At 69.2% G+C, this 106,107-nt stretch carries 123 protein-coding genes, 4 tRNA genes and 1 pseudogene (2 of these 128 cut by a window edge); 78 read left to right on the top strand and 50 right to left on the bottom strand.

Annotated features, from left to right (window positions below; all coding sequences use genetic code 11):
• On the top strand, positions 1-188 hold the end of the coding sequence (locus ACIBHX_RS41855; protein WP_397073221.1) for a DUF6086 family protein. Its footprint begins 241 nt before the window's first position; the window shows 188 of its 429 coding nt (coding positions 242-429); its start codon lies off the left edge, out of view; its stop codon occupies positions 186-188.
• Positions 189-244: 56 nt separating this feature from the next.
• Here ACIBHX_RS41855 and ACIBHX_RS41850 read toward each other — a convergent pair whose 3' ends face one another.
• Together ACIBHX_RS41850 and ACIBHX_RS41845 are read right to left on the bottom strand one after the other, a co-directional pair.
• On the bottom strand, positions 245-754 hold the full coding sequence (locus ACIBHX_RS41850) for an Imm21 family immunity protein (protein WP_397073220.1): 510 nt from the start codon (positions 752-754) through the stop codon (positions 245-247).
• Positions 755-1,161: 407 nt separating this feature from the next.
• A tRNA-Gly gene (locus ACIBHX_RS41845) sits at positions 1,162-1,232 on the bottom strand.
• Between ACIBHX_RS41845 and dcd the strand changes: the two genes are divergently transcribed.
• From dcd to ACIBHX_RS41830, 3 genes are all read left to right on the top strand, one after another.
• Positions 1,218-1,895 (top strand): dCTP deaminase, encoded by a 678-nt coding sequence (dcd, locus tag ACIBHX_RS41840; RefSeq protein ID WP_397073218.1) that lies wholly within the window; start codon positions 1,218-1,220, stop codon positions 1,893-1,895. The two genes, ACIBHX_RS41845 and dcd, sit on opposite strands and share 15 nt — an antisense overlap.
• Positions 1,896-2,633: 738 nt before the next feature.
• Positions 2,634-3,251, top strand: a complete 618-nt coding sequence (locus ACIBHX_RS41835; RefSeq protein WP_397073217.1) for a DUF47 domain-containing protein — start codon at positions 2,634-2,636, stop codon at positions 3,249-3,251.
• The gene (locus ACIBHX_RS41830; RefSeq protein WP_397073215.1) at positions 3,252-4,250 is read left to right on the top strand and encodes an anion permease; all 999 of its coding nucleotides are present in this window, start codon (positions 3,252-3,254) and stop codon (positions 4,248-4,250) included.
• Here the strand turns inward: ACIBHX_RS41830 and mshD are convergent.
• Positions 4,183-5,148, bottom strand: coding sequence for a mycothiol synthase (mshD, locus tag ACIBHX_RS41825; RefSeq protein ID WP_397073213.1), 966 nt, complete (start codon positions 5,146-5,148; stop codon positions 4,183-4,185). The genes ACIBHX_RS41830 and mshD overlap by 68 nt on opposite strands.
• A gap of 108 nt (positions 5,149-5,256) precedes the next feature.
• Between mshD and ACIBHX_RS41820 the strand changes: the two genes are divergently transcribed.
• Positions 5,257-7,038 carry a bifunctional metallophosphatase/5'-nucleotidase gene (locus ACIBHX_RS41820; protein WP_397073211.1) on the top strand — a complete coding sequence of 594 codons (1,782 nt, stop codon included), beginning with the start codon at positions 5,257-5,259 and terminating at the stop codon, positions 7,036-7,038.
• A gap of 41 nt (positions 7,039-7,079) precedes the next feature.
• The gene (locus ACIBHX_RS41815; RefSeq protein ID WP_397073210.1) at positions 7,080-7,337 is read left to right on the top strand and encodes a hypothetical protein; all 258 of its coding nucleotides are present in this window, start codon (positions 7,080-7,082) and stop codon (positions 7,335-7,337) included.
• Between the two features lie 68 nt (positions 7,338-7,405).
• On the opposite strand, the gene ACIBHX_RS41810 is transcribed toward ACIBHX_RS41815, so the two are convergent.
• A complete protein-coding gene (locus tag ACIBHX_RS41810) occupies positions 7,406-8,095 on the bottom strand; it encodes a winged-helix domain-containing protein (RefSeq protein WP_397073209.1) in 690 nt (229 codons plus the stop codon).
• Positions 8,096-8,327: 232 nt separating this feature from the next.
• Between ACIBHX_RS41810 and ACIBHX_RS41805 the strand changes: the two genes are divergently transcribed.
• The 11 genes from ACIBHX_RS41805 to ACIBHX_RS41755 all read left to right on the top strand — a co-directional run bounded on the left by ACIBHX_RS41805 (position 8,328) and on the right by ACIBHX_RS41755 (position 14,311).
• The gene (locus ACIBHX_RS41805; RefSeq protein WP_397073208.1) at positions 8,328-8,579 is read left to right on the top strand and encodes a MoaD/ThiS family protein; all 252 of its coding nucleotides are present in this window, start codon (positions 8,328-8,330) and stop codon (positions 8,577-8,579) included.
• Positions 8,580-8,618: 39 nt separating this feature from the next.
• Positions 8,619-9,284, top strand: coding sequence for a DUF2993 domain-containing protein (locus ACIBHX_RS41800; RefSeq protein WP_397073207.1), 666 nt, complete (start codon positions 8,619-8,621; stop codon positions 9,282-9,284).
• 37 nt (positions 9,285-9,321) lie between these two features.
• Positions 9,322-9,837 (top strand): sigma-70 family RNA polymerase sigma factor, encoded by a 516-nt coding sequence (locus ACIBHX_RS41795; RefSeq protein ID WP_397073205.1) that lies wholly within the window; start codon positions 9,322-9,324, stop codon positions 9,835-9,837.
• A complete protein-coding gene (locus tag ACIBHX_RS41790) occupies positions 9,834-10,586 on the top strand; it encodes a zf-HC2 domain-containing protein (protein WP_397073203.1) in 753 nt (250 codons plus the stop codon). The genes ACIBHX_RS41795 and ACIBHX_RS41790 overlap by 4 nt, the downstream gene beginning before the upstream one ends.
• 118 nt (positions 10,587-10,704) lie before the next feature.
• On the top strand, positions 10,705-11,031 hold the full coding sequence (locus tag ACIBHX_RS41785) for a TlpA family protein disulfide reductase (RefSeq protein ID WP_397073239.1): 327 nt from the start codon (positions 10,705-10,707) through the stop codon (positions 11,029-11,031).
• A gap of 48 nt (positions 11,032-11,079) precedes the next feature.
• Entirely contained in the window at positions 11,080-11,163 is an 84-nt protein-coding gene (locus ACIBHX_RS41780; protein ID WP_372455768.1) for a putative leader peptide, read from the top strand.
• A 57-nt stretch (positions 11,164-11,220) separates the two neighbouring features.
• Positions 11,221-11,634 (top strand): DUF4395 domain-containing protein, encoded by a 414-nt coding sequence (locus ACIBHX_RS41775; protein ID WP_397073201.1) that lies wholly within the window; start codon positions 11,221-11,223, stop codon positions 11,632-11,634.
• Complete coding sequence (locus tag ACIBHX_RS41770; protein ID WP_397073199.1) at positions 11,631-12,473, top strand: sulfurtransferase; 843 nt, start codon at positions 11,631-11,633, stop codon at positions 12,471-12,473. The genes ACIBHX_RS41775 and ACIBHX_RS41770 overlap by 4 nt, the downstream gene beginning before the upstream one ends.
• A gap of 64 nt (positions 12,474-12,537) precedes the next feature.
• A complete protein-coding gene (locus ACIBHX_RS41765) occupies positions 12,538-12,843 on the top strand; it encodes a DUF1416 domain-containing protein (RefSeq protein ID WP_397073198.1) in 306 nt (101 codons plus the stop codon).
• Between the two features lie 179 nt (positions 12,844-13,022).
• A complete protein-coding gene (locus tag ACIBHX_RS41760; protein ID WP_397073197.1) occupies positions 13,023-13,577 on the top strand; it encodes an RNA polymerase sigma factor in 555 nt (184 codons plus the stop codon).
• Complete coding sequence (locus tag ACIBHX_RS41755; RefSeq protein WP_397073195.1) at positions 13,574-14,311, top strand: methylated-DNA--[protein]-cysteine S-methyltransferase; 738 nt, start codon at positions 13,574-13,576, stop codon at positions 14,309-14,311. Before ACIBHX_RS41760 ends, ACIBHX_RS41755 begins: the two co-directional genes overlap by 4 nt.
• Here the strand turns inward: ACIBHX_RS41755 and ACIBHX_RS41750 are convergent.
• A complete protein-coding gene (locus ACIBHX_RS41750) occupies positions 14,299-14,856 on the bottom strand; it encodes a helix-turn-helix domain-containing protein (RefSeq protein WP_397073194.1) in 558 nt (185 codons plus the stop codon). The two genes, ACIBHX_RS41755 and ACIBHX_RS41750, sit on opposite strands and share 13 nt — an antisense overlap.
• Positions 14,857-14,995: 139 nt before the next feature.
• On the opposite strand from ACIBHX_RS41750, the gene ACIBHX_RS41745 reads away from it, so the two are divergent.
• A complete protein-coding gene (locus tag ACIBHX_RS41745; RefSeq protein ID WP_397073192.1) occupies positions 14,996-16,255 on the top strand; it encodes a hypothetical protein in 1,260 nt (419 codons plus the stop codon).
• On the opposite strand, the gene ACIBHX_RS41740 is transcribed toward ACIBHX_RS41745, so the two are convergent.
• The 3 genes from ACIBHX_RS41740 to ACIBHX_RS41730 are packed head-to-tail and all read right to left on the bottom strand — an operon-like array spanning position 16,245 to position 18,701.
• Positions 16,245-17,393 (bottom strand): hypothetical protein, encoded by a 1,149-nt coding sequence (locus ACIBHX_RS41740; protein ID WP_397073191.1) that lies wholly within the window; start codon positions 17,391-17,393, stop codon positions 16,245-16,247. The two genes, ACIBHX_RS41745 and ACIBHX_RS41740, sit on opposite strands and share 11 nt — an antisense overlap.
• A 4-nt stretch (positions 17,394-17,397) precedes the next feature.
• Complete coding sequence (locus tag ACIBHX_RS41735) at positions 17,398-18,042, bottom strand: hypothetical protein (protein WP_397073189.1); 645 nt, start codon at positions 18,040-18,042, stop codon at positions 17,398-17,400.
• Positions 18,039-18,701 (bottom strand): hypothetical protein, encoded by a 663-nt coding sequence (locus ACIBHX_RS41730; RefSeq protein ID WP_397073188.1) that lies wholly within the window; start codon positions 18,699-18,701, stop codon positions 18,039-18,041. Before ACIBHX_RS41730 ends, ACIBHX_RS41735 begins: the two co-directional genes overlap by 4 nt.
• A gap of 144 nt (positions 18,702-18,845) precedes the next feature.
• Between ACIBHX_RS41730 and ACIBHX_RS41725 the strand changes: the two genes are divergently transcribed.
• Positions 18,846-20,780, top strand: a complete 1,935-nt coding sequence (locus ACIBHX_RS41725) for a hypothetical protein (protein ID WP_397073186.1) — start codon at positions 18,846-18,848, stop codon at positions 20,778-20,780.
• A 73-nt stretch (positions 20,781-20,853) separates the two neighbouring features.
• Positions 20,854-23,790: an ATP-binding protein gene (locus ACIBHX_RS41720; RefSeq protein WP_397073184.1), complete on the top strand. Its 2,937-nt coding sequence runs from the start codon at positions 20,854-20,856 to the stop codon at positions 23,788-23,790.
• On the opposite strand, the gene ACIBHX_RS41715 is transcribed toward ACIBHX_RS41720, so the two are convergent.
• On the bottom strand, positions 23,787-24,209 hold the full coding sequence (locus tag ACIBHX_RS41715; RefSeq protein ID WP_397073181.1) for a YjdF family protein: 423 nt from the start codon (positions 24,207-24,209) through the stop codon (positions 23,787-23,789). The genes ACIBHX_RS41720 and ACIBHX_RS41715 overlap by 4 nt on opposite strands.
• Positions 24,210-24,426: 217 nt before the next feature.
• On the opposite strand from ACIBHX_RS41715, the gene ACIBHX_RS41710 reads away from it, so the two are divergent.
• A complete protein-coding gene (locus ACIBHX_RS41710) occupies positions 24,427-25,656 on the top strand; it encodes a MurT ligase domain-containing protein (RefSeq protein ID WP_397073180.1) in 1,230 nt (409 codons plus the stop codon).
• Positions 25,646-26,359, top strand: a complete 714-nt coding sequence (locus ACIBHX_RS41705; protein WP_397073178.1) for a type 1 glutamine amidotransferase — start codon at positions 25,646-25,648, stop codon at positions 26,357-26,359. Before ACIBHX_RS41710 ends, ACIBHX_RS41705 begins: the two co-directional genes overlap by 11 nt.
• Positions 26,360-27,065: 706 nt before the next feature.
• Here ACIBHX_RS41705 and ACIBHX_RS41700 read toward each other — a convergent pair.
• Positions 27,066-27,428, bottom strand: coding sequence for a DsrE family protein (locus ACIBHX_RS41700; protein WP_397073176.1), 363 nt, complete (start codon positions 27,426-27,428; stop codon positions 27,066-27,068).
• Between the two features lie 73 nt (positions 27,429-27,501).
• On the opposite strand from ACIBHX_RS41700, the gene ACIBHX_RS41695 reads away from it, so the two are divergent.
• From ACIBHX_RS41695 to ACIBHX_RS41680, 4 genes are all read left to right on the top strand, one after another.
• On the top strand, positions 27,502-27,987 hold the full coding sequence (locus ACIBHX_RS41695; RefSeq protein ID WP_397073174.1) for an FABP family protein: 486 nt from the start codon (positions 27,502-27,504) through the stop codon (positions 27,985-27,987).
• Positions 27,984-28,280 carry a DUF2470 domain-containing protein gene (locus ACIBHX_RS41690; protein WP_397073172.1) on the top strand — a complete coding sequence of 99 codons (297 nt, stop codon included), beginning with the start codon at positions 27,984-27,986 and terminating at the stop codon, positions 28,278-28,280. The genes ACIBHX_RS41695 and ACIBHX_RS41690 overlap by 4 nt, the downstream gene beginning before the upstream one ends.
• Before the next feature lie 491 nt (positions 28,281-28,771).
• A complete protein-coding gene (locus ACIBHX_RS41685; RefSeq protein ID WP_397073171.1) occupies positions 28,772-29,185 on the top strand; it encodes a Fur family transcriptional regulator in 414 nt (137 codons plus the stop codon).
• A gap of 10 nt (positions 29,186-29,195) precedes the next feature.
• The gene (locus ACIBHX_RS41680; protein WP_397073170.1) at positions 29,196-30,125 is read left to right on the top strand and encodes a YgfZ/GcvT domain-containing protein; all 930 of its coding nucleotides are present in this window, start codon (positions 29,196-29,198) and stop codon (positions 30,123-30,125) included.
• Between the two features lie 6 nt (positions 30,126-30,131).
• Here the strand turns inward: ACIBHX_RS41680 and ACIBHX_RS41675 are convergent, their stop codons facing one another.
• Positions 30,132-30,707: a TetR/AcrR family transcriptional regulator gene (locus ACIBHX_RS41675; protein ID WP_397073168.1), complete on the bottom strand. Its 576-nt coding sequence runs from the start codon at positions 30,705-30,707 to the stop codon at positions 30,132-30,134.
• Positions 30,708-30,740: 33 nt separating this feature from the next.
• Here ACIBHX_RS41675 and ACIBHX_RS41670 point away from each other — a divergent pair, with 33 nt between their 5' ends.
• Positions 30,741-31,691, top strand: a complete 951-nt coding sequence (locus ACIBHX_RS41670) for a hypothetical protein (RefSeq protein WP_397073166.1) — start codon at positions 30,741-30,743, stop codon at positions 31,689-31,691.
• Here ACIBHX_RS41670 and ACIBHX_RS41665 read toward each other — a convergent pair.
• Positions 31,669-32,580, bottom strand: coding sequence for a TetR/AcrR family transcriptional regulator C-terminal domain-containing protein (locus ACIBHX_RS41665; RefSeq protein ID WP_397073165.1), 912 nt, complete (start codon positions 32,578-32,580; stop codon positions 31,669-31,671). The genes ACIBHX_RS41670 and ACIBHX_RS41665 overlap by 23 nt on opposite strands.
• A 95-nt stretch (positions 32,581-32,675) precedes the next feature.
• Here ACIBHX_RS41665 and ACIBHX_RS41660 point away from each other — a divergent pair, with 95 nt between their 5' ends.
• Positions 32,676-33,761: an FAD-dependent monooxygenase gene (locus tag ACIBHX_RS41660; RefSeq protein WP_397073164.1), complete on the top strand. Its 1,086-nt coding sequence runs from the start codon at positions 32,676-32,678 to the stop codon at positions 33,759-33,761.
• Between the two features lie 106 nt (positions 33,762-33,867).
• On the top strand, positions 33,868-35,451 hold the full coding sequence (locus ACIBHX_RS41655; protein ID WP_397073162.1) for a DUF2207 domain-containing protein: 1,584 nt from the start codon (positions 33,868-33,870) through the stop codon (positions 35,449-35,451).
• On the opposite strand, the gene ACIBHX_RS41650 is transcribed toward ACIBHX_RS41655, so the two are convergent.
• Together ACIBHX_RS41650 and ACIBHX_RS41645 are read right to left on the bottom strand one after the other, a co-directional pair.
• Complete coding sequence (locus ACIBHX_RS41650) at positions 35,448-36,068, bottom strand: response regulator (RefSeq protein WP_397073161.1); 621 nt, start codon at positions 36,066-36,068, stop codon at positions 35,448-35,450. The genes ACIBHX_RS41655 and ACIBHX_RS41650 overlap by 4 nt on opposite strands.
• Complete coding sequence (locus ACIBHX_RS41645; RefSeq protein WP_397073159.1) at positions 36,065-37,096, bottom strand: sensor histidine kinase; 1,032 nt, start codon at positions 37,094-37,096, stop codon at positions 36,065-36,067. Before ACIBHX_RS41645 ends, ACIBHX_RS41650 begins: the two co-directional genes overlap by 4 nt.
• A 132-nt stretch (positions 37,097-37,228) precedes the next feature.
• Between ACIBHX_RS41645 and ACIBHX_RS41640 the strand changes: the two genes are divergently transcribed.
• Both ACIBHX_RS41640 and ACIBHX_RS41635 read left to right on the top strand, forming a co-directional pair.
• The gene (locus ACIBHX_RS41640) at positions 37,229-37,726 is read left to right on the top strand and encodes a heme-binding protein (protein WP_397073157.1); all 498 of its coding nucleotides are present in this window, start codon (positions 37,229-37,231) and stop codon (positions 37,724-37,726) included.
• 448 nt (positions 37,727-38,174) lie between these two features.
• Complete coding sequence (locus ACIBHX_RS41635) at positions 38,175-38,753, top strand: ankyrin repeat domain-containing protein (protein WP_397073156.1); 579 nt, start codon at positions 38,175-38,177, stop codon at positions 38,751-38,753.
• Here the strand turns inward: ACIBHX_RS41635 and ACIBHX_RS41630 are convergent.
• Complete coding sequence (locus ACIBHX_RS41630; RefSeq protein WP_397073154.1) at positions 38,750-39,652, bottom strand: asparaginase; 903 nt, start codon at positions 39,650-39,652, stop codon at positions 38,750-38,752. The genes ACIBHX_RS41635 and ACIBHX_RS41630 overlap by 4 nt on opposite strands.
• A gap of 20 nt (positions 39,653-39,672) precedes the next feature.
• Between ACIBHX_RS41630 and dtd the strand changes: the two genes are divergently transcribed.
• The 3 genes from dtd to ACIBHX_RS41615 are packed head-to-tail and all read left to right on the top strand — an operon-like array spanning position 39,673 to position 41,386.
• Positions 39,673-40,098, top strand: coding sequence for a D-aminoacyl-tRNA deacylase (gene dtd / locus ACIBHX_RS41625; RefSeq protein WP_397073152.1), 426 nt, complete (start codon positions 39,673-39,675; stop codon positions 40,096-40,098).
• Between the two features lie 26 nt (positions 40,099-40,124).
• Positions 40,125-40,541, top strand: coding sequence for a MarR family winged helix-turn-helix transcriptional regulator (locus ACIBHX_RS41620; protein ID WP_397073150.1), 417 nt, complete (start codon positions 40,125-40,127; stop codon positions 40,539-40,541).
• The gene (locus ACIBHX_RS41615) at positions 40,538-41,386 is read left to right on the top strand and encodes a DNA-3-methyladenine glycosylase family protein (protein ID WP_397073148.1); all 849 of its coding nucleotides are present in this window, start codon (positions 40,538-40,540) and stop codon (positions 41,384-41,386) included. Before ACIBHX_RS41620 ends, ACIBHX_RS41615 begins: the two co-directional genes overlap by 4 nt.
• On the opposite strand, the gene ACIBHX_RS41610 is transcribed toward ACIBHX_RS41615, so the two are convergent.
• A complete protein-coding gene (locus ACIBHX_RS41610) occupies positions 41,383-42,117 on the bottom strand; it encodes an alanyl-tRNA editing protein (RefSeq protein WP_397073146.1) in 735 nt (244 codons plus the stop codon). The two genes, ACIBHX_RS41615 and ACIBHX_RS41610, sit on opposite strands and share 4 nt — an antisense overlap.
• 172 nt (positions 42,118-42,289) lie before the next feature.
• Between ACIBHX_RS41610 and ACIBHX_RS41605 the strand changes: the two genes are divergently transcribed.
• Positions 42,290-42,841, top strand: a complete 552-nt coding sequence (locus ACIBHX_RS41605) for an SGNH/GDSL hydrolase family protein (protein ID WP_397073237.1) — start codon at positions 42,290-42,292, stop codon at positions 42,839-42,841.
• Positions 42,842-42,904: 63 nt separating this feature from the next.
• On the top strand, positions 42,905-44,224 hold the full coding sequence (locus tag ACIBHX_RS41600) for an FAD-dependent oxidoreductase (RefSeq protein WP_397073145.1): 1,320 nt from the start codon (positions 42,905-42,907) through the stop codon (positions 44,222-44,224).
• Here the strand turns inward: ACIBHX_RS41600 and ACIBHX_RS41595 are convergent, their stop codons facing one another.
• The 5 genes from ACIBHX_RS41595 to ACIBHX_RS41575 form a co-directional block, all read right to left on the bottom strand.
• Entirely contained in the window at positions 44,225-44,590 is a 366-nt protein-coding gene (locus tag ACIBHX_RS41595; RefSeq protein ID WP_397073143.1) for a DUF2516 family protein, read from the bottom strand.
• Positions 44,591-44,688: 98 nt separating this feature from the next.
• A complete protein-coding gene (locus tag ACIBHX_RS41590) occupies positions 44,689-45,099 on the bottom strand; it encodes a hypothetical protein (RefSeq protein WP_397073141.1) in 411 nt (136 codons plus the stop codon).
• 3 nt (positions 45,100-45,102) lie between these two features.
• On the bottom strand, positions 45,103-45,597 hold the full coding sequence (locus ACIBHX_RS41585; protein ID WP_397073140.1) for a helix-turn-helix domain-containing protein: 495 nt from the start codon (positions 45,595-45,597) through the stop codon (positions 45,103-45,105).
• A gap of 60 nt (positions 45,598-45,657) precedes the next feature.
• Positions 45,658-46,563, bottom strand: coding sequence for a M56 family metallopeptidase (locus ACIBHX_RS41580; protein WP_397073138.1), 906 nt, complete (start codon positions 46,561-46,563; stop codon positions 45,658-45,660).
• Positions 46,560-46,916: a BlaI/MecI/CopY family transcriptional regulator gene (locus ACIBHX_RS41575; RefSeq protein WP_397073136.1), complete on the bottom strand. Its 357-nt coding sequence runs from the start codon at positions 46,914-46,916 to the stop codon at positions 46,560-46,562. The genes ACIBHX_RS41580 and ACIBHX_RS41575 overlap by 4 nt, the downstream gene beginning before the upstream one ends.
• A gap of 109 nt (positions 46,917-47,025) precedes the next feature.
• Here ACIBHX_RS41575 and ACIBHX_RS41570 point away from each other — a divergent pair, with 109 nt between their 5' ends.
• Positions 47,026-48,021 (top strand): M36 family metallopeptidase, encoded by a 996-nt coding sequence (locus tag ACIBHX_RS41570; protein ID WP_397073134.1) that lies wholly within the window; start codon positions 47,026-47,028, stop codon positions 48,019-48,021.
• Here the strand turns inward: ACIBHX_RS41570 and ACIBHX_RS41565 are convergent.
• Positions 47,999-48,802: a class I SAM-dependent methyltransferase gene (locus ACIBHX_RS41565; protein ID WP_397073133.1), complete on the bottom strand. Its 804-nt coding sequence runs from the start codon at positions 48,800-48,802 to the stop codon at positions 47,999-48,001. The genes ACIBHX_RS41570 and ACIBHX_RS41565 overlap by 23 nt on opposite strands.
• A 28-nt stretch (positions 48,803-48,830) precedes the next feature.
• Positions 48,831-49,571 carry an SDR family NAD(P)-dependent oxidoreductase gene (locus tag ACIBHX_RS41560; protein ID WP_397073131.1) on the bottom strand — a complete coding sequence of 247 codons (741 nt, stop codon included), beginning with the start codon at positions 49,569-49,571 and terminating at the stop codon, positions 48,831-48,833.
• Between the two features lie 130 nt (positions 49,572-49,701).
• Between ACIBHX_RS41560 and mshA the strand changes: the two genes are divergently transcribed.
• Genes mshA through ACIBHX_RS41545 form a run of 3 tightly spaced genes read left to right on the top strand, consistent with a single transcriptional unit; the run spans position 49,702 to position 52,234 of the window.
• The gene (gene mshA / locus ACIBHX_RS41555) at positions 49,702-50,940 is read left to right on the top strand and encodes a D-inositol-3-phosphate glycosyltransferase (RefSeq protein WP_397073236.1); all 1,239 of its coding nucleotides are present in this window, start codon (positions 49,702-49,704) and stop codon (positions 50,938-50,940) included.
• Positions 50,941-50,985: 45 nt separating this feature from the next.
• Positions 50,986-51,486: a YbjN domain-containing protein gene (locus ACIBHX_RS41550; protein WP_397073129.1), complete on the top strand. Its 501-nt coding sequence runs from the start codon at positions 50,986-50,988 to the stop codon at positions 51,484-51,486.
• Positions 51,487-51,496: 10 nt separating this feature from the next.
• Positions 51,497-52,234, top strand: a complete 738-nt coding sequence (locus ACIBHX_RS41545; RefSeq protein WP_397073127.1) for a phosphoglyceromutase — start codon at positions 51,497-51,499, stop codon at positions 52,232-52,234.
• On the opposite strand, the gene phoU is transcribed toward ACIBHX_RS41545, so the two are convergent.
• Positions 52,231-52,875, bottom strand: a complete 645-nt coding sequence (gene phoU, locus ACIBHX_RS41540) for a phosphate signaling complex protein PhoU (RefSeq protein ID WP_397073125.1) — start codon at positions 52,873-52,875, stop codon at positions 52,231-52,233. The genes ACIBHX_RS41545 and phoU overlap by 4 nt on opposite strands.
• Positions 52,876-53,008: 133 nt before the next feature.
• Between phoU and ACIBHX_RS41535 the strand changes: the two genes are divergently transcribed.
• The gene (locus ACIBHX_RS41535; RefSeq protein WP_397073235.1) at positions 53,009-54,178 is read left to right on the top strand and encodes a sensor histidine kinase; all 1,170 of its coding nucleotides are present in this window, start codon (positions 53,009-53,011) and stop codon (positions 54,176-54,178) included.
• Positions 54,175-54,867: a winged helix-turn-helix domain-containing protein gene (locus ACIBHX_RS41530; RefSeq protein WP_397073124.1), complete on the top strand. Its 693-nt coding sequence runs from the start codon at positions 54,175-54,177 to the stop codon at positions 54,865-54,867. The genes ACIBHX_RS41535 and ACIBHX_RS41530 overlap by 4 nt, the downstream gene beginning before the upstream one ends.
• Positions 54,868-55,048: 181 nt before the next feature.
• On the opposite strand, the gene ACIBHX_RS41525 is transcribed toward ACIBHX_RS41530, so the two are convergent.
• Positions 55,049-55,627 (bottom strand): copper chaperone PCu(A)C, encoded by a 579-nt coding sequence (locus ACIBHX_RS41525; RefSeq protein WP_397073122.1) that lies wholly within the window; start codon positions 55,625-55,627, stop codon positions 55,049-55,051.
• A gap of 240 nt (positions 55,628-55,867) precedes the next feature.
• On the opposite strand from ACIBHX_RS41525, the gene ACIBHX_RS41520 reads away from it, so the two are divergent.
• From ACIBHX_RS41520 to ACIBHX_RS41505, 4 genes are all read left to right on the top strand, one after another.
• Positions 55,868-56,350, top strand: coding sequence for a CarD family transcriptional regulator (locus ACIBHX_RS41520; protein WP_043624891.1), 483 nt, complete (start codon positions 55,868-55,870; stop codon positions 56,348-56,350).
• Between the two features lie 17 nt (positions 56,351-56,367).
• Entirely contained in the window at positions 56,368-56,835 is a 468-nt protein-coding gene (gene ispF / locus ACIBHX_RS41515; protein ID WP_397073120.1) for a 2-C-methyl-D-erythritol 2,4-cyclodiphosphate synthase, read from the top strand.
• 193 nt (positions 56,836-57,028) lie between these two features.
• Positions 57,029-57,298, top strand: coding sequence for a GlsB/YeaQ/YmgE family stress response membrane protein (locus ACIBHX_RS41510; RefSeq protein ID WP_397073119.1), 270 nt, complete (start codon positions 57,029-57,031; stop codon positions 57,296-57,298).
• Between the two features lie 97 nt (positions 57,299-57,395).
• Positions 57,396-57,665, top strand: coding sequence for a GlsB/YeaQ/YmgE family stress response membrane protein (locus tag ACIBHX_RS41505; protein ID WP_214325367.1), 270 nt, complete (start codon positions 57,396-57,398; stop codon positions 57,663-57,665).
• A 69-nt stretch (positions 57,666-57,734) separates the two neighbouring features.
• On the opposite strand, the gene ACIBHX_RS41500 is transcribed toward ACIBHX_RS41505, so the two are convergent.
• On the bottom strand, positions 57,735-58,985 hold the full coding sequence (locus ACIBHX_RS41500; RefSeq protein ID WP_397073117.1) for a DUF2637 domain-containing protein: 1,251 nt from the start codon (positions 58,983-58,985) through the stop codon (positions 57,735-57,737).
• 77 nt (positions 58,986-59,062) lie between these two features.
• Here ACIBHX_RS41500 and cysS point away from each other — a divergent pair, with 77 nt between their 5' ends.
• The 5 genes and pseudogenes from cysS to ACIBHX_RS41475 all read left to right on the top strand — a co-directional run bounded on the left by cysS (position 59,063) and on the right by ACIBHX_RS41475 (position 63,219).
• Entirely contained in the window at positions 59,063-60,454 is a 1,392-nt protein-coding gene (gene cysS, locus ACIBHX_RS41495; RefSeq protein WP_397073116.1) for a cysteine--tRNA ligase, read from the top strand.
• A gap of 557 nt (positions 60,455-61,011) precedes the next feature.
• Positions 61,012-61,968, top strand: coding sequence for a 23S rRNA (guanosine(2251)-2'-O)-methyltransferase RlmB (gene rlmB, locus ACIBHX_RS41490; RefSeq protein ID WP_397073114.1), 957 nt, complete (start codon positions 61,012-61,014; stop codon positions 61,966-61,968).
• A gap of 21 nt (positions 61,969-61,989) precedes the next feature.
• Positions 61,990-62,062: transfer RNA gene (locus ACIBHX_RS41485), tRNA-Thr, on the top strand.
• A gap of 505 nt (positions 62,063-62,567) precedes the next feature.
• Positions 62,568-62,750, top strand: a complete 183-nt coding sequence (locus ACIBHX_RS41480) for a hypothetical protein (RefSeq protein ID WP_397073112.1) — start codon at positions 62,568-62,570, stop codon at positions 62,748-62,750.
• Positions 62,743-63,219 (top strand): annotated as a pseudogene (locus tag ACIBHX_RS41475) (NUDIX hydrolase). Before ACIBHX_RS41480 ends, ACIBHX_RS41475 begins: the two are co-directional and overlap by 8 nt.
• Before the next feature lie 5 nt (positions 63,220-63,224).
• Here ACIBHX_RS41475 and ACIBHX_RS41470 read toward each other — a convergent pair.
• Positions 63,225-63,839 (bottom strand): DUF4240 domain-containing protein, encoded by a 615-nt coding sequence (locus tag ACIBHX_RS41470; protein ID WP_397073110.1) that lies wholly within the window; start codon positions 63,837-63,839, stop codon positions 63,225-63,227.
• Between the two features lie 364 nt (positions 63,840-64,203).
• Here ACIBHX_RS41470 and ACIBHX_RS41465 point away from each other — a divergent pair, with 364 nt between their 5' ends.
• From ACIBHX_RS41465 to ACIBHX_RS41455, 3 genes are all read left to right on the top strand, one after another.
• Positions 64,204-64,614, top strand: coding sequence for a hypothetical protein (locus tag ACIBHX_RS41465; RefSeq protein WP_397073108.1), 411 nt, complete (start codon positions 64,204-64,206; stop codon positions 64,612-64,614).
• A gap of 78 nt (positions 64,615-64,692) precedes the next feature.
• Entirely contained in the window at positions 64,693-65,028 is a 336-nt protein-coding gene (locus ACIBHX_RS41460; protein WP_397073107.1) for a hypothetical protein, read from the top strand.
• 242 nt (positions 65,029-65,270) lie between these two features.
• Positions 65,271-65,507 (top strand): hypothetical protein, encoded by a 237-nt coding sequence (locus ACIBHX_RS41455; protein WP_397073106.1) that lies wholly within the window; start codon positions 65,271-65,273, stop codon positions 65,505-65,507.
• Here ACIBHX_RS41455 and ACIBHX_RS41450 read toward each other — a convergent pair.
• Both ACIBHX_RS41450 and ACIBHX_RS41445 read right to left on the bottom strand, forming a co-directional pair.
• Entirely contained in the window at positions 65,494-65,724 is a 231-nt protein-coding gene (locus ACIBHX_RS41450) for a hypothetical protein (protein WP_397073104.1), read from the bottom strand. The two genes, ACIBHX_RS41455 and ACIBHX_RS41450, sit on opposite strands and share 14 nt — an antisense overlap.
• Positions 65,718-65,924 (bottom strand): hypothetical protein, encoded by a 207-nt coding sequence (locus ACIBHX_RS41445; protein ID WP_397073103.1) that lies wholly within the window; start codon positions 65,922-65,924, stop codon positions 65,718-65,720. The genes ACIBHX_RS41450 and ACIBHX_RS41445 overlap by 7 nt, the downstream gene beginning before the upstream one ends.
• 406 nt (positions 65,925-66,330) lie before the next feature.
• On the opposite strand from ACIBHX_RS41445, the gene pafA reads away from it, so the two are divergent.
• On the top strand, positions 66,331-67,689 hold the full coding sequence (gene pafA, locus ACIBHX_RS41440; protein ID WP_397073101.1) for a Pup--protein ligase: 1,359 nt from the start codon (positions 66,331-66,333) through the stop codon (positions 67,687-67,689).
• Between the two features lie 1,001 nt (positions 67,690-68,690).
• Here pafA and ACIBHX_RS41435 read toward each other — a convergent pair.
• The gene (locus tag ACIBHX_RS41435) at positions 68,691-68,960 is read right to left on the bottom strand and encodes a hypothetical protein (protein ID WP_397073100.1); all 270 of its coding nucleotides are present in this window, start codon (positions 68,958-68,960) and stop codon (positions 68,691-68,693) included.
• Between ACIBHX_RS41435 and ACIBHX_RS41430 the strand changes: the two genes are divergently transcribed.
• Complete coding sequence (locus ACIBHX_RS41430) at positions 68,953-69,360, top strand: VWA-like domain-containing protein (RefSeq protein WP_397073099.1); 408 nt, start codon at positions 68,953-68,955, stop codon at positions 69,358-69,360. The two genes, ACIBHX_RS41435 and ACIBHX_RS41430, sit on opposite strands and share 8 nt — an antisense overlap.
• A 389-nt stretch (positions 69,361-69,749) precedes the next feature.
• Entirely contained in the window at positions 69,750-70,295 is a 546-nt protein-coding gene (locus ACIBHX_RS41425; protein WP_397073097.1) for a GNAT family N-acetyltransferase, read from the top strand.
• Positions 70,296-70,539: 244 nt separating this feature from the next.
• Here the strand turns inward: ACIBHX_RS41425 and ACIBHX_RS41420 are convergent, their stop codons facing one another.
• From ACIBHX_RS41420 to ACIBHX_RS41405, 4 genes are all read right to left on the bottom strand, one after another.
• On the bottom strand, positions 70,540-71,571 hold the full coding sequence (locus ACIBHX_RS41420) for a hypothetical protein (RefSeq protein WP_397073096.1): 1,032 nt from the start codon (positions 71,569-71,571) through the stop codon (positions 70,540-70,542).
• A 492-nt stretch (positions 71,572-72,063) separates the two neighbouring features.
• Complete coding sequence (locus ACIBHX_RS41415; protein ID WP_397073095.1) at positions 72,064-72,645, bottom strand: hypothetical protein; 582 nt, start codon at positions 72,643-72,645, stop codon at positions 72,064-72,066.
• A complete protein-coding gene (locus ACIBHX_RS41410) occupies positions 72,642-73,193 on the bottom strand; it encodes an RNA polymerase sigma factor (RefSeq protein ID WP_397073093.1) in 552 nt (183 codons plus the stop codon). The genes ACIBHX_RS41415 and ACIBHX_RS41410 overlap by 4 nt, the downstream gene beginning before the upstream one ends.
• 338 nt (positions 73,194-73,531) lie before the next feature.
• Positions 73,532-74,044, bottom strand: coding sequence for a hypothetical protein (locus ACIBHX_RS41405; RefSeq protein WP_397073091.1), 513 nt, complete (start codon positions 74,042-74,044; stop codon positions 73,532-73,534).
• 795 nt (positions 74,045-74,839) lie between these two features.
• Here ACIBHX_RS41405 and ACIBHX_RS41400 point away from each other — a divergent pair.
• A complete protein-coding gene (locus ACIBHX_RS41400; protein WP_397073089.1) occupies positions 74,840-75,466 on the top strand; it encodes a class I SAM-dependent methyltransferase in 627 nt (208 codons plus the stop codon).
• A 268-nt stretch (positions 75,467-75,734) separates the two neighbouring features.
• On the opposite strand, the gene ACIBHX_RS41395 is transcribed toward ACIBHX_RS41400, so the two are convergent.
• The 5 genes from ACIBHX_RS41395 to ACIBHX_RS41375 form a co-directional block, all read right to left on the bottom strand.
• Positions 75,735-76,718, bottom strand: a complete 984-nt coding sequence (locus tag ACIBHX_RS41395; protein WP_397073088.1) for a phosphotransferase family protein — start codon at positions 76,716-76,718, stop codon at positions 75,735-75,737.
• 291 nt (positions 76,719-77,009) lie between these two features.
• Positions 77,010-77,081: transfer RNA gene (locus tag ACIBHX_RS41390), tRNA-Pro, on the bottom strand.
• A 20-nt stretch (positions 77,082-77,101) separates the two neighbouring features.
• Positions 77,102-77,174 (bottom strand) — tRNA-Lys (locus tag ACIBHX_RS41385).
• An 87-nt stretch (positions 77,175-77,261) separates the two neighbouring features.
• A complete protein-coding gene (locus ACIBHX_RS41380) occupies positions 77,262-78,677 on the bottom strand; it encodes a hypothetical protein (RefSeq protein ID WP_397073086.1) in 1,416 nt (471 codons plus the stop codon).
• Positions 78,678-79,072: 395 nt separating this feature from the next.
• Positions 79,073-81,043, bottom strand: coding sequence for an AAA family ATPase (locus ACIBHX_RS41375; protein ID WP_397073085.1), 1,971 nt, complete (start codon positions 81,041-81,043; stop codon positions 79,073-79,075).
• 269 nt (positions 81,044-81,312) lie between these two features.
• Between ACIBHX_RS41375 and ACIBHX_RS41370 the strand changes: the two genes are divergently transcribed.
• From ACIBHX_RS41370 to ACIBHX_RS41360, 3 genes are all read left to right on the top strand, one after another.
• Positions 81,313-81,744 (top strand): SRPBCC family protein, encoded by a 432-nt coding sequence (locus ACIBHX_RS41370; RefSeq protein WP_397073083.1) that lies wholly within the window; start codon positions 81,313-81,315, stop codon positions 81,742-81,744.
• Positions 81,745-82,027: 283 nt separating this feature from the next.
• Positions 82,028-83,287: a serine protease gene (locus tag ACIBHX_RS41365; protein ID WP_397073081.1), complete on the top strand. Its 1,260-nt coding sequence runs from the start codon at positions 82,028-82,030 to the stop codon at positions 83,285-83,287.
• Positions 83,288-83,315: 28 nt separating this feature from the next.
• Positions 83,316-84,278: an LLM class flavin-dependent oxidoreductase gene (locus ACIBHX_RS41360; protein ID WP_397073080.1), complete on the top strand. Its 963-nt coding sequence runs from the start codon at positions 83,316-83,318 to the stop codon at positions 84,276-84,278.
• A gap of 11 nt (positions 84,279-84,289) precedes the next feature.
• Here ACIBHX_RS41360 and ACIBHX_RS41355 read toward each other — a convergent pair whose 3' ends face one another.
• Positions 84,290-84,637 (bottom strand): ClpX C4-type zinc finger protein, encoded by a 348-nt coding sequence (locus ACIBHX_RS41355; RefSeq protein ID WP_397073078.1) that lies wholly within the window; start codon positions 84,635-84,637, stop codon positions 84,290-84,292.
• A gap of 18 nt (positions 84,638-84,655) precedes the next feature.
• On the bottom strand, positions 84,656-84,958 hold the full coding sequence (locus tag ACIBHX_RS41350) for a hypothetical protein (protein WP_397073076.1): 303 nt from the start codon (positions 84,956-84,958) through the stop codon (positions 84,656-84,658).
• A gap of 321 nt (positions 84,959-85,279) precedes the next feature.
• Here ACIBHX_RS41350 and ACIBHX_RS41345 point away from each other — a divergent pair, with 321 nt between their 5' ends.
• From ACIBHX_RS41345 to ACIBHX_RS41310, 8 genes are all read left to right on the top strand, one after another.
• Positions 85,280-87,094, top strand: a complete 1,815-nt coding sequence (locus ACIBHX_RS41345) for a glycosyltransferase family 2 protein (RefSeq protein ID WP_397073075.1) — start codon at positions 85,280-85,282, stop codon at positions 87,092-87,094.
• A 46-nt stretch (positions 87,095-87,140) separates the two neighbouring features.
• Entirely contained in the window at positions 87,141-88,151 is a 1,011-nt protein-coding gene (locus ACIBHX_RS41340; protein ID WP_397073073.1) for an energy-coupling factor ABC transporter permease, read from the top strand.
• 4 nt (positions 88,152-88,155) lie between these two features.
• Positions 88,156-88,914 carry a cobalt ECF transporter T component CbiQ gene (gene cbiQ, locus ACIBHX_RS41335; RefSeq protein ID WP_397073071.1) on the top strand — a complete coding sequence of 253 codons (759 nt, stop codon included), beginning with the start codon at positions 88,156-88,158 and terminating at the stop codon, positions 88,912-88,914.
• Positions 88,908-89,669, top strand: a complete 762-nt coding sequence (locus tag ACIBHX_RS41330) for an energy-coupling factor ABC transporter ATP-binding protein (RefSeq protein WP_397073069.1) — start codon at positions 88,908-88,910, stop codon at positions 89,667-89,669. Before cbiQ ends, ACIBHX_RS41330 begins: the two co-directional genes overlap by 7 nt.
• A gap of 104 nt (positions 89,670-89,773) precedes the next feature.
• Positions 89,774-90,112, top strand: coding sequence for an STAS domain-containing protein (locus ACIBHX_RS41325; RefSeq protein WP_214325410.1), 339 nt, complete (start codon positions 89,774-89,776; stop codon positions 90,110-90,112).
• 47 nt (positions 90,113-90,159) lie between these two features.
• Positions 90,160-90,933: an SDR family NAD(P)-dependent oxidoreductase gene (locus tag ACIBHX_RS41320; RefSeq protein ID WP_397073067.1), complete on the top strand. Its 774-nt coding sequence runs from the start codon at positions 90,160-90,162 to the stop codon at positions 90,931-90,933.
• 7 nt (positions 90,934-90,940) lie between these two features.
• Positions 90,941-91,705, top strand: a complete 765-nt coding sequence (locus ACIBHX_RS41315) for a crotonase/enoyl-CoA hydratase family protein (protein ID WP_397073065.1) — start codon at positions 90,941-90,943, stop codon at positions 91,703-91,705.
• A gap of 34 nt (positions 91,706-91,739) precedes the next feature.
• Positions 91,740-92,351 (top strand): rhomboid family intramembrane serine protease, encoded by a 612-nt coding sequence (locus tag ACIBHX_RS41310; RefSeq protein WP_397073063.1) that lies wholly within the window; start codon positions 91,740-91,742, stop codon positions 92,349-92,351.
• A 135-nt stretch (positions 92,352-92,486) separates the two neighbouring features.
• Here ACIBHX_RS41310 and ACIBHX_RS41305 read toward each other — a convergent pair whose 3' ends face one another.
• From ACIBHX_RS41305 to ACIBHX_RS41290, 4 genes are all read right to left on the bottom strand, one after another.
• Positions 92,487-92,729, bottom strand: a complete 243-nt coding sequence (locus ACIBHX_RS41305) for a hypothetical protein (RefSeq protein ID WP_397073062.1) — start codon at positions 92,727-92,729, stop codon at positions 92,487-92,489.
• Between the two features lie 180 nt (positions 92,730-92,909).
• Positions 92,910-93,455: a TIGR00645 family protein gene (locus tag ACIBHX_RS41300; RefSeq protein ID WP_397073060.1), complete on the bottom strand. Its 546-nt coding sequence runs from the start codon at positions 93,453-93,455 to the stop codon at positions 92,910-92,912.
• A 124-nt stretch (positions 93,456-93,579) separates the two neighbouring features.
• Positions 93,580-94,689 carry a phosphoserine transaminase gene (serC, locus tag ACIBHX_RS41295; RefSeq protein WP_397073058.1) on the bottom strand — a complete coding sequence of 370 codons (1,110 nt, stop codon included), beginning with the start codon at positions 94,687-94,689 and terminating at the stop codon, positions 93,580-93,582.
• A 77-nt stretch (positions 94,690-94,766) separates the two neighbouring features.
• The gene (locus ACIBHX_RS41290; RefSeq protein WP_397073057.1) at positions 94,767-95,873 is read right to left on the bottom strand and encodes a citrate synthase 2; all 1,107 of its coding nucleotides are present in this window, start codon (positions 95,871-95,873) and stop codon (positions 94,767-94,769) included.
• Positions 95,874-96,049: 176 nt separating this feature from the next.
• Here ACIBHX_RS41290 and pdxH point away from each other — a divergent pair, with 176 nt between their 5' ends.
• Positions 96,050-96,691, top strand: a complete 642-nt coding sequence (pdxH, locus tag ACIBHX_RS41285; RefSeq protein WP_397073055.1) for a pyridoxamine 5'-phosphate oxidase — start codon at positions 96,050-96,052, stop codon at positions 96,689-96,691.
• Between the two features lie 10 nt (positions 96,692-96,701).
• Entirely contained in the window at positions 96,702-97,949 is a 1,248-nt protein-coding gene (locus ACIBHX_RS41280) for an MFS transporter (RefSeq protein ID WP_397073054.1), read from the top strand.
• Here ACIBHX_RS41280 and ACIBHX_RS41275 read toward each other — a convergent pair.
• On the bottom strand, positions 97,915-98,541 hold the full coding sequence (locus ACIBHX_RS41275) for a UdgX family uracil-DNA binding protein (RefSeq protein WP_397073052.1): 627 nt from the start codon (positions 98,539-98,541) through the stop codon (positions 97,915-97,917). The two genes, ACIBHX_RS41280 and ACIBHX_RS41275, sit on opposite strands and share 35 nt — an antisense overlap.
• A gap of 101 nt (positions 98,542-98,642) precedes the next feature.
• Between ACIBHX_RS41275 and ACIBHX_RS41270 the strand changes: the two genes are divergently transcribed.
• The 3 genes from ACIBHX_RS41270 to ACIBHX_RS41260 all read left to right on the top strand — a co-directional run bounded on the left by ACIBHX_RS41270 (position 98,643) and on the right by ACIBHX_RS41260 (position 102,466).
• Complete coding sequence (locus ACIBHX_RS41270) at positions 98,643-99,347, top strand: metal-dependent transcriptional regulator (protein ID WP_397073233.1); 705 nt, start codon at positions 98,643-98,645, stop codon at positions 99,345-99,347.
• A 99-nt stretch (positions 99,348-99,446) separates the two neighbouring features.
• The gene (locus ACIBHX_RS41265; RefSeq protein WP_397073050.1) at positions 99,447-101,672 is read left to right on the top strand and encodes a SpoIIE family protein phosphatase; all 2,226 of its coding nucleotides are present in this window, start codon (positions 99,447-99,449) and stop codon (positions 101,670-101,672) included.
• Between the two features lie 17 nt (positions 101,673-101,689).
• The gene (locus ACIBHX_RS41260) at positions 101,690-102,466 is read left to right on the top strand and encodes an alpha/beta fold hydrolase (protein ID WP_397073048.1); all 777 of its coding nucleotides are present in this window, start codon (positions 101,690-101,692) and stop codon (positions 102,464-102,466) included.
• Here the strand turns inward: ACIBHX_RS41260 and ACIBHX_RS41255 are convergent.
• Positions 102,463-102,819 (bottom strand): MarR family transcriptional regulator, encoded by a 357-nt coding sequence (locus tag ACIBHX_RS41255; RefSeq protein ID WP_397073046.1) that lies wholly within the window; start codon positions 102,817-102,819, stop codon positions 102,463-102,465. The two genes, ACIBHX_RS41260 and ACIBHX_RS41255, sit on opposite strands and share 4 nt — an antisense overlap.
• A gap of 20 nt (positions 102,820-102,839) precedes the next feature.
• On the opposite strand from ACIBHX_RS41255, the gene ACIBHX_RS41250 reads away from it, so the two are divergent.
• On the top strand, positions 102,840-103,262 hold the full coding sequence (locus ACIBHX_RS41250; RefSeq protein WP_397073044.1) for a MarR family winged helix-turn-helix transcriptional regulator: 423 nt from the start codon (positions 102,840-102,842) through the stop codon (positions 103,260-103,262).
• On the opposite strand, the gene ACIBHX_RS41245 is transcribed toward ACIBHX_RS41250, so the two are convergent.
• From ACIBHX_RS41245 to ACIBHX_RS41235, 3 genes are all read right to left on the bottom strand, one after another.
• Positions 103,259-103,417, bottom strand: coding sequence for a hypothetical protein (locus ACIBHX_RS41245; protein ID WP_214325422.1), 159 nt, complete (start codon positions 103,415-103,417; stop codon positions 103,259-103,261). The two genes, ACIBHX_RS41250 and ACIBHX_RS41245, sit on opposite strands and share 4 nt — an antisense overlap.
• 88 nt (positions 103,418-103,505) lie before the next feature.
• Positions 103,506-103,640, bottom strand: coding sequence for a hypothetical protein (locus ACIBHX_RS41240; RefSeq protein ID WP_397073042.1), 135 nt, complete (start codon positions 103,638-103,640; stop codon positions 103,506-103,508).
• 40 nt (positions 103,641-103,680) lie between these two features.
• On the bottom strand, positions 103,681-104,718 hold the full coding sequence (locus tag ACIBHX_RS41235; RefSeq protein WP_397073040.1) for a HesA/MoeB/ThiF family protein: 1,038 nt from the start codon (positions 104,716-104,718) through the stop codon (positions 103,681-103,683).
• 46 nt (positions 104,719-104,764) lie between these two features.
• On the opposite strand from ACIBHX_RS41235, the gene ACIBHX_RS41230 reads away from it, so the two are divergent.
• The 3 genes in view from ACIBHX_RS41230 to ACIBHX_RS41220 are tightly spaced (at most 9 nt apart) and all read left to right on the top strand, a layout consistent with a single transcriptional unit that may run on beyond the window.
• On the top strand, positions 104,765-105,187 hold the full coding sequence (locus ACIBHX_RS41230; protein ID WP_397073039.1) for a hypothetical protein: 423 nt from the start codon (positions 104,765-104,767) through the stop codon (positions 105,185-105,187).
• 9 nt (positions 105,188-105,196) lie between these two features.
• The gene (locus tag ACIBHX_RS41225) at positions 105,197-106,051 is read left to right on the top strand and encodes a hypothetical protein (protein ID WP_397073037.1); all 855 of its coding nucleotides are present in this window, start codon (positions 105,197-105,199) and stop codon (positions 106,049-106,051) included.
• A protein-coding gene (locus tag ACIBHX_RS41220; protein ID WP_397073036.1) for a YbaB/EbfC family nucleoid-associated protein crosses the window boundary here: on the top strand, positions 106,048-106,107 show its beginning. It continues 303 nt past the right edge of the window; only the first 60 of its 363 coding nucleotides appear in the window; the start codon lies at positions 106,048-106,050; its stop codon lies off the right edge, out of view. The genes ACIBHX_RS41225 and ACIBHX_RS41220 overlap by 4 nt, the downstream gene beginning before the upstream one ends.

Here is a 106,107-nt window from a genome sequence, read left to right as displayed (position 1 = left end):
TCATAGCGACGGCCCTCGTGCTCGTCGAGCGGGGCGGAGCAGAACTTCCCGTGCATGATGCGGGCGATGGCGGCTGGAGGGATGTGCAGGTGGGCAAGCATTCCGCAGGTCCGCAAGGTGATCAGGTACGTGATGTTGAGCGATGGGCGGCCCTTTCGGCGCAGCATGCTCGGGCAATGCCGCGCTGAGGTTCCTACGAGACCTGACCACATGGAAGAGCACAGGCGCGGAGTACGCTCAAAGCTCAGGTCGCCGACTGGAGTTGGACGAGGATCATCCAGTTGTCCTCGTCCTTTGTGTAGGTGGCTCGGACTCTGTATTGGCCGGGCGCGAGATCAATGATGAGTCGGTCGTCAGGTTCCAGCTCAGCACCGGGGATAGCGGAGTCGAAGAGCACGACTGCCTCCCCTACCTCCCAGTTCAGGTCTTCGTCATCGTCCCAAGCCGGCTCCGCTGCGAGGGCTCGCTTGGCTGCCGCGACCAGCTCAGCTTCGGAATAGGCGGCGGCCCAGCGCAGGAAGAGGCGTTCGGTCGGCAGATAAGTTGTCATGGCAGGTTCGTCGCCGAGAACAAGGGCCTGCTGTGCGCCTACGGTAACGAGACCGATGTAGCCGTCAATGGCACAGGCGCGGCCGTAGTCACCCCAGGTCTCTACGGGACCGTCGTTGTCGTCCACACCTGTCCAGGTGTTCAGCTCGGACTTGGGGACGGCGATCAGCGATCCTCCTGCGGTGCTGACCCAGGTATGCAGCACTGGTGCCCTCGCTTCACTGCCTGCTCGTTCGTGTGGGACAGACACGTTCGTCGGGCTGGTCATCAGGGTTCCGGGCGTTCGGACCCGTCCGCCTCAGCTCTTGATCATCCGCCCGGGTGGCTCCCAAGGTAGCAACCCGGTCTTACTTGCCATCGTCAATGGGCCTTCACCGCCATTCTGTCGTCCGTGTCACATGATGATCTGGTCCAGCGAATTCGACGACGGGCCTGGGACCCTGCGCACTCGAAAGCGCGCGATGATGACGACCAGGGCACGGCGGGCGCGCTGGTCCCGGCAGGGTGATCACGAGCTAATGGCCCGTTAATGGCCCGCGAGGATCGAACCAGTCCGGAAACAACCAAGGCCCGGGTCGGGATTCGCATCCCCACCTGGGCCTTCACTACGAGAGCGGGTGACGGGAATCGAACCCGCGCTGTCAGCTTGGGAAGCTGATGTTCTGCCATTGAACTACACCCGCGTTGCGGCCGAAGTCGCGACCACTACTGTAGCGGAAACTCCGGCCGCAGCAGCAAGTCCACCACGCGCACAAGGTAGGTTGCTCTGCGTGCTGCTATCCGATCGTGACATCCTCGCCGAGATCGACGCCGGACGGCTGGCTCTTGACCCCTTCGAGCGGGACATGATTCAGCCCTCCAGTATCGACCTCAGGCTTGACCGCTACTTCCGCGTGTTCGAGAACCACAGGTATCCGCACATCGATCCGTCGATCGAGCAGCCCGATCTGACGCGCATGGTGGAGCCCGACGGGGACGAGCCGTTCATCCTGCATCCGGGGGAGTTCGTGTTGGCCTCCACCTACGAGGTGGTGTCGTTGCCCGACGATCTGGCTTCCCGGTTGGAGGGTAAGAGCTCGCTGGGGCGGCTGGGGTTGCTGACGCATTCGACGGCGGGGTTCATCGATCCTGGGTTCTCCGGGCACGTGACGCTGGAGCTGTCCAATGTGGCGACGCTGCCCATCAAGCTGTGGCCGGGGATGAAGATCGGGCAGCTTTGCGTGTTCAGGCTGAGCTCGCCGGCCGAGCATCCCTACGGGTCTGAGAAGTACGGCTCGCGGTACCAGGGCCAGCGTGGGCCGACTCCATCGCGGTCCTTCCGCAACTTCCACCGGACGAAGGTCTGAGACGCGGAGGGCTGTAGCGCCGAGGTCCGAGACCGCAGAGCCTGCAGAACCAAGGTCCCAACCGGGTGAAGGCCGGACACGCCGACGCATGAGGCGCGTCGCCCGGCGACACATGGAGGGTCCGAGACTCGGCGCCTGATGGCACTCGAAGCTCCCGACACGCCGAGGTCTGAGGCCCGCGGGGGTCTGAGGCCTGCGGAGGCCTATGGCGCGCGGAGATGTCTGAGGCACGCCGAGGTCTGCGGCGCGTCGAGATGCCTGAGGCGTCGAGATGTCTGAGGCGCGCCGAGGCGTCTGAGGCACGCGGAGGCCCTAGGCCAGCGGAGGTCTGGGGCGCGCGGATCTCGGGCAGGCGGAGGTCTGGGGCCACGCGAAGGGTAACCCGGGCACGGCGCCCGACAACACGCGGGAGGGTCCCAGGCAGACGAAAGTCTGCGACACGCGGAGGCCTGGGAGACACGCGAAGGTCCGGCCGGGGCCACGCCGCCCGACAGCGCGCGGGCTCAGGCACGCGAAGACCCAGGAGACAGCGGCCCGGCGACGCGGCGAAGGACGCCCAAGGGCATGGGCGCGGGGGGTTCAATCTCCAAGGTCTAAAAAAGATCTCAAAGTACCGCACCCCCGGGTTCACAAAGCATGCGGAGGGTAGCCACAAGGAGAAGTTGACATGAAGTTCGCATTTCGCCTGGTAAGCCGTACCCTCTACCACGGACCATCCCCGCACATCTGGAGAACGACGTGCGCCTGCGTCTCACGCCACGTGAGGACAGCTACTACGACCTGTTCGCCGACTCCGCGAACAACCTGGTCACGGCATCCCGTCTGCTGGTAGAGATCATCAGTGACGGCTCGGACAGGGAAAACCTGGCCGAGAAGATGCGCGCCTGCGAGCATGCCGGCGACGAACGCACCCATGCGATCATGAACCGGCTCAACGAGAGCTTCATCACGCCGTTCGACCGAGAGGACATCTACCGGCTCGCCTCGAACCTGGACGACGTGATGGACGCCATGGAGGCCGCCTCCGACCTCATCGTCCTCTACCAGATCGACCACCTGCCCAAGGACGTGGTCAGGCAGGTCGAGGTGCTCGAGCGTGCCGCCGAGCTGACGGCCGAGGCGATGCCCCGGCTACGGTCGATGAAGAACCTCAACGAGTACTGGATCGAGGTCAACCGCCTGGAGAACCAGGGCGACCAGGTCTACCGCAGGCTGCTGGCCAAGCTCTTCAGCGGCGAGTACGACGCCCTCACGGTCATGAAGATGAAGGAGGTCGTGGACGCCCTCGAGGAGGCCGCGGACGCCTTCGAGCACGTGGCCAACACCGTCGAGTCGATCGCGGTCAAGGAAAGCTAAGTGGAACTCGCGCTCGTCATCGGTGTGGTCGTCATCGCCTTGGCCTTCGACTACACCAACGGCTTCCACGATGCCGCGAACGCCATCGCCACCTCGGTCTCGACCAGGGCACTGACCCCCAGGGCAGCCCTGTTCATGGCCGCCGCGATGAACTTCATCGGCGCCCACCTCGGCACCCAGGTCGCGCAGACCGTCGGCAAGGGCATCATCGAGGCCCCGGACGGCACGCACGGCTTGGTGGTCGTGGGCTCGGCGCTGATCGGCGCCATCGCCTGGAACCTGATCACCTGGTACTTCGGCCTGCCCTCCTCCTCCAGCCATGCCCTCATCGGCGGCCTGGTCGGCGCCGCGCTCGCCTCGGCCAGCGTGGTGCACTGGAACGGCGTCCTGGACAAGGTCGTCATCCCGATGGTGCTCTCGCCGCTGATCGGATTCACGCTCGCCGCGGCGATCATGATCGCAATTTATTGGATCTTTCGCAACGCGCAGCCGGGAAAGACCACCCGCGGCTTCCGCTACGCGCAGACCGTCTCGGCCGCCGCGATGGCGCTCGGGCACGGCCTGCAGGATGCGCAGAAGACGATGGGCGTGATCTTCCTGGCGCTCACCGTCGGCGGTTTCGTCGCCCCCACCGACGAGATCCCGCAGTGGGTCATCCTGGCCTCGGCCGGGGCGATCTCGCTCGGCACGTACGCCGGCGGCTGGCGCATCATGCGCACGCTGGGCCGCCGCATCATCGCCCTCGTCCCGCCGCAGGGCTTCGCCGCGGAATCCGCCGCGGCGACGGTGCTGTACGTCGCGGCCATCGGATTCGGGGCTCCCATCTCGACCACGCACACGATCACCTCGGCGATCATGGGTGTGGGCGCCACCAAGCGGCTGTCGGCCGTGCGGTGGGGGGTCGCGGGCAACATCGTGACCGCGTGGATCCTCACGATTCCCGCGGCTGCCCTGGTGGCCGCTCTGGTGTACTTCGGGATTCACTTGATCGTGGAGTAGCCGCGTACATCACGTCCACGTCCCACCGGCTGAAACCGAGCGACTCGTAGAGCCGGATCGCCGCCGTGTTGGCCTCGTCCACGTACAGCATCGCCTGGGCGAGGCCGCGCGAGCGCAGATGGGACAGCCCGACCAGCGTCAGCGCCTTGCCGAGCCCGGTTCCCTGGGCCGAGGGGTCGATGCCCACCACGTAGACCTCGCCCAGTGGCTCATGCCCGTGTGCCGAGGATCCGTGAATCTTCGTCCAGTGGAACCCGACGAGCCTTTCATCACGAAAAGCTAGGAAAAATCCGGCGGGATCGAACCACGACTCCCGCTCACGCCTAAGAAGATCATCGAGGGTCCAGGCGCCCTGCTCCGGATGGTGCGCGAAGGCCGCCGAGTTCACCTTCAGCCACGCCTCCTCGTCCTGCCCGGGCACGAACGTGCGCAGCCGTACCTCCTCAGGGAGCCGAGAGGGCTCCAGAGGCGCGAAGAGCGAGCGCCGCATCTGCCACAGCGACCGGACCCGCGCCAGCCCCAGCGACGCCGCGAGGGCCCCGGCCCCGGGATGATCGCCGTGGGCCCACAGCCGGAGCCGCCCTTCCGTCAGGTGGAGGACCTCGGTCAGCAGCCGCTTGCCGTACCCCTGACCGCGGAAACCGGGGTGGATGACCAGCTCGCCGCTGGGGCCCTCGACCTCGTCGGTGGGGTCGACGTGGGCGTATCCCACCAAACGATCACCGGCATGGACGAGCACCGAACGTGCCCTGGGGTCGCCGCCGTACCGCAGGTGGAGCATCACGTGCTCGTTGAGCGGTCTGACGCCGTCGGCCTCGGTGGCCGCCTCGACGACACTGAGCACGTCGGCGATTTCCTGTTCATCGAGCCGTTGCCGGGTCTCCACGCGCGCTGTCACAAGGCGAACTCTAGGCGTATCACTGGCAAAAAACGCCATGACAGAGTCCGGCGAATCGTTACCTTTGCGACATTGGCTGCAAAGCTTTCGGGCTTAGCGTCATGGTCCATGACGTCACGTACCCTCCTCCGGCTAGCCATGGCCGGAGCGGTCGTCGCGGGCTCCCTGGCGGCCTTAACGCTCCCGGCGCAAGCCGGTAACGCCCCGAAGACGGTGCCCGTGCGCCTCCTCGCGCTGAACGACTTCCACGGCAACCTCGAACCGCCGACCGGTTCGTCCGGCCGGATGATCGACGAGAACGGCAACACCGTCAGCGCCGGCGGCGCGGTCTACGTGGCCGCGCACATGAAGGCGCTGAGGGACGCCAACACGATCGAGGTGGCCCAGGGCGACCTCATCGGCGCCTCGCCGCTGATCTCCGCCGCCTACCACGATGAGCCCTCCGTCGACTTCCTCGGCAGGATCGGCGTGCAGGTCTCCGCGGTCGGCAACCACGAGTTCGACGAGGGCTACGCCGAGCTGCGCCGGATCATGTTCGGCGGCTGCCACCCGGTCGACGGCTGCTCGCCCGCGGGCCCGTGGAAGGGCGCCAAGTACGACTACGTCGGGGCGAACGTGCTGTTCAAGAACCCCAGCGAGAAGACGGACGCGTTCGCGAACCTCAGCGAATCCCCGCAGGTCAAGCAGCTGCTGTCGGACTGGGGCGTGCCCGCGCTGCCTCCGGTCAGCATCAAGTGGATGAACGGCGTGCCGATCGGCTTCATCGGCCTGGTCACCCAGACCACGCCGAACATCGTCACCGCGGACGGCATCAAGGACCTGAAGTTCGTCGACGAGGTCAAGGCGGCCAACGTCGCCTCGAAGATCCTCAAGCTGTTCGGGGTCAAGGCGCAGGTCGTGCTCGTGCACGAGGGCGACCAGGTCACCGCCGGCCAGTCGCCCGACGCCTGCAGCGCCATCCCCGGCCCGGGCAACCGCATCGCCACCCAGGTCGACCCCGAGATCGACATCGTGCTCAGCGGCCACTCGCACCAGGCCTACCTGTGCAAGGTCAAGGACCCAGCCGGCCAGGACCGCCTCTACTCGCAGGGCGGCTCGTTCGGCCGCGTCATCACCCAGGTGGACCTGCAGGTCGACACGAAGACCCGGGACATCGTCAGGAGCTCGGTCGTGGCTGACAACCACATCGTCACCCGCGACGTCACCCCGGATCCCGATATTTCGGACTTCATGAAGTTCTGGACGGACAAGGTGTCCGGGGTCGCCAACAAGCCCGTCGGCAAGATCGCCGCGGACATCACCAACGTCGGCACCGCCACCGGCGAGTCCCCGCTCGGCGACCTGATCGCCGACGGCCAGCTCGCCGCCACCAAGACCGGCGGCAACGCGCAGATCGCGCTGATGAACCCCGGCGGCGTGCGCGCCCCGCTGACCTACGCGGAATCGCCCGCGAAGGAGGGCGACGGCGTGGTCACCTACGGCGAGGCCTTCACCGTCCAGCCGTTCAACAACCTCATGCAGGCCGTCACGCTCACGGGCGCGCAGCTCAAGACCGTGCTCGAGCAGCAGTTCCCGGGTGGTCCCAACAACCAGCCGTTCGCCAAGATCCTGCAGCCCTCGGCGAACCTCTCCTACACCTACAGCAGGAGCGCCGCCTGGGGCTCCAAGATCTCCGCCATCAAGATCGACGGCGTGCCCGTGACGGACACCCAGTCGATCCGCGTCGCGGCCAACAACTTCCTGGTCGGCGGGGGAGACGCCTTCGCCGGCTTCAAGGACGGCACCGACATCTGGAGCGGCCCGCTGGACATCGACGCGTTCGTGGCCTACCTCGGCCAGAACAACCCGATCGCCCCGCCGGCCACCACGCGCATCACCGCCGTCGACTGACGCCCGGTGCGTCTCGGCTTGCCGTACCGGGGTTTCTCGGCTTGCCGTACATGCTCATCCTGTACGGCAAGCCACCCCACCCGCCCCCCGCCGTAGACAGCACAGGTCCCGCTGTCGGCGACACGCAAGGGCGGGGTGGGCGCCCGCCGTCACGGTCACAGGACCCGGGAGGGTCCGAGCATGACCAGGCGCCGGACTACCCGATGCAGCTCGTGGTCAACATCTACGAGTTCCCACGCGGGGAGCGGCTCGCGCGGGCGTATTCGAAGCGGTTCACGATCGACTACATCCGCGGCTAGAGGACCTCGCGCAGCTTGGCCGCGAATCCCGTGGAATGGGTGACGACCCGCCGTACCGGAAGGGATTCCTAGACGTGTGTGTCCGTGCGGTCGGGGACGAAGCGGTAGCCCACGTTGCGCACGGTGCCGATCAGTGACTCGTACTCGGTGCCGAGCTTGGCGCGCAGGCGGCGCACGTGCACGTCGACCGTGCGGGTGCCGCCGAAGTAGTCGTAGCCCCAGACCTCCTGCAGCAGCTGCGCCCGGGTGAAGACGCGCCCGGGGTGCTGAGCCAGGTACTTCAGCAGCTCGAACTCCTTGAACGTCAGGTCGAGCACGCGGCCGCGCAGGCGGGCGGTGTAGGTGGCCTCGTCGATCGACAGGTCGCCGCTGCGGATCTCGTCGGGCACGTCCTCACCGGCGGCCTGCAGGATACGGCCGGTCGACATGCGCAGGCGGGCCTCGACCTCGGCCGGGCCCGCGCTGTCGAGCAGGACGTCGTCCACGCCCCACTCGGCCGACATCGCGGCCAGGCCGCCCTCGGTGACGATCACGAGCAGCGGGCAGTCGATGCCGGTCGTGCGGATCAGCCGGCACAGGCTCTTGGCATGGACCAACTCCTTGCGGGCGTCGACCAGCACCGCGTCGGCCGGGCCCGCGTCGAGCAGCACGGAGGCCTCCGCGGGCGCGACGCGGATGGAGTGGAGGAGCAGGCCGAGCGCCGGCAGCACCTCGGCGGACGGCTCGAGGGCGTTGGTCAGCAGGAGCAGGTTGCTCACAGGCACTCCTTCGTCGCGCCTGTGAGCACGCTCACAGTGTTCAACGGCTCACTCGCAAGCTCGCTCACGGTGCCTCCTCAAACACGCAAGGACCCGGGGGCTACGTCGCCCAGGTCCCGTAGGTGAGGATATCCCAGGTGAATGTGGCGGCCATTGTGCGTCCACCAGGTGAACACGAATCATCGGTGTTAACGCTGCCGCACAATGGATGAGTAGCGATTGTGAGGTGCCCATGGCCACCGGAAATGTGCGTTACTGGGCCGCGGCCAAGGAGGCCGCGGGTGTTGCCGAGGAGACGTTCGAGGCGACAAATCTTGACGAACTCATGACGAAAATCACAGAGAATCGCGCCGAGCTGGCCCTGGTCGTGAAGCGTTCTTCGTTCCTCGTGAACGGCTCGCCGGTCGGCAGGCGGGCACATCGCGACGTGGTCCTGGAGGACGGTGCGACCGTGGAGGTGCTTCCGCCCTTCGCCGGTGGGTAGTCGGTAGGCTCAAGATCCCCGGCCCAGACAGGGAGCCCGATGCGCAAGCTGATCATTTTCCTGATCGTGCTGGCAGTCCTCCTGGTCGCCGTCGACCGCGTGGCGGTCGCGGGTGTGCAGCGCGACCTGGCGAACCGGATTGCGGCGGCCACCGACCTGAGCGGTACCCCTACGGTGACAATAGAAGGCATCCCTTTTCTGACCCAGGCCATCTCCGGGCACTATCCAGAGGTACGGTTCAATCTCGGCACCCTTACGTACGGGGGAGTGCCGGTGCGAAATCTGCAGGGGGCGGCCTACGACGTGACCGCCCCGCTGACCGATGTGCTCCAGAACAAGCCCAACATCCGGGCCGGGCGTGTGGCCGTTCGCGGGACCCTCACCAGGGAGACGATCGACAAGTACGCTCCCCAAGGGGTGAAGATCACCGGAAACGGGCAACATCTGGTGGCCTCGGGTGAGGTGACCGTGGGGGTCCAGAAGGTGAGGTTCACCGCGGAGATGCGAGTCGAGGTGGCCGATGGCGGCATCAAGCTGCGGGCCGAGAAGATCGAGGGCGTGCCCGACGCGCTCGCGCAGTTCGTCGGATACACGATCCCGTTCAAGGGGAAGTTGCCGTTCGACGTGAAGATCACCGGCGTTCGCAACGTGGCCGACGGACTCGAGTTCTCGGCCGAGGCGACGGACGTGCCGCTCCGTGGATGAGTTTGAACCGCTCAGGCCGGATTTCCGTCTTGAGGGTGTGAGTCCAGCTGCTGGCACCGCCGACGAGGAGCTCGTGCGCACACTTTTCGACGAGCACGCTGGGCCGCTGTATGGCTACGTTTTGCGACTCACCGGTGATTCGGGGCGAGCGGAGGATGTCGTACAGGAAACACTGCTGCGTGCGTGGCGGCATCCTGACGCTCTCTCCGGCCGCCCGATCCGCGCCTGGCTGTTCACCGTCGCCCGCAACCTCGTCGTCGACCAGCACCGTGCCCGCAAGGCACGGCCGCAGGAAACTAGTGACGAGGCGCTCGCGGTGATCCCGGCGGAGGACGACCTGGAGCGGGCCGTCGAGTCGTGGGCCGTGGCCGAGGCACTGGCCGCGCTGCGGCCCGAGCACCGCGAGGTGCTCATGGAGGTCTACTACCGGGGGCGATCGGTGAAGGAGGCTTCGGCGACGCTGGGTATCCCACCCGGCACCGTCAAGTCACGCACCTACTACGCACTGCGGGCGCTCAAGCTCGCCCTCGAGGAACGGGGGTTGGCGCCATGACATGCGAGGAGGTCCGGCTCTCGCTGGGCGCCCACGCGCTGGGCGCGCTGGAGGCCGACGAGGCGCTGGAAATCGACCTGCACCTGGCGACCTGCGAGGTGTGCGGTGCGGAGCTGATGGAGCTGGCGGGCGTCACCGCCTTCCTCGGCAAGGTTTCCGAGCGCGACATCGATCTGGTGTCCAGTCCGCCCAAGCAGGTGCTCGACCGCCTGCTGAACGCGCGGGCCAAGCGCACCAGGCGCAGCCGCGTGCTGCTCGCCGTGGCGGCCTCGGCCGCCGCCATCGCGGTCGGCGGCACCACCTGGAGCGTCGTCCAGCACGACAACCCGGCACAGACCGCGGGCACCAGCGCTCAGGCGCCGCAGGATCGCGCGGCGTCCACGCCTGGCCCGTTCGACGCCAAGGTCGCGCCCCCACAGGCCAAGAGCGAGGCGACGACGCCGGGGCGCGCCTTCACCGCGGAGAACGAGGACTCCGGCTACTACGCCACCGTCGTGGCCTTCCCGGAGAGGCAGGGCACCACGCTCAACGTGTCGGTCGCGGGCATCCCGCCGGGCACCACCTGCCGCTTGGTGGTCTACGGCAAGAACGGCCAGCGCGACACCACCGAGCCGTGGACCGTCAACCGCCAGACCTACACCGACAAGACGGTCTTCCGCCGCGATACACCGATCCCGATGGACTCCATCAAGCGCTTCGCGGTCGTCGACGCGGCAGGCCACGCTCTGGTGAAGATCGAGCGGACCTGACGGGAAGAATCCCGGTGCGCAGCCGGTTGCACCGGTGATGACCGGGTTGTGGGTAGTCCTGGCGACGCTGGCGCTGGGCACGCTGATCGGGGTGGTACGGCTGCGCCGCGACGGGACCATGCGCGCTTCCACGCGAGGCGACCTGACCGCCGACGACCTCGGTGCGCCCCTGGGCGAGCGGGCGACGCTGGTCCAGTTCTCCACCGCCTTCTGCCAGCCGTGCCGCGCAACCAGGCGCATCCTGGCCGAGGTGACCGACATGGTGCAGGGCGTGGCGCACGTCGAGATCGACGCGGAATCCCGCCTCGACCTGGTACGACGGCTCGACATCCTGAGGACGCCAACCGTGCTCGTCCTGGACAGGTCCGGAAATGTCGTGAAGAAGGCGTCAGGTCTGCCCAGGAAGGCCGATGTCATCGCGGCTCTGGGCGAAGCCGTCTCATGAGACGGACCAGATGTGACAGATCGCGAGACGACGAGTAGTCTCATCCGCATGTACCCATCGACAGAGCTGCTGACGAAGCGGCGCGCGGTTGATTTCTGCCGCGTCGCTACCGCGCTCTGTCGCGCTGCCTGAGGACGGTCTCGCGGATTTTGATCCGCACCAAACCCGACCCTTCAGGAGCATCCCACGATGCGTGCCGACCCTAGAGCGCTGCGCTTTTCCGCGGCCATCACGACTGTGGTCCTCGCTCTCGTCCTGGTGACAGGGAGCGGCTGGCTGCTCACCGCCCAGGCGGTGGTGTTCGCGCTCGGGGTGGCGAACCGCTCGCCGTACGGAATGCTCTTCAAGGCGCTCGTCAAGAGCGCGCCCAAGGAAACCGAGGACGCCCGCCCGCCGCGCTTCGCGCAGGGAGTCGGGCTGGTCTTCGCGATCGCGGGGCTGGTCGGATATTTCGCAGAGATCACGCCGCTGGCCCTGGTGGCCACGGCCGCGGCTCTCCTCGCCGCCTTCCTCAACGCAGCCTTCGGATTCTGCCTTGGCTGCGAAATGTATCTGCTTGTTCGCCGTCTACTGCCCGCCGCCAAAATGGAGGTTTCCCAATGAGCCGCTCCGCCGTCCTGGTGGATGCCGACTGGGTCGAGTCCAACCTGGACACCCCGGGTGTCGTCGTCGTCGAGGTCGACGAGGACACCAGCGCCTACGACAAGGGCCACATCCGTGGCGCCGTGAAGATCGACTGGAAGCAGGACCTGCAGGACCCGGTCCGCCGCGACTTCGTGGACAAGACCGGATTCGAGACGCTGCTTTCCGAGCGCGGCATCTCCAACGACGACACCGTGGTTCTCTACGGCGGCAACAACAACTGGTTCGCCTCCTACGCCTACTGGTACTTCAAGCTCTACGGCCACCAGAACGTCAAGCTGCTCGACGGCGGCCGCAAGAAGTGGGAGCTCGACTCCCGCGAGCTGGTCCGCGACGTGCCGCAGCGCGCCAAGACGTCCTACGCCGCGCAGGACCAGGACGCCGCGATCCGCGCCTTCCGCGACGACGTGGTCGCCGCGATCGGCAAGCTCAACCTGGTGGACGTGCGCTCGCCCGACGAGTTCACCGGCAAGCTGCTCGCGCCCGCCCACCTGCCGCAGGAGCAGGCGCAGCGCGCGGGCCACGTGCCCACCGCCCGCAACATCCCGTGGTCCAAGGCCGCCAACGACGACGGAACGTTCAAGTCCGACGACGACCTGCGCACGCTCTACGGCGAGGCGGGCGTCGACTTCGCCAAGGACACCATCGCCTACTGCCGCATCGGCGAGCGCTCCGCGCACACGTGGTTCGTGCTGCACGAGCTGCTCGACCAGGGCAACGTCAAGAACTACGACGGTTCATGGACCGAATACGGCTCGCTCGTGGGCGTGCCGATCGAGCTTGGGGAGGCACGGCCGTGACTGAGCGAAGCGAAGGAACAATCAGACGCGGCACCTCGGTCGTTGGACCGACGAAGGAGGGACAATGACCAGCACCGCTCAGGGTTGCGGAGCTCCGGAGCAGACCATCGCGCTGCCCGCCGGGATCGACCTGTCGACGCAGGCCGTCATCCAGGGCGTCGTGACCGGCGCGGGCACCGCCTACGCCCGGCTGCTCGACCACTCCGGTGAGTTCACCGGCGAAGTCGTGGTGTCCGACGAGGGCATCTTCCGCTTCTTCGCCGCTCCCGGTGACTGGACCGTCCGCATCATCGCCGGCGGCGGCATCACCCGCGACGTGCACGTCTCCGCCAAGCTGGGCGAGGTGTCCAGCCTCGCGGTGGCGGTGTGAGTAGTTTCTAGAGGAGGGCCCGCTCCGTGCGGGCCCTTTTCTTTTTGTACGGCAAGCCACCCCACCGGCCGCCCGCCGCACTCCGGCTGAGGGCCCGCGACCGGCGCTCGCGGCGAGTCGGTGCGACTCACCCGTCGCAACGGCGCAACGAATCCGGATGACGTGGTGTTCTATCCAGCGTGAGTGAGAACGACGAGCCCGTCAGGAAGGCGCTGCTCGAGGACCTGGACACGGGCTTCGGGGAGCTCTACGGCGCTTACCGGGGCCTGGTCTTCTCGACCGCGTTGCGGTTGAGCGGGCGATGGGCCGACGCTGAGGACCTCACGGCGGAGGCGTTCCTGCGGGCCTTCAAGGCGTTGGCCGGCTACGAGCCCGACCGGATCGCCGCGCTGCAGCCGCGGGCCTGGCTGATGACGATCCTGATGAACATCTGGCGCAACTGTGCCAGGGCCAAGTCCCGCAGGCCGCCCACCGACCTGGTGGACGACCCGGTGGAGACCGTCGACCCGCGCGAGGGCGTCGAGGAGACGGCCGCCCGCCACGAGACCGGCGACGAGCTGGCCGAACTGCTCGGGCAGCTGCCGGAGGAACAGCGGGCCGCCGTCGTGCTCAGGCACGTGGTAGACCTGCCGGTGAGCGAGATCGCCATGGTGCTCAAGATCCCGCAGGGCACCGTCAAGTCGCATGTTTCGCGGGGATTGCACCGACTGCGCGCGCTCGGAGGTGTCCGATGACCAGGGACCCACTACTGACAGGGCTGGCGGCGCTGGCAACAGATGCGCCCGACGGCCTGCTCGACCGGATCGCGGCCCGCTGGGTCTCAGTGCCGAGCCCGATCGGGGAGCTCAACGTGGCCTTCACCGACCAGGGCATCGCCTACGTCAGGCAGGGCCCGTTCCGCGAGGACTTCAGGAAGAGGTTCGGCCGCCCGCTGCTGCCCGCCGAGAAGCCGCCCGCCGGGCTGGTGACGGCGCTGCGCACCGGCAGGCGCGCGGGGCTGCGGGTGGACCTGCGCGGCGCCGGAGACTTCCAGCGGGACGTGCTCACCGCCACCGCCGCCATCCCGCGGGGCGAGGTCCGCCCGTACTCCTGGATCGCCGAGCGCATCGGCCGGCCCAAGGCCGTCAGGGCGGTCGGTACGGCGCTGGCCACCAACCCGGTGCCGCTGCTGGTGCCGTGTCACCGGGTGATCCGCTCCGACGCGGCCACCGGCGAGTACGTCTTCGGTCCCGAGGCCAAGCAGGAACTGCTGCGAGCCGAGGGCGCCGACCTGGACGGCCTGCGCGAGCTCGCCGGGCAGCACGTCTTCTACCTGGCCTCCGACACCACGGGCGTGGTCTGCTTCCCGACCTGCCACAACGCCCGGCGGATCACGCCCAGGCACCGCCACGGGTTCCGCAGCCTGGCACAGGCGAGGGAGGCCGGCTACCGGCCGTGCCGTACCTGCAAGCCGGCTCAGGTCGGATAGCGGATCAGCAGCGTGGCCTGCACCGCGTCGGGTCCGAGCGAGCGGTAGGCGTGCGGCACGTCCGACACCCACGACAGGTGCTCGCCCGGTCCGGCGGTCCTCTGCTCGCCGATCGGGCCGGCCTCGAGTCTGCCGCTGAAGATCGTGATGTGCTCGCTCACGCCCGCGTGGTGCGCGGGCGAGCTCTGCGAGGTCCCCGGCGGCGCGTGCAGCCGGTAGAGCTCGTAGGTGACGTGCTCGTCCTGGAACACCTCGAGCAGCGTGGCCTCGATCGCGGTGCCGCGCATCACCTGCGGCTCGGGCGGCGGGTCGAGTATCGCCCCGATCGGCACACCGAGCTGCGCGGTGATCGCCCACAGGGTCTCCAGCGTGGGGTTGCGCTGCCCGGTCTCCAGGCCCGACAGCGTCGCCTTGCCCACACCTGCCCGCCGCGCGAGCTCCGACAGCGAAACCCCGCGCGCCTCACGCAGCCGCCGTATCCGCTGCCCCACGATCCGCGGATCGACATCCAGCGCCGGAGTCTCCATCTCTCCATCGTCTCGCATTCTCCTGTGGGTAGGGCATGCCGTACGAGATGGGGAGTTGCGGCTGCGGCATGTGGGACAGACCGATACGATTCGACAGATGTCCGGTTCGTCAGGCGTAATGGCGCCACCCCGTCCTGGGCCTGCGCCGGCTCAGAAGGTGCCGTCGCCGTTCTCGCTTCCCCTGCACGCGCTCCGTCTCGCGGGCAGATGCCTGCTGCCCTTGGTGCTGTGGTTCTCCGCGGGGCAGCTGACCCGCTGGGGCCTGCTCTACCTGATGTCCGAGACGTCCCACGGCAGCGTGCGGCAGCTGCGCCTGGTCGGGACGAACCTGCTGATGACGCTCATCGTCATGGTCACGATGACGATGATCACCGGCATGTTCCTGTCGTTGCGCAAGGCGCTGACGGAAACCCGGGCACGGCGCGCCGACGGCACCCAGGACGAGCGGTTCTGGGGCTCGATGAACCGGGTGGCCCCGGCCTTCGCGCTCATCTACCTGGCGTGGGAGCTGTACCTGGGGGACTACCGGGACTTCCTCCAGATGGACTACTTCCACAACCTGGACGACAACTTCTACGTGACGATCCTGAACAACGTCGCGCACGGCACCAAGGAGGAGGCCACCCTCGGGCGCGGCATGATCGACCTGGACTGGCGCATCTCCGCCGTGGCCATGGTGGTCGTGTTCGGGCTCCGCTTCCTGTTCGAGAAGATGGTCGAGCGGGGGTCGGGCAAGTACTCGGGGCTGGCGCTGGCCTACTCCGAGTTCGCGTTCATGTTCTGCGGCCTGAGCGCCGTCTTCACCTTCACCAAGGCGCGCTCCGACTGGGCCTCCCACCGGGCCGTCGTGGAGGGCACCAACGACCTGTGGGCCAAGGCCAAGGACAGCGTGCCCGGCTGGGAAGCCTTCTGGGGCTTCGTCCACGACGTCTGGCCGTACGTCATCGACGCCGTGGCCGTGCCGCTGACCTGGCTGGCCATCGCGGTGCTGGTCTTCGGCGGCTCGGTGGACGACACCCGCAAGGCGCTGACCGGCACGAAGGCCGTGCGCGGCGTGGACAGGCTGGAGGAGAGCCACGCCATCACGCAGAAGGCGGTCGACCGGGTCATCGGCGGGTTCCAGGAGCGCTGGGTGCCGGCGGTGAACGCCCTGCGCATCACGATCAAGGGTGGCGCCGTCGCGTTCGGCGTGATGTGCGTGCTCTACGTCGGGCTGCACGTGGGCGCCGACTACCTCGACCGCGGGGTCAGGACGCTGATCGGGTCCGACGTGCCCTACATGTGGCTGGTGGTCAGCTGGCCGGTGAAGTTCGTCAAGGACATGCTGCTGACGATCCTCACCTACGCGGTGCTGGCCGCGACCTTCGACATCGCGGCCACCCGGGCCAGGGCCAGGGGCGAGGACATCACCGCCTGAAGACCAGCACGTCCTTGCGCTTGTTCTTCTCCTCGTCCTCCGGCTTGACCTCCAGCAGCTTGTCCACCGGGGTGTCGTTGCGGTAGGTGGTGTCGGGCCGGAGATGGACCTCGACCTGGGCGGCCACGTCCTTGGGCACGGCGGCCTGCATGACGTAGCTGAACTCCTGGCCCACCGGGTTCTTCTCCGGCGGCACGTTGTCCTCCAGGTTGTCGGCCTTCCAGGTGCGTCCCTTGGCGTCCTCCAGTGACACCTCGGGGCGGCCGGTCAGCACCGAGCCGTCGGCGTCCGTCGCCGACCTGATGATCGTGAGCTTCAGGAACTGCTTCGTGTCCGGCATGACGTTCGCCGTCCCCGGCACAGGGGTGGTCGGCTCCACGTTCACCTTCCACGACACGTGCTCGAACGCGAACGCCTGGCCCGCCTGCACGACGTGCTCGATGTCGTCGGGCTGGCCGCCCTTGTAGAACAGGTACCGGTCGAACGTCGGCACGCCCACGGCGGCCACGAACGCCGCGACCGCGGCCACGCCGAGCAGGACCGTGCGCGACCGCCGCGGCTTTTCCTGCTGCTGCGGTACGGCAGGCTGCGGTATGGCGGGCTGCGGTATGGCAGGCGGCGGCGTGACCGGAGGCGTGGGCGGCGTCGGCGGCGTGGTCGGGAGCGGGCCCGCGCTGGGCACCGCCGGGATCGGCTGCGTCGAGGTGATCGCGGGCTCGGGACGGGCGGGTGGCCATACCTGCTGGTCCGGCCGGACCGGTGGCTTGGCCCGTCGGCCTTGCGGGTAATCGGGCGCCTGCCCGTAGCCGGGCTGCCCGGCGCGGGGTTGCGGCTCGTAAGGGGGCTGGCCTGCCTGGGGCGGTCGGCCCTGGCCCTGGTAAGGGGGCGCCGGCCGGCCACCGTACGGGATGGTGTCCTCGAAAGGCGAGGGGCCCTGCTGCTGGGCGTCACGCGCCTGCCTGCGCTGGGAGCGGCGGGCGCGCGGCCGGCGAGGGAGCGACCGCGGCGCGCCCTGACCGGGCTGCGGAGCCTGACCGGGTGGCGGGGTTTGGTCGGGTGGCGGAGTCTGGCCGGCGGGCGGCTCGGGCTGGCCGGGCGGCGGCGCGAACCAGTCGCGGTTCGGATCGTTGGAGGTCATGGCCCTATTTCTTCTCGCCCAGGGCGTAGACCTCCGCGGGCGCGGAGGCGAGCCGCTTGGCAGTCGCGTCGTCGATGCCCAGTTCCACCTGGGCCTCCGGCATGAGGGGCTCGCCGTACAGTGCGCTGCCCTGCGCGCCGATCACCGCCTTGGCGCCGGCGAGCGCGTCCACGGGCACCTCGAAGACGAATACGCCGGGCGTCCACCAGCCCGGCTGGATGGCGCTGCCGGCGATCGTGTCGCTCTTCTGCACCTTGTCGGTGGCCTGGAAGCGGCGCCCGTCGGCGGCCAGCAGGTCGGGCGTGCCCAGCGTGAGCGGCTTCTTGGGCACCGTGGCCTGCAGTTCGATCACCAGGAAGATCTGGTCGGTCGGCACGCTCTTGCCGAACGAGCGCAGCTGCTTGGCCGAGGAGACGCCGGTGACCTTCACGGAGAAGCGGCCGGCGTCGATCTCCTGGCCCTTGGCCCCGGAGTACGTCAGCGGCTGCCCCATGTCGCCGGCCGAGAGGGCGAGGGTCTGCAGCGCCACGGCGCCCCCGGCGAGCACCAGCCCGACCAGGGCGTTGAGCACGATCGTGCCCGCGCTCCTGCTCCTGGCCTGGCGGTGGCCGCCCCCGGGGGCCACGACCCGCTGCTCCACGGCCGTCATGAGGCGACCCCCTGCTTGACGGGCAGCGTCACGGTGGCGGCGACGGTGTCGGAGGCCTTCTCGTCCTGGAAGCCGGCCTCGGAGGCGAGCATCCAGCTCGTCGTGCCGTCGACCGCGCTCTCGTTGTCCTCGAACGTGCCGACCTCCAGCGACACCTCCGTGGGCGGCTTGACGCCCGGGCCCAGCTCGTAGCGGAAGATCACGGTGGACGGGACGCCCGGCTGCAGGATCGAGCTGGTCGCGCCCCTGGACTGGACGAAGGTGAGGGGCCCGAACTGGGACTTGATCACCGGGGTCATCTTCAGCACCGACTGGCCGAAGCCGCCGCCGCCTCCGGTCGAGGAGCGGGGAGAGCCCACGTAGGCGGCATCGTCGGTCTTGTTCGTCACCTTGAAGACCAGGTCGAGGAAGCGCTTGTCCTTGGTGAACTCGTTTTCCGCCTTCTTCTCCGAGTACCTGGACTCCACGAACTGCGTCTCGAACTGCCCCTGGTCGAGCGTCTGCCCGGCACCGAGCTTGGGTGGCGCTGGGTCGGGCCTATCGTCAAAACCGCCGAGGAGGGCGGTGATGCCGAGTCCGGTGGCGGCCACCAGGGCAACTGCGGGCACCACTACCGGGCGTCTGGGCTTGGTGCTGCTGCCGCCGGAGGGTTCCGTCATGGATAAGGATGGTAGTAGGTCACGGTTACACCATCTGCCGCATTCGTCCCATCGGGCTGGGCGAATTGCCGAGAACCCTGCCGCTGCAGGGATTGAGCTCATACGCTGTCACGTACTAATGACATATGGCGGCCGGAGGGTCACGTGGCGGACGTGCATCCCGAGCATGCTCAGCTCCAGGCTGACCGCATCTACCTGGGCTGGCAGTACATCCTGCTGCATCCCGATCCGGGGCCTCCGCCGAAGCGGCCCTCGCCGGTCGAGGAGAGCGAGCCGTCGCCCGCCGAGCCCGATCCCGAGCTGGTGCGCCGCGAGCGTCTGCAGGAGGACCTGCTCAACCGCCCGGTCCGCATATTCCGCTGGTTCATGGTGATCCTCACCGCGATCATCCTCGGCGCCGCCGTGGCCGGATACCTCAACTGGTCCTTCGCCCTCATCGGCCTGGTCGCCGCCGGCGGCGTGGCGGGCATCTGCAGCTACGCGCTCCTGCAGGGCGACAGGGCGGTCAAGTACCGGGTGCACGAGCAGCAGGCCAGGGACGACCGGCAGCGCCAGGAACGTGACAAGGAGCTGTTCCACGCCCAGGAGGAGCACGCCCAGCGCTACCGCGAGTGGCAGGAACTCAAGGACCGCCACGACCGCCAGCTCACCTGGTACGCGGTGGCAGTCCCCGACGAGATCGACAGGATCGACGTCGCGGGCGGCACGCTGCCCGGCTGGTCGGCGCTGATCACGCTGCTCGGCGCCACCCGCCTCTACACCGGCGGCCACCTGACCGTGCTCGACCTGTCGGAGGGGGCGGTCGCCAAGGACCTCATCGAGCTGGCAGGCCGCGGCGGCGACGAGCCGCTGGTCTGGGTGCTCCCCGTCGACCTGCCCAAGCTGGACCTGGGCGCCACGCTCAAGCCCGAGGCCTTCGCCGACGTGCTCGCGCACGTCGTCAGCGTCAGCGAGGAGAGCCGCACCACCCGCGACCTGAGCTTCGACAACGCGATCCTGGAGCGGGTGCTGGAGGTACTGGGCGAGAACGCCACGATCAACCAGGTCACCGCCGCCCTCCGCGCGCTGGCCCAGGTCGGCGACCCCCGCGACGACCTGCGCTTCGGGCTGATCACCGCGACCCAGCTCGAACGGATCGGCACGCTGTTCGGCCGCGGTGTGAGCGACCGGGTGGTCATCGAGCGGGCCTGGGCGCTGGAGTCACAGCTGCGCAAGCTGGAGACGCTCGGCACCCAGGCGGTACGGCTGCCGCCGGCCAGGCTCCGCGTGGTCAGCATGGACCGTCAGGCGGGTGTGTTCGGCAACCGGGTGCTCGGCACCTACGTGGCCACCGCGCTCACGCACATCCTGCGCCAGTCGCCCGCCTCCGACCGGCCCTGGTACCACACGATCATCGTGGCCGGGGCGGACAAGCTCCGCGGCGACGTGCTCGACCGGCTGATGGACGCCTGCGAGACCTCCAGGACCGGCCTCGTCCTGACCTACCGCTCGCTCACCCCGGCCGTGCGGGAGCGGCTGGGCAGGGGACACGCCGCGGTGGCGTTCATGCGCCTGGGCAACGCCGAGGACGCCCGGGTGGCCAGCGAGCACGTGGGCACCGAGCACCGGCTCGAGCTGGCCCAGCTCACCGAGACGATCAGCGCCTCCATCGCCGGGCTCGACGGCGGCTACACCTCCACGATCTCCCAGGTGGAGGACGCCACGGAGGAGCGCGGCGACAGCCGTACCGATCTGGCGGAGGACATCACCGAGTCGACCGAGTGGGGCAGGACCGCCACCAAGATGGGCGAGACGGAGCGGGTGCTGCAGCGCTCGCGCGAGTTCCTGGTCGAGCCGCACCAGCTCCAGCAGTTGCCCACCACCTCCGTGATCGTCACCGACGCCACGGCCGAGGGCCGGCGGGTACGGCTGGCCGACGCCAACCCGGCCATCCTCACCTTCCCCAGGACCACCCTCGGCGAGCTGGACGAGGTGCGCGACGCGGTGCTCGCGCTGACCGGTTCGCCAGGCGACGAGGAAGAGCCGCCGCCCAACCTGGGACCACCCCCGCCGCGCCTCGACTGGCGCAAGGACAGGTAATGACCTCGTCAATGTCAAGGTGACGGGCTGACGATCGGCGGGACTTTACTGAAGAACCGTCTGGGGGGATGGAATGCTTAGTGGACCTTGGTACAGAATCCAGTCGATCGCCGCTCCATCGCGTAGCTCGTCGGCCGAATGGGACTTCGTCACCGTACTCCCGGCCGTCCTGTCGGCAGCCCAGCGCGCCATGCCGTTCGTCATCGGCTGGCTGTCACGCGGGTCGGGAGCCCCGCTGGAGCTCATCACGAACGCGGGACCGCTGTCGCCGCCGCGTCAGCCGCGGCGCGCGCCCGGCCCGCCGAGCGGACAGAGCGGGCCGCAGCCGCTGCTGTTCCCCGGGGGCGCGCGCGGCGTGCCGCTGGGCGAGGAGTACCTGGCCGATCTGGCCGACCTGGTGTGGACACCGTGTCCGGGACGTCAGGCGCCGCCGCTCGGCGGGCGCAGGGAGTTCGATCCCGACGAGCTGAAGCGGCCGACGCTGTTCGAGTCGACGCTGGTGACGCTGATGTCGCGGCCGTTCGCCTGGCTGGTGGTGGCCGAGCCGACCGACCTGCTCGACGCGGAGGTGGCTCACCTGCGCACCCAGCTCAACGTGCTGCGGCAGTACGGCGACGCCTCCGAGCGTTCCCGCTTCGACGCCGAGCGGGCCGAGCGGCGCATGCAGGAGCTGGACGCCTTCCGCGAGGCGGGGCTGTGGAACGTGCGGGTGCTGGCGGGGGCGGCGACCGCCGAGGAGCTACGGCAGATCGCGCCGGTGCTGGTGGGCTCGGTGGAGATGAGCCACCACCCCTACCGGCTGCGCAGCGCGCTGTCGGGGCGCGGATCGGCCTACGCGCTGCCTGAGGCGCTCGCGGCCACGCTGCAGGATCCGGGCGACGGGGCCGCCGCGCCGTTCGCGGCCACGGCGGGGGCGCTGGCGGCGCTGGCCGGGCTGCCACGCAGGGAGGTGCCCGGGGTCCGGGTGCTCGACGCCGGGTTCTTCGACGTCACCTCGGAGGCGGACGCGGGCGAGCTGGATCTGGGAGAGATCATGGACGGGCAGGAACGGGCCGTCGGCTCGTTCCGTGTGCCGCTGGCCACGCTCAACCGGCACGCCTTCGTCACCGGCGCCACCGGCTCGGGCAAGTCGCAGACCGTCAGGCACCTGCTAGAGCAGCTCAGCGGGGCGAAGATCCCGTGGCTGGCCATCGAGCCCGCCAAGTCCGAGTACGCCGCGATGGGCGGGCGCGTCGACGAGCCCGTCACGGTGATCAACCCGTCGGCTCCCGGCGGCGTGCCGTTCAGCATCAACCCGCTCGAGCCCGAGCCCGGCTACCCGGTGCAGGCGCACATCGACATGGTGCGCGCGCTGTTCATGGCCGCCTTCGACGCCGAGGAGCCGTTCCCGCAGATCATGTCGCTGGCCCTGCAACGGGTCTACGAGGCGACCGGCTGGGACGTGGTGACCGGCGGAGCCGTGCCGGGGGCGAAGGTGCCGCCCAGCGTGCCCACGCTGGAACAGCTGCAGCAGCACGCCATGGACGTCATCCAGGAGATCGGCTACGGGCGCGAGGTCCAGGCCGACGTGGAGGGCTTCATCTCGCTGCGCCTGCGGTCACTGCGGGTCGGCTCGGCCGGGCGCTTCTTCGAGGGCGGCCATCCCGCCGACATCGGCGGGCTGCTGGAGCGCAACATCGTGCTGGCCATCGAGGACGTGGCCAACGACGAGGACAAGGCCTTCCTGATGGGCACGCTCATCATCAGGATCGTCGAACACCTGCGCATGCGGGCACGTCAGGAAAAATCCCAGAACCTCCGGCATGTGATCGTGATCGAGGAGGCGCACCGGCTGCTGCGCGACCGCGGCGCAGGCCGGGCCTCCACCCACGCCGTGGAACTGCTGGCCGGGATGCTGGCCGAGATCCGCGCCTACGGCACCGGCATCGTCGTCGCCGAGCAGATCCCGACCAAGCTCGTGTCCGACGTCGTGAAGAACACCGCGCTGAAGGTCGTGCACCGGCTCCCCGCCGAGGACGACCGGCAGCTCGTCGGCGCCGCGATGAACCTCAGCGAGGAACAGTCCCGTCAGGTCGTCTCGCTTCAGCCGGGTTCGGCGGCGGTGTTCGCCGACGGGATGGACCGGCCGCTGCGCGTGCGCGTGCCGCTCGGGGAGTCCAGGGAGAAACCGCTGCCCAGCCCCGCACCGCCGATCAGGGGCCGCAGGTCGGCCGCCTGCGGCGCGCAGTGCCGGACCGGGCAGGCGTGCACGCTGGTCGAGCTGCGCGAGGCCGACGTGCTCGCCGACTCGCCCGAGTGGGCGTGGCTGCGGATCTGGTGCGACACGGTCGTGCTGGCCTTCGTCAGCAACCGGACGCTGCCCGGCGTGCCGCGCGCGCTGGCGGCCGCCTGGGCCGACCTGCCCGCCAGGCGGCGCGAGTGCCTGCTCGCCACGCTGGTCGACCGCGCGGTTCGGCGGCGGGACTGGGCGCTGCGCAGCTGGTTCGACCCGGCGCTGCTGACCGAGAAGGCCGCCGAGACGGCGACCCGGCTGCTCGGCTCGGCCGAGGGCGGCGGCGAGCGGCCCGGCGCGTCCTGGGTCATCCCGCAGGTGCGCTGGCTGCACGAGGTCGAGCGGCTCTTCCCGTTCGGGCGGCCCGCGCCCGACCTGCGCAGCCCCGCGCCGCCCATGGAGTACGCGCTGTTCGGCACCAACGGCTCCGCCGAGCTGGTCCGCGCCGAACTGCTCGGGCACCGGGCCAAGGCGCTGCGCCACCACCCGCTGTCGATGGAGGTCGAGCGCAACAGAGAGCTGGCCTGGCGGGTCATCCTCGGCGACGACGAGAACCAGGCCGTCCAGCGCGACATCGTGTCCGTGGCGATCGGCCTGGACACGGCCGTCCGGCTGCGGCACGTCGGGCAGACGATGGGCGCCGGCTGGCTGGAGTCGGTGCTGTCGTGGCCGCGCAGGTTCGTCCTGCCCTTCGACGGCGACCAGGCCCCGCAGCTGGAGTTCGCGGGACCCGGCTAGCGGTCTCTGCGGCGCTCGACGCGCTTGCGCCTGGCGACCTCCCGCCGGTGCTCGGCCTCCTCCTGCCTGGTCGCCTTCCGGTCGGCGGCGGCCGCCTTCTTGCGGCTCTCCAGCTCGAGGCGCATCGCCTCCTGCGAGGCGGTGCTCCTCGTGGTGATCCTCGCGGCGGCCCGGGCGGCCAGCTTGGCCGCGCGCTTGGGGTTCACCTTGCTTCTGGCGCGCATGTCCGAGGTTACGGCGGGCGCGCGGGAGGCGGCCTCCAGCAGGGCCGTGCCGTACCTCATGAGATAGGCGTACAGTTCGGGATCCGTCGGCTCCGAGCCGAGCGTGAAGCGGGTGACGCGCAGGCGGCCGTCCTCGACGATCTCCAGGACGCCGACCCAGAACGGGCCGTCCAAGTACACGGAAAGGGTGACCATGTATCCCTCCAGTAGGCATGCCAAACCGACACACCGGACATCCCTGGAAGGGCGGATACATGGAGCTTTCGCCCGGGCTACCAACCGGGCCGCGTTTTCGTGTGCCCCTCCATGGTAGGTCGCGGATAGGATCCGTACACATGAGGGAGCGACAGCGACCCAATCAATACAGTCCAGCTGCTGGGGCATACCCCAACCCGCGAAGCGGAGGATCGGTATGACCCAGCTTCCTTTGCGGGCTGCGCTCGCCAGTGCCCTGGGCCGGAGCGCCGCCACGCTGTCCAGGATGACCGGGCGCGGCGACGGGTCGGTGATCGGCGGGCGTGTGGGCCTGATGCTCGAGCCCGATCTGCTCCGCAAGCTGGCACGCGACCGCAAGCTGTCCCTGGTGAGCGCCACGAACGGCAAGACCACCACCACCCGGCTGATCGCCTCGGCGCTGCTGGAGATGGGCGACGTGGCCACCAACGCCTTCGGCGCGAACATGCCCGCGGGCCACGTCTCGGCGCTCTCCCAGCAGAAGGACGCCCCCTACGGCGTGCTTGAGGTGGACGAGAAGTACCTGCCCGAGGTGCTCGACACGACCGGCGCCGGCGTGGTCTGCCTGATGAACCTCAGCCGCGACCAGATGGACCGCGCCGCGGAGATCTGGCTGCTGGCGCAGAAGTGGCGCCGCGCGCTGTCGGGCAAGCCCACCCACGTGATCGCCAACTGCGACGACCCGCTGGTCACCTGGGGCGCCTCGACGGCCGCCAAGGTCACCTGGGTCGCCGGCGGCCAGCGCTGGAAAGAAGACTCCTGGTGCTGCCCCGAGTGCGGGGGGCCGCTCGACCGCAAGGACGACAACTGGGCCTGCCGCGAGTGCACCTTCCACCGGCCCGAGCCGCAGTGGGTGCTCGACGACGACGCCGCCATCGATCCGCGCGGCCACCGCTGGGTGCTCGACATCCAGCTGCCCGGCCTGGCCAACCGCTCCAACGCCGTCATGGCGCTGGCCGTCGCGGAGGCGTTCGGGTTGCCGGCGGAGCGGGCGCTGCCCCGGCTGCGCGACGTCACCTCCGTCGCCGGCCGCTACACCACGGTCTCCCGCGAGGGGCGCGACGCCAGGCTGCTGCTGGCCAAGAACCCGGCCGGCTGGCTGGAGGCCTTCGACGTGGCGGATTCCAGCCTGCCGATCATCCTGTCGGTCAACGCGCAGGGGCCCGACGGGCGCGACACGTCCTGGCTGTGGGACGTCGACTACCGCGTGCTGCGCGGCCGGCCCGTGTTCGTCACCGGCCAGCGGCGGCTGGACCTGGCGCTGCGGCTGGAGGTGGCCGAGGTGCCGTTCACGCTGTGCGGCACGTTCTCCGAGGCGCTGGCGATGCAGCCGCCCGGCCGCGTCGACGTGATCGCCAACTACACCGCCTTCCAGCAGATCCGATCGGAGTTCGGCCGTGCCCTCTGACAGCGTCCTGCGCATCGTCTGGATCTACCCCGACCTGCTGAGCACCTACGGCGACCAGGGCAACGCGCTCGTACTCGAATCGCGGGCGCGGCTGCGCGGCATCAACGCGGAGGTCGTGCACGTCCGCTCCGCCGACCCCGTTCCCGAATCGGGCGACATCTACCTCATCGGCGGCGGTGAGGACCGGCCGCAGATCCTCGCCGCGGAGCGCCTGCGCCGCGACGGCGGCCTCCACCGGGCCATCGCCCGCGGCGCGGCCATGCTCGCCGTCTGCGCCGGCTACCAGATCATGGGCACCACCTTCGGCGGGGAGGAGGGCCAGCCCGTCGACGGCGTCGGCGTGCTCGACATCGCCAGCTCCCGCGGCCCGTCCCGCGCGGTCGGCGAGCTCGCGGCCGAGGTGGACGCCGGGCTCAACCTGCCCACGCTGACCGGCTTCGAGAACCACATGGGCATCACCAACCTGGGCCCCGGCGTCAAGCCGCTGGCCAAGGTCCTGTCGGGCATCGGCAACGGCAACGGCTTCGAGGGCTGCCACAGCGGCCACGTCATCGGCACCTACCTGCACGGCCCCGCCCTGGCCCGCAACCCCGCCCTCGCCGACCTCCTCCTCACCTGGGCCGCCGGCGACCTCGCCCCCCTCGACGACACCCGCTACAACCAACTCCGCCAGGAGCGCCTGGACGCGGTCCTCTCCCGCTGACCTTTCGGCGGGATTGATTCTGTACGGCAGGCCGCCCACCGTCACGGGCTGAGGCCCCGACTTCTGGGGTGTCCTCGTACGGCAAGCCACCGCCACCGCCCGACCCGCCCCACTCCGGCTTGGGCCCGATCTTCGGGGTGTTCTCGTACGGCAAGCCACCGCCGCCGCACTTCGGCTTGGCCCGATCTTCGGGCTGCTCCCGTACGGCGAGCCACCGCCACCGCCCGCCCGCCGCACTCCGGCTGAGGGCCCGCGACCGGCGCTTCCGGCGAGTCGGTGGTGGTTGCCCACCGCCACGGCGCTTACTTGTCGTGGCACCCCGGCCGCGGCCCCCCGCCGCCCAGGGCGCCGACCTCCACCGCCCCACATCTCGCCGCCCCGGCGCCTGAAAACCCCCGGGCCCCTACTCCTGGAAACCCCCGGGCGCCTGCTCCTGGAAACCCCGGGCCCCGGCTCCGGGCGCCCGCACTTACCGCGCCGGGGTCGGCGAGACGCGGCACGACGGTCGTCCGGCGCCTGTACGGCGGGCCAGGGGGAGCCGTGGTGCCTGGTTGACGAAGCGCCGTGGCGGCGAGCGAGGATCCCCGACTCGCCGGAAGCGCCGGTCGCGGGTCCTCAGCCGAAGTGGGGCGGGCGGCCGGTGGCGGTGGCTCGCCGTACAAGAAACTCGCCGTACAAGACAAAGAGGCCCTTGGTTGCGAGCGGATCAGTACACGAGCGCCTGGGCGCCCTCGGTGACGGCTTCTTCGACGAAGGTGGGGGCGCCGGCGATGCGGACGCCGTCGATGAGGTCGTCGACCGTGATGTCCCTGCGGGCCGCGCACTGCGTGCAGACCGTGACCCGGCCGCCAGCCAGCACGGCGTCGAGCAGGTCGGTCAGCGGAGCCGCGTGCGGCAGGCTGAACTCCTTCGCCCGGCCGGGCAGCGCGAACCAGGACGCCTCGCCGGTGAGCCACAGGGAGACGGGCACGCCGCTGGCGAGCGCCGCGGCCGCGACCGTGAACGCCTGGTTGCATCGCTCGGGGGCGTCGGCCCCTGCGGTCACCTTGATGACCAAAGATCGTGCCATGTCCGCCACCCTAATCCCTGGCCGGGAACGGGGAGCGGAGCGGCTGTGCCGTACCGAGACTACGCTTGGCGGCATGGAAGAAGAGGTGCACCCGGATCTGGAGCCGATCGCGTTCCTGCTGGGCAGGTGGGAGGGCGCCGGGGTCGGTGGCTATCCGACGATCGACAGCTTCAACTTCGGGCAGGAGATCGAGTTCGGCCACAACGGCAAGCCGTTCCTGAGCTACGTGAGCCGCACCTGGCTGCTGAACGACGCCGGTGACCGGGTCAAGCCGCTGGCCACCGAGACCGGCTACTGGCGGCCGCAGCCCGAGCGGCAGATCGAGGTGCTGCTGGCCCACCCGACGGGCATCGTGGAGATCTACGTCGGCGAGGTCGTCTTCCACAAGATCGAGCTGCGCACCGATGTGGTGGCCAGGACGGCCGGCGCCAAGGAGTACACCGCGGGCCACCGGCTCTACGGGCTGGTCAACGGCAACCTGATGTGGGCCTACGACATGGCGGCCGTGGGTCACCCGCTGACCTCGCACATGTCGGCCGAGCTGAAGAAGGTCGCATGAGCTCCCCATTCACTGACGAGGCGGTCGAGGCGATCAAGCGGCACATGAACGACGACCACGCCGGCGATGCGCTGATCATCGTGCGTGGGCTGGGCGGGCGTCCGGACGCCCTTACGGCCGGCACCAGCAACGTCGACGCCGAGGCGATCGAGTTCACGATCGACGGCGGCGAACGGGTCAGGGTGCCGTGGGGGGAGACGCTGACCGAGCGGGCGCAGGTCCGCATGGCGGTGGTGCGGCTGTATCGCGAGGCCTGCCTGAAACTCGGCATCCAGCCGCGCGGCGAGCACTAGCCACTCCGAGCGACGGGCGACGCGGCGCTTCGTCGGCCGGGCACCACGGTCCCGCCGATCCGGTGCCTGGACACGCAGCCGTGGTTTCCCTACCTACAGGGCCCACAGCGGAGTCGTGGCGGCGGGCAACCGGCACCGACTCGCCAGAAGCGCCGGTCGCGGGCCCTCGGCCGGAGTACGGCGGGCGGCCGTGAGAGCGGCTCGCCGTACAAGATGAGGGCACGAAAAGGGCCCCAGACTGACTCCGCCTGGGGTCAGGCGGGCCGGATGGACCATGGTCGGGATCGCGCAGATCCCGCCTCCGGCGGTCAGGGGCCCCGGTGATTGCCTCGTATTCGCCAGCAGGCGGCGAGACATGGGTCCGCGTCCGCTAGCGGACAACCACCTCGCTAGTCCAACTATGACTATCCATTGTTTGGACCACCTCCTTTCCGCGTGCTCACGACGCTATGCGAGGCCGCACAACCCGGGCAAGCGATTATTCTCAGGGCATGACGGAGACGCAGTGGCACGAGGAACTCCGCGCCAAGGGATACCGGGTGACGCCTCAGCGCCAGCTGGTCCTGGAGGCGGTCAAGGACCTGGAGCACGCCACGCCGGAGGAGATCTGCGCCAAGGTCCGGGAGACGGCCCGCGGCGTCAACATCTCCACCGTCTACCGCACGCTGGAGTTGCTCGAAGAGCTCGGCATGGTCACCCACACCCACCTCGGTCACGGCGCGCCCACCTATCACCTGGCGGCCGAGGCCGATCACGTCCACCTGGTGTGCCGGGGCTGTGACGAGGTCATCGAGGTGCGGCCCCAGATGGCGGAGGGGCTGGTCAAGGCGTTGGACGAGGAGCTGGGGTTCGTCACGGACGTGCGCCACCTGACCGTCTTCGGGCGCTGCAAGAACTGCCGATAACCTGGAAGGCATGCGTAGCCCTCTGCTCGATCTCCCCGGCGCCGTCGCGGCCGACGGCGTGGACGCCGACGTGGCCGCTCACTATGGAGACCTGTTCGCCGAACAGCGCGCCCTGGTCAAGGGCGAAGCCGTGGTCGACAGGAGCAACCGCGAGATCGTCAGGATCGCCGGCGTCGACCGGCTGAAATGGCTCAACGACCTGACCTCGCAGAAGCTCGACACGTTGCAGCCCGGTGAGTGGACGCAGACGCTCATCCTGGACCTGCAGGGCCGGGTCGAGCATCACATGACGCTGGTCGACGACGGCGAGGCCGTGCTGGCCCACGTCGAGCCGGGCACCTCCGAGGCTCTGATCGACTACCTCGACAGGATGCGGTTCATGCTGCGCGTCGAGGTGTCCGGGGTCGACGACCTGGCGGTCCTGTCGACCGCCACCGAGGACTTCTACGTGCCGCGCGGCGACCACCAGGGCAAGCCGCTGGCCGGCATCTGGGCCTACGAGGCGTTCAGGATCGAGCAGTACCGGCCGCGCCTGGGCTTCGACACCGACCACAAGACGATCCCGCACGAGGTGGGCTGGATCGGCTCCGCCGTCCACCTGACCAAGGGCTGCTACCGCGGCCAGGAGACGGTCGCCCGCGTGCACAACCTGGGCCACCCGCCGCGCCGCCTGGTCTTCCTGCACCTGGACGGCAGCGTCGACACCCTGCCGCCGCACGGCGCTCCGGTCATCTTCGAGAACCAGGAGATCGGCACGGTCGGCTCGTCGGCGCGCCACTACGAGCTCGGCCCGATCGCGCTGGCCGTGGTCAAGCGGACGGTCCCGGTCGACGCGACGCTGCTGGCCGGTGGCGTGGCCGCGGCGCAGGAGGTCATCGTGCCCCCGGACGCGGGGCGCAACGTCCAGATCGACCCCTCCCTCCGTCGCCGCATCCGCTGAGGCGGCTCAGCCGTGCGGGCTTACCAGCGGTAGGTAGACCCTGTCGACGATCTCGACGAGCACCTCGTCGGGGGCGCTGGGGTGCCCGCGGGTGACGAACTCGTTGCGCAACAGCGCGATGGCCACCGTGGCCACCCGCGGGTGCAGGGACTCGGGGGTGGCTTCGCCCCTGGCCACGGCGCGTTCCAGGATCGTCAGCCACATCGCCGATCCCGCGTCTCCCGCGCTTTCCTGGAGCCTGGCCAGCAGCTCCGGCTCGTCTCCCGTGGCCGCCAGCAGGCCGCGCAGGATCTCCCCGAGCGGCGAGGCCCAGTGCCTGTTGGCGCCGCGCAGCAGCTCCAGCACGTCGCCGCGCAGCTCGCCCGTGTCGGGCACCCTGGCCTCCTCCGTGGCCAGCAGCTTGTAGGCGGCGACGCCGAGCGCGGCCCTGTTCGGCCAGCGGCGGTAGATCGCGTTCTTGTTGGTGCCCGCCCGCCTGGCCACCTTGTCCATGGTCAGGCCCGCGTACCCGGATTCGGTGAGCTCGTCGGCCGCCGCCCGGAGGATGGCCTCTTCCAGAGTCGCGCCACGCTTTCTCTTCACATTCTTAGGGTACACCGCGTACCGTATGGCGGCATGAGAGCCAAAGGCATCACCTATGACACCGGCTTCCTGCACGCCGGATCCGACACGTACGAGGGCTTCGACTCCGAGGCCGTGCGCCGCGACATGCGGGTCATCCACGACGAGCTTCGCTGCACCGCCGTACGCGTGACCGGCGGCGATCCCGAGCGGCTGGAGATCGCCGCGCGGCATGCCGTGGCGGCCGGGCTGGAGGTGTGGTTCTCGCCGTTCACCTGCGACCTGAGCCCCGAGGAGTTGCTGGCGGTGCTCGCCGACTGCGCCGAGCGGGCCGAGCGGCTGGACGGCGAGGTGGTCTTCGTCACCGGGGCGGAGCTGATGCTGTTCACCAAGGGCTTCCTGCCCGGCGAGACCCTCGACGAGCGGCTCGCGCTGCTGGCCACCCCGCACCTCGCGCGCGAGGCGCTGGCCGAGTTGCCCGCCAAGCTCAACGACTTCCTGGGCAGGGCGGTGGCGGTCGTCAGGGAGCGCTTCACCGGCAAGGTCACCTATGCCGCGATCCCCTCTGAAGCGGTCGACTGGACGCCCTTCGACTTCGTGGGCGTCGACCTGTACCGCTCGTCCGACGTGGCGGAGATCTATCCACAGGCTGTGCGTGACCTGGTGGCGCAGGGCAAGCCGGTGGCGATCACCGAGTTCGGCTGCGTGACGTTCTCCGGCGCGGCGGACCTGGGAGCCAGGGGCATGCTGGTCATCGACTTCGACGGCGCCACGCCACGCGGGCTCACCGGCGACTTCGTCCGTGACGAGGGCGAACAGGTCCGCTACCTGAGCGAGCTGCTTGACCTGTTCGAGGCCGAGGGGGTCGACACCGCGTTCTGGTGCACCTTCGCCAGCCACAACCTGCCGGAACAGTGGGACGTGGCCAGCTACGGCCTGGTCAAGGTGCTGGAGGACGGCACCTGGGAGCCGAAGGAGGCCTTCAGCGCGCTCGCCGCTCGATGATCGAGGCCAGGCCGTCCAGCATCGGGCCGAGGCCGATCTCGAAGAGCTCGTCGAGGTTCAGGTCGAAGTCGCCGCCCAGGTCGGCGATGGTCCTGGCGAAGGTCGGATAGGAGCCCAAGGCCACGATCGCGGAGATGTGCGCCTCCTGCGTCTCCATCCACTCCTCGTCGGTCAGGCCGGTGGCCGCCTCGGCTCTGGCCTCCAGCTCGAGGTTGGCGGCGATGCCCTGCACGTAGCTGTAGTGCAGGATGTGCACGTGCAGCATGGTCTCGGGGGCCAGGCCGTGGCCGTCGAGGGCGGCCAGCGCCCACTCGGTGTGCTTCAGCAGGCTCGGTGAGGGCAGCGGCCGGGTCAGCGAGGTGATCCCGGCCATCCACGGGTGGGCCCGGTAGCCGGCCCACTGCACCCTGGCCGAGGCCTCGAGCCGGGCCCGCCACCCCTCCGGCGCCGGATCGGGCAGCGGGAACTCCTCCATCACGGCGTCGACCATGAGCAGGACCAGGTCCTCCTTGCCGGGCACGTGCCGGTAGAGCGTCATCGTGGCGATACCGAGCTTGGCCGCCAGCCCGCGCATGCCGAGCGCCTCGAGCCCCTCGGCGTCGGCGATCTCGATCGCGGCCCCCACGATCCGGTCCCTGGTCACCTCACCGGCGTCCCGCCGCGGCCTGCGCCCCGCGGCCACTGCGGTGCTCACCACGGTGCCCACCCGGGGCTCGGCCCTGACCACGCCCTCCTGGCTCAGCACGTTGAGCGCCTTGGTGGCCGTGGCCAGGGCCACGCCCCACTCGCGCGCCAGCTGCCTGGTCGAGGGGACCCGGTCGCCTGGCTGGAGCTCGCCCTCGGCGATGCGCCGCTTCAGCTCGGAGACGATCTCCGCGTACTTCTGCACTAGTACAGCCTAGCGCGAAAGCGCTGTTGCATAGCCTGTATGTACGCTGTACATTCAGATCTGGCACAGCGTACATACAGACATGGAGTGCAGACATGCGCGTTCTCGTTTCCGGAGCAGGCATCGGCGGACCGGCCCTTGCCCACTGGCTGCGCAGGCACGGTCACGAGGTGACCGTCGTCGAGCGGGCCTCGACCCCGCGCCCCGGCGGCCAGGCCGTCGACATCAGGGGCGCCGCGCTGGAGGTGTCCCGCAGGATGGGCATCCTGGAGCAGGCTCGCGCCCACAAGACCGACATGCAAGGCATGTCCATGGTCGACGGCGACGGCAACGAGCTCATGCGCACCACCGAGTCGACGATCAGCGGCGGCCGCATCGACTCCGACGACGTCGAGATCATGCGCGAAGACCTGACCAGGATCGTCATGGAGACCACCACCGGCGTCGAGTACCTCTACGGCGACTCCATCGCGGCGATCGAACAGGACGAGCGCGGGGTCCGGGTGCGCTTCGACGGCGGCGGGACCGGCGACTACGACTACGTGATCGGCGCCGACGGGCTGCACTCCAACACTCGCCGCCTGGTGTTCGGCGAGCAGCCGCTGGAGCACCTCGGCATGTACGTGGCCATCTACACCGCCGACAACTTCCTCGGCCTCGACCGCTGGCAGACCTGGTATCGCGAGGGGGATGCCGGATGCGGCCTGTACAGCGTGCCCGGCAACGCCCAGATGCGGGTCAACATTGGCTTCAATTCCGAGACCCGGGTCGAGTACGACCACCGCGACATCGCCTCGCAGAAGCGGCTGGTGGCCGAGCGGTGCGTGGGCATGCGGTGGGAGGGGCCGCGCCTGATCAAGGCGATGTGGGAGGCCGACGACTTCTACTTCGACGCGGCCGCCCAGATCCACCTCGACACCTGGTCGCGCGGCCGGGTGGCGCTGCTCGGCGACGCGGGCTACTGCGCCTCGCTGCTGTCGGGCCAGGGCACCAGCCTGGCCCTGGTGGGCGCCTACGTGCTCGCCGACGAGCTGGCCAGGCAGCAGGAGGGCGCCTTCGAGCGGTACGAGCGGCGAATGCGCCCCTTCGTCGCGCTCAACCAGGCCCTCGCCAAGGAGAACCCCGGCCAGGGCGCCTCCGAGGAGAGCGTCGCGAAGGCCGCCAACGCCATCGCGCTCTAGCGGCAAGCGCCTTCCGTACAGGGCGTTCGCCCTGGTCGGGGATACCCCGCCGTCGGCGGGGTGCGAACCGATACGCTTTGCGGCCATGACGGTAACCAGGCTTGCTATGGCCGTTTTGGGCGCCGCCGCCCTGGCGCTGAGCGCCACCCCCGCCATGGCCGAGGCCGGCATCACCGACGAGGTGACCATGCAGCTCGGAAAGGGCGGCACGCTGCACGTCATCGAGAAGGTCGGGGGGACCGGCCAGCTCCAGCGAACCCTGACCACCCGGATCCGGTACGACGAGGGCAACGACCGGGTCTTCCAGGTCTCCGGGGTCAAGGGCGGCAAGCTCGAGGGCGACCTGCTGACCGTCACCGCCCCCGGCACGGTCGAGTACGACGTGAAGGGCGCCGTCGCGCCCGCGGGCGCGACCGAGGAACTGCGCTGGTACGCGGTGGGCGGCTGGAAGGTGCCCGTCGCGAAAGCCATCGTCAAGGTCACGGGGCCGGGCCAGGTGCAGAACCTGTCGTGCTTCGCCGGCGACCTCGGCTCCGCGACGGGGTGCACCACGGCCAGCATGGACCACGAGGCCACCGAGGCCGACTTCGAGCAGGACTATCTGGCGCCAGGCCACGCGCTGACCGTGATCGTGGGTTTCCCGAAGGGCTCCGTCGGCGGCGCCCCGATCCTGGAGCACCGCTTCTCCCTGACCACGGCGTTCACCCTCGACACGGTCACCGGCGGCGCGCTGGGCGCGCTGCTGGTGCTGCTGCTCGGCGGGCTGTTCATCCTGTACTGGACGCGCGGACGCGACGCCCGGGTGGCAGGGGGCGAGCGCGGCGCCATCAACCCGGTGCAGAACGGTCACTTCGCCCCGCCCGACGGGGTGCGTCCCGGGCAGATCGGCACGCTCGTGGACGAGCAGGCCGACGTGGTCGACGTGACGGCGACGATCGTGGACCTGGCCGTGCGCGGTTACCTGCGCATCGACGAGCAGCCCAGGCAGACCTACGACGCGCCCGACTGGCTGCTGGTCCGCCTGCCGAACGCGTCGATCCTCGCGCTGCTGCCGTACGAGAAGGCGCTCTACGACGCCATCTTCGAAGGGCGGGACGCGGTGCTGCTGTCGCAGCTGTCCGGCTCCTTCGGCGGCCACCTGGGCAAGGTCCGCGACGCGCTGTACGCCGACGTGGTCTCCCAGGGCTGGTTCGCCCGGCGCCCCGACACCGAGCGCACCCGGTGGACGGCGATCGGCGTCATCCTGATCGGCGTCGGCCTGGTGGCCACCGTCGCGCTGGCCTGGCTCACCACGTACGGCCTGCTCGGGCTGGCCCTGGTCATCGCGGGCGGCGCGCTGGCCGTGGGCGGGCAGTACATGCCGGCCAAGACGGCCAAGGGCTCGGCGGCGCTGGCCCACACGCTGGGCTTCCGCGAGTACCTGTTCTCCGGAGACCTGGGCGAGGTGCCCGAGCAGCACAGGGTGGAGCTGTTCTCCCGCTACCTGCCCTACGCGGTCATCTTCGACGGGGTGGAGCACTGGTCGCGGGTGGTCGCCTCGGTCACAGGGAACGGGCACCAGGCCGACAACCTGTACTGGTACCACGGCCCGGCCGAGTGGGACCTGTCCAAGTTCGCCGGGTCGATGCGGACCTTCACCACGACGACCTCGGGGGCCATCTCGACCACCCGCCAGTTCCGCACCCTCTAGATCCGGATATATCCGGACTCGATGGCCTTGCTGACCGCCGCGGTCCGCGTGTCCACGCCCAGCTTGCCGTACACGTGGTTGAGGTGGGTCTTGACCGTGGCCTCGGTGATGAACAGGGCCCTGGCGATCTCCTTGTTGCCCGCGCCCCTGGCCAGCAGCTCCAGGATCTCGATCTCCCTGGTGGTCAGCGCGGGCCCGGGGTCGCGCATGCGGCGCATCATCCGGGTCGCCACCCTGGGCGAGAGCGCGGTCTCACCCCTGGCGGCGGCCCTGATGGCCTGGAAGAGCTCGTCCGGCGGGCAGGCCTTGAGCACGTAGCCGGTGGCGCCGGCGTCGATGGCGCGCACGATGTCGGCGTCGGTCTCGTACGTGGTCAGCACCAGCACCTGCGGCGCGCTCGCCAGCGCGCGCACCTGCCTGGTGACCTGCACGCCGTCAGGGCCGTCGCCGAGTTGCAGGTCCATCAGCACCACGTCGGGCTCACGCAGCGCGATCAGCCGGACCGCGTCCTCGGCGTTCTCCGCCTCACCGACGATCTCCAGGTCGGGCTCGCCCGCGAGCAGCGCCTTGAGCCCCGCCCTGACCACGGGATGGTCGTCTACCAGGAACAGCTTCATACCGGAATCCTCGCCGCCACCGCCGTGCCCTCGCCCGGCACACTCTCCACCGCCAGCGTCCCGCCGACCTCCGCGAGCCGGTCACGCATGCCGCGCAAGCCGTACCCGCGCCCCGGCTGGTGATCGCCGGTGATGCCGACCCCGTTGTCGTAGACGTCCAGCGTCACCTCGCCCGGCAGGTAGGACAGGGTGACGATCACCCTGCTGGCGTGCGCGTGCTCGCGCGCGTTGGCCAGCGCGCCCTGCGCCACTCTCAGCAGTACGGCCTGCGTCCCGGGATCGATCGGGTACTCCTGCCCCTCCAGGCGGAACTCCGGGCTCATCGCCTTGATGGCGTCGGCCAGCGAGCCGCGCGCCAGAGCGGCGGGCCCCAGGTCGCGCACGAAGCGGCGGGCCTCCTCCAGGTTGTCGCCGGTCGCCTCGATGGCCGTCCTGAGGTACTCCCGCGCCTTCGCCGGGTCGGACTCCCACGCCCGCTCGGCCGCCTGCAGCAGCATCCGCTGGCTCGTCAAGCCCTGGGCGAGCGTGTCGTGGATCTCCCTGGACAGCCGCTCGCGCTCCTGCATGATCCCCGCCCTCCGCAACTCCCAGAAGATCACCACCGTCATCGCCGCCACCGCGATCGGCGCCAGCACCAGGCTCGGGTCGAACCTGTCCGCCAGGCTGATCTGCGCGATGATCACCGCCAGCGTCAGCACGGCAGCCGCCGCGATCGTGGCCCTGATCGGCAGCAGCCGCAGGCACACGAACAGCAGCGGGATCGCGCACCAGGCGAACGACGGCGCCAGCTCGACCAGCACCAGCCAGCACACCAGCACCACGGCGAGCCAGGCCAGCCTGCCCCGGTGTCCCAGCCGCTCCCACAGCGCCACCCCGGCGGCGTAGAGCACGGCCAGCAGCCCGGCGTCGGTCAGCGCGGCCACGGTCTGGGTGTCCATCGGATGGCGGACCACCAGGCGCGAGGCCGATGCCGCGAGCAGCAGGAAGAACCCGGCGTGCATGGCCCGGTTCAGCCAGACACGTTCCATTGCCGTAAAGCTGCCCTCCTCGGGGACGCGGCGCATCAACCGATCGGTTGACTTCGCCGTCACTCGATTGTCGCCCACGCCTCGATCGCACTCCCGATGGCCCGGCCGCTGACCAGCGGCAACCTGGGAGGCATGAAGATTCGCATCGCGGCCGTCGCTGCCGCTCTCGCCGGCATGACCATCCTCGGCGGGGCCACGCAGGCCGCCCAGGCCGCTCCCTCCGAGCCGGCGGTCGTGCAGACCAGCCAGCTCTCCACCGACGCCGTCCTGCGGGTCGCGGACGCGGTCCAGAAGGAGGCCGCCAAGCAGAAGCAGCGCGTCACCGTGGCGATCGTCGACCGCTCGGGCGCCACGCGCCTCATCCTCAAGGGCGACGGCGCCGGGCCGCAGACGGAGGAGTCGGCCAGGCGCAAGGCCTTCACCGCGGTCTCGTTCGGGAAGGCGACGAGCGAGCTGTCCAAGAACCAGGCCCTCGCGGCGATCCCCGGCACGCTGCTGCTGGCCGGCGGGGTGCCGGTGACCTCGGGTGGCGCGCCCATCGCCGGCATCGGCGTCGGGGGAGCCCCCAGCGGCGACATCGACGAGTCCCTGGCGGCGGCCGGCCTCCGCGCTCTCGGCCAGCTTTCTTGATCCTGTACGGCGGGCGTCGGGCTCTGTACGTCGAGCCTGATCCTGTACGGCGGGCTGCCGCCACCGGCCGCCCGCCGCACCCCGGCTGAGGGCCCGCGACCGGCGCTTCCGGCGAGTCGGTGGTGGTTGCCCGCTGTCACGGCGCTTGGTTGTCGTGGCACCCCGGCCGCGGCCTCCCGCCGTACAGGGCGCCGCCTTTCGCCGACCCACGTCTCGCCGACCCGGCGCCTGGAGCGTGCCCGGGGGCACGAGGGCATGGTGCCCGCGCTTACCCGCGCCGGGGTTGGCGAGGCGTGGTGCGACGGTCGGGGGCGGCGGCCCGCCGTACCAGATCAAGCCGAGCCTGATGCACAGGGCTCGCCGTACGGGATCAGGAGGCGGAATGTGGCGGTGGCTGGTGGTGTTCGCGCTGGTGACGGGGTGTATGGACGGCGTGAGAGGATCAAGGGTGCTGGATCAACAACTGCTGCAAGCCGCCGCGACCGGCGACGCCGCCGCCGTGCGGGACGCGATAGCCGAGGGCGCCGACCTGGAGGCCAGGGACTCCAGGCAGCGGACACCGCTGCTGCTGGCCGCCGCCGCGGATCACGTGGAGGCCGCCCAGGTCCTGGTGTCCGCCGGTGCCGACCCGAACGCGCTGGACGCCCAGCACGACACCCCGTGGCTGGTGACCGGCGTGACCGGCAGCGTGGCGATGCTCAAGGCGCTGCTGCCCGCCAACCCCGACCTGACCATCAGGAACCGCTACGGCGGCGTGTCGCTCATCCCCGCCTGCGAACGCGGCCACGTCGACTACGTGCGCGAGGTGCTCAAAACCGGCATCGACGTCGACCACGTCAACGACCTGGGCTGGACCGGACTGCTGGAGGCGGTCATCCTGGGCGACGGGTCCGAGCCCTACCAGCGCATCGTCCGGCTCCTGCTGGATGCGGGCGCCGATCGCGAGCTGGCCGACCGCGACGGTGTCACGGCACGCGAGCACGCCGTACGCATGGGGCAGAAGGAGATCGCGGCGCTGCTGAGCTAGGTGCGGCGCAGGCGGATCTCGCCGACAGGCCTGCCGCCGCCGTGCAGCGGCGGCTTGGCGAGGGCGTCGAGGGCGGGCGCGTCCAGGCCGACCGAGCGCAGGGCCGCGACGGTGACGGGGGTCCGCGCCCGCATCGAGCCGTCCTCGACCTTGACCGTGCCGGCGCTGCCGTCCTCGAAGGCGAACGCCTCGAAGCCCTCGGCGCCCACCTTCACCATCAGCCCGGGGATGGCCCGCATCATGTCCGCCTCGGAGCGGTCGGTGCCGGAGGTCCACTCGGGGTGTGCGCGCATCGCGTCGAACACGCGCCGGTCCTCCATCGTGGCCAGCTGCCTGAAGGCCCTGGTCACGCCCAGCATCGAGACGAAGAACAGCGGCGCACCGCACCCGTCCACGCCGGAGGCCGCCACGCGCTCGCCGGTCAGCTCCTCCACCGTCTGCCTGATCGCGCGCTGCAGCGGGTGCGCCGGCTCCAGGTAGGTGCCGGTGGGCCAGTCGTTCAGCACGCAGGTGGCCAGCATGGCGGCGTGCTTGCCGGAGCAGTTCATGTACGCGCGCCCGTGTTCGGCGACCGCCCGGTCGAAGGGGTAGTCGTCCGGGCAGAGCAGGGCAGACTCGTCCAGCCCTGCCCCGGCCAGGATCTTCCTGGCGCCCTCGACGTGGAACGACTCGCCCGAGTGCGAGGCGCAGGCCAGCGCGAGCAGTTCGCCCTCCAGGTCGAGCCCGTTGCGCAGCATGGCGAGCACCTGCAGCGGCTTCATCGCCGAACGCGGCGAGGCGGGCACGTGGACCGCGCCGTGCGCCTCCACCGGAGTACCGGCGGCGTCCACGGTGAGCATGCGGGCCTGGTGGGTGGACTCCACGAACCCAGAACGGACAACCTCTACGACCAGCGGCATTTGACCTATTCTAGGGAGCCGTGCGAGCCGTAGTGCAGCGGGTGAGTTCCGCATCCGTAGAGGTCGAAGGTCAGATCGTGGGCGCGATCGACGGGCCGGGTTTGCTCGTCCTGGTCGGCGTCACCCACGCCGACACCCGGGCGGAGGCGAGGAAGCTGGCCGCCAAGCTCTGGGGCCTGCGGATCCTCGACGGCGAGAAGTCCTGCTCAGACATCTCCGCCCCATTGCTGGTGATCAGCCAGTTCACGCTGTACGGCGACGCGCGCAAGGGCAGGCGCCCGACCTGGCAGGCGGCGGCCCCAGGCCCGGTGGCCGAGCCGCTGGTCGACGCCGTGGTGGAGGAGCTGCGGGCGCTGGGCGCGCAGGTGGAGACGGGCGTCTTCGGCGCGGACATGAAGGTGTCGCTGCTGAACGACGGCCCGATCACGCTGGTTCTGGACATTTAGTCTTCGCGCAGATAATCTGCGTGTCTATGAGCCCTGATGACAGTCCCGGATTCCTGCTGTGGCGGCTCACGCTGCGCTGGCAGCGCGAGATCACCGCGGTGCTGGCCCCGCTTGACCTGACGCACGTGCAGTTCGTGTTGCTGGCCAGCACCTGGTGGCTGAACGCGCAGGGGCAGCGGCCCAACCAGCTCAGCGTGGCCAGGCACGCGGAGACCGACGTGAAGATGACCTCCCAGGTGCTGCGCAAGCTGGAGGACAAGGGGCTGCTCGTGCGCGAGGTCGATCCCGCCGACACGCGCGCCAGGCTGCTGCGCCTCACCGAGCGCGGGCAGGAGCTCGCCGAGCGGGCCGTGGCCACGGTCGAGAAGGCCGACGCCGGCTTCTTCGCCTCGATCCCCGACGGCTCCTCCATGATCACCGCACTCCGGAGGACGGTACCGTGACGACGCTTCCCGCCAAGGCGCCCTTCGACTTCGACGCCACGCTGCGCTTCCTGCGTGGGTTCCCGCCCACCTCGGGCGAGCAGCGGGTGGAGGGCGACAGCCTGACCAAGGCGCTGCGGGCCGGCGGCCAGACCGTCGTGGCCACGCTGAAGGCGGCCGAGGGCGGTCTGGACGTCTCCTACGCCGCGCCGCCCACGCCCGCCGCCGAGGCGGAGGCCGCCGATCGGCTGAGCTTCTACCTGGGGCTGGAGGACGACCTGGCCGAGTTCTACGAGCTCGGGCGGGCCGATGCCGCCTTCGCGCCCGTGGTCGCCGCGCTGCACGGTTACCACCAGGTCAAGTTCCCGTCCCCGCTGGAGAACCTGGTGTGGGCGATCCTGTGCCAGCGGGTCCCGATGCCGGTGGCGACCAAGGCCAAGCAGGCACTCGTCGGCCACGCCGGCAACGAGCTGGACGCCTTCCCCGACCTGGACCAGCTGCTGTCGATCGGCCAGGACGAGCTGACCGCGCTCATCGGCAACGCCACCAAGGGTGCGCGCCTGCACGCGGCGCTGCGCCGGTGGGCCGAGACGGACGAGCGCCACCTGCGCACCGCGCCCTACGGCGAGGTCAAGGAGTTCCTCCAGAGCCTGCCGGGCATCGGCCCGTGGTCGGCGAACTTCATCCTGATCCGCGGCCTCGGCAGGATGGACGAGGCTCCCGTCGACAGGGAGCTGCTCAGGTCCGCCTCCGCGGTGTACGGTCCGCTGTCGGAGGGCAGGGCGCGCCAGATCGCCGCCACCTACGGCCCTTGGCAGGGCTACTGGGCCCACTACCTCAGGGCCGTCGGCCTCGTCCGCGCCTAGTCGGAGATCGCGATACGGAGGCGGCGGAAGCCGCGGCCCTTGCTCTCGATCTTGGCGACCTTGATGCGCCCGATCTGCCGGGTGGAGGCCACGTGCGTGCCGCCGTCGGCCTGCGTGTCCAGGCCCACGATGTCCACGATGCGCACGTCCTCCACCTCCTCGGGGACCAGGTTGGTGGCCGTGCGGATGATGTCGGGGATGTCGAAGGCCTCCTTGCGCGGCAGCACGCGCACGTCGATGCGCCGGTCGGCGAGGATCTCGGCGTTGCAGGCGTCCTCCACCGCCTCCTTGAAGCCCGGCGGCACCTCCGGCATGTTGAAGTCCATGCGCGCCGACAGCGGCTCCATGTTGCCGCCCGTGACGAGCGAGCCGTAGTCGCGGAAGACCACCCCGCACAGCACGTGGAGCCCCGAGTGGGTGCGCATGAGTGCCGAGCGCCGCTCGTCTTCGACGGCCGCCTCGACGACGGTGCCGACGGGCGGCACCGGGTCGCCTTCCGCCGGAATCAGGTAGAGATCGTCGCCTTTGCGTATGCCGACGATCCGGGTCTCCACCCCGAGCCAGAGGAGAACTCCGTGATCCGCCGGCTGGCCGCCTCCGCCTGGATAGAATGCCGACCTGCTCAAGACGATCCCCTCGGGCGTCGAGTCCAGGACGACCGCCTCGAAGGAGCGCAGGTTCTGGTCGGACAGTTCGAGCCGTTGCGTTCGCCCGTGGAGATCGGTGCTCATACCAGCAGCCTAGAGCCATGAGGTAGCCATGCGCTTCCCGACGCATCGACCCTTGATGGCGCAGGTCGCGGCAATGCTGGCGATTTGTTCGCTTACATCTGGATGTAACAGCGCGGCGGGGCAGTCGTCGCCGCCCCGCCGTACTCCCGTCATCGAGAAGGCGACGCCGGTGATGATGGTCGTCGGCGACAGCTTCACGGTCGGGTCAGGCCCGGTGCCCACCTGGCAGACCTACGCCACGCGGACCGCCAGGATGCTCGGCTGGCAGCCGGTCATCGCCGGCGCGGGCGGCACGGGCTACCTCAACCACGGACGCGTCGGGCGCACCTTCCAGCAGTCCTTCGACGCCGAGCTGTCCTGGCGTCCGGCCCCCGACGTGCTGATCCTCTCGGGCGGCCACAACGACCGCCGCTGGCCGGCGCTTCAGGTACGGCGGGCCGCGGCCAGGCTCGTCTGGCAGGTCAAGGGACGCTGGCCGAGGACCAGGATCGTCATGGTCGGCCCGATCTGGCTGGAGGGCGCCCCGCCCGAGGTCTACCGGGTGCGCGACGCGCTGAAGGAGGTGGCCGCGCGGGAGGGCGTGCCGTTCCTCGACCCGCTGGCGCGCCGCTGGGTCACCGGCAGGCCGGCGGAGACCGTGCTTCCCGACGGCGTGCATCCCACGTTCGCCGGCCACCTCCGCATCGCTCGCTGGCTGGCGCAGGCGCTCGGCAGAATCTCTTGACATTCAAGTCTCTTGGCCTTCAAGATAAAAGTGCCTTGAAAGCCAAGAGAACTGGATGTCCCCATGAACGTCATCATCATCGGCGCCGGCACCGGCGGCATGTGCCTGGCCCACGGGCTCAAGAAGGCCGGAGTCTCGGTGAAGGTCTACGAGCGTGACCGCAGCCGCACCGACGGCCTGTACGGCTACCGCGTCGGCATCGACCCGACCGGCAACCGGGCGCTGAAGGAATGCCTGCCGCCCGAGCTGTTCGACACCTTCGTGGCGACCTGCGCGCGAGCGCCGAAGTACCTCAACGTGCTCACCGAGCGCGGCAGGTTCACCGCCTCGTTTCCGCTCAGGGACGACCACGACCCGGTCAACAGCGAGCGCTCGGTCTCCCGGATGACGCTGCGCCAGGTGCTGCTCACGGGCATGGAGGACGTGGTGGAGTACGGCAAGGAGTTCACCAGCTACGAGCGCAACGCTGACGGCACCATCACCGCGTACTTCGCCGACGGCACCTCGGCCACCGGCGACGTGCTGGTCGCCGCGGACGGCACCAACTCCAGGGTCCGCCGGCAGTACCTGCCGCACGCCCAGGTCAAGGACTCCGGCGTGATCGCCGTGTCGGCCAAGATCCCGGTGACCGACGAGACCAGGGCGCTGCTGCCCCGTGAGGTGTTCGAGGGCCTGTCGATGGTCTTCGCGCCGCGCGGCAAGTTCTGCATCTGGCACGTGATGGAGTTCAAGTGGGACCGCGACGGCGCGGTCAAGGACGGCATCGGCGGCAACGAGGCCGAACTGGTCGAGAAGTGGCCCGGCCTGCTCTACGACAACACCCGCGACTACATCAACTGGGGCTTCTCAGCCTCGGTCGACAAGTACCCGGCCAACGTCATGGAGCTGCGCGGCGAGGAGCTCATCGAGCTGGCCCTGGACATGACCCGCGACTGGGCGCCGAACATGCGGCGGCTCATCACCATGTCAGACCCGGGCAGCTGCTTCCCGATCAACATCCGCACCTCGGTGCCGATCGACCCCTGGCCCTCGACCAACATCACGCTGCTCGGCGACGCCATCCACACGATGACGCCGGGCCGCGGGGTCGGCGCCAACACCGCGCTGCGCGACGCCATGCTGCTGTGCAGGGAGCTGACCAGCGGCAAGCCCGTGGTCGAGGCGATCACCGCCTACGAGCGGGAGATGGTCCCCTACGGCTTCGCCCGGGTGAAGGACTCCCTCGCCCAGAACGGCATGAACGGCGACGACGCCCTGCACAAGCCCGTGATCGGACGGCTGATGCTGGCCGTCAACCGGGCCTTCTTCGCCGTCACCGACCGGATCCCGGCGCTGAAGAGGAAGTTCATCGCGGCGCAGTACGCCTACCGGGGAGCCGAGTGATCACCACGGGCCGTAGGGGCCGTTGTTGCCCCCGCGGCCCATCCCCTTCACGGCGGGCTTGACGTCGACGATGTACACAGCGGCGGCGATCACGGCCAGGATCGAGAAGAACCCGAGCCCGATCCCGATGAACGCCTGCCCCTGGAAGGCCAGGAACGTGATGAAGTAAGACCAGGCGCCCGCCCCCGAGAACAGCGTCGCCAGCACCAGGATGACCAGCCAGAGGTTCTTCTGCAGCTTCCCGGCGGCCACGAAGGCGGCCGGGGGCACGCGCAGCGCGTGCACCAGCGCGTAGACGGACATGCCGAAGATGACGACGGAGAGCAGCAGGAACAGAAGGTTCAGTCCACCATTGATGATGCTCATGCTCGCTCCCAACGCCGCGCCGACGGCCCCAGCCTAGTGGGGAACCCCGATGAACGCGGAAGGCCCGCCTCGATCGAGGCGGGCCTTCGCGTGTGACCTCAGGCCTTCGTGGCGGCCTTGGTCGTGCGCTTCCTGGGGGCAGGGGCAGGGGTGGGCTCGGCGGCCTCGGAGACCTGCTCGAGCTCGTGCGCGGCCTCGCCGGAGGCCTTGCTGACGACCTTGCGGCCGCGGGTGGCGAACTCCTCGTAGACCTCGGTCGCCTTGTGCGACAGCTGGTCGGCGTACTCGCGGGCCTTCTCGGGGAACTCCCTGGCCAGCACCTCGGCCTTGTCGGCGGCGGCGCGGGCCCTGTCGGGCAGTTCCTTGGCCAGCTCGGAGCGGCGCGACTGGAGCTCCTGCAGGCGGTTCGGCAGCTCGCGCAGCTTCTCCACGGCGTAGTCGCCGGCGCCGGCCACGGCGAAGAACGGCTTGGACTCGGTGAGCTTCTTGACCTCGGTGGCGAGCGTCATGGGTTAACCTTCCTTGGTTTCCTGGTTGGCGGTGCCGTTGCTCGAGTTCGCCGAAAAGGGCTCAAGAGCGGCGAGATAGTCCTCGGGCAGCGGTTGCTCGTCATCCGGACCGGAGTCACGCACGGGGTCGGCATTCTGGGAGGTCTGCCCGGCCCCGGCGTGGCTCTCCTTGCGGAATGACTCGTAGATGTCGATCAGCACCTGGCGTTGCCGCCCGCTGAGATGGCTGTCGGCTCTGATCGCCGTGATGACGTCGCTGGGCGGCTCGCGGTCCTCGATGAGGCCCGCCTGCACGTACAGCGCCTGCGCGGACATGTGCAGCCCCTTGGCGATCTGGTTGAGGATCTCCGCGCTGGGCTTGCGCAGGCCACGCTCGATCTGGCTCAGGTAGGGGTTGGAGACCCCCGCCGCGGCGGCGAGCTGACGCAGCGAGATCTTCGCCTGCTGCCGCTGCTCGCGGATGTACTCACCGATCGAGCCGGCCTTGGGTAGTGCCATGCCCGATAGTCTGCCCGATGGTGCTTGCAATTGCAAACGGGCAGCTAGCAAGTGCAAGCGCTACAGCGGGACCACCCAGAGCAGGGGAGCGGACAGCACCAGCGCCACGACGAGCGTCACCAGCCCGTAGCGCGAGGTCGTCGCCAGGTCCGGGTCGGGCTTGACCAGCCGGTCCACCCTGGCCATGACGTGCTGGGCGTGGACGCCGAGCATGCCCTGCGGGGTGGGCATGGCGCCGGCCGTACCGAACCTGAGCAGCGCGGTGGCCAGGCGGCGCGGCGAGCAGTAGCGGCGGGCGCGGTCGTCGGCGGCCATCTCGACCAGCAGCTCGACCTGTGCGTGCGCGTCCCTGACCACCTTGGACCAGGGCAGCGCGCGGCGCAGCGCGGCGAACGGGAGCAGGACCAGGTCGTGCCGCTCGCGCACGTGCGCGGCCTCGTGCGCCAGGACGGCCGACAGCTCGTCCTCCGACAGCAGCTTCAGCGCGCCCTCGCTCACCACCACCTGGGAACGCAGGCCGGGCACGCAGTAGGCGGCGGCGCGCGGGTGGTCGAGCACCCGCACACCGGGAACGACCGGGTTGTCGTGCGAGATCAGCCGCAGCAGCATCCGGTGGCGCCGCCGTGCGCGCAGCGTCTGGACGCCCGCGGCGACCGTCACGATGACCAGCATCGCCAGCTGAGTGATCCCGGCGATCATGGCCAGGACGTGCGGCAGGTCCCAGGACTGCTGCGGCGGGCGGCCGTCGGCGAAGAAGATCAGGCCGTGCAGGAGCCCCATGTCGTAGGGCTGGACGGCGAAGGCCAGCAGAGTGCCGCTGGTGGCCAGCCCCCAGGCCACGCCGAGTGCCTGCCACAGCGTGATGGCCAGGCGGGGTGCCCGGGAGGTCCAGCGGGCGGTGGTGAAACGCCAGGAGCCGATCGCGCACGCGGTGGCGAGCGCGGCCAGCGCCACAGCCGTGATCACTCTTCCTCCAGCTCCGTCAGGGCCTTACGCAGGATCTCCGCCTCCGAGCCTGAAACGGCCTGGGCGAAGCGGGTCAGGGCGGCCGATCGGTCGCCCGTCATCTCCAGAGCTTCCAGCATAAGCTCGGCGATGTAGGAATCGCGGGTTTCCGCCGGTTCGTAGCGCCATGCCCGGCCATCGCGCGTGCGACGCAGGAAGCCCTTGCGGGTCAGGCGGTCCAGGACGGTCATGACCGTGGTGGGAGCCAGGTCGCGGTCTTCGATGAGTCTTCCGACCTCGCGGGCGGTCAGCGGGGTGCTGTCCGCCCAGAGGATGTCCATGATGCTGCGCTCGAGCTCGCCAAGACCCTTCACACGCTTCAGCGTAGTACTACAAGCCGTCGAGCTGGCACGCGGGCGTTCACAGGAAATCGTGACATCTCAGTGGCTTGCCGCCCGGAGCGCCACTGTGGACGATCTGCGGATGCGTTACTTACTCGCCCTCACGGCCGCTGTCGCCACGATCGGCGCGGCCTCCCCCGCGGGCAGCACGGCCACCGCCACCGTCTTCTACCCCAACCCCGTCCAGCAGCTGGGTGACCAAAATCTCACCGACGCCAAGGACGCCGATCTGCCCGTCTTCGCCTCCGCCTACACCGGGGTGACGCTCACCGACCTCGACGGCTCCGGCACGCTGACCGGCCGTTACGTCAGGGTCAAGAGCTCCACGGGCAAGGCCGCCCAGGCCGTCGGCGGCGCCTTCCCCGCCTACCACCGCGACGTCGACCAGTTCGAGCAGGTCATGGGCTACTACTGGGTCACCAGGGCGCAGCAGTACCTGCAGTCGCTCGGCTTCGGCTCGAAGCTCCGCCCGGTCAACCAGCGCCAGATCGAGCTGCGGATCGACCAGTACGGCGGCGACAACTCCTTCTTCCGCGACGACAAGGCCAACATCACGCTGGGCAAGGGCGGCGTGGACGACGCCGAGGACGCCGAGGTGATCGTGCACGAGTACGGCCACAGCGTCCAGGACGGCCAGGTCACCGGCTTCGGCACGAACCTGGAGTCGGGCTCGATCGGCGAGGCGTTCGGCGACTACCTGGCCGTCGCGGTGACCAGCTGGGCCACCGGCGTGCCCACCAAGACGGACGAGGCGTGCGTCGCCGACTGGGACTCGACCTCCTACTCCGCCGCGCCGCACTGCCTGCGCAGGCTCGACGGCACCAAGCACTATCCCGAGGACGTCATCGGCGAGGTGCATGCCGACGGCGAGATCTGGTCCAGGGCCCTGTGGGACATCCGCGGCGCGCTCGGCGACACCAAGGCGAGCACGCTGATCGTGGAGGCCCAGTTCGGCTTCGCCACGGACACCTCCTTCCGCGCCGCCGCCCAGCAGACCGTCGCCACCGCCAAGCGCCTGTACGGCGACGCCGCCGCGGCCGTGGCCACGAAGGCGTTCACCGATCGGGGCCTGCTATAGCCGTCCACGGGACGGTCAGCTCGCCGAGCCGCCACCTGCTCCTGCCTCCCAGCGGCATGCGCTGAGGGATGGGCCAGGCGGCGCTCAGCCGCTCCACGGCCGCCAGCCACCGCTGCCGCCGTCCGTGCGCACCGTACGGCGCGGCGGTGGCCCATGCGCGGTCGAAGTCGCGCAGGAAGGCGTGGATGGGCTCGCCCGGCACGTTGCGGTGGATGAGCGTCTTGGGCAGCCGGTCGGCCAGGTCCGACGGCCGCTCGAAGGCGTCGAACCTGGCCGCGAACGTCAGCGTCCGCGGCCCGTCGCCGTCCAGACCCACCCAGACGGCCCTGTTGCCCACCTCCGAGCAGGTGCCCTCCACCAGCACGCCCCCGCGTGCCAGCTTCCCGCGCAGGAGATCCCAGTAGGTCCACGCCTCGGCCTCGCCGTACTGCCTGAGCACGTTGAAGGCCCTGACGAGGGTCGGCGGCCTGCTCACGGGCAGCTCGAAGCCGCCCAGGGCGAAGCTCAGGCCCTGGGTTTCGTACGGCTTGGCGGCGCGGACCCGGTCGGGATGGATCTCCAGCCCCACGACCTCGACGTCCGGATTTATCAGTCGAAGGCGGGTGAAGAGCTCCAATGTCGTGATGTGGGAGGCGCCGTAGCCGAGATCCACGACCAGGGGCCGCTCGGCCGTACGCAGGAGGCGGCCGTGGACGGCGGCGATCCACCGGTCGGCGCGGCGCAGCCGGTTGTGCGCCGTCGTCCCCCGGGTGATCGCCCCGACCGGCCGGGCAGCTCTCATGGTCGCGCCTCCTGCCGAGCCCCTGCGCTCAGGTGATCCGGTGAACCTTGTGCTGAGCGGCCTGCGCGCGCGGGCGCATGATGATGCGGTCGATGTTCACATGCGCGGGCCTGGTCACGCACCAGGCGATCGCGTCGGCCACGTCGTCCGAGCTCAGCGGGTCGGGCACGCCCTGGTAGACGCGCTGGGCCGCTTCGGCGTCGCCGCGGAACCTGGTGACCGCGAAGCCCTCGCTCCTGACCATCCCCGGCGCGATCTCCACGATCCGGATCGGCTGCCCGACCAGTTCCAGGCGGAGCGTCTCGGTCATCGCGGTCTGGGCGTGCTTGGCGGCGCAGTACCCGCCGCCGCCTTCATAGGACACCAGCCCGGCGGTCGAGGTGAGCATCACCAGCACCCCGTCGCCCGACTCGATCAGCAGGGGCGTCAGCGCCCTGGTCATCCGCAGAGAGCCGAGCACGTTCGTGTCGTACATCCGCTGCCAGTCCTCCACGTGACCCTCGGCCACGCTCTCCAGGCCCAGCGCCCCGCCGGCGTTGTTCACGAGCACGTCACAGCGCGTCAAAGAAGCCTTGAGCGAGTCGACGGACTCCTGGGAGGTGACGTCCAACGTGACCGGGGTGATTCCAGGCACCTCCGCGGCCAGCTTGTCCAGCCGCTCGCGCCGCCTGGCGCCCGCCACCACCTGGTAGCCCTCAGCGGCCAGCCGTCTGGCCGTGGCCTCGCCGATCCCGCTGCTTGCACCGGTAACAACCGCCGTTTTCTTCATGTTCACATCCTGTCGGACTCAGAGTCGTGGTCTCATGTCGGGAATGTCGGATCGATGTGGACAGTTGTATCTCGCTTGGAGGTGATGTCGGGTGAGGCGTGGACGGGTAAACCGGGTCGCGACGATCAGCATGCACACGTCCCCGCTGGACCAGCCTGGCACGGGCGACGCCGGTGGGATGAACGTCTACATCGTCGAGACGGCCAAGCGGCTCGCCCAGCTCGACGTCGAGGTGGAGATCTTCACCCGCCAGACCGCCCGCGACCTGCCTCCCGTCGCAGAGCTCGCCCCCGGCGTGCTGGTCAGGCACGTGACCGCCGGGCCGTACGAGGAGCTCGACCGCGCCGACATGCCCGGGCAGCTGTGCGCGTTCCTGTCGGGTGTGCTGCGCACCGAGGCCATGTACGACCCCGGCCGCTACGACGTCATCCACTCCCACTACTGGCTGTCCGGCCAGGTCGGCTGGCTGGCCAAGGAACGCTGGGGCGTGCCCCTGGTGCACAGCATGCACACCATGGCCAAGGTCAAGAACCAGCTGCTCGCCGCGGGCGACAAGCCGGAGCCGCAGCTGCGCGTGATCGGCGAGGAACAGGTCGTGGAGATCGCCGACCGGCTGATCGCCAACACCGAGGACGAGGCCGCAGAGCTCATCCAGCTCTACGGCGCGCCCGAGGACCGCGTCGCCGTGGTGAACCCTGGCGTCAACCTCACCGTCTTCCAGCCCGCCTCCCGCGGCTCCGCCCGCCGCAGGCTCGGCCTGCCGCAGGACGCCCACCTGCTGCTGTTCGTGGGCAGGATCCAGCCGCTCAAGGCCCCCGACGTGCTGCTGCGCGCCGCCTCCAGGATGCTCATCGAGGACCCCGAGCTGCGTTCCCGCCTGGTCGTGGCCTGCGTCGGCGGCCCCTCGGGCACCGGCCTCGCCCAGCCCTCCATCCTCACCGACCTGGCCGCCGAGCTGGGCATCTCCGACGTGGTCCGGCTGGTGCCGCCCGCTCCGCAGCACGAACTGGCCGACTGGTACCGCGCCGCCGACGTGACCGTGGTGCCCTCCTACAGCGAATCCTTCGGCCTGGTCGCGCTCGAATCCCAGGCCTGCGGCACCCCGGTGGCCGCGGCCGCCGTGGGCGGGCTGCGCACGGCCGTGGCCGACGGCGTCTCCGGCGTGCTCGTGGACGGCCACGACCCGCACGACTGGGCCGCCGTGCTGCGCCGCTTCGTCGTCTCGCCGCGCTGGCGCGACGGACTGTCCTCCGGCGCCCGCACGCACGCCGCCGCCTTCGGCTGGCAGGCCACCGCCGCCCGCCTGGTCGAGGTCTACACCGGAGCCAAGGACAACCTCCACCCGCTGCCCGTCGCGCTCAGCTCCTAGGCTGTACGGGCGGAAGGAACCGTGCCGGCGATCGAGTAAAGAGCGGTGAACGACCAAGTGGACCCCCGGGATGTGGTCGAGGCGGCGCTGAAGGCGTCCGAGGTGTCGTTCGAGGAGGTGCACCCCGGCGCGTTCCTGGTGACCCTGCCGGGCCGGCGCAAGCTCGCCACCACCACCTGGCTCGTCGTCGGCGAGCGGGCCATGCTCGTCGAGGCCTTCTTCTGCCGCCAGCCCGACGAGAACCACGCCGAGTTCTACCGCTTCCTGCTGTCCAAGAACGGCGGCATGTACGGCGTGCACTTCTGCCTCGATCCCGTGGGCGACGTGTACATGGTGGGCCGCCTCCCGCTGGCGGCCGTCACGGAGGACGAGGTCGACCGGCTGCTCGGCTGCGTGCTGACGTACTCGGACGAGTGGTTCAACAGGGCGCTCGAGCTGGGCTTCGCCTCGACGATCAAGCGCGAGTGGGAGTGGCGGGCCAGCAGGGGCGAGTCGTTGAAGAACCTCCAGGCCTTCGCCCACTTCGCGGACCCTGACCGCCTCTAGGATTGTCCGCATGGCGACTTTGGTACTGCTGCGGCATGGTGAGAGCGACTGGAACGCCAAGGGGCTGTTCACCGGATGGGTGGACGTCAGCCTCTCGGCCAAGGGCGAGGAGGAGGCCCGCCGCGGCGGCAGGCTCCTGGTGGAGGCGGGGCTGCGGCCCGACGTGGTGCACACCAGCCTGCTGACCAGGGCGATCCAGACGGCCCAGCTGGCGCTGGCCGAGGCCGACCTGATGTGGCTGCCCGTGACCCGCTCGTGGCGGCTCAACGAGCGCCACTACGGAGCCCTGCAGGGCAAGAACAAGGCGCAGACGCGCGAGGAGTACGGCGACGAGCAGTTCATGCTGTGGCGCCGCTCCTACGACGTGCCGCCCCCGCCCATCGCCGACACCGACGAGTTCTCCCAAGCGGGCGACCCCCGCTACGCGCTCCTGCCACCCGAGCTGATGCCGCGCACGGAGTGCCTGAAGGACGTCGTGGAGCGCATGCTGCCGTACTGGTACGACGCCATCGTGCCCGACCTCGCGGCCGGCCGTACCGTCCTGGTGGCGGCGCACGGCAACTCGCTGCGCGCGCTGGTCAAGCACCTGGAGGGCATCTCCGACGAGGACATCGCGGGGCTGAACATCCCCACGGGTATCCCGCTGCGCTACGAGCTCGACGACCACTTCAGGCCGCTGTCCAGCGAATACCTCGACCCCGAGGCGGCCAAGACCGCCATCGAGGCCGTCGCCAACCAGGGCCGTTAGCCGGGGCGCGACCCCGTCACCAGGTAGACCACGTCGCCGGCCACGCGGACCGCGTGGTCGGCGTACCGCTCGTAGTAGCGGCCGATCAGCGTGATGTCGATGGCCGGCTCCACGCCGTGCTCCCAGTCCTTGGACAGGATGTTCCTGAACAGCCGCCTGTGCAGCCTGTCCATGGCGTCGTCGTCCTGCTCAAGCTCCAGCGCAGACTCCACGTCCCGCGAGGCGACGCAGCTGCCCGCCTTGGTGACCAGGGTCTCGGCGATCTGGCCCATCTCCAGGATCGTGGAGCGCACCTCGGCGGGGATCGCCGACTCGGGGTGACGCAGCCGCGCCACCTTGGCCACGTGCACCGCCAGGTCGCCCATGCGCTCCAGGTCCGTGCCCATGCGCAGCGCCGTGATCACCATCCGCAGGTCGACGGCGACCGGCTGCTGGCGGGCCATCAGCTCGAAGATCGACGTCTCGATCTGTTCGAACGTGGCGTTCACCTCGGCGTCGCGTGAGATGACGCTCTCGGCGAGTTGCAGGTCGGCATCGAGCAGGGCGGTGGTCGCCCGGGAGATGGCCGAGCGGACAAGCCTGGTCATCTCCACCAGCTTGTCGGTGAGGGAATCGAGTTCTTCATGGTACGCGTCGCGCATGCCGTCACCGTACGTGCCTGTCGATGAACGAACCCCTACAGAGAGATGAACTTTCCGGGAAAGGGCCGTTCATCCCCTGGTGAGAGGTCTGTGCCTTGTGGGTTGGCCACCTACCATCGGAGGCATGAGTGAGATGGCCACGAGCTTCGCGGCCCTGGCCGGCTTCGTCGTGGGGGCCCTGGCGATCCTGTTCTACCGGAATCAGATCGAGACTCCCCGCCGCACCGCATCCGCCAACGAATCGGAGACGGGCGCCCTCCCGCAGGGCGTCGCCTCCGTGCTGGCCGTGCTGCCGTCGAGCGCCGTCGTGCTCGACGCGCACGACAGGGTGCTGCGGGCCAGCTCGGCCGCTCGGGCGTTCGGGCTGGTGAAGGGCGACCGGCTGATGGCCGCCGAGCTGCTTGCGCTTGCCAGGCAGGTGCGCAGAGACGGAGAGATCAGGGAGAGCGAGATCGACGTGGCCGGGCACAAGTTCGGCCAGGAGACCACCAACTTCGCCGTCCGCGTGGCCCCGCTGGGCTCTCACGGACAGGTGCTCGTGCTCGCGGAGGACCAGACCGAGCGGCGCAGGGTCGAGGCTGTGCGCAGGGACTTCGTGGCCAACGTCAGCCACGAGCTGAAGACCCCGGTGGGCGCGCTCAGCCTGCTGGCCGAGACCATCCAGGACGCCGCCGACGACCCCGAGGCGGTCACCCGCTTCGCCGGGCGCATGCAGCTCGAGGCGGCCCGGCTCAACTACCTGGTCCAGGACCTGATCACGCTGAGCAGGATCCAGGGCGCCGAACCCATCCCCACCCCCGGCCAGGTCGCCATCGACGAGGCCGTCAACGACGCCATCGACCACTGCAACACCAAGGCCGCGGCCAAGGACATCACCCTCGTATCCGGCGGCACCGAGGGGCTGCGCATCTGGGGCGACGACGAACTGCTCGTCACCGCCCTGCGCAACCTCATCGACAACGCCGTCGCCTACAGCCCCGAGCACACCCGCGTGGTCGTCAGCATCCGTCCGGCCGGCGACTCGGTCGAGATCAGCGTCAGCGATCAGGGCATCGGCATCCCCGAGGAGTCGCTGGAGCGGATCTTCGAGCGCTTCTTCCGCGTCGACGCGGCCCGCTCGCGCGTGACCGGCGGCACCGGGCTCGGCCTGGCCATCGTCAAGCACGTGGCCGTCGCGCACGCCGGAGAGGTGTCCGTCTGGAGCAAGGAAGGATCCGGCTCCACCTTCACGCTTCGCCTGCCCGCCTTCGGCGGCACGGCGATCGCAGTACCACCCTCGATCCCCCTGGAGACAGCCCCATGACCCGAGTACTCGTCGTCGAGGACGAGGAGTCGTTCTCCGACGCCCTGTCCTACATGCTGCGCAAGGAGGGCTTCGAGGTGTCGGTCGCGGCGACCGGACCCGAGGCGCTCGACACCTTCGACCGCAGCGGCGCCGACCTGGTGCTGCTCGACCTGATGCTGCCCGGCCTGCCCGGCACCGAGGTGTGCCGCTCCCTCCGCCAGCGCTCCAAGGTCCCCGTCATCATGCTGACGGCCAAGGACAGCGAGATCGACAAGGTCGTCGGGCTCGAGCTGGGCGCCGACGACTACGTGACCAAGCCGTTCTCCTCCCGCGAGCTGGTCGCCCGCATCCGCGCCGTGCTGCGCCGCCAGGGCGACGCGCCTGAGGAGCTGGACACCTCGGTGCTGACGGTCGGTCCCGTCCGGATGGACGTCGACAGGCACGTCGTGGCGGTCCGCGGCGACCACGTGCAGCTGCCACTGAAGGAGTTCGAGCTGCTCGAGGTGCTGCTGCGCAACGCCGGCCGGGTGCTGACCCGCGGCCAGCTCATCGACCGCGTCTGGGGCGCCGACTACGTGGGCGACACCAAGACGCTGGACGTCCACGTCAAGCGGCTCCGGGCGAAGATCGAGGCCGACCCGTCCAACCCGCGCTGCATCCTCACGGTCCGCGGGCTGGGCTACAAGTTCGACGCCGTCGAGGAGTGACCGACGACAAAGGGTCCGGTACGGCATGCCGTACCGGACCCTTTTGCGTGTCTTTGCCGCGTCGTGGGCCTCGCTCTGGAGCCCTCAGGTGGCTCCAGAGGCCGCGCGCCCCGCGGAGGGCCCGAGGGGGCGCGGTCGAGGCCCTACGTCGCTTGTGGCGGCCTCAGGGCGGGCCGTGAGGTTACGGCGTGGTCGTGGCCGAGGGCGTCGCCGAGGCCGAGGGGGTGGCGGCCGTGGTGGCGTTGGGGGCCGGCGGGTAGTCCTTGAACTCGCGGCTGCGCGTGACCACGGGCACGTTCAGGCTGATCGTGCCGGCGTTGGCGAACTGGAGGTCCAGCTTGATGCTCTCGCCGCCCCGCAGGCCCTTCGGGATGCCCTCGAGCAGGAGCAGGGGGGTGGGCTTGCCGGTGTTGACGAGCTGGTTGCTCGGCAGCTGGATCGGGGTGGAGACCTTGACCGTGCCGAGGTCGCCGGCGTTGACCGCCTGGAGGGTGTCGGCGGCGCCGGCCGTGTTGAGGATGTTCAGGTAGATCGGAGCGGAGCCGCGGAAGGCGAGCTGGGTACCCGAGTCGGGACCAAGGATGAACGCCTGCGGGATATCGATGCCGCGCTGGCCGTATTTGCCCTGATCGATGAGGACGGCTGCCTCGTTGGGGGCGTACGGCTTGTTGGTGTTGGCATCGGCCCCTGCCGCACAGCCCGCGAGCACGGGGGCTGCCATGAATACGGCGGCGGCGGCGATCCAGCGACGGCTGGTCACGGGAGGGTTCTCCTTGGGGTGGCACGTGCAAGATGGGCAGCGCCTACCTTATCCGCCCCAATCCATGGTCATATCCGCACCCCTGCAGGTCATTAGCCATGTCGGCTATTGCGATTCATAGAGTTGAAGGGTTGTCAAGTCCTAATGCGCGGCTTTGACCTGCAGTTATGGTGATTTCACTGTTCCGGGAGGCTGTGGATGCGTGGTACTCTTGAGTACAGCGGAAGGGGTACTTGTCACATGACTTTCCAGGTCGGCGACACTGTCGTCTACCCCCACCATGGGGCTGCTCGGATCGAAGCAATCACCAAGCGATCCATCAAGGGTGAGGAAAAGACCTACCTGGTGCTCAAGGTCGACAAGGGCGACCTTACCGTCCAGGTGCCAGCAGAAAACGCAGAACTCGTCGGCGTGCGCGATGTTGTCGGTCAGGAAGGCCTTGAGCGGGTTTTCGACGTCCTTCGCATGCCGCACACGGAAGAGCCCACGAACTGGTCTCGCCGTTACAAGGCAAATCTGGAGAAGCTCGCGTCGGGTGACGTGAACAAGGTCGCCGAGGTCGTTCGGGACCTGTGGCGGAGGGACCGCGAGCGTGGTCTGTCCGCGGGTGAGAAGCGCATGCTCGCCAAGGCCCGGCAGATCCTGGTGAGCGAGCTGGCACTCGCCGAGAAGACCAATGAGGACAAGGCGGAAGCCCTTCTCGACGAGGTGCTCAACTCCTGAAGACGAAGCTTCCCAGGGTGGGCGTCGGTGTCGACGTCCACCCTTTTGCATCCGGTCGTGAGCTGTACCTCGCGGGCCTGCACTGGCCCGGCGAGACGGGGCTCGACGGCCACTCCGACGCCGACGCCGTGGCTCACGCGGCCTGTAACGCGCTGCTGTCCGCGAGCGGGCTCGGAGACCTGGGCGGGGTGTTCGGCACGTCCGACCCGCGCTGGGCCGGCGCCGCGGGGGTGAGCCTGCTCGAGGAGACCGCCCGGCGGGTGCGCGCCGCCGGATACGAGATCGGCAACGTGGCGGTCCAGGTGGTCGGCTCGCGGCCCAAACTGGCGCCGCGCAGGGCCGAGGCCGAGAAGGTGCTCAGCGAGGCCGTGGGGGCCCCTGTGAGCGTCGCCGCGGCCACGACGGACGGGCTCGGCTTCGTCGGCCGCGGCGAGGGGATCGCGGCGATCGCCACCGCGCTCGTCGTCAACCATTCCGACGACTAGGGCGTCACATATCGGGATGCGTTACGGGTATCCCGGCAGGCGGTGCCCAAGGCCCGCCGAGTCACTGGGGCGGCGGTTCGTCACTGGCGCGGTACGAGCCGCCGCCTTCCCGTGTGCCTGACGCTGGCGTAGTGAAGGTGCATGTCGGGTAAGTCCCTCTTTGGACATGTCAACGTCTCGGGGGGAGCAAGACATGATCGGCGCCATCATCTCGGCGATCGTCATCGGAGCCATCGTGGGCGCGCTGGCCCGCCTGATCGTGCCAGGCAAGCAGAACATGTCGATGGGCCTGACCCTCATCGTCGGCATCGTGGCCGCGCTGCTGGGCACGCTCATCGCGCAGCTGTTCGGCTTCGCCGACACCAGGGGCATCGACTGGTGGGAGCACATCCTGCAACTGGTGCTGGCGATCGTCGGCGTGCTGATCGTGGTGCGGGTGCAAGCAGGCAAATCACACACCTGACCTGCAAATTCGCGACAATTACGCATATTTGGCCGAGACAGGGTAGCGATCTCCTCGTGGGAGTGAACGGATCACGCCCACGGGGAGGTTTGTTGCGATGACAATCCAGTCCATCCTCGGCGCCATTGTGATCGGCGCCGTGATCGGCGCGATCGGTCGCCTGCTGCTTCCGGGCAGGCAGCCCATCGGGTGGATCCTCACCATCGTCGTCGGCATCGTCGCCGCGCTCATCGGTACGGCCATCGCGCAGGTGATGGGCGTCGCCACGACCCCGGGCATCGACTGGATCGAACTGGTCATGCAGGTGGTGCTGGCGGTGGTCGGTGTCGGCATCGTGGCGGGTCTACGCCGCGGTACACGCGTCTAGATTTTCCACCCTCGGCCTCGGCGGGCTCTCCCGTGAATCCCGCCCCCTCGGGACGCCCGCCGGGGCCCTTCACTCGTCCGGGGTGTCCGGGGGCAGCGGCGTGCTGCGCAGGCGGCCCGAAGGGGCGTCCTCGGCTGCATGCCTGGGCTCGGAAGGGTCGGCCACCTCGGGGCCGTGCTCGGGGTCCGGGTTCTCGCTCGGCTCGCTCGTGACGACGCGCAGGGGCTGCGTGTCCTTGTCGCGCTCGGGTATCCGCGGGTGGACCAGGACGTCGGCCGGCTTCTTCCTGTCGCCCCAGCGGACGGGCTTGGGCTCCTCCGCCGGTTCGGGTGCGGGCTCCTGCTCCTGCTCCTGTACGGCGGGCTCTGGCTCGACGTGGGCGGGCTGAGCTCCTCCGTCGATTTCCTGGGCTCCCGCGTCGGTGGTCTGTGGCTCCTCGTGGGTCGGCTGGTCGGGCTGGGATACCTCGGGTTGTTCCTGCCGGGGTTGGGGGGCTACGGGGGGTTCGTCGTCTGCCTGGGTCGCGTCGTGAGCCGGATCGGGCAACTCGGGCACGGCCTGGTCGGGGGTCGGCTCGGTGCGGTCGGGCTGCCACGGTTGGCCGCCCGCCTGCCAGGTGTGGACCGCTTCGGAGACCTCGTGGCGCGGGTGGGGCTCTTCCCGCGGGTCGGGCTCTTCCTGGGCGGGGGTGGGACGGGGGATCTCGACCGTGTCGGCGGCGGGTTCCGGCTCTCGCGGTGCGGGGACGGGGTCCTGGCTCGCGTTCTGTGCGGGGGAGACGGCCCAGCGGGTGACGCCTTCCGAGACGGAGTGGGGCTCCTGCGCGGGCGGGGTGGGGCGGCCGGTGAACGGGACCAGGTCCTGCTCCGCCGTACCGTCGTCGGCCTCGTCAGGGGTGCGGCGGGCCTGGACGTGCTTGATCAGCAGGAGCCACAGCCACAGGCCGAGCGCCAGCATCACCCAGGGCGCCACCGCCACGCCGAGCGCCGCCTGCCGTACGTCGAAGGAGAAGCGTACGGTCGTCGCGACGTTGACCGCGGCGGCGGCCAGGATGAGCACGATCAGCACCAGCGCGGCCTGCGTCCGCACCAGCAGCCGGGCCGGGCGCAGCAGTAACACGCCGATCAGCGCCACCACCAGCAGCGCGTCGAAGCCGGCCGGGTAGAGGAAGGCGAGATCGGGCCGGGCCTCGCCGTGGATGGCCAGCGCGCGCAGGTCGTCGAAGGACAGCGCGCAGGCGGCGCCGGTCAGGGCGGCGACCGCCACGCCTGCGAGGGCGATGCCCAGGCGGCGCAGCATGGTGGGGGGAGTCACGTCCATGGCCCATCGAGCCTACAGAAGAATGCGGCTCGGATTATTCGGCATGCGACGGCGGCTGAGGCGTTAGCCTTTCTTTCGTGAGCCTGCACCTTTACGACACCAGCACGCGCGCCACCCGTGAATTCGTTCCGGTCGAAGCCGGCCGGGCGTCGATTTACCTGTGTGGGGCTACCGTGCAGGCTCCTCCGCACATCGGCCACATCCGGTCCGGTGTGAATTTCGACGTGCTCCAGCGCTGGATGACCCGTTCGGGGTACGACGTGATGTTCTGCCGGAACGTCACCGACATCGACGACAAGATCATCAGAGTCGCGGCCCAAGAGGGCGTGCCGTGGTTCGTCATCGCCGAGCGCAACCAGCGGGCCTTCACCTGGGCCTACGACACGCTCGGCTGCCTTCCGCCGACCGTCGAGCCGCGCGCCACCGGCCACGTGCCCGAGATGATCACGCTGATGGACCGGCTGATCGAGCGCGGCCACGCCTACGCCGTCGGTGGCGACGTCTACTTCAGCGTCCAGTCCTGGGCCGACGAGTACGGCAAGCTCTCCAACCAGAAGGTGGAGAACATGCGGGCGGCTGGCGACACGGACGACGAGTCGTGCAAGCGCGACCCGCGTGACTTCGCTCTCTGGAAGGGCGAGAAGCCGGGCGAGCCCACCTGGCCCACGCCGTTCGGTCCGGGGCGGCCCGGCTGGCACCTGGAGTGCTCGGCGATGGCCACCAAGTACCTGGGGCCGACGTTCGACATCCACGGCGGCGGGATCGACCTGATCTTCCCGCACCACGAGAACGAGATCGCCCAGGCCCAGGCGGCGGGCGACGGCTTCGCCCGCTACTGGATGCACAACGGCATGCTCAAGATCGGCGCCGAGAAGATGAGCAAGTCGCTCGGCAACTCGCTGCTGATCCCCGAGATGGTGCAGAAGGTCCGGCCGGTCGAGCTGCGCTACTACCTGGCCGCGCCGCACTACCGCTCCTCGATCGACTACTCCGAGGAGGCCCTGCGCGAGGCGGCCGCCGCCTACCAGCGCATCGAGGGGTTCGTGACGCGGGCCGCCGAGGTCATCCACGACGTGGACGCCGACGCGCCGCTGCCGCAGGCCTTCGCCGACGCGCTCGACGACGACCTGGGCACGCCGCAGGCGCTCGCCGTCGTGCACGAGGTGGTGCGCGAGGGCAACGTGGCGCTGTCCAGGGGCGACAAGGAGGCCGTGGCCCGGCTGCTGGCCGAGACCCAGAACATGCTCGACGTCCTGGGCCTCGACCCGCGCTCACCGCAGTGGCGTTCGGCCGGCTCGGACCTCAAGCCGGCCGTGGACGCGCTCGTCGCGGTCGCCCTCGAGCAGCGCAAGGCGGCCAGGGCACGCAAGGACTACGCCGCCGCCGACGCCATCCGCGACCAGCTCACCGCCGCCGGCATCACCGTCGAGGACACCCCCCAGGGCCCACGCTGGGAACTCAGCCGCTGACGACCCAGCTCCTCCGCACGGCGGGTTCTCTGCACGGCCCTGCTTCTTTGTACGGCAAGTTTCTCTGTACGGCGGGCCGCCCCTACGGCCGCCCGCCGTACTTCGCCTGAGGGCCTGTGCCCGGCGCTTCCGGCGAGTCGGTGCCGCTTGCCCGCCGTAACGGCGCTTCGTACTCGTGGCGACCCCGGTCGCTGCTCTCCCACCGTTCAACGGCGCCGACCTCACCCGCTTCAAGTCTCGCCGCCCCAGCGCCCTCAGAGCCCGCTTTCGGCATCGCGTCATCCGTGGTCTGCACAGGCGGGTCCCGGGGTTTTCCAGGCGCCGGGTCGGTGGGGTGTTGGTCGGCGAAGGGCGGCGCCCTGTGCGGTGGGAAACCAGGGGCCGCGGGACGTGGATCCCGGGCGCCGTGACGGCGGGTAAGCGTCCCCGACTCGCCAGCAGCGCCGGGCGCGGGCCCTCAGCCGAAGTACGGTGGGCGGCCGGTGGCGGCAGCTCGCCGTACAGGAGAGATTATGATCTTGTTCGGGGACCCGAAGCGGGCCAGTACTCTTGTGCGTATGGCTGGGGGCAGGGCGGGCAGGCCCGCGAAGAAGAAGGGGCCCACGAAGGGCACCGGCGGGCAGAAGCGTCGGAGCCTGGAGGGCAAGGGCGCGACCCCGCCGGCCGAAATGCGGCATTGGTACAAGGACAAGGCGCGCACCGAGCGCATCGCCCGCGAGGATCGGGGCGGCGTGCGCAAACCCGCGCCCGCGCGGCAGCGGCGCGCCGAAGACGCGCCCGAGCACATCGGCGGCCGTAACCCCGTGCTGGAGGCGCTGCTCGCCGGGGTGCCCGCGACCGCGCTGTACGTGGCCCAGCGCATCGACAACGACGACCGCGTCCGCGACTCCATCAAGATCGCCGCTGAGCGCGGGATCGCCCTGCTCGAGGTCACCCGCGACAAGCTCGACCGCCTCACCGACGGCGCGGTCCATCAGGGGCTGGCCCTGCAGATCCCGGCCTACGACTACGCCCACCCGGCGGAGCTGGTGGAACTGGCGCGGGAAGCGGACGAATCGCCGCTGATCGTGGCGCTCGACGGTGTCACGGATCCCCGCAACCTCGGCGCCATCGCCCGTTCCGCCACCGCCTTCGGCGCTCATGGCCTGCTCATCCCGGCCCGCCGTTCCGCCGGTGTCACGGGTGGGGCCTGGAAGACCTCGGCGGGTACGCTCGCCAACCTCCGCGTCGCCCGCGCCGCCAACCTGACGGCGGCCCTGAGGGAGTACCGCGAGGAGGGCCTCTTCGTCATCGGCCTCGACGGCGAGGCCACGGTGGACCTCGAGAACGCCGGCCTGCTGACGGAGCCCCTCGTCGTCGTGATCGGCTCGGAGGGCAAGGGCCTTTCCCGCCTGGTCCGCGAACATTGCGACGCCCTGGTCCGCATCCCCATGCACGCCGCCGCCGAGTCCCTGAACGCCGGAGTGGCGGCGGGCGTGGCCTTGTACGAGGTCGCTCGTCATCGGCGCCACTGACCGTCTACACTGATAGGCCGCGCCGACGTAGCTCAATCGGCAGAGCATCTGTCTTGTAAACAGAAGGTCAGGGGTTCGATTCCCCTCGTCGGCTCTGCGCTAGGAAGCCTCTGAACAGGGAGTACTTGTTCAGGGGCTTTCTGTTTGTCAGGACAAAGCTGCGATCTTGCCAACACCCTTGCTAACGGGGGTGGGATCATGTGCGCTGTGTCCTCCAACGAGCTCGTACAGCACTATCAGCGATTACTCGACACGGCTCAGTGGCTTGAGGTCGGTATGTCGTGGACGGTCATCCAGGCCGTTGGCGAACCCATGAACGTGGAAGACGTCGCTGAGCGACTCGCCGGCCCCGGTGCGGAGATCCGCATGTTGGATGTGCGGGAGGGGCCGCTCGACGACCCAGCGGTTCACGTAGCCGATTGCGGTCCGTCGATCATGTTGCTGGACCAGATCGGAGAGGTCGTCTCGTGGGTGCCAGGGCTCATGGATCGGCTGAGCGTGGGAGCTCGACTCTGGAATGTCGCGCGCGATGCCGGAACGCGATCGCGTGGCTCCGTCCGCTGCTGTCCTCTGGGGAGGAGATCCGGCTGCATCAGACGGTGCTGTACAACTCGATCTACCGCGGAGACGATCAGTTCCTCGTCAACACCCATGCGTACGGCACGCCCGCCGGCACCGCGCCCGTGCTGCACCTTCGGCAGGTCGCTGGTGGGGACATGGTCAACACCTACGCTGAGAGCTTCGAGAAGACCTGGGAAGGTGCGGTGCCGGTCGATGGCTAAACGGATCGACTACTACGACGACCCGGACGGCCCCGCGCCCAACAGCCTGGTCCCATCGGTGAACGTCATGGTGACCAACGCGGCCCGGCGACCTGCTGATGATCCGGCGCAGCGACAGCGACAACTGGGCCGTCCCGGGCGGCGCCATCGACCTGGGCGAGTCGATCCCGGCGGCAGCCGTACGCGAGACGCTGGAAGAGACCGGCATCACCTGCGACATCACCGGCCTGGTCGGCACCTACAGCGACCCGCGGCACGTGATCCTCTACACCTCCAACGGCGAGGCCCGCCAAGAGTTCTCCCTCGTGCTGACCGGCCGCGCCGTGAGCGGAACCCCGACGCCCAGCGACGAGTCACGCGAAGTCTGGTGGGTGCCGCGAGACGAGGTGCTGGCTCTGCGATGGACCGGTCGATGAGGATGCGGATTGAGCACTATCTTTCCGGGACGCCATCGCCGTACGTCGGGTGATCTTCCTACGGCATGTTGTGAGGTAAGACGAGGTTGCTGAGTCCGGGGTGGCCTTGGTTGCTTGCCTGCGGCGGGGTGACCCAGTCACGGTGTTGGCCAAAGCGTGTCCAGAGCCGAGGCCAGTGTTGCTGGAACTCCTCGATCTGGGTGGGCCAGATCTGCCCGCGAGGGTGAAGGGCGAGGGCGAGCTCGTAGAGCTCTTCGATACCGTCAGGGGCGTCGGTTCCGCTGAACCGCCTATAGGCGTCCCTGGTGATGCCGAGGGCCAGTTCGGCAGATTGCCATGGTCTCTCGTCGAGGCTTGGGTCAAGCTCGCCCAGACAGTCGGGATCTTGAACGGCGCGTTCGAAGTTCTGGCGTCCTTGCAGGATCAACCAGGCTCGGAAGTATTCGAAGCCGTCGTCACTGCAGAAGCCGGTCCTCACGTAGGCGGCGCCCCACAAGTCCCAGCTATAGGCCTGGTCCATGGCGGTCCGCCAGTGTCGGTGAAAGGCTCTGATGTGTTCGAGGGACGTTGCTGCCAGGTATGCGGTGAGCCAATCGATCTGTGCTTCTTGGCCATGCTCGCCGGCCGTTGAGCGGCTTGCCTCGATCGAATCCCAGAACCCGTCCAACTCCATGGGCCGATCTTCCCGCCCGCCCTTGTTAGCTGGCGTCTTGGGCGGGAGGGAGCCGGTGCTGGTCGACGAGTCCTGCGAAGTCCCGTGGGTGCCACGCCGATGGACCGGTCGATGCGCATGCGGATCGAGCACTACATCGGGTGATCTGACTGCCGCTTCGAGAACCGGCGCAGGCGTGGCAGCAACCGGGCCCGGGCCGCGCCCGGGATGAAATGGGTTCACTGTATGGAAGGAGTCAAACGCGGATCACACACCTCCGGGACATGTCAATCAATTCGCTGCTGACGGCAATACAGTGCGGCGATTGTGGCGAGACCCCACCATTGAGAGAAATAGGAGTTTGTGAGGACAGACAGGAGTGCCAATGAAGTTCCGCCTCGCGTCATCCACTGCCCTGGTGGCCCTCGCTGTGGGAATGAGCCTGCTCAATACGGCGCCGGCCTCGGCGAACAGCGGCGGGGGATGCAGCCCCACCCATGAGGTGGACGGATTCCTCGTCCAGGTGTGCATCTCCTCCAGCGGCACGGCGCTGCAGGCCTCGGTCTACACCCTGGAGAACGGCCACAACACCGTCGACATGACGCTCACGGTGAAGAACATCGACACCAATGCGATCATCGGCAACGCGCAGAAGCAGGGCCGCATCGACGTGCATTCGGGGAGCCTGGTCGGCCCCTGGACCGGCGTGCCGGCCGGCCGCTACCAGACCCACGCGACGTTCCGCTCCCCCACCTATTACGACGCCGGCTGGTCCCCGACGGTCTATATCGGCTAAGCCGCGACAGCGGGCGGGGCCGACTCCGGCCCCGCCCGGACGAGCGATCCGAAATTGCCCACATTATGGAGTGAGAAAATGAAGCGATTCGTCATCGCCGCGGCCGCCGCCCTCGCCGCCCTCGCCGTGTCAGCGCCCGCGGCCCATGCCGCGACCGGAACGGTGACCGAGGTGTTCGCCACCACCGGTGGAACTGTTCTCCAGGTGGCCACCCAGTCCCTGCACGGGGAGGCCCTGTCCTTCGCCACGGCGCCGGCCGTCCCGGAAAGCGTCGCGGTCTCCAACCGTACGGACCGTACCGTCACCGTCTTCCAGGGCGGACGGATCGTCGGGACGATCCCGGCGGGCCAGTCCGGCACCGTGTCCCTCGCGGCCGGCGTCCTCGCGGTCTTCTCGGCCCCGGCCGGCGCCTGACAGTACCCGGCCGCCCTGGCCGTCCAGCCCGCCCCTGGAGAGGGATTGGCGAGACGCCCGAGTACTTCCGGGCCACCCACGCCGGGCTGTTCCAGCACACCGCCTCCGACCACCCGATCACCCCCGGGCAGGCGCGTGGCCAGCTCGGCGAGCACCGCGGCGTCGCCGGCGTCCAGCTCGAGCTGCCCACCTACGCCCTGCTACCCGAAGAGGAACTGTCCGGCGACGTCCTGGACGTGGTCGTGGAGAACCTCTTCCTCTGGGTTCTCAAGGAAGCCCGGGTGCCCACCGAGGACGAACTCGCCGGGATCGTGGCGATCGGCGCCCGCCACGTCGAGCTGCGGATCCCGCTGGCCGAGGCGCTGCGGGCCTACCACATCGGGGCCCGGCTCGGCTGGCGGGAACTCGTCGCACTGGCCGGGCCGGACGAGGCCGACGACCTCATCGCCACCGCCGTGCACGTCCTCACCTCGTGGTGATGGTCTTGGAGACCGCTTTCCCGGATGCCTTGTCCAGGACCGTGGTCTTGAGCTCGAAGCCTTCCAAAGCCTCGTGGTCGGGGTAGCTGCCGCTTTCGCCGTCAGGAACCGATACGTCTTTACGGCCGCCATCGGAGTTCAGCCGGTCGCCGTCCATCCCACGGAAATAGACATGGTCGGTCTCAGACTGCATGTCGCCCTGGCCGCCGGTCAGCACCTGACGTCGCGGTAGCCGCGCCATTGTGACCAGGTCTTGTACAGCTGCTTGGTCTTGCCGTCCTCCTTGGAGGACTTGGACAACCCGTCGTCGTCGGCGTAGTGCCAGGCCGCGCCGCCGCCCTTGCCGTCGCCGTACACATAGGCGGTGATCATGGACGGTGCGTAGCCGGTCCGGTCGGTGACGGTGGTCCCGGCCACCACGTACTTGTGGAACCAGTCGACGGTGGGTCTTTAGTGCCGTTGTGCGGCCACAGCATGGCGCGCAACGAGAGAGGCCCTGCGGACGATGCCGAGGGCCTCTCTTCGGTCGCGTTGGCTATTGGTCGTTCTCCAGGTGATTTCGTCGGTGACTAGTAGCAGCGTTTGCGGTCAGCTTGGACAGCGCTCTTGGCCAATGCAGTCGAGAAATGTCGGTGAGAAGTAGCAGCGCTGGAGGGCTGTAGATCGTCCGGCAAGGGCCGCGGTGTGCTCCAGCCAGACTCCGTTGCAAGTCAACCTCGTGGCGCACGTGTCGTCGGCTTCCGGGTGCCCGCACATCAGTCCCCGGCCGGGTCCGGCGAAAGACGATCTCGCCCGTCGCGGGCTGGGAGAATAGTGTGAGGTAATGGATCGACGCATCTTCGGGCTGGAGAACGAGTACGGCGTCACGTGCACCTTTCGGGGTCAGCGCAGGCTGTCTCCGGACGAGGTGGCGCGCTACCTGTTTCGGCGGGTCGTGTCCTGGGGCCGGTCGAGCAACGTGTTCCTGCCCAACGGCGCCCGGCTGTATCTGGACGTGGGCAGCCATCCTGAGTACGCCACCCCCGAGTGCGACAACGTCGTGGAGCTGGTCACCCATGACAAGGCCGGTGAGCGGATCCTGGAGGGGCTGCTGGTCGACGCTGAGAAGCGGCTGCGTGAGGAGGGCATCGCCGGCGACATCTACCTGTTCAAGAACAACACCGACTCGGCTGGCAACTCTTACGGCTGCCATGAGAACTACTGTGTGGGCCGGCAGGGGGAGTTTGGGCGGCTGGCCGATGTGCTGATCCCGTTCCTGGTCACCCGGCAGATCATCTGCGGCGCGGGGAAGGTGCTGCAGACCCCGCGGGGGGCGGTGTACTGCGTGTCGCAGCGCGCCGAGCACATCTGGGAGGGGGTGTCGTCGGCGACGACCCGGTCTCGGCCGATCATCAACACCCGTGACGAGCCGCACGGCGACGCCGAGCGGTTCCGCCGCCTGCACGTCATCGTCGGCGACTCGAACATGAGCGAGACCACGATGTTGCTCAAGGTCGGCGCGACCGACCTGGTGCTGCGCATGGTGGAGGCTGGGATCGTGATGCGCGACATGGGCCTGGAGAACCCGATTCGGGCGATCCGCGAGGTCTCGCATGACATGACCGGGCGGCGGCGGGTCCGGCTGGCCAACGGGCGTGAGGCGTCGTCGCTGGAGATCCAGCAGGAGTACCTGGGCAAGGCCAAGGACTTCGTGGACCGGCGGGGCGGCGACGTGATCGCGCGGAGGGTGCTGGAGCTGTGGGAGCGCACCCTGCGGGCGGTGGAGACCGGCGACCTGGACACGGTGTCCCGGGAGATCGACTGGGTCACCAAGTACCAGCTCATCGAGCGGTATCGGAAGAAGTACGACCTGCCGCTGTCCTCGCCCCGGGTGGCCCAGCTTGACCTTGCCTACCACGACGTGCACCGTAAGCGCGGGCTGTTCTACCTGCTGCAGCGGCGCGGCGCGGTGGAGCGGGTGGCCCCCGACATCAAGATCTTCGAGGCCAAGTCGGTGCCGCCGCAGACCACCCGGGCGCGGCTGCGTGGCGAGTTCATCCGCAAGGCGCAAGAGAAGCGGCGCGACTTCACCGTCGACTGGGTGCACCTGAAGCTCAACGACCAGGCGCAGCGCACCGTGCTGTGCAAGGACCCGTTCCGCAGCGTCGACGAGAGGGTGGACAAACTCATCGCCAGCATGTGACCGGGTGGGGCCAGGAACCAAAGCCACACCGGCGTGCGGCAGTCCGTAATTGAGCTACTTCCAGCCTGTCTTCGCAGGTGAGAGGGAATGGAAGTAGCTCAGTGGCTTGAACGGGTCAAGCCGGGATGCACGCGCTGGCAGTGGCTTGCGTGGCGCCGGCCAGACCGAGGCCAGGGCCTTCTCGATCGTACGAAAGCCCACACCGTACCTGCGCTGCAAGGCCCGACTCGCTAACCCTGCGCGGGAATCGCGGCGGATCGCCGCGTACAACTCGACCTTGGACTTCGAGTGCACCAGCACCCCTCACCCTGCGGAGCACACCGCAAGCCCAGGAGCGCTGCTACTTCTCACCGACATTGCTTCCTGCTCAAACGATCTCTGCCACAACTGACCGACGAACGCTGTCACTACTCACCTACGTAACCATCCAGGCTTGCATTGAGTCGTGCCAGGCTGGTCGTTTCGCGCCGACGCGGATTCCGCAGAGCAGTGTCTCCGCCGCGCCCGCAAGGCGCTCAAGGCCAGCCCGCCACCCAATCACCGATCGGACTTGGGACTTACTCGTCTAGCGAGCCAGCCGCGGAGTCGAGTCTTGCCACGTCAACATCGGCTTCCGTCAGAGCACGGAGGCAGCCGTCCACCACTCACTGACCTTGTGTTGGACAAGACGAGCAGGGTGATTGCTCCGCCTGGAAGCGGAAGGTCGGCCGTTCGACCCGGCCCCTGACCGCCAGCCTTGAACAACTAAGATGCCCCGAAGCCGCGATCGCTCCGGGGCGTTCTCGCGTGTGTTGACGGCAGCGCCTGGCGGACGGTCACCCCGAGAACATCCGCAGGCGCCTCTCACGCGAGGCTCTGGCCGCCGATCACAGTGATCACCTTTCCCGCTGACACGCTTGACGGTCCCCGTCATGGGGGAGGCCCCGGCAGGCGTACGTACTGCGATTGATCATTGGCGGCCGGTGCCTGTCCCTCGTAGCAGGCACCGGCCCGCGCCTCGCTTACGGGACGTCTCCCGCGTGGTCCACGATGCCCACGGCCACCTGAGCCACCGAGAAGACCACCTCACCCTGAGGCAACTTGCCATACGGGGACTGCGACTTCGATCCGCCGACGTAGACCCGGCGCGCCCCGAGCAGGACGTAAGTGTTCGGGTCGATGATGACTTCCTGGCGTATCCCCTCGTCGTCGTCCGTGTAGATTCCCACGCCTTCTCTGCCCAACAGATCGCGCACCTTCTCCACAAGGCCGCCGCGGATCAGCGTGGTCATCGACACCTCCGCGTCGGTCAGCGACGCCGAACTGGGGACCGCGTTGCTGGAGGTCGCCGCGATCGTCCGCGCCGTGGGCGGCCGGCGCGACCTGGTCAGCGTGCTGTCCTGCGACGCGGCGGCCTGGGTCGCACAACCGCTGTGCCGGGCCGAGGGGATGACGCTGGTGGGCGGCGGCGGCACGGACCTGCGTGCGGGCATCGCCAAGGCGCTGCAGGCGAGCCCGCGGCCGGACGTCATCGTGGTCCTGACCGACGGGCAGACCCCGTGGCCGCAGGAACGGCCGGCGTCCCGCGTGGTGGTGGGGCTGTTCTCCCGGACCAAGCGGTCGTACGAGAGCGATCCCGACTACGTGCCGGACACGCCGCCCTCATGGGCACGGGTGGTCAACATCGGGTAGTCAGGTCGGCGTTGGCGGTCCTACGCTCCGATGCCACCGAGCTACGCTGCTAACGCGAGTGCAAACAACGCTCCTGGATGACCAGTCGGGCCTTGCCGCGGGTCACAGTGGTTGCCGTGACGGCAACGCTGACGGCAACGTCGGGCACCAACACACACGACGCGCACTCTCGGCGGCAGCCGGGCACCTGGTCGGTCTGATTGGGCCGTATCTGGTGGGTGTGGTTGGTGTCCTCGTGCCGGCCTGGTCGCGGCGAACAGATCGTGGACCCGACAAGAGCCAACGTGAGTTCGATGATGATCGACAAAGGTGGACGCAGGTGAGCACCTCTACGTCCGCCTCTTGCAGTCGCCTTCGGGTCTTGGCCAGCACCGGGCTAGGTTGGTCGGGTGGGGGCCTATGAGGATCTAGCCGCGGAGCTGGTGACCGAGCGGCTGCGGTTGCGGCGGTGGGTGCCGTCGGATGCCGAGGAGTACCGCGGGTTGTGGCTTGAGCGGGATCCACGAGTGCCGCCGGTGCGGCGGATCGACGCCGAGGGTCGCCCGACGGTCGAGGACATCCGCGGCTGGCTCCTCACCAATCCGCTGGCGGCGGATCCGGGGCTCGGGTTGCTGCCGATCGAGCTGCGAGACACCGGTGAGTTCATTGGGTACTGCGGATTGACTGTCGGCCAGGGATCTTTCGACGAACCTGAGATCGCGTACGAGCTGGCACAACGAGCTCACGGTCATGGTTACGCGACAGAAGCCGCCCGTGCGGTCGTCGAAGCCGCGACTCGAACAGGACGTCGACGACTCTGGGCGACCGTGTGGGAGTGGAACGCACCCTCGTTCCGTGTCCTTGAGAAGCTCGATTTCCACCGAAGCGAGCGCATCACCGTGGACGCCGAACGCGGCAACACGATCTGGATGACGCGCGTACTCGACCCGAGGTAGACGCGAGCGCCGGCCGCGATCCACTCCTCGAAGAGAACCCTATTAGGTGATCTTGCTAACGCCGTTGCAACAACGACCCCACACAGCCGTGGACACTGGTGGACCGGGATCTTGGCGAACAGGGCGCCGACCAGGGCCGGAGGGATGGCAGCGGACGCCGTTGGACAGTCATAGAGAATCTCGTAATGAGGTGCTCTGCGCGTAGATGCCGCTCCCGGGCCAGGGAATCTGCGTCGTAGTGTTCCTATCGCGTCGGGGTGAAGGACGAGACGATGAGCCAGACGCTGGCAGCCGCGATCACACCCGCGACGACGATGTCCTTTGCCCGTCCGGGAATCACGCCTTTCACCTGTCCGCGGATCATGCTTCGCGACAGATGGACGGTTCCGGCCCAGGAGATCCGCACCCGCAGGCTCCAAACGGCCGACGCGACGAGGGCTGCCGCGACAAGCAACGGCCATCGCACCGAATCGAGGAACAGCATCTGGAAGTCATCGCTGTACTGAGTGGCGTACGTCGCGACGTCGAGCAGCGGGAACAGGAGAAGAGCCACCGCGGCCGCGGTGCCGGCCAAGCGTCCCCATCGGATGGGAATGGTCGCTCTCACGGCCGCCGCCAATGCGACGAGAACCACCGGCAAGCCGATCACGTCAGCCTCACCTGACCACCGCGCGAGGCCGTCCCAGGACGACTCCGGAGCCTCCAGGTAGATGACACCAACCACAAACCTGTCGTATGTGATCATGCAGCGGTCGAACATCGCCGCCCACGCCGCCGCGCCGACGGCGCCCGCCCACAGGATGATCCCGTACGGTCTCCGCGGCAGGGGTGACCGGGCCGCCAGGACCAGCGCCATCACGGCCACCGGATAACAGACGATCAAGAGCCAGGGCGGCACGAGCGCACGTTCCTGCCCAGTGCATGGGTCGGGGCCCGGCAGGAGAAACGCGGTGATCAGCCCGAACACGAGCACGGCGCCGACCGCGGCGACGGCGGTGAGCATGGCCCGGCGTGATCCGCGCAGGAGAAGGCCGGCCACGACGACCGGCAACAGAAGCACGCTCCAGAACAGCAGCTCTCCCGGCAAGGTCTCCAGCGCGTATGGGCCTTCCACCGAATAGGGATCGGAGTTCGTCGCGGAACAGAACCAGCCGACGCTCTGCCTGCCGAGCCCGAAGGTCGTCAGGATCACCGGTCCGGACGCGGCCAGCACCGCACCAAACCGCGGTACCGCCGCCACCGGGGATAACGCTCCTGCCGCGGGTTCCTGCATCACGGCGCCCTCTCCCGGAAATGATCAATCCGAGTCAGAGTAGCGGGTGACCGCCGACTCAGCGGGCCGCTTTCTGGGGCACCAATCGCCAACATCGGCAGGGCGACCAGCCCGCGTACGGTCTGATCCCGAGTCGCAGCTCTTTGGGGCTGTACAGCGGCGGCTCGACGACGCCGCACGGCAACACCGCCTCACGCGATCACATGGCATGAACCCGTCCCCACCGCATCAGCAAGGGAAGCCGCTGACGAGGCGCTGCCCTGCCCAACGGATCAAGTGGTCATGGGGCGATCGAGCGCCGTGCCCCTCGGACTTGCCAGCAACGGCAAGTCCCTGTCCGGCCGCCAGGGTGCTCTTGACAACTGGTGATCCCGCACGGCATCGGCATCCAACCTCAGGAACTCCGTCGGCCGCCGGCCACTAAGCCGACGGCCCACGCCGGAGATCGTAACGGGCAGTGGTTCCCGTCAGGGTTGAATCTCGGGTCGGCTCATGTCAGCTCCCGCTGCCGCCTTTCCACGTCGGGTCATCGATCGCAACGCAGGGCCCGACCTGGCCGGTGATCATGTGCGCCGTCAGTCGCCACAGCACTTTCTGCTTGCCCGTCTTGGAGGTCTCCTCCTCGTTCCCTGCGAACTCCAACACCAGCGTCTGGTCTTCGCCGATGTGCCGGGGATTGATGTCGAGCCCGCCATCGCGCATGCGGGCGGCCGCGTCGGGGCCTGGCCCCATGGCCACAACCTGGCCGACCGTCTTTCCTCTGCCGGTCTTGCACTCCTTGCCGGGTGGGAGGTAGCTGATGTCGGCTGTGACGCCTGCGGCATCCAGGTCCCGCTCCAGTTGGTCGGCGTCCTTGAACTCGTTGATCTCCACTCTGACTGTGCCGTCGGCGTTCTTGCTCACGGCGTACGCGGGCATCTCCGTCCCTGTCAGCAGGGGAACCGCGAACGCCGCCGCCACGGCGAGGAGGCCCACCGCGCTCCCTGCATACAGTCGGCGGGTGACACGGCGGTGTCGCTCGGCGCGCTCCGTGATCTTGGCTTTGAGGTCCATTAGCAGTTGCTCCTCGAATCTCATCCTGATGCTCCACTCATGACGAAGGGCAGGTTCCGCAGTGTCTGGCGGGCGCGGTGCAGGCGTACCTTGGCGGCGCTCTGCCGAATTCCGAGGGCGAGCGCGGCCTCCGTGACCGTGAGCTGGTCGATGACGACCAGTTCCAGTACCGCGCGCTCCCCCTCCGGCAACTCGGCCATGGCCTTGAACACCTGCCTGGCCTGCTGCTCCGCGTCTATGCGTTCCTCGAGCGTGGTGACGTCGTCGGTGGCCAGCGGGCGTCGCCCGCTCACCCGGTCCGTCAACTGGTACTGCCTGTACGTCCGGCGCCGCTCGGCGGAGATCGTCTTGCGGGCCACGCCGTAGAGCCAGGCGATCTCAGAGCCCAGCTCGACCCGGTAGGTGTGGGCCGAGTCGAGCACCGCCACGAACACCTCAGCCACGAGGTCGGCGACGGTGTGCGGGTCGTCGACACGGCGGGCGAGGAAACGAGTGACCGCATCAACATGCCGCCGGTAGAAGGCCTCGAAGGCCACAGGATCTGTGGCGATCTTCGCCTGTTTACGACGCACCGGTCATGCTCCCTTCGTCGATTCGCCCCTGCTTGGTGAGAACTGGCAAAAGGGTTACATCCGCAGGTCAGGCGCCCTCGTGATCCACCGAGCTTCTGGGAGCCACCCAGACGGACAATCATGAACTGAGCCGAACGAACCTGAACGGCGAGGTGACAGCCGACCAGCGCGCCGCACGATCCTGAACGGCCTTGGAGATCGTTTGGCGACGTTGTAAACAGAAGGTCAGGGGTCCGATTTCCCTCGTCGGCTCTGCAGGTGAAAGGCCCTTTCCCGTGATCGGGAAAGGGCCTTTTCGATCTTGTGGAGCAGCGAAATACAGCTACGACATCGTTCGATCACAGACCCAAGCCGTCGTCCGGAAGTCCGGAGGGCGGTGGAAGGCAATCGTGTGAGCTGATCCAGGTCCCCGCCTTTTCGAGGAGCGCGCCGGACTCGCTGATCCGGAACACGAAGTTGACGCCGTGAGGTTCGGTGTAGAGGGCGGTTTGCCCGGACGGCTGACCTGGGATCGGATGCCAGCGGCACGCGGCGGCATCCAGGGCGCTCGTGATCTGCTCGTAGGTCACGCTGGAGCGCATGGGAGTGATCATGTTCGAGTGCGAGTCTGGGAGCTCGATGGGATCGCGCCAGGACTGGACGCTGATCATCGTCACGGTTCGGCAGTGGCACACGCACAACTCGACATCCCCATAGGAGAACAGATGGGGCCATCGCCGGTGTTTGGTCACGCGGCCGATATCCCACGGACGGCCGAGCTCCGCCACGAGGTCAGTCAAGGAGGCTCCGCACCGCAGCGGACCGATTCCTCCGGTTGCGGCGAACTCTGCCATGGCTTGCTGCGCGCTCACACGTCGGAGCATCTCAGCCGCACACCCTGTCGTGCATGGGATTTGGAAGCATGCTTGTGGCCTCTCGGCACCCCGAGAGGCCTGGGACTATCTGCCAATGTGGCTGGCGATCGCTGCTGTCGCCATCGAGGCTGTGGGTTGAGCTTGTCGAGCGCCTTGCGATTGACGGGCGCTGCTGTGCATGCCGGTGATCGTTGCTTTGCGCGACTATGAGCGCCGTCTTGGCGGTCCCGACGCTCTTTATCAGTCAAGGCTTGAAGACGCTTAGGTCTCCGGGTTCGGTCTCCAGCGCCTCGCGGTTGAACAGCAGCAGGCCGAGGAAGAACAGCCCGCCCGCCAGGAGCAAGCCGACCACGATCAGGGGGGACCAACGCCCCTGCCGGCACCACCAGCACGAACAGCGCGACGACCGACCACACCAGCGCGCCGATCGCGACCGGCAGCGTCCGTTTCAGCTCCTGCTGGTAGCCCTCAAGCTGGACGGAATTATCGCCGCTCTGCCCGCCCGCCGAAGATTCCGTCATCTCGGCTACCTCACCTTCCGTGGAGGGGGGCACCAACCAAACTAGAAACAGACGAGCCGAATGCCGGCCCGAGGACTCTCTTCCGAAGTTTCCGGAAACTACTGACCTTCGAACCCGTGGTGTCGCAAAGGCTGACAAGTACGGGCCCGTGCAGGAGGCGGGGCCTCACGCACCATGTCGTCGAACGCCGACCTGGGACCTGCCGTTGGCTTGTGATGAAGGATCCGAGCTCATCTCTGCGTAGCTGATCCCCGTGGGGGATCATGGTGCGATGAGCGTGCGCTATGACGATGTGATCGGCCCACTCCGAACGGCATACGACGGCAGTGCCAAACGCCGTGATGTCAGCGGTAAGACTCCGTGGAAACTGGCGGAGCGGGAGACGTTCCTGGGCCGACTGGAGGGTCACGGCTGTAGGCGGCTGCTGGAGATTGGTGCCGGAACTGGTCAGGACAGCGCGTACTTTCAGGCCAGCGGTCTGGACGTGGTTGCTGTCGACCTATCGCCTGCCATGGTGGCCCTCTGCCGCGAGAAAGGCATTGAAGCCCATGTCATGGACTTCCTGAGTCTGGATTTCGCGCCGAGCTCGTTCGACGCGGTGTACGCGCTGAACTGCCTGCTGCACGTACCCAACAGAGACCTTCCGACGGTGCTGGACGCGATCTACATGCTGATGCGGCCCGGTGGCCTGTTCTTTCTGGGTGTGTATGGCGGAGGCAACCTGACAGGAGAAGGTCCCTTTGACGGGGATGATCATGATCCTCCCCGTTTCTTCTCTTTTCGTAGCGATGAGCAGCTTCAGGCGCACGCGCGCAAGTCCTTTGAGATTGTGGACTTCCATGTCGTCGGAGCTGACGAACTGCGGTTCCAGTCGCTGACGCTGCGGCGTCCTGGCTGATCAAGCGGCTATGGCCACCCATTCTCGCCGGGGTCTTGGCCCGCCTTCTTGGCCAACCGTCCGAACGCTCCGGCCCGGGATGCCGCGCCTCCGCACAAATGCGGCCCTCACGATCGCCACGGCGTGGCCGGCCGCCGTACGTGCACGATCCAGGGCTGGCTCACCGAGGAGCGTGGCTGGGCCGTACACCTGAAAAGCTGGAGCCTGCGGGTGACTCGGCGCTCGGCCGTGGTGCAGTCGCCTCGAGGGCTGCACCGTGCTGGCGATGTCAGCCGTAGCGGGTGAAAAGCTCCTGAAGGTAGTCCTCCAACCGGGAGGTGAGGAGCGTGGAAGTGAGATCAGTACGTCCGAGCTCGCGCCAGGGACCAGCGACCTTCTCGGCATCGGGCGCGAAGGCCAGGGCGTCCAATACCCGCCAGTACAGGTGCGCGGCGGGATCGGTGGTCAGCCGACCGCCTGCGGCGACGTACCGATCAGCGAAGAGCATCCCGGCAGGGGCGCCATGGAGAAGTGTCAGTGCCGTGGAGCAGTGAGCCACGTCCAGGTCGGCTGGCCCCCAGGAGGTCTCCACCCAGTCGACGATGCCGCTGATCCGCAGGCCGTCATTGGTTTCGGCGAAGAGTACGTTTCCGGGGTGGAAGTCCCGGTGCAGGAAGCAGGCGAGGTGGTCCGGGGGGTCGCGACGAATGATGTCGACGGCGCGATGCCACAGCTCGGCTCTTCCGGTGTCTTCAGGCATGCGCACGCGCTCGGGCCAGGTCCACGCTTGGTATGGGCGTGGACGGGTCTGTTCGGTCACCTGCACCTGATGGATGCGTACCAACTGTCGGGCCATGAGGTCGGCGCGCTGTTCGACTCCGTTTTCGTCCAGTCGCACGCTGCCGGGTAGCAGGGACATCAGCAAGGAGGGATGGTCGCAGTGTTGCGCAGGCGCGTCGACGGCCTGGAGCGTGGCCGCAGGCACATCCGTATTCTTGAGCAAGGTCAGAATGTCCGCCTCGCGAGTGAGGAGTCCTTCGGCATGCTGCCGGTAGAACGGCTTGACGAAGGACCGTAAGACAAGTGAGCGTTCGCCGCGCCGCCCGATGATGTGGAGACGCCGCATCTCCGACGTCCACCCGCCGCGCAGCCGCTCGACATGCGCGATCCGGTCGCCCTCGGGCAGACCCTTCTCCACCCATGCACGCGTGGCGTCCCAGCTCGGACCGTTGATGGCTGCTTCGATCAGATCCGTGTCCCTGCCCCCAGTCACGCGGACAGCGTACCGATCAACAATCGTGACCAGAACCCTTGCTCTAACCGAGACCATGGGAGCAGTACGGCAAGCCGCATCTGGATGCCGATCGGAAGTAGACCCGTGGCCTTGGTGCTTGGGTCCATCCCGTTCTGGGACCTTTGGAGACCGCTTGGGAATCTGCATGCGGAGATCGTCATTGGCCGAGGCGGGCAGTCCGATCATGCGCTGATGCCTTGGAAATGATCGTCGTCATCGAACCTGCCGTAACGGCTGCCACGGGGGAATCTCGGCACTGCCGATGGCGGGCCTCGTTGACCGGGCTCGAACCGGCGTCCACCCGGTCCCGAGCCGGGCGCTCTACCACTGAGCTACAACGAGGCCACGTCCATTGTGTACGGCTCCGCTGGCCGGGCTCGAACCGGCGCCCACCTGGAGGAAGAGCCAGGCGTTCTACCGCTGAACTACAACGGGCCAACCTCAGTCTGCTCGCTACCGGCACGCGGCCGCCACAGATTATCGGCAGCCCTGCCGACCGGGCTCGAAACCGGGCAACAGGCCTTACTGTTCCTCCTTGGCGGGCAGGTCGCTGACCACCACCCCGGCGGCCAGCCCGTGCCCAGCGTCTGCGGCCAAGTCCGGCTTGACGTGCTTGCCGCTGAACACCCCGGCTCGCCGCAGCAGCGCGGCCCAGACCGGGTCGGCGATGCTCACCCCGTGCACCAGTTCGGGCGTCGGCCGGAAGGCCGCAACCCCACGCTTGGGGGCGGGCGCGGTCCAGCCCGACGTCTCCGGATCCAGCCCTGCCGTACGGCAGGCGGCCTCGACGTCGGCGCGCGTGCAGGTCGCGCTCCCGTCGAGCACCTCCCACGGCAGCGGCAACGTCTCCCACACCGCGGTGTTGGGGTCGACGCCGCCGTTGGCGCCGCGATGCCAGGCGGCCAGGTCGGCGGCCATCAGCCGCATCGCCTTGCCCGGGCAGGCCACGTCCAGCAGGTCAAGCGCGTCCAGCGAGGCCAGGCAGGACAGCCAGCCGGCCCTGGCCGCGTTGTAGGCGGTCGCGAGGTTGTTCCACGTGGTGGAGTCGTCGCCGCGCCGTACGATCATCGAGGCCCGGTCGGTGCCGGGAACCCAGCGCTCCCGCAGCAGGTCGGTGCTGTGGCGCAGGACCGCCGACCACTGGCCGAGGAGCCGTCCGCGTTCCTCCTCGGCCAGGTGCTCCAGGACGTCCGGAGATGTGCGAACTTGGGCGATCATCCACCAGTCGCTGCCTGCCGTACACCGGTCGAGCAGAACCGAGGCGATCTCGTCGAACGGGTTGTCCCGGCCCGACAGGCTGAACTCCCGGCGCAGCTTGCGCCGCGCGGTGAAGTAGGCCACGAAGCACGCAGCGTTGACGTCGGCGAGGAACCGCTCCAGCGGGATGTCGGCGCCGAAGCCGGTGACGCCCACCATGAGCAGGTGCCGCTTGTCCTGCTCGACACCGAGCGTGCCGGCTTTGGCGGCGATGCGGCGAAGCATCCGGAAGCGGCGGTTGTATTGCCGCTTGGACAATTCCATACCTGCCGCTTCCCTGGCGTCCCGGTTGAGCCGGTCCGCCAGGAAATCGGTCCGCTCGGGCGTCCAGCGGATCTCGTCTCCCATGGTCGCCGCGAACTCCAGGAGCGATTCCGGGTCGTCGGGGTCGACCTCCACCGTCCGCTCGAACAGCCGGGTGGCCGCGGCGACCTGCTGCGCGCCGCCGACAGGCCGGGCGTAGTCGGTGGACATCGAGGAGAACCAGCCCTGGCCGCGGGAAGAGTGCTTGGCCGCGCGCTGCAACACGATCCGTTCGCGACGCGACAACTGCCCGTCAAGTGCCTGCAGCACCAGGTCGGCAACGTCCTCGGGCCGGTAGCGGCGATCCAGCGAGGCGTGCAGTTCCAGCAGGATCTCCTGGCGGGACCGATCTCTGCCCTCGTCCTTACGGAACCTCATGGCCGCCATCATCCCCGCTGGTCCGGCATGACTTCGACTGGATTATCCGCTCGCTGATCTTGAATGTCCGAACCAGCATGAAGGCGGCTCGGCTACCGGAGCTGAGCCTAGGAAGGACTGGCTCGCGTGGTGGCCGGTGCCCATACGGAGTTCGGTGGCGCTTCCGACCGGGCAGGCCGCCATCGATCACCCTGGACCTGCCCGGGGCAGAAACGGGTCAGCCGGTCCATCCGCACCAGTTGGCCAGCGTGCCCGAGCCTGGACGGGTGTGGGAACCAGTTCGGTGCCGCGGCGAATCGCTCCCTGAGGATGAGGGCAGCGGCCGACGGGCCTTCGCCTTGCAAAGAAACGACGGCGGCGAGCAGAACGTTCGCGCGCATGCCTCCCGGGTGGGGTCAGGGGCCTCGGGCGTCTAGTTCGTGTTGCCAGAGGATTTCGGTTAGGCGGGCTTCGGCGGCGGCCAGGTGGCGGCGGTAGGTGGTCATGGGGAGGCCGAGGAGTTCCGCGGCGGCGGCCTGGGTTTCCGCGGGCTGGACGAAGGTGTGGTGGAGGGCTCGGTGCAGGCGGCGGTCTCGGGGAGAGGCCGCCAGTTGGTCCGCGGCTTGCTTGAGTACGGCGCGCAGCGCGGATTCCTGGCCGCGGGCCAGCATGGAGGCCAGCAGGGGCGAGTCCCGCAGGCCGCCGGCGCGGCCGAGGGAGCGCAGGGCCGACTTGACGGCGGCGGCGAAGGTCTCCTCGTCCAGGAGCGAGGTGGGGGACGAGATGAGCGAGTCGCGTTCGGCCAGGCGGGATACCCAGGCCAGGGGAGGCACCGCGGTCCAGTCGTGGCCGAACACGGCGTAGACATGGCCGCCCACCGTGAAGTCGGCCTCCGGCATGCGGTGGAAGTCCACGTGCGCGCAGCCCTCGGCGAACGGCTCCGCCGAGGCGAAGGTCAGCAGGGTGTGGTCGGGGCACGCGGCCTGCAGGTAGGACCTGAACAGCTGGACCGTGATGAAGAGCTGTACGGGCGACGGCTCCTGGTATCGCTCCCCGTCCATCCAGAAACGCACCATCTGTCCGCGAGCGGGCACCCGCGCCATGGCCGGGTCGTCGTCCACCGAGGCGTCCATCGAGGCGTCCAGCGTGGCATCCACGGAGATCAGCTGGTAGAAGCCGACAGTGGCGCCTTCCGACGAGCGGATCGCCACCGCAGATCCCGGTTGCCGTTCGAGCCAGGACGAGCAGATCCGAGCGGATTCCTCCCCTTCGTGCTTGCGCACCCAGGACACGAACGTGCCCAGTTCCGCAGGTAGAGCGGGATGTGCGCTCAAGGCTCCCGTCTGCGGATAACCCGCCACGAACGGCCCGAGCACCGACGTGTCGCGATGCAGATAGACGAAGTCCAGCAGGATGAGCTGCTGTACGGCAGGCCGCGCCACCCCGAACTGCTGCCGGTAGTAGGCGGCGGCCCGGCGCCGGATCTCCTCGCACCCGTCCGGGTCACGCCAGCGCAGCTCGGCGCCGAGCGCGTCGCGTGCCAGGTCGTGCGGGAACAGGCCGCGCGAGCCGTACTCGACGATCGACAGGTCGCGCAGCCAGGCGAACAGTTCGGCGGCGTCCCGCAGGTCGAGCAGCGCGGCGAGCAGCGGCTCGGTGGTGGCGAGCACCTGCGCGCAGGCCTCGAGCGCCTGCTGGTGCAGCGGGCTGGGCACGGTGTCGACGAAACTCTTCAGCAGCGCGCCCATGACCTGGTGGGCCGAGACGGCGGAGAACCTGCGTTGCGCGGCCACGTCGGCGACCAGCGCGAGCGCCAGCGGGTGCCCGCGGGTGAAGTCGAGCGCCGGGTTCTGGTCGGCCTCGGGGACGCCGCGCAGCTCGAGCAGCCGGCGGCCCTCCGGGTGGCTGAGGTTGCCGAGCTGCACGATGTCGACCAGCTCGCGCCAGCCGGGATCCGCCCGCCAGACCGGCGGCGGCCGATCCCTGCCGGCCAGCACCGCGAGCGCGTCGCCGGCCAGCGCCGGGATGAGCTCTCTGCGCAGCCAGCGCTCGAGCGGCGCGAGCAGCTCCAGCGTGTCGATCAGCAGGACCAGGCCGGGCATCGTGGACAGCTCGTCCAGGCTCGCGATGCCGAGGGCGGCGAGCACGGCGGCCTGGGTGGGTTCGATCTCGTGCCCGTCGAGCCAGATCACCCGGTGGCCCTCGGCGGCCGCGCGCCAGCCGTACTGGTGCAGCAGGGCGGTCTTGCCGACGCCGCCGGGGCCGTGGACGAGCAACACCTGGGCGGGGAGCGAGGGATCGAGGAGACGCTCGAAGGCCGCCAGCTCGCTCTCCCTGCCGACGAATCCGCGCCGCCGCGCCGTGTCCAGCCGCTCGCCCAGCCGCATGTCCGCAGTGTGCGGCAAAATCCGTTGCCTGTCTTGAGGCAGCCTGATTAGTTTCGGGGCGAAGATCCGGAAATCCCGGGGAGGAGCGCTGACGAGCTGGATTCTCGGCGCGGACTTCCACAAGCTGTGGACGGCCGGCGCTGTTTCGAACTTGGGCGTGCTGGTGACCGCGGGCGCCTTCGGTGGTCTGTTCGGTACGGCTGCCGCGGCCCGGCTGGAGAGCCGCTTCGGACCCACGGCGTGGAGGACGCTCGCCGTACCATCGACGGGTGATCGAGCTGCGCGAACAGGGTGAAATCCCGCGCCCTGCCGCCGAGGTCTGGGCGATCGTGGCCGACTACGGGCGGGATCCGTCGTGGCGCAAGGGTGTTGAGACGATGGATCCGAAGCCGGCCGGGATCGTCCAGGTCGGCACCACGACCGGCGAGGTCATGCGTTTCGCTGGGCGCACCTACCGCAACGGCGGCGAGGTTCTGCGGGTGGATCCCGGGCGGGAGTTCGCCTGGCGGACCACGTCGGGGATCGACGCCGAGGGCGGCAGGATCGTCGAACCGCTGGACGAAGGCAGGGCCCTGTTCACCTTCCACGTCCGGATCCGGACGCGCGGGCTCGAATCCGTCATGGCGCCCGTGCTCCGACGGCTGCTTCGCCGTACGATCCGAGCGGATATTCGGCGATTGGTAAACCAGTGTGACTCCTGAGGCGTCTATATCCCAGGGAGGCCCACCATGCGCGTCCTAGATGGCCTCGCGACGCCCGACCTGGACGAGCTTCACCTGGAGATGCTCCTGATCGTGGCGTTGCACGAAGAGGCAGAGCGGCTAGCCGCCGAATGAGATCGGGCTCCAGCTCCCCGGCCGCACCGGGGAGCTGGAGCAGGGGGACCGCCGGCATGCGGACTGCAAGCCGACGGACAAGTACCGTGCAAGCCGCGCGCCAGCGCGCCACCGCACACTCACCCCATATGACAAAGGGGTGGGATAAATGCAGACAACCAGGCTCTTGGCGGCGGGGGCGCTCGCCATGGCCGCGCTCGCGGTCTCGGCCACGGGCGCGCTCGCTGACTCGCACGAGGTGGCCACCGGCACCCGCCTGGCCGCCAGGACCGATCCAGCGGTCCAGCTGATCGGGCTCAGCTACACGGGCAAGGTCGTCGTGCCGCAGGCGCGGCCGAACAAGGCCTTCCTCGGCCTGGTCGCCCAGGCCAAGCGGCACGCGCGGCTCGGGCACATCCCGGCCGACGCCCAGAGCCAGCTCAAGTGGGTGCTGCGCGCGGCCTCGGCCAAGCCGGACCGGTACCTGACCGCTTCGGGCCCGAACCGCACCGTGCCCGCCGACATGCTGGGACTGTGCACCGGCTGGTGGCTCACGCCCGACGGCTACATGGTCACCGGCGCGCACTGCGTCTCCGCCGTGCCGCAGTCGCTCCGCTCGAACTTCGCCACCAAGGCGCTGCCCAAGATCAACCAGGCGGACATGGCCTCGTTGCTGAAGAGCGTCCAGCCGGACACCGAGCTGGTCAACCTGGCCGGCGGGGTGATCGGCAAGTTCAACGCCGACCACATGCGCATCACCGGGCTGACCAAGACCATCGCCATCGTGACCGCCACCTCCAAGGACAAACCGCACGTCACGCCGCTGACCCTGGTGGCCAAGGGCGCGCAGTACCCGGGCGAGGACTTCGCGCTGCTCAAGCTCCGCGGCGCGCGCAACGTCCCGACCGTGCCGCTCGGCCAGGACAGGGACGTGCGCATCGGCGACACGCTCTACATCAGCGGCTTCCCCGGGCTGATCACCAACAGCCCCGTCTTCGACTTCCGCTCGAAGCTCTACCCGTCGCTGACCGAGGGCGCCTACAACGCCCAGCGCAAGACCGTGCTCGGCGTGCCGTACCTGCAGTCGCAGGCGCCGTCCTACCACGGCAACTCCGGCGGGCCCGTCTTCGACAAGGACGGCATGGTCATCGGCATGCTCATCGCGGGCAGCGTGGACGAGCAGACGCTGGCCGAGGCCGAGAACCACAGCTTCATCCTGCCCGTGAGCATCATCCGCAAGCGGGTGGCCGCCGCGGGCGTGAAGCCGGCCGAGTCGATCACGACCCAGGTCTACGACTCCGCGCTCGACGACTACTTCGCCGGCCGCTACCGCGCCGCGCTGCCCAAGCTCCGGCGGGTGCAGGCGCTCTACCCGGCTCACCCCTACGTGGGCGGATTCATCGCGGACACCCTCAAGCACCTGAAATAACCACCGCGCCCGGGCGGTTGGAGTGTCCATGGTTCTTCCTCTGTCCATTCTCGACCTGGCGCACATCGGCGAGGGAGAGACCGCGGGTGACGCGCTGCGGGCCAGTGTCACGCTGGCCCAGCACGCCGAGCGGTGGGGTTACCGCCGCATCTGGTACGCCGAGCACCACAACATGCCGACCATCGCCTCGTCCGCGACCAGCGTCCTGATCGCCCACGTGGCCGCGCACACCAGCACGATCCGCCTGGGTGCGGGCGGGATCATGCTGCCCAACCACTCGCCGCTGACCATCGCCGAGCAGTTCGGGACCCTGGAGACGCTCCATCCCGGCCGCATCGACCTCGGCCTGGGCCGGGCGCCGGGCAGCGACCAGCAGACCTTCCGCGCCCTGCGACGCACTCCCGTCTCGGCGGACCGGTTTCCGCAGGACGTGCTCGAACTCCAGGGATACCTCTCCGGCGAGTCGCTGATCTCCGGCGTCGAGGCCACGCCCGGCAAGGGGACCGACGTGCCGCTGTACATCCTCGGCTCGTCGCTGTTCGGGGCCCAGCTGGCCGCCACGCTCGGCCTGCCGTACGCCTTCGCCTCGCACTTCGCGCCCGACGCGCTGGAGGAGGCGGTGGAGCTCTACCGGCGGGAGTTCAAGCCGTCGGCGCAGCAGGCCACGCCGTACGTCATCGCCGGGGTGAACGTCATCGCGGCGGACACCACCGAAGAGGCGGAGCGCCACTTCCACGCGGCCAAGCGGCGCCGGGTCAGCGCGTTCACCAAGCAGCGGCTCACGCCGGAGGAGGCGGACCTGGCACTGGAGTCGCCCGCGGGGCGGCAGATCTCGCACATGACCAAGTACTCGGCGGTCGGCACGGCGGACGAGGTCAAGGACTACCTGGACGACTTCGCCAAGCTCGCCGACGCGGACGAGCTCATCGTCGCCTCCTCGGCCCCTGACCGCACCGCCTGGCTCCGCTCCCTCGAACTGCTTGCTGACTGACGGGCCCAGGGTCAGGCCTTGAAGCGTTCCCAGGCGGATTGGCGGGTCATGTTGAGCGAGGCGCCGATGCGCTCCCACGAGACGTCCCTGGAACGCAGGTGCTGGACCCAGTCGCGCAGGTTGTCGTCTATCTGCGCGCGGACCGCGGCGACGCGCGGGAGATGGTCGAGGATCTGGTCGTCCGACATCGTCTCCCACATCGGCAGACGCGGCTCGGTCGTGGCGACCGTCTTCTCCTGCTCGAGGATCTCGGTGCAGAGCCCCACGCATTCGTTGCAGATGAACACGCCGGGACCCGCGATGAGCTTTTCGACGTCCGTGCTCGGTTTGGCACAGAAGGAACATTGCATGTCAGGCATGGCCTGACGCTAGCATCGTCAGGCCGCGCCTGACAAGGCTTGCAGAATGGCCTGCCGTTCGTCGTTGATGCGGCGGCAGATGGTCACATAGGCATTGAGCACCTTGCAGTACGCCGCGCGCGCCTCGTCGAGCTGGGCGCTGAGCGTCAGGATGCGCCCCGGGTCGCCCTGCCCTTCCGCCTCGACGAGCAGCGTGCGGGCCTCGTCGACGATCTCCTCTGCCCTGATCCTCGTACGGCGCAGCAGTGCGGAGCACTCGTACAGCTCCGCCAGCCGTGCTGAGGAGACGATGGACTCCCGCCTGCGGAGTTCGGTTTCCATGGACCCGCCACCTCCCCGGTCAAGGTTGCCTGAGTGTAGACGCGCGATCCTCTCGGACGGATCACCCGTGGTGGTCCGGGGATAGGGCACTGTGGCCTTCGGTGAGGTTCTCTCCCCCTGGGTGGAAAACAGCCTCCCCGAGCTCCATTCGGCGGTGCGCAATTGTGCCAATTGGCTGGGTTACCAGCATTTATGCAGAGCTCTCGATCAAGGAAAACCGTCTTACGAAGACGTCCGATCAGCCACCCAAGATGCGGAAGAGGTCACATACTGAAACGGAACGAAAGCGGAGCGTGACGGCTGAGGGGCGCGGCTGTGGCAATGACGACAACAGGGAACGACGAGGATGCCGTCGACGTCAGCGTCGTCATCCCCGCCCACAACTGCAGACCGTATCTGGACCGCTGCCTGACCTCCGCGCTCGTGCAGCGGGTCAAGAAAGAGATCATCGTCGTCGACGACGGCTCGGTGGACGGTACGGCGGAGCTGCTCGACCTCTACGCCACCTACCACCGCAGCATCGTCCGCATCCTGTCCCAGGAGAACTCCGGCGGCGCGGGCCGGCCGCGTAACGTCGGCCTCGAGCACGCCCGCGGGCGCTACGTCTTCTTCTGCGACGCCGACGACTACCTCGGCGCCGAGGCGCTGGAGCGCATGGTGGCCATGGCCGACCGCAACGGCTCCGACATCGTGCTCGGCAAGATGGTGGGGCATGGCAGGCGGGCGCCCGAGTCGATGTTCCAGCGCAACGCCGAGCGGGTGGACCTGGGCGACAGTGCGGTCTACAACAGTCTGAGCTGCTTCAAGCTCTTCCGCAGGGAGCTGCTGGAGCGCCACGGCATCAGGTTCGGCGAGGAGCAGCTCGTCGGCGAGGACATCCTGTTCACCGTGCACGCCTACTGCCACGCCGACGTCATCTCCGTGGTGGCCGACTACGAGTGCTACCACCTGGTGTCCAGGCCCGACGGCACCAGCATCATGCAGCGCCCCGACAGCCGCGACCCAGTCGCCTGGCTGGCGATGATCCGCGAGCCGATCCGCCTGATGGCCGAGCACATCCCTCCCGGCCCGCTGCGCGACCACCTGCTGCGCAGGCACTTCAGGCTGGACGCCTTCACCCAGCTCGGCGCGCCCTTCCTGGAGGCGGGCGAGGTGCAGCGCAAGGAGATCGCACAGGCGGTCGCCGCGCTGTGCGACGAGTGGCTGACGCCGGGCGTCCTCAGCCGGCTCAACAGCACCGACCGCCAGCGCCTGGCCGCGCTCGGCGACATCGACAGGCTGGTACGGCTGGCCGACATCGAAAGCGCCACGGTCGTCCGCCGCCTGACCGGGCTGCGCTGGGACGACGACCGGCTGGTGGTCCGTGGCACGGCGGCGCTGGAGGGGCTGAGCAGGCAGGACGGCGTCGCCCTGGTACTGCGGGCACGCCACGATTCGGCGTGCGAGGTGGTCGTGCCCGCCGAGCGTGAGGGTGACGCGTTCACGGCCCGCATCGACGTGCCCGGCCTGACCTCCGGCGTCTGGGACGTGCGGGTGGCCGTCGAGCTCGAGGGGGTGGTCCGGATCGGGCGGCTGGGCGCCGACCGCGACGGCGGCATCGCCAGGCCGGCTCCGCGCCTGTTCGGCAGCACCGTGGCCCTGCCGTACTTCACCAGGGACAACGGCAACCTCAGCATCGACGTCGGCGGGCACGTGCTGGCGGTGCCGGGCACCGTCAAGCTGACCAGGACCCGGTGGAAGGTCGGGCACCGGCTGCTCATCGACGGCGAGATCATGATCGGCGACGACCGGCCGGATGCCGGGGCGGCGCGGCAGTTGGTGTGGCGCGAGCGCAACACCGGCTTCGAGCGCACCGAGCGGGTGATCGCGCTGCCCGGCGGGGCGTTCGCGGCCAAGCCCGCGGTGGGCCGCTTCGCGCCCGGCACCTGGGACGCCTACCTGGAGCTGGAGCTGGGCGGGCCGCCCGCCAGGTTCAGGATCGAGACCGACGCGGAGACCGTGGCCGCGCCGCGCCGCTGGTGGGGCGGTGCGGTGCTGCGCAGTGTCAGGCCGTACGCCACCTCGGGCAAGGGGCGGCTGAGCACGGTGGTGCGCAAGCTCACGCCGAGAGGGATCCTCCGCAGACTCTTCCGCTAATTGCCACCTATGTGCAGGTGCAACACCATGTCCTAAAGTATGGGACATGCACGTACCTGATGGATTCTTCAACGCCGCCACCTCCGTCTCCGCCGGAGTCGTGGCGGCCGCCGGGATCGGGGTCTGCCTGACCAAGGCCCGTCGGGAGCTTGACGACCGGACCGCGCCGATGGCGGGCCTGGTCGCCGCGTTCATCTTCGCCGTGCAGATGCTCAACTTCCCCGTCGCCGCGGGCACCAGCGGCCACCTGCTGGGCGGGGCGCTGGCCGCGATACTCGTCGGGCCGTACACAGGAGTGTTGTGCATGGCCGTGGTGCTGCTTGTCCAGTGCGTGTTCTTCGCCGACGGCGGGCTGACCGCGCTGGGCATCAACATCAGCATCATGGGCATCGTCACCGTGCTGGTCGGGTGGGGTGTCTTCCGCTTGGTCAGCCGCTTCGCCAGGGGCAAGGGCGGGATCACGCTGGCCGCCTTCCTCGGCGCGCTGGTGTCCGTGCCGGCCGCGGCGCTGGTGTTCGCGCTGCTGTTCGCGATCGGCGGCACCGCGCCCATCTCGCCGCTGGCCGTCGCCGCCGCGATGGGCGGCGTGCACGTCCTGATCGGCATCGGGGAAGCGATCATCACCGCGCTCACGGTCGGCGCGGTGCTCGCCGTGCGCCCCGACCTGGTGTACGGCGCGCGGGGGCTGGCGCGGACCCTCGTGCTGCGCGGCGCCGACGGCTCGACCTCTGAGGTGGGTACGGCTCCCGCCCCGGCGCCGGCCGCCCGCGGGTCGCTCAAGCCGTTCCTGCTCGGCGGCGTCGGACTGACGCTGGTGCTGGCCGGAGCGGTCTCGTTCTTCGCCAACTCCAACCCCGACGGGCTCGAGGCCGTGGCCGAGCAGAAGGGCTTCCTCGGCCAGGCCAAGGACCACTTCACGAACTGGGCGCTGAGCGGCTACGGCGAGGTCGGCGGGATCCCGGTGGGCATCGCGGGAATCATCGGCGTCGGGCTCGTGCTGCTCATCGCGGGAGCCGTCGCCTGGGCGGCGCGCGGCCGCAGGAAGGCCGAGGTCTGAATCCGTGGGCGCCGGTCACCATCACCAGCTCTACCTGCCGGGCCTCTCGCCCGTGCACCGGCTGCCGCCGCAGTGCAAGCTGCTGGCCGTGCTGGCCTTCGCGATCGTCGTGGTCGCCACGCCCAGGGAGGCGTTCTGGGCGTTCGGCGGCTACGCGCTGCTGCTGATCGGGATCGCGTTCCTGGCCGGGGTGCCGCTGGCGCACGTGGTGCGGCGGATGGTGATCGAGGTGCCGTTCGTGCTGTTCGCCGTGCTGATCCCGGTGATCGGGTCGGGGGAGCGGATCTCGGTGCTCGGGGTCTCGCTGAGCGTGCCCGGGCTGTGGGCCGGGTGGAACATCCTGATCAAGGGCAGCCTCGGCGTGGTGGCCTCGATCCTGCTCGCCGCCACGACCGAGCCGCGCACGATCCTGCTCGGGGCGCAGCGGCTGCGGCTGCCGAGCCTGCTGGTGCAGATCGCCATGTTCATGCTGCGCTACATGGACGTGATCGTGGAGGAGATGCGGCGGATGCGGATCGCCAGGGAGTCTCGCGGCTTCGAGGCGCGCAGCGTCCGGCAGATCCCGGTGATCGCCCGCTCGGCCGGCGCGCTGTTCATCCGGTCCTACGAACGCGGCGAGCGCGTGCACCTGGCGATGCTCAGCCGCGGCTACTCTGGCCAGATGCCGATAATCCAGGACATGTCGGCGTCCATGAAGCAGTGGGGAACCGCGCTGGCCCTGCCCGTGGTCGCGCTCGCCGTACTGGGGATCACAGCATGGTGAATTCGCTCGAGGTCAGCGACCTGGCCTACGCCTACCCCGACGGCACGCAGGCGCTGTTCGGCGTGAACCTCTCGATCGGCAGGGGCGAGCGCGTCGCCCTGCTCGGCCCCAACGGCGCCGGCAAGACCACGCTGGTGATGCACCTCAACGGCATCCTGACCGCCGGGCACGGCTCGGTGGCCGTGGCGGGCACACCGGTCCGCAAGGACACGCTCAAGGAGATCAGGCAGCGTGTCGGCCTGGTCTTCCAGGATCCCGACGACCAGCTGTTCATGCCGACCGTCCGCGACGACGTGGCCTTCGGCCCCGCCAACTCGGGAGTCCGCGGCGAGGAGCTGGAACGCGTGGTCAAGGGCGCCCTGGAGCGCGTGGGCATGCTCGAGGCCATCGACCGCCCGCCGCACCATCTGTCCTTCGGCCAGCGGCGCAGGGTGGCCGTGGCGACCGTGCTGGCCATGGAGCCGGAGATCCTCGTCCTGGACGAGCCCTCCTCCAACCTCGACCCGGCCGCCCGCAGGGAGCTGGCCGAGATCCTGCGCTCGCTCGACGTCACCGTGCTCATGGTCACCCACGACCTGCCGTACGCGCTCGAGCTGTGCGAGCGCTCCCTCATCCTGTCCGAGGGCGTCATCGCCGCCGACGGCCCCACGCGCGAGCTCCTCGCCGACCCTGACCTGCTGGCCCGGCACCGGCTGGAGCTGCCGTACGGCTTCGCCATCCCGGCACCGGCGGAACGGGTGATCGGGCCGGGGTGATGTCTCCGTAACCCGTAGCACCGCCTTCAGAGCGCTGATCGTAGTTTGTGCATGCCCGGTATCCGGGGATGTCGAAGTACAGTGGCTCATCGAGGAGGGGCCGAATGAAGCTGCGCCTGGCGCGACATGCCATGGGCGATGCCGTGGTGGTGGCCGTCGAGGGAGAGCTGGATCTGTTCACCGCACCCTTCCTCCGCGACGAGGTGCGCGACGCCATCAAACAGGACGGCGCCCGGCTCGTCCTCGATCTTCAGCAGCTGTCGTTCATGGACTCGAGCGGCCTGTCGGTGCTGATCGAGGCGTGGCGGCTGGCGACGGGCGAGGGCGGCGGGGTGTCGCTGGCGGCACCGCAGGCCCCCGTGGCGCGGATCCTGCGTACCACCGGCCTGGACCGGCGGATCAAGGTGTATTCCGACGTCGACACCGCTGTGGGCGAGATTTAACCCACCCCGAGTAGAACTTCATTCGGTTGCCCGTTAGGGTCCGTTCTATGGACCTGAACGGATCTGCAGCAATCATCTCAGGCGGCGCGAGCGGTCTCGGCGAGGCGACCGCCCGTGACCTGGCCGCGCACGGCGCCACAGTGGTCGTCGCCGACCTCAACGAGGAGCGCGGCAAGGCCATCGCCGACGAGCTGGGCGGCGTGTTCGTCAAGACGGACGTGTCCGACGACGAGCAGGTGCAGGCGGCCGTGGACGCTGCCGTCGCCACCGGCAAGCCGCTGCGCGTGGTGGTCAACAGCGCCGGCATCGGCTGGGCCGAGCGCACGGTCAACCGCGACGGTTCCCCGCACAACCCCGCGACCTACCGCAAGGTGATCGAGGTCAACCTGATCGGCACGTTCAACCTCATGCGCATCGGCGCGGCGGCGATCGCCAAGACCGAGCCGGTGGACGCCGACGGGCAGCGCGGCGTGGTCATCAACACCGCCTCGGTGGCGGCGCTTGAGGGCCAGACCGGGCAGCTGGCGTACTCGGCCTCCAAGGGCGGCATCGTGGGCATGACCGTGCCGGCGGCGCGCGACCTGTCGGCCATCGGGGTCCGGGTGAACACGATCTGCCCCGGCATCATCGACACGCCGATCTACGGGTTCTCGCCGAACTCCGAGGAGTTCAAGGCCAAGCTGGTCGCGCCCGTGGTGTTCCCCAAGCGCATGGGCCAGGCCGCCGAGTTCGCCCACCTGGTGCGCTCGCTGATCGAGAACGACTACATGAACGCCGAGGTCGTCCGGTTCGACGGCGGCATCCGCTTCCAGCCCAAGTGAGGTCTGCGTGTCCGATGAAGTCCTCGTAGAGGAATCCGACAACGTCGCCATCATCACGATCAATCGCCCCAACCAGCGGAACGCCATCAACGGCGCGGTCGCGCGGGGGATCGCCGAGGCGCTCGACAGCCTCGACGCCCGCACGGATATTTCCGCCTACGTCCTGACCGGGGCAGGTGGCTACTTCTCCGCGGGCATGGACCTCAAGGGCTTCCTCACCGGCGACCTGCCCGTCGTCGAGGGCCGCGGTTTCGGCGGCATCGCGGAGGCCCCGCCCAAGAAGCCGCTGGTGGCCGCCGTCGAGGGCTACGCGCTGGCGGGCGGCTTCGAGCTGGCGCTGTCCTGCGACCTCATCGTGGCCTCGGAGGAGGCCAAGTTCGGCCTGCCCGAGCCCAAGCGCGGGCTGGTGGCCGGCGCGGGCGGCATCATGCGCCTGCCGCGCAGGATCCCCTACCACGTGGCCATGGAGATCGCCCTCACCGGCGACCACTACCCGGCATCGCGGCTGTACGAGCTGGGCCTGGTCAACCGCGTCACCGAGGCGGGCAAGGCCCTGGAGGGCGCGCTCGAGCTGGCCCGCAAGGTCGCCGCCAACGCCCCGCTGGCGCTCGCGGCCACCAAGCGGGTGATCATCGAGTCGCAGGACTGGCCGCTGGGGGAGATGTTCGCCAGGCAGGGAGCGATCATCAACCCGGTGTTCGGCTCCCAGGACGCGATGGAGGGCGCGGCGGCCTTCGCCGAGAAGCGCCAGCCCCAATGGAAGGGTATTTAGCGCGCCCATAGCCGTTCCCGCATACCGTTGAGGCATGGACCCCTCTCGGTTCGACTCGGTCAAGCGGGGCGCCGGCAGCCTCCTGTCCGGCGCCCTCGCCGCGCTGCTGCTCATGGTCGTGGTCCTGGCCGGCATGTGGGTCATCGAGATCTTCGACTACATGCTGAACGGCAGCCTCGACGAGGAGTTCGGCATCGTCGGCCTCAACCCGGCCGGCCTGCCGGGGATCATCTTCGCCCCCTTCCTGCATCACGGCTTCGCGCACCTGATCGCCAACTCGCTGCCGCTGCTGATCATCGGCTTCGTGGCGGCGCTGCGCGGTATCGGCAAGTTCCTGGCGGCCAGCGCGATCATCATCCTGCTCGGCGGGTTCGGCACCTGGCTGACCAGTCCCGGCACGATCACCGTCGGCGCGAGCGGCCTCGTGTTCGGCTACTTCGGCTACGTGCTGGCGCGCGGCCTGTTCGACCGCCGGGCGCTGGACATCGTCCTGGCCATCGTGATCGGCGTGGCCTACTACTCGATCCTGTGGGGACTGCTGCCCAACCAGCAGGGCATCTCCTGGCAGGGCCATCTCTTCGGCCTCATCGCGGGCGTGGTGGCCGCCTGGGTGCTCCGCCGCAAAGCGATCTCTCCGGCTCTCTAGGGCCTTTGATGCTGTACGGCGGGCCACGCCCACCAGCCGCCCGCCGTACTTCGGCTCAGGGCCCGCGACCGGCGCTTGCGGCGAGTCGGTGACACTCACCCGCCGCCACGGCGCACGGGACCCGCTGAGTTGCGTTCAGGCGGCAGGCGGGTAGGCGCTGCGTTCACGCGGCGGGCGGGCAGGCGCGCGGCGGCGGCCGGGTCGAAGAACCTGATGAGCGGCGTCGCCTTGGCGAACTGCGAGCGCGTCGAAGTGCGGATGGAAGATCACATGGGACCCGGCGGGGCCGAGGCCGGAAAGCAGCAGCACCGGCTCGCCAGATCCCTCCTCTTCCAGCCAGAGACCGTCGACGAGCCGGCCCTGCGGATGGCGGATCATGGCTCGACCCTATGGGCGTCCCCTGCTGAGCGCTGGCGCAATTCGGTCCTGCCACCGACGTCGCATCCCGTGCGCCGTGACGGCGGGAAAGCGTCCCCGACTCGCCGGAAGCGCCGGGCACGGGTCCTCAGCCGAAGTGCGGCGGGCGGCCGGTAGGGCGGCTTGCCGTAAGAGATCCGGCTACAGATGGGTGCGCTCGGCGGGGGAAGCGGACAGGAGTTTGTCGATGATGGCCAAGCCGATGGCGGAGACGACGAACGTCAGGTGGATGATGGTCTGCCACATCATCTTGTCGTTCGCGGTCGTGCTGGCCTTGATGAAGGTCTGCAGCAGGTGCACCGACGAGATGCCGACGATGGCGGTGGCTAGCTTGACCTTGAGGACGTTCGCGTTCACGTGCGACAACCACTCCGGCTCGTCGGGGTGGTGCTTGAGGTTGATGCGGGAGACGAACGTCTCGTAGCCGCCGACGATGACCATGATCAACAGGTTGGAGATCATCACCACGTCGATGAGGCCGAGGACGGACAGCATGACCGTGACCTCGTCGAAGGCCTTCTCGCCGCGGAAGGTGCCGCCGAGCAGGTGCCACAGGTCGACCATGAACTGCCAGACGTAGACGCCCTGGGCCACGATGAGGCCGAGGTACAGCGGCACCTGCAGCCAGCGGCTGGCGAACATCAGATAGCCGAGGCCCTTCGGCCGCGTATCTGGAAGGGCACTCACCCGTACATCCCCCGTAACATCCGAACGTTCTTCCCCAACTCTACGGAATCAGCTCAAAGCTACGGAAATGCACCCGAGGCGAGCACGTCATCTGACGACGTGCTCGCGCTCCCGAGTGAGGTGACTAGAGGCGCTCGACCACGTAGTCGACGCAGGCCGTCAGGGCCTCGATGTCGGCCGGGTCGATGGCCGGGAACATCGCGACGCGCAGCTGGTTGCGGCCCAGCTTCCGGTACGGCTCGGTGTCGACGATGCCGTTGGCGCGCAGCGCCTTGGCGACGGCCGCCGCGTCGACGGAGTCCGCGAAGTCGATCGTGCCGACGACCTGGGAGCGGTACTCGGGCGCGGCGAACGGCGTGGCGAACTCGGACTTGTCGGCCCAGCCGTACAGGATGCCCGAGGACTCGGCGGTGCGCGCGGTCGTCCAGGCCAGCCCGCCCTGGGAGTTCATCCACTCCAGCTGGTCGGCCAGCAGGAACAGCGTGGCCACGGCGGGGGTGTTGTAGGTCTGGTCCTTGCCGGAGTTGTCGATGGCGATCGGCAGGCTGAAGAACTCGGGCACGTAGCGCCCGGAGGCCGCGATCTCCTCGACGCGGGCCAGCGCGCGCGGCGACATGATCGCGATCCACAGGCCGCCGTCGGAGGCGAAGCTCTTCTGCGGCGCGAAGTAGTACACGTCGGTCTCCGCGATGGAGACCGGCAGGCCGCCCGCGCCGGAGGTGGCGTCCACGAGCACCAGCGAGTCGTCGGAGCCGACCCGCTTGATCGGCATCGCGACGCCGGTCGAGGTCTCGTTGTGGGTGAGCGCGTAGACGTCCACGCCCTCCTCCTCGACGGCCACCGGGTGGGTGCCGACCTCGGAGGAGATGACCGACGGCTCCGACAGCCACGGCGCCTTCTTGGTGACCGCGCCGAACTTCGAGGAGAACTCGCCGAAGGACAGGTGCTGCGACTTCTGGCGCACCAGCCCGAAGGCCGCGATGTCCCAGAACGCGGTGGTGCCGCCGTTGCCCAGCACGACCTGGTAGCCCTCGGGGAGCGAGAACAGGTCGGACAGCCCGGCCCGCACCCGCCCGACGAGCGATTTGACCGGCTTCTGGCGGTGGGAGGTGCCCATGTACTCGGCGCCGGAGGCGGCGAGCGCGGCCAGCTGCTCGGGTCGAACCTTCGAGGGCCCGCAGCCGAAGCGGCCGTCGGCGGGCTTGATGTCAGCGGGAATCACGATGTCAGCCACCTTGCTGAGCCTACCGAGCCCGCTGGAATGACTCGGCCCGGGTCCGCGATTTGAGACCCGGGCCGAGACGCGTCAGTTCAGATGGTGCCGACGACCTCGGCGGCACCGGGCACGTCGCTGAGGGGGCGCGACGCGGGACCGATGTAGTTCGCGCTGGGGCGGACGAGCCTGCCCGTGCGCTTCTGCTCCAGGATGTGCGCGGCCCAGCCGGCCGTGCGGGCGCAGGTGAACATCGAGGTGAACATGTGCGCGGGAACCTCGGCGAAGTCGAGTACTACCGCTGCCCAGTACTCCACGTTCGTGGCGAGCACCCGGTCGGGCTTGCGGGCGTGCAGTTCCTCGAGCGCTGCCTGCTCCAGCGCCGCGGCGACCTCGTAGCGCGGCGCGTCGAGCTCCTTGGCCGTACGGCGGAGCACGCGCGCCCGGGGGTCCTCGGCACGGTAGACGCGGTGGCCGAAGCCCATCAGCCGGTTGCCCTTGTCGAGCTCCGACTGGACGTACTTCTTGGCGTCGCCCAACTGCTCGACGCCCTCGATCATGTGCAGCACGCGGGCGGGGGCGCCTCCGTGCAGCGGGCCGGACATCGCACCCACGGCGCCGGACAGCGCGGCGGCCACGTCGGCGCCGGTGGAGGCGATGACGCGGGCGGTGAACGTTGAGGCGTTCATGCCGTGCTCGGCCGCGGAGGTCCAGTAGGCGTCGATGGCCTTGACGTGCTTGGGGTCAGGCTCGCCGCGCCAGCGGATCATGAAGCGCTCGACGATGGTCTTGGCCTCGTCGACCCGCGACTGCGGCACCATCGGCAGACCCAGGCCGCGGGCCGACTGGGCCACGAACGACAGGGCCATCACCGAGGCGCGCGCGAGCTGGTCGCGGGCCTCCTCGTCGGAGATGTCGAGCAGCGCCTTGAATCCGTAGGCCGGAGCCAGCATGGCCAGCGCGCTCTGCACGTCTACCCGGATGTCACCGGAATGGACGGGGATGGGGTACGGCTCCGCCGGAGGCAGCCCCGGCTGGAACTTGTTATCGACCAGCAGGCCCCAGACGTGCCCAAACGGGACACGGCCCACCAGCTCTTCGATGTCGACGCCGCGGTATCGAAGGGCGCCCCCCTCTTTGTCCGGTTCCGCGATCTCGGTCTCGAAGGCGACTACGCCCTCGAGGCCGGGTTTGAAGTCGGACATTCTCGGCCGCCTCCCTTTCTTGCCATGTTCCGGCAATGCCTTGATGTCGAGATACCGGCGGGTCAATTTAACCCCCTTGCCGCATGTGCTCGGGCTCCGGACCCGCCGAAACGCGAAAGCCGCAGGTAGAGGGTGTTGTGTGGGATCTTCCACTGAGCGCGCAAGAATACCGTCTCGTGGAGTCCACCTCGCTTCCAGGGCTGCGTCACTCGTACGAGGGTGAGCCGTTGCTCGAGTCCGACGTCGCCGCCGATCCGATATCGCAATTCGCCATCTGGTTCCATGAGGCCCTCGCCGCGGGCCTGCCGGAGCCGAACGCCATGATCGTGGCCACCGCCTCCGCGGGCGGCCGGCCGAGTGCCAGAACCGTGCTGCTCAAGGGCTACGACGAGACCGGCTTCGTGTTCTACACCAACTACGAGTCGCGCAAGGGCCGCGACCTGGCCGAGAACGCCCGCGCCTCGCTCGTCTTCCCCTGGCACCCGATCCGCCGCCAGGTCCGGGTCGAGGGCTCGGTCGTCAAAGTGCCGCACGAGGAGTCCGCCGAGTACTTCAAGTCCAGGCCGTACGGCTCGCGCATCGGCGCGTGGGCCTCCCGGCAGTCCGCCGTCGTGCGCTCGCGGGAGGAGCTGGACGCCAGGTACGCCGAGCTTTCCGCCCGCTGGCCGGAGGATCCGCCGGTGCCCGACTTCTGGGGCGGGTTCCGGGTCATCCCGTCGGAGGTGGAGTTCTGGCAGGGGCAGCTCGACCGGATGCACGACCGCCTTCGCTACCGGCGCATCCACCCCGGATGGGTTCTGGAGAGGCTTGCCCCGTAACCTCCGTTGGATGGCGATAGGGGAGTTGGTCAAGCGTCATCTGATAGACACCCGGCCACTCGCTGTACCCACCTACCGGCGGGTCTGGATCGGCCAGGCCGTCTCCCACATCGGGCTCGCGGTCACCGTCGTCTCCGTCAGCCAGCAGGTGTGGACGCTCACCCACTCCTCGCTATGGGTCGGCATGCTGGGCCTGGCCAACCTGCTCCCGCTGGTCGTGTTCGGCCTGTGGGGCGGCGCCGTCGCCGACGCGGTCGACCGGCGCAAGCTGCTGCTCGTCGGCTCGCTGATCGCCTGGTCGAGCACGCTGCTCGTGCTGGTGCAGGCGCTCATCGGGCTGGACGACGTCTACTTCCTGCTGGCCACGGTCGCGCTGGGCGCCACCGGGTTCGCCATCAGCTCGGCCACCAGGGGCGCCATCATCCCCAGGATCATCGGGCCCGAGCTGGTGCCCGCGGCCAACGCGCTCAACTCGCTGGTCTACAGCCTCGGCGCGATCGTCGGGCCGATGATCGGTGGCGGCGTGCTGGCTTGGGGCGGATTCGCCTCGGCCTACGCGATCGACGCGCTGCTGTTCACCGCGAGCCTGTACGCGGCCTTCCGGCTGCCGGCCCTGCCGCCGCTCGGCGAGGTGACCAGGCCCGGCGCGAGAGCCGTCTACGAGGGATTGCGCTTCATCGCCGGCAGCCGGGTGCTGCTGATGTCGTTCGCCGTGGACATCGTCGCGATGGTGTTCGCCCTGCCCCGGGCCCTGTTCCCGCAGCTGGCGGCCGAGAGCTTCGGCGGCTCCATGATCGCGCTGGGCTGGCTGAACTCCGGCATGGCGATCGGCTCGGTGGCCGGGGCGCTGTTCTCCGGGTGGGTGGGCCGGGTCAGGCGGCAGGGACTGGCGCTGGTCGCGGTCATCGCCGTGTGGGGGCTGGCGGTGGCCGCCGCGGGGCTCACGCACCAGCTGTGGCTGGTCGTCACGTTCATGGCGCTGGGCGGCGCGGCCGACGTCATCTCGTCGGTGTGGCGGCAGTCGATCCTGCAGCTGTACGCGCCCGACGAGATGCGCGGGCGGCTGCAGGGCGTCTTCATGGTCGTGGTCGCCGGCGGGCCGCGCCTGGGCGACCTGCGGGCAGGCGTCACCGCCGCCGCCTTCGGGCTCACCGGCGCGTTCGTGGGAGGCGGGCTCGCCTGCGCGATCGCCGTCGTCCTCGTCGGCCTCGCCGTACCGGCCTTCAGGAACTACGACGCGCAGCGGCGGCGATCCTGAGATCGTCCAGGAAGCCCGCGTAGGCCTCGTCGCGGTCCGGTGCGCGCAGCACCGCCGAGGGGTGGATGGTGGCGACCGCGATCGCCTCGCCCAGCGGCAGCGGCGTGCCGCGCTGCTTGGTCACCCTGAACTCCTTGCCGAGCAGCGAGCGGGCGGCCGTCGCGCCCATCACCACGATCACGTCCGGCTCGACCAGGGCGAGCTCGGCCGCCAGCCACGGTTGGCAGGCGTCGATCTCGGCGGCCGTGGGCCGCTGGTGGATGCGCCGCTTACCCCTCAGCGTGAAGGAGAAGTGCTTGACGGCGTTGGTCACGTAGACCTCCGCGCGGTCGATGCCGGCCTCCTCCAGCGCCCTGTCGAGCAGGTGGCCCGCCGGGCCCACGAACGGGTGGCCCTTGCGGTCCTCCTGGTCGCCGGGCGTCTCGCCGACCAGCATGAACCGGGCGTGCGCCGGGCCCTCGCCGAACACCGTCCGGGTGGCGTTCCTGTACAGCCCGCAGCCCTGGCAGCAGGCCGCGGCGGACCGCAGCGCGGTCAGACTCCGCTGGTCGGGAAGGAACGGGGCAGCCCCGTTGTTGCCATCCTTTGCCATCGTTGGTCGTTCTCCCAATAGGGTCTTGTGTTACTCCTGTGCCCGAGGCCGACGGGCTCAGTCCCCGCCACGACCGGCGTAGCATTCAGATGGGAGGAGCCTTGACCGCACACGGCCTGATCGACACCACGGAGATGTATCTCCGCACGATCTACGAACTCGAGGAGGAGGGCATCGTCCCCCTCCGCGCGCGCATCGCGGAGCGGCTCCAGCAGAGTGGCCCCACCGTGAGCCAGACGGTCGCCCGCATGGAGCGTGACGGCCTGGTGAAGGTGGAAGGTGACCGTCACCTGGCGATGACGGACCTCGGCCGCACCCTGGCCACCCGCGTCATGCGCAAGCACCGCCTCGCCGAGTGCCTGCTGACCCAGGTCATCGGGCTTCCCTGGGAAGAGGTGCACATCGAGGCGTGCCGCTGGGAGCACGTCATGTCGGAGTCGGTGGAGACCCGCCTGGTCACCCTGCTCGACAACCCCACCACGTGCCCGCACGGAAACCCCATCCCCGGCCTCGGTGAGCTGGGCGCTCAGGAGGTCCCCGAAGGGCCGGAGAGCACCCTCACCTCGATGTCCGACCTTGCGGGACCCAGAGATATACCCGTCGTGGTCCGGCGAATTAGCGAACAAGTGCAAAGCGATCCCGCTGTGATGCTTAAACTCAAGCAAGTTGGGATACAACCCGGACGCGAGGTGACGCTCGCGGCGAGCGACGACGGTGTGCGGGTGACAGGTGACGAAGACGCGAACAGCATTCCCGCGGAGCTTCCGCGTGAGGTTGCCGCGCACGTTTTCGTCACGAGGAACTGATCCCAACAAGGAGACCCTCCTCTCCGCTCAGGTCATCACTGTTGCAGGAGCGCCCGTGGTTCGCTTTTCGCACATGCCTCCCCGAGGAGTGGTCTCCGGATGAAACGTTGGGGGGATCTGTCACAGGACGCGGCTGATCACCTGGCCGCCGGGGCCGTCCTGGACCACGCCGAGATGGCCGTCGTCGTGACCGACCGGTTCAGCAACCTCCTCTACTGGAACCCCTTCGCGGAGAAGCTGTTCGGCCGTCCCGGCGGGAAGCCCGCCCAGCGCGACACCTCGGTCCTTTCCCTCGGCATCATGGAGAAGGACCACCCGCTGGCCATCGAGCTGGCCAAGCACGTGCTCAAGGGCGGCGTGTGGGAGGGCACGTTCGACGTGCGCAGGGGCGACGGGACGATGATCTACGTCCGCGCCCAGGCCGTGCCTCTGCGGCACGAGTCCGGCTCGGTGACCGGCATCGTCATCACCGCCCGCGAGGCCATGCGCAGCAACGAGCGCGAGAAGGACCGCTTCGGCCTGCTCGAGCGCATCGGCGAGCGGCTGGCCGGCTCCCTCTACGTGGAGGAGACGCTCAAGCGGGTCGCCGAGATGCTGGTCCCGCAGTTCGCCGACCACTGCTTCATCGAGTTGATGGAGGGCGACCGGCTGGTGCGCCGGGTGTCGCAGCACGTGCAGGGCTGGGACCCGCCGCCCGGCACCTGGATGCCGGTGGGCGCCGAGATCCGCTATCCGACCGGCCACTACGCCGACACCGCGCTGCGCCGCCAGGAGACGATCATCGTCGAGGACTTCGCCGCGTCCAGCTTCCCCAGCCCCAGCGAGGGCAGCGCCAAGTTGTGCGGCGAGGTCGGCATGACCTCGGCCATCGTGGCGCCGCTGTGCGTGCGCGGCGAGACGCTCGGCCTGATGTACCTGGGCCTGTCCAACCTGACCGACCGGCGCAGCCCGCACTACGACGCCTTCGACCGCGACTTCGTCGGTGCGATCGGCACCCGGGTGGCCCTGGCCATCGACAACGCGCTGCTGTTCGAGGAGGAGCGGCACACCGCCGAGTCGTTCCAGAAGCACCTGCTGCCGCGCGCGCTGCCCCAGCTCGACGGCCTGGAGATCGCGGTCCGCTACTACCCGGCGGCGCCGCTGGCCAGCCACGGTCAGGGCATCCAGACCCAGGTGGGCGGCGACTGGTACGACGTGATCCCGCTCAGCGCGGGCCGGGTCGGCATCGTCATCGGCGACGTGGAGGGCCGCGGCGCCAAGGCCGCCGCCATCATGGGCCAGCTACGGGCCGCGCTGCGTGCCTTCGCCCAGGACGACAAGTCGCCCGCCGACATCCTGGCCAGGCTGGACGAGTGGACCCGCATCATCGCCACGCCGGAGCAGGACGACAGCGGCGCCGACATCAGCATCCCGCCCATCGTCACCTGCCAGTACCTGGTCTACGACGCCTGGTCGCGCCAGCTGTCGTTCGCCAACGCCGGCCACGCGCCGCCGCTGCTGCTGGTCGACGGGCAGTGCGTCGAGCTCGACATCGAGGAGGTCGGCCAGCCGCTGGGTGTGCGTGCCAAGGGCCTGCACGCCGACCTGGTCTACAAGGAGGAGTCGCGCACGCTCCCGCCGGGCGCCGCGCTGCTGCTCTACACCGACGGCCTGGTCGACCGGCGCCCGGGACGCGACGGCAGGATGCCGACGGACGCCGAGACGCTGGGCGTACTGACCGAGAAGCTGTCCAAGATGGCCGACGCCGACGTCGAGCGGATCGCCGACGCGGCGACCGTCGCCGTGCCCGGCGAGATCGACGACGACATGGCGATCCTGGTCGTCCGCTCGGCAGACGCCGACCTGGACGTGGAGGAGCGCGCGTTCCCCGCCCAGCCGATCATGGTCAGCGAGGCGCGGCGGATGGCGGCCGACGCCTTCGCCAACTGGAACGTCCCCGAGGAGCGCGCCGAGCTGGCCTGCCTGCTGGTCTCCGAGGTCGTCACCAACGTCGTGCTGCACGCCGCCAGTGCCAGCATCCCGCGCAGGGAGCTGGTCGTGGAGGGTCCGCCGCTGCCGTTCGAGGAGTCGTGGGACATGCCCGGCTTCGAGGATGAGGTCGTGGGGGAGAAGGAGTTCACGCTGCGGCTGCGGCGGGGCGAGGAGGCGGTCTGGGTCGAGGTGTTCGACCAGGACCTGCGGCTGCCCCGCATCCGCAGCGCCGGCGAGAACGACGAGGGCGGGCGCGGGCTCTACCTGGTCGACCAGCTCGCGCGGCGCTGGGGATCGCGCCCCACCAGGGAAGGCAAAGCCGTCTGGTTCGAGATTCCCACCCGTAGCCGCTGAGTGGTTCACTGCTGGCCATGGAGCTGGCTTTCGAGCGCCGCGGCACGGGCGCGCCGCTGATCCTCATCCATGGCATCGGTCACCACTGGCAGGCGTGGTTGCCGGTGATGGACCGCCTGGCCGCGCACCGGGATGTGATCGCGGTCGACCTGCCGGGCTTCGGGGTGTCGCCGGGGCTTCCCGAGGGCACGCCGTACACCGCGGAGACCCTCGCCGACGCGGTCGAGTCGTTCTGCACGGTGATGGGGCTGCGCGAGCCGCACGTCGCGGGCAACTCGCTGGGCGGCTACATCGCGCTGGAGCTGGCCTCGCGCGGAGTGGTGCGTACGGCTACCGCGCTGTCGCCAGCCGGGTTCTGGTCGCGCGGCGAGCTCCTGTGGTGCCAGAGGGTGCTGCGGGCCACCCGGGCCGCGGCCAGGTCGATGCCCGCCGACCAGGCCATCAGAACGGCCGAGAACCCGATCGGGCGGGCCGTGTCGGCCGGGATCATGGTCGCCCACCCGTCCAGGATGTCGCTGACCGCGCTGGTGGCCGCCACGCAGGCGCTGGGCGCCTCGGCCGGGTTCGACGAGACGCTGGCCTCGTTCACCGACCTGATGCCGCCCGCGCCGCCCAAGACGCCGATCACGATCGCCTGGGGCGAGCACGACCGGTTGCTGCTACGGCGGCAGGCCGTGCGGGCGGCCAAGTGGTCGGGCCAGCGGGTCAAGCTGCTCAGGGGCTGCGGCCACGTGCCGATGAGCGACGATCCCGAGCTGGTGGCCCGGGTCGTCCTGGAGGGTAGCGCGAGCTAGCCCAGGTTGTCGCACATCCGGCTGAGCACGCCGACCGTGGCGAGGTACTCCTCGTCGCTGATGCCGTCGATCGTGCGCTTCCTGATGCCGGCGACGCGCTCGGCGATGCGCGTGTGCGCCTGCCTGCCCGCGTCGGTGAGGGTGTCGCCGTCGAGCCAGCCGCGGGCGCGCAGCTTGGCCACGGCCTCCTCGACCCCGTCGAAGGGGCTCATGGCCTGCTCGGTGCGCTCGCTCAGGGTCGCGTAGGTGTTGAGCGCCTGCCACTCGCGACGGCTGACACCGTCGAGCGCGCGCTCCATGCTGTCTTCCAGCAGGTTGTCCAGCTGCTTGAGGTAATAACCGATGGGTCTCATGCATGTACAATAGCAACTATATGTACAAAGACAAGGAAATTGCCGCGATCGAGCGCGCGATGGTGGCCATCCGCCGTCGCCAGCGCAGGCGCACGCTCGGCAAACGGGCCGGTGCGGCGCCCCACTTCGACGTGCTCGACGTGATCGAGGAGAGCGGGTCGGTGACGGTCTCGGCAGTGGCCGAGGCGCTGTCGGTCGACCAGCCGAGGGCGAGCAGGCTGGTGGCGGCGGCCGTCGAGGAGGGGCTCGTCAGGCGGGTCGCCGACCAGGCCGACGGGCGCCGCGCCCTGCTCGAGCTGACCGACGCGGGCAGGCAGGCGCTGGAGGCGGCGCACGCCGGTCGCCAGGCGGTGTTCGCCGAGGCCGTGTCCGGCTGGACCGAGGAGGAGCGGGCGTCGTTCGCCCGGCTGCTGACCCGGTTCGTCGAGGGATTGCCGGGCTAGCGCAGGGTCTGACCGTAGATGAGGAGCATCGCGATGATGAAGACGATCATCACGCCCGCGTAGCCCACCGGTCCGAGCCTGAGCTTGCCGCGCACGCGGTTGAGTGCCCAAGCGAACAGGAGAGCAAGGAAGACGAGGAGGATGGCGCCGCCCATGCTGTCCAGTATGCGGTGCTAAGTCATGGCGCGCGCGGAGTCTGTCGGACGGGGTGGGCGCGCAGGGGGCACGCGCCCACCGTCCGCGTCAGTTTCCGATGCTGTTGCTGAGGGGCCAGCCCGTGGTCTCGGTCCTGTCCAGCCGGCGAATCCTGATCTTCACCGTGGATTCCCGCTCGTCCAGGTCCGGAAGAGCGGGGACGATCTCTTCAGGTTGTGCCATGGGACCTCCTGAGTATGAGATTGACTCACGAAAGTATGAATCACCACATCTGCCTGTCAAGGCCGCAAATTTCACACCCGTCACGCGGTGTCGGCCGGACGAACGTGATGTCGCCGGGGCAGGCGAGGTTGATCCCGTAGGCGTAACCGGGCGCGGTGTCGGGGACGCCGGTGATCAGGGAGATCACCGCCTGCGCGGTCATCAGGCCCGCCAGGCCCGCCGAGGTCGACAGCACGCCGGGCCAGCCGTGGTCGGCGTAGACGCCGCGGCGCTCGCCCTCGGCCAGCAGGCAGGCGTAACAGGGATATCCGGGGGCGAAGACGCCCACGGACACCATCGGGCCCGTGTACCCGCCTCCCGCCCACGGGATGCCCGCCCGGTCCGCCCAGTGACGGATGCCGTCGGGGCCCTTCGGCTCGTCGGCGCACAGGGCCAGCACGTCGAAACCGGTGGTCGCCTCGATCAGTTCCTCGGCAGTGGTGATCCGGGTGGCGGCTCCGGTGACCTGGATGCCGGAGTTCACGGCTCGGAGGGCCTCGACGGTCGCCTCGGCCTTTCCACGGCCCACGTCCTGCTCGCCGTACAGCTGCCTGTTGAGATTGGACGGCTCCACGGTGTCGGGGTCGAGGCAGTGCAGGGCGCCGACACCGGCGGCGGCCAACGCACGGGCGGCGTGGGTGCCGACGCCGCCCAGGCCGAGCACGAGGACCTTGGCCCGCTTGAGGCGCAGCTGGAGCTCCCACGGGGTGTCGCGGGGGGTCAGGTCGGTCCAGCGGAAGTAGTCGAGGTTGCGGGCGTAGCGGTCCTGCTCGGCCGCCGTGAGGTCCGGCGAGTCGGCGGCTGCCTCCTCGATGTGCCCGGAGGCGAGCAGCGCCTGGACGACCTCCTCCGATCCGGGGAGACGGCAGATGATCTCGTCCGTGGTGCGGGTGCCGTCCATGAGTTGAAGCGCCTGCCAGGCCAGGCCGGTCGGGTCCTCGATCTCGGCGGCCAGCCCGTGGATCTCCCCGCCGATGCGTATGTCACCGTTTGGGAGGAGACGGGGCTGATGTTCCGGTTTGACGCTCGGCCGCCTCATGGGCCGGGATTGTGCCACATGGAGTATGTTGTGCACTGATCTTCAGATGATCACATGGAAGGGGGTGTCGGTGTCCGACGACATCCTGGCGGGCCTGCCTGACAACCTGCGGCCGAGCGAGCCCGTGCCGACACGCGCGAAGCTGGACGGCAACCAGGGCTACGCGGTCGCGACCGGCAACATCGAGACCTTTTCCCGCGTGATGTCCATGGCGTCGGTGACCATGCACGGGCTCGAGCGGAGCACGCCTCGCTTCGAAGGCTGGAACCTGGCGCCGGGCGCCGGGGTGCCCGTGATCGGACTGCTGTTCGTCAACCGGCTCAACCGCATCGCCGACACCTGGTCCGACTGCGCCCGCCTGCTTCGCGAGGTGCTGGAGGACGACTCCAAGAAGCTGGCCTCCGTGGCCGCCCGCTACCGCACCGCCCATGGGGCGGCCGAGCGCGCCGTCGATCACTCCCGGGCCTGAGAGGCTGCCATGGCCAAGCTGAACTTCCCTGACGACCCGGCCGCGTCGGCGCCGAGGCAGATGCACATCTACGGCGCGGACGGAAAGATCGTCAACACCGTCACCTTCGGCACCGACGGCAAGATCGCCAGCCCTTCGGTCATGGGCAAGGCCACGGCCAAGCAGGCGTTCGACTTCAAGAAGCTGCTCGAGGACATCCGCGGTCACAGCAACCCGATCAAGGTCGGCCTCAGCACCGCCGGGTTCGGGGTCGCGGGCGCGGTGCTCTTGCTGGCCGTCGTGTCGAACCTCGGCAATCCCGTGCTCTTCAGCGATCGGCGCGAGGAATGGAAGGCGCAGCTGGAGGGGCTCAAAGGGGCCGCATGGGATGTGTGGCTGAGCTACTTCAGCGATGTCGCGCCCGCCTGGCGGGGGCATGCCGTCGAGATCTTCCAGCAGTATCTCCGGTTCAAGCTGATCGGCATGTTCGACCAGCTCGCCGCCATCGCCAAGGAGATGAGCGGCACGATGAACAACCAGTACAAGGAGGTGCTGACCTATGACTTCTCGGCTCTGGCGCTGGCGGCCACCGCCGCGCCGGTCTTCCGTGCCCTGCTGAAGTTCAGCGCCCACCCGGTCGGGAGGGTCGCCCTGCTGTCCCAGTCCGTGATCTTCCTGGGGGCGGCGGCCAATATGGTGAAGCAGTTCGCCGACACCTTCAACAAGTACCAGAGCGAGCTCAACGATCTGGAGCTGAAGCTCACCGATCTCACCGGGATCTTCTATCTGATGGGCAACCCCGCCGTCGGCCCCCGTGAGCTGCACATGGATCCGAACGTGACCGACATCAGCCTCTGGACGCCGCTCGAAGAGGACAAGAAATGACCGGCGGCGATCTGCACGGGCTGCTCGGCCAGATCGAGGGCATGGTCGAGGCGTTC

The organism is Nonomuraea sp. NPDC050536 (assembly GCF_044457685.1).
Classification (GTDB): Bacteria; Actinomycetota; Actinomycetes; order Streptosporangiales; family Streptosporangiaceae; genus Nonomuraea.
The sequence above is the reverse complement of the archived record's forward strand: the minus strand, read 5'-3'. Positions and strand labels throughout refer to the sequence as shown.

What these genes read in the sequence shown, in the direction of transcription:
- ACIBHX_RS41320 (WP_397073067.1), top strand. Translation starts at nt 90,160, where the DNA reads ATGGACCTGAACGGATCTGCAGCAATCATCTCAGGCGGCGCGAGCGGT.
- phoU (WP_397073125.1), bottom strand. Translation starts at nt 52,875, where the DNA reads ATGCGCGACGCGTACCATGAAGAACTCGATTCCCTCACCGACAAGCTG.
- ACIBHX_RS41505 (WP_214325367.1), top strand. Translation starts at nt 57,396, where the DNA reads ATGACAATCCAGTCCATCCTCGGCGCCATTGTGATCGGCGCCGTGATC.
- ACIBHX_RS41805 (WP_397073208.1), top strand. Translation starts at nt 8,328, where the DNA reads ATGGCCACCGGAAATGTGCGTTACTGGGCCGCGGCCAAGGAGGCCGCG.
- ACIBHX_RS41710 (WP_397073180.1), top strand. Translation starts at nt 24,427, where the DNA reads ATGACCCAGCTTCCTTTGCGGGCTGCGCTCGCCAGTGCCCTGGGCCGG.
- ACIBHX_RS41290 (WP_397073057.1), bottom strand. Translation starts at nt 95,873, where the DNA reads ATGTCCGACTTCAAACCCGGCCTCGAGGGCGTAGTCGCCTTCGAGACC.
- ACIBHX_RS41565 (WP_397073133.1), bottom strand. Translation starts at nt 48,802, where the DNA reads ATGAGAGCTGCCCGGCCGGTCGGGGCGATCACCCGGGGGACGACGGCG.
- ACIBHX_RS41255 (WP_397073046.1), bottom strand. Translation starts at nt 102,819, where the DNA reads ATGAGACCCATCGGTTATTACCTCAAGCAGCTGGACAACCTGCTGGAA.
- ACIBHX_RS41245 (WP_214325422.1), bottom strand. Translation starts at nt 103,417, where the DNA reads ATGGGCGGCGCCATCCTCCTCGTCTTCCTTGCTCTCCTGTTCGCTTGG.
- rlmB (WP_397073114.1), top strand. Translation starts at nt 61,012, where the DNA reads ATGGCTGGGGGCAGGGCGGGCAGGCCCGCGAAGAAGAAGGGGCCCACG.
- ACIBHX_RS41660 (WP_397073164.1), top strand. Translation starts at nt 32,676, where the DNA reads ATGCGCGTTCTCGTTTCCGGAGCAGGCATCGGCGGACCGGCCCTTGCC.
- ACIBHX_RS41685 (WP_397073171.1), top strand. Translation starts at nt 28,772, where the DNA reads ATGACGGAGACGCAGTGGCACGAGGAACTCCGCGCCAAGGGATACCGG.
- ACIBHX_RS41620 (WP_397073150.1), top strand. Translation starts at nt 40,125, where the DNA reads ATGAGCCCTGATGACAGTCCCGGATTCCTGCTGTGGCGGCTCACGCTG.
- ACIBHX_RS41235 (WP_397073040.1), bottom strand. Translation starts at nt 104,718, where the DNA reads ATGAGGCGGCCGAGCGTCAAACCGGAACATCAGCCCCGTCTCCTCCCA.
- ACIBHX_RS41650 (WP_397073161.1), bottom strand. Translation starts at nt 36,068, where the DNA reads ATGAAGCTGTTCCTGGTAGACGACCATCCCGTGGTCAGGGCGGGGCTC.
- ACIBHX_RS41770 (WP_397073199.1), top strand. Translation starts at nt 11,631, where the DNA reads ATGAGCCGCTCCGCCGTCCTGGTGGATGCCGACTGGGTCGAGTCCAAC.
- ACIBHX_RS41680 (WP_397073170.1), top strand. Translation starts at nt 29,196, where the DNA reads ATGCGTAGCCCTCTGCTCGATCTCCCCGGCGCCGTCGCGGCCGACGGC.
- ACIBHX_RS41735 (WP_397073189.1), bottom strand. Translation starts at nt 18,042, where the DNA reads ATGACGGCCGTGGAGCAGCGGGTCGTGGCCCCCGGGGGCGGCCACCGC.
- ACIBHX_RS41670 (WP_397073166.1), top strand. Translation starts at nt 30,741, where the DNA reads ATGAGAGCCAAAGGCATCACCTATGACACCGGCTTCCTGCACGCCGGA.
- ACIBHX_RS41790 (WP_397073203.1), top strand. Translation starts at nt 9,834, where the DNA reads ATGACATGCGAGGAGGTCCGGCTCTCGCTGGGCGCCCACGCGCTGGGC.
- ACIBHX_RS41720 (WP_397073184.1), top strand. Translation starts at nt 20,854, where the DNA reads ATGCTTAGTGGACCTTGGTACAGAATCCAGTCGATCGCCGCTCCATCG.
- ACIBHX_RS41380 (WP_397073086.1), bottom strand. Translation starts at nt 78,677, where the DNA reads ATGAGGTTCCGTAAGGACGAGGGCAGAGATCGGTCCCGCCAGGAGATC.
- ACIBHX_RS41275 (WP_397073052.1), bottom strand. Translation starts at nt 98,541, where the DNA reads ATGGCAAAGGATGGCAACAACGGGGCTGCCCCGTTCCTTCCCGACCAG.
- ACIBHX_RS41585 (WP_397073140.1), bottom strand. Translation starts at nt 45,597, where the DNA reads ATGGCACTACCCAAGGCCGGCTCGATCGGTGAGTACATCCGCGAGCAG.
- ACIBHX_RS41600 (WP_397073145.1), top strand. Translation starts at nt 42,905, where the DNA reads ATGAACGTCATCATCATCGGCGCCGGCACCGGCGGCATGTGCCTGGCC.
- ACIBHX_RS41415 (WP_397073095.1), bottom strand. Translation starts at nt 72,645, where the DNA reads ATGAGATTCGAGGAGCAACTGCTAATGGACCTCAAAGCCAAGATCACG.
- ACIBHX_RS41535 (WP_397073235.1), top strand. Translation starts at nt 53,009, where the DNA reads ATGGCCACGAGCTTCGCGGCCCTGGCCGGCTTCGTCGTGGGGGCCCTG.
- ACIBHX_RS41590 (WP_397073141.1), bottom strand. Translation starts at nt 45,099, where the DNA reads ATGACGCTCGCCACCGAGGTCAAGAAGCTCACCGAGTCCAAGCCGTTC.
- ACIBHX_RS41460 (WP_397073107.1), top strand. Translation starts at nt 64,693, where the DNA reads ATGAAGCGATTCGTCATCGCCGCGGCCGCCGCCCTCGCCGCCCTCGCC.
- ACIBHX_RS41375 (WP_397073085.1), bottom strand. Translation starts at nt 81,043, where the DNA reads ATGCGGCTGGGCGAGCGGCTGGACACGGCGCGGCGGCGCGGATTCGTC.
- ACIBHX_RS41360 (WP_397073080.1), top strand. Translation starts at nt 83,316, where the DNA reads ATGGTTCTTCCTCTGTCCATTCTCGACCTGGCGCACATCGGCGAGGGA.
- ACIBHX_RS41400 (WP_397073089.1), top strand. Translation starts at nt 74,840, where the DNA reads ATGAGCGTGCGCTATGACGATGTGATCGGCCCACTCCGAACGGCATAC.
- ACIBHX_RS41325 (WP_214325410.1), top strand. Translation starts at nt 89,774, where the DNA reads ATGAAGCTGCGCCTGGCGCGACATGCCATGGGCGATGCCGTGGTGGTG.
- ACIBHX_RS41355 (WP_397073078.1), bottom strand. Translation starts at nt 84,637, where the DNA reads ATGCCTGACATGCAATGTTCCTTCTGTGCCAAACCGAGCACGGACGTC.
- ACIBHX_RS41500 (WP_397073117.1), bottom strand. Translation starts at nt 58,985, where the DNA reads ATGGACGTGACTCCCCCCACCATGCTGCGCCGCCTGGGCATCGCCCTC.
- ACIBHX_RS41435 (WP_397073100.1), bottom strand. Translation starts at nt 68,960, where the DNA reads ATGACCACGCTGATCCGCGGCGGCCTTGTGGAGAAGGTGCGCGATCTG.
- ACIBHX_RS41545 (WP_397073127.1), top strand. Translation starts at nt 51,497, where the DNA reads ATGGCGACTTTGGTACTGCTGCGGCATGGTGAGAGCGACTGGAACGCC.
- ACIBHX_RS41605 (WP_397073237.1), top strand. Translation starts at nt 42,290, where the DNA reads ATGATGGTCGTCGGCGACAGCTTCACGGTCGGGTCAGGCCCGGTGCCC.
- ACIBHX_RS41240 (WP_397073042.1), bottom strand. Translation starts at nt 103,640, where the DNA reads ATGGCACAACCTGAAGAGATCGTCCCCGCTCTTCCGGACCTGGACGAG.
- ACIBHX_RS41820 (WP_397073211.1), top strand. Translation starts at nt 5,257, where the DNA reads ATGACGTCACGTACCCTCCTCCGGCTAGCCATGGCCGGAGCGGTCGTC.
- ACIBHX_RS41280 (WP_397073054.1), top strand. Translation starts at nt 96,702, where the DNA reads ATGGCGATAGGGGAGTTGGTCAAGCGTCATCTGATAGACACCCGGCCA.
- ACIBHX_RS41260 (WP_397073048.1), top strand. Translation starts at nt 101,690, where the DNA reads ATGGAGCTGGCTTTCGAGCGCCGCGGCACGGGCGCGCCGCTGATCCTC.
- ACIBHX_RS41690 (WP_397073172.1), top strand. Translation starts at nt 27,984, where the DNA reads ATGAGCTCCCCATTCACTGACGAGGCGGTCGAGGCGATCAAGCGGCAC.
- ACIBHX_RS41520 (WP_043624891.1), top strand. Translation starts at nt 55,868, where the DNA reads ATGACTTTCCAGGTCGGCGACACTGTCGTCTACCCCCACCATGGGGCT.
- ACIBHX_RS41695 (WP_397073174.1), top strand. Translation starts at nt 27,502, where the DNA reads ATGGAAGAAGAGGTGCACCCGGATCTGGAGCCGATCGCGTTCCTGCTG.
- pafA (WP_397073101.1), top strand. Translation starts at nt 66,331, where the DNA reads ATGGATCGACGCATCTTCGGGCTGGAGAACGAGTACGGCGTCACGTGC.
- ACIBHX_RS41330 (WP_397073069.1), top strand. Translation starts at nt 88,908, where the DNA reads ATGGTGAATTCGCTCGAGGTCAGCGACCTGGCCTACGCCTACCCCGAC.
- ACIBHX_RS41755 (WP_397073195.1), top strand. Translation starts at nt 13,574, where the DNA reads ATGACCAGGGACCCACTACTGACAGGGCTGGCGGCGCTGGCAACAGAT.
- ACIBHX_RS41570 (WP_397073134.1), top strand. Translation starts at nt 47,026, where the DNA reads ATGCGTTACTTACTCGCCCTCACGGCCGCTGTCGCCACGATCGGCGCG.
- ACIBHX_RS41640 (WP_397073157.1), top strand. Translation starts at nt 37,229, where the DNA reads ATGAAGATTCGCATCGCGGCCGTCGCTGCCGCTCTCGCCGGCATGACC.
- ACIBHX_RS41470 (WP_397073110.1), bottom strand. Translation starts at nt 63,839, where the DNA reads ATGGAGTTGGACGGGTTCTGGGATTCGATCGAGGCAAGCCGCTCAACG.
- ACIBHX_RS41780 (WP_372455768.1), top strand. Translation starts at nt 11,080, where the DNA reads ATGTACCCATCGACAGAGCTGCTGACGAAGCGGCGCGCGGTTGATTTC.
- ACIBHX_RS41630 (WP_397073154.1), bottom strand. Translation starts at nt 39,652, where the DNA reads ATGCCGCTGGTCGTAGAGGTTGTCCGTTCTGGGTTCGTGGAGTCCACC.
- ACIBHX_RS41740 (WP_397073191.1), bottom strand. Translation starts at nt 17,393, where the DNA reads ATGACCTCCAACGATCCGAACCGCGACTGGTTCGCGCCGCCGCCCGGC.
- ACIBHX_RS41785 (WP_397073239.1), top strand. Translation starts at nt 10,705, where the DNA reads ATGCGCGCTTCCACGCGAGGCGACCTGACCGCCGACGACCTCGGTGCG.
- ACIBHX_RS41775 (WP_397073201.1), top strand. Translation starts at nt 11,221, where the DNA reads ATGCGTGCCGACCCTAGAGCGCTGCGCTTTTCCGCGGCCATCACGACT.
- ACIBHX_RS41265 (WP_397073050.1), top strand. Translation starts at nt 99,447, where the DNA reads ATGAAACGTTGGGGGGATCTGTCACAGGACGCGGCTGATCACCTGGCC.
- ACIBHX_RS41350 (WP_397073076.1), bottom strand. Translation starts at nt 84,958, where the DNA reads ATGGAAACCGAACTCCGCAGGCGGGAGTCCATCGTCTCCTCAGCACGG.
- ACIBHX_RS41230 (WP_397073039.1), top strand. Translation starts at nt 104,765, where the DNA reads ATGATCACATGGAAGGGGGTGTCGGTGTCCGACGACATCCTGGCGGGC.
- ACIBHX_RS41750 (WP_397073194.1), bottom strand. Translation starts at nt 14,856, where the DNA reads ATGCGAGACGATGGAGAGATGGAGACTCCGGCGCTGGATGTCGATCCG.
- ACIBHX_RS41645 (WP_397073159.1), bottom strand. Translation starts at nt 37,096, where the DNA reads ATGGAACGTGTCTGGCTGAACCGGGCCATGCACGCCGGGTTCTTCCTG.
- ACIBHX_RS41510 (WP_397073119.1), top strand. Translation starts at nt 57,029, where the DNA reads ATGATCGGCGCCATCATCTCGGCGATCGTCATCGGAGCCATCGTGGGC.
- ACIBHX_RS41655 (WP_397073162.1), top strand. Translation starts at nt 33,868, where the DNA reads ATGGCCGTTTTGGGCGCCGCCGCCCTGGCGCTGAGCGCCACCCCCGCC.
- ACIBHX_RS41610 (WP_397073146.1), bottom strand. Translation starts at nt 42,117, where the DNA reads ATGAGCACCGATCTCCACGGGCGAACGCAACGGCTCGAACTGTCCGAC.
- mshA (WP_397073236.1), top strand. Translation starts at nt 49,702, where the DNA reads ATGCACACGTCCCCGCTGGACCAGCCTGGCACGGGCGACGCCGGTGGG.
- ACIBHX_RS41345 (WP_397073075.1), top strand. Translation starts at nt 85,280, where the DNA reads ATGACGACAACAGGGAACGACGAGGATGCCGTCGACGTCAGCGTCGTC.
- ACIBHX_RS41365 (WP_397073081.1), top strand. Translation starts at nt 82,028, where the DNA reads ATGCAGACAACCAGGCTCTTGGCGGCGGGGGCGCTCGCCATGGCCGCG.
- ACIBHX_RS41305 (WP_397073062.1), bottom strand. Translation starts at nt 92,729, where the DNA reads ATGATCCGCCATCCGCAGGGCCGGCTCGTCGACGGTCTCTGGCTGGAA.
- ACIBHX_RS41800 (WP_397073207.1), top strand. Translation starts at nt 8,619, where the DNA reads ATGCGCAAGCTGATCATTTTCCTGATCGTGCTGGCAGTCCTCCTGGTC.
- ACIBHX_RS41595 (WP_397073143.1), bottom strand. Translation starts at nt 44,590, where the DNA reads ATGAGCATCATCAATGGTGGACTGAACCTTCTGTTCCTGCTGCTCTCC.
- ACIBHX_RS41225 (WP_397073037.1), top strand. Translation starts at nt 105,197, where the DNA reads ATGGCCAAGCTGAACTTCCCTGACGACCCGGCCGCGTCGGCGCCGAGG.
- ACIBHX_RS41310 (WP_397073063.1), top strand. Translation starts at nt 91,740, where the DNA reads ATGGACCCCTCTCGGTTCGACTCGGTCAAGCGGGGCGCCGGCAGCCTC.
- ACIBHX_RS41715 (WP_397073181.1), bottom strand. Translation starts at nt 24,209, where the DNA reads ATGGTCACCCTTTCCGTGTACTTGGACGGCCCGTTCTGGGTCGGCGTC.
- ACIBHX_RS41560 (WP_397073131.1), bottom strand. Translation starts at nt 49,571, where the DNA reads ATGAAGAAAACGGCGGTTGTTACCGGTGCAAGCAGCGGGATCGGCGAG.
- ACIBHX_RS41765 (WP_397073198.1), top strand. Translation starts at nt 12,538, where the DNA reads ATGACCAGCACCGCTCAGGGTTGCGGAGCTCCGGAGCAGACCATCGCG.
- ACIBHX_RS41730 (WP_397073188.1), bottom strand. Translation starts at nt 18,701, where the DNA reads ATGACGGAACCCTCCGGCGGCAGCAGCACCAAGCCCAGACGCCCGGTA.
- ACIBHX_RS41340 (WP_397073073.1), top strand. Translation starts at nt 87,141, where the DNA reads ATGCACGTACCTGATGGATTCTTCAACGCCGCCACCTCCGTCTCCGCC.
- ACIBHX_RS41465 (WP_397073108.1), top strand. Translation starts at nt 64,204, where the DNA reads ATGAAGTTCCGCCTCGCGTCATCCACTGCCCTGGTGGCCCTCGCTGTG.
- ACIBHX_RS41250 (WP_397073044.1), top strand. Translation starts at nt 102,840, where the DNA reads ATGTACAAAGACAAGGAAATTGCCGCGATCGAGCGCGCGATGGTGGCC.
- ACIBHX_RS41700 (WP_397073176.1), bottom strand. Translation starts at nt 27,428, where the DNA reads ATGGCACGATCTTTGGTCATCAAGGTGACCGCAGGGGCCGACGCCCCC.
- ACIBHX_RS41530 (WP_397073124.1), top strand. Translation starts at nt 54,175, where the DNA reads ATGACCCGAGTACTCGTCGTCGAGGACGAGGAGTCGTTCTCCGACGCC.